Origin of the sequence: Vibrio nomapromontoriensis, from assembly GCF_050337205.1 — a bacterium.
In the GTDB taxonomy this organism is placed as follows: domain Bacteria; phylum Pseudomonadota; class Gammaproteobacteria; order Enterobacterales; family Vibrionaceae; genus Vibrio; species Vibrio nomapromontoriensis.
Map to the genome: position 1 here is coordinate 115,343 of NZ_JAKJSS010000007.1, position 115,343 is coordinate 230,685.

Annotated in this window: 104 protein-coding genes, 1 pseudogene and 1 riboswitch (2 of these 106 running past the window's edge); of the genes and pseudogenes, 43 read left to right on the forward strand and 62 right to left on the reverse strand. The window is 43.7% G+C overall.

Features of this window, described 5'->3' with window-relative positions; translation table 11 throughout:
- The 9 genes in view from L4D05_RS04595 to L4D05_RS04635 are tightly spaced (at most 43 nt apart) and all read right to left on the reverse strand, a layout consistent with a single transcriptional unit that may run on beyond the window.
- Positions 1-422: the beginning of a type II secretion system F family protein gene (locus L4D05_RS04595; RefSeq protein ID WP_428793176.1), read on the reverse strand. It extends 427 nt beyond the left edge of the window; 422 of the gene's 849 nt are visible here — the first part of the coding sequence; it begins with the start codon at positions 420-422; the stop codon falls past the left edge of the window.
- Positions 419-1,321, reverse strand: coding sequence for a type II secretion system F family protein (locus L4D05_RS04600; protein WP_428751161.1), 903 nt, complete (start codon positions 1,319-1,321; stop codon positions 419-421). The genes L4D05_RS04595 and L4D05_RS04600 overlap by 4 nt, the downstream gene beginning before the upstream one ends.
- Positions 1,321-2,598 (reverse strand): TadA family conjugal transfer-associated ATPase, encoded by a 1,278-nt coding sequence (locus tag L4D05_RS04605; RefSeq protein WP_428750788.1) that lies wholly within the window; start codon positions 2,596-2,598, stop codon positions 1,321-1,323. Before L4D05_RS04605 ends, L4D05_RS04600 begins: the two co-directional genes overlap by 1 nt.
- On the reverse strand, positions 2,595-3,833 hold the full coding sequence (locus tag L4D05_RS04610) for a CpaE/TadZ family protein (protein WP_428750789.1): 1,239 nt from the start codon (positions 3,831-3,833) through the stop codon (positions 2,595-2,597). Before L4D05_RS04610 ends, L4D05_RS04605 begins: the two co-directional genes overlap by 4 nt.
- On the reverse strand, positions 3,833-4,306 hold the full coding sequence (locus L4D05_RS04615; RefSeq protein ID WP_428750790.1) for a hypothetical protein: 474 nt from the start codon (positions 4,304-4,306) through the stop codon (positions 3,833-3,835). The genes L4D05_RS04610 and L4D05_RS04615 overlap by 1 nt, the downstream gene beginning before the upstream one ends.
- Entirely contained in the window at positions 4,303-5,637 is a 1,335-nt protein-coding gene (locus tag L4D05_RS04620; RefSeq protein ID WP_428793550.1) for a type II and III secretion system protein family protein, read from the reverse strand. Before L4D05_RS04620 ends, L4D05_RS04615 begins: the two co-directional genes overlap by 4 nt.
- Positions 5,638-5,663: 26 nt before the next feature.
- Positions 5,664-6,506 carry a Flp pilus assembly protein CpaB gene (cpaB, locus tag L4D05_RS04625; RefSeq protein ID WP_428750792.1) on the reverse strand — a complete coding sequence of 281 codons (843 nt, stop codon included), beginning with the start codon at positions 6,504-6,506 and terminating at the stop codon, positions 5,664-5,666.
- 11 nt (positions 6,507-6,517) lie between these two features.
- The gene (locus tag L4D05_RS04630) at positions 6,518-6,952 is read right to left on the reverse strand and encodes an A24 family peptidase (RefSeq protein ID WP_428793551.1); all 435 of its coding nucleotides are present in this window, start codon (positions 6,950-6,952) and stop codon (positions 6,518-6,520) included.
- A gap of 43 nt (positions 6,953-6,995) precedes the next feature.
- On the reverse strand, positions 6,996-7,205 hold the full coding sequence (locus L4D05_RS04635) for a Flp family type IVb pilin (protein WP_428793177.1): 210 nt from the start codon (positions 7,203-7,205) through the stop codon (positions 6,996-6,998).
- Between the two features lie 327 nt (positions 7,206-7,532).
- On the opposite strand from L4D05_RS04635, the gene L4D05_RS04640 reads away from it, so the two are divergent.
- Both L4D05_RS04640 and L4D05_RS04645 read left to right on the forward strand, forming a co-directional pair.
- Entirely contained in the window at positions 7,533-8,387 is an 855-nt protein-coding gene (locus tag L4D05_RS04640; RefSeq protein ID WP_428750794.1) for a LysR family transcriptional regulator, read from the forward strand.
- 141 nt (positions 8,388-8,528) lie between these two features.
- Positions 8,529-9,362: a transglycosylase SLT domain-containing protein gene (locus L4D05_RS04645; protein ID WP_428793178.1), complete on the forward strand. Its 834-nt coding sequence runs from the start codon at positions 8,529-8,531 to the stop codon at positions 9,360-9,362.
- Between the two features lie 34 nt (positions 9,363-9,396).
- On the opposite strand, the gene L4D05_RS04650 is transcribed toward L4D05_RS04645, so the two are convergent.
- The 3 genes from L4D05_RS04650 to L4D05_RS04660 all read right to left on the reverse strand — a co-directional run bounded on the left by L4D05_RS04650 (position 9,397) and on the right by L4D05_RS04660 (position 12,986).
- Entirely contained in the window at positions 9,397-10,944 is a 1,548-nt protein-coding gene (locus L4D05_RS04650; RefSeq protein ID WP_428793179.1) for a hypothetical protein, read from the reverse strand.
- Between the two features lie 229 nt (positions 10,945-11,173).
- Entirely contained in the window at positions 11,174-12,082 is a 909-nt protein-coding gene (nagK, locus tag L4D05_RS04655; RefSeq protein WP_428793180.1) for an N-acetylglucosamine kinase, read from the reverse strand.
- Between the two features lie 151 nt (positions 12,083-12,233).
- The gene (locus tag L4D05_RS04660) at positions 12,234-12,986 is read right to left on the reverse strand and encodes a tRNA-uridine aminocarboxypropyltransferase (RefSeq protein WP_428793181.1); all 753 of its coding nucleotides are present in this window, start codon (positions 12,984-12,986) and stop codon (positions 12,234-12,236) included.
- A gap of 70 nt (positions 12,987-13,056) precedes the next feature.
- On the opposite strand from L4D05_RS04660, the gene L4D05_RS04665 reads away from it, so the two are divergent.
- Complete coding sequence (locus tag L4D05_RS04665; protein WP_428793182.1) at positions 13,057-13,869, forward strand: sterol desaturase family protein; 813 nt, start codon at positions 13,057-13,059, stop codon at positions 13,867-13,869.
- Positions 13,870-13,903: 34 nt separating this feature from the next.
- Here the strand turns inward: L4D05_RS04665 and L4D05_RS04670 are convergent, their stop codons facing one another.
- A complete protein-coding gene (locus L4D05_RS04670) occupies positions 13,904-15,949 on the reverse strand; it encodes a methyl-accepting chemotaxis protein (RefSeq protein WP_428793183.1) in 2,046 nt (681 codons plus the stop codon).
- A 148-nt stretch (positions 15,950-16,097) separates the two neighbouring features.
- Between L4D05_RS04670 and L4D05_RS04675 the strand changes: the two genes are divergently transcribed.
- A complete protein-coding gene (locus tag L4D05_RS04675; RefSeq protein ID WP_428750801.1) occupies positions 16,098-16,568 on the forward strand; it encodes an NlpC/P60 family protein in 471 nt (156 codons plus the stop codon).
- 87 nt (positions 16,569-16,655) lie between these two features.
- On the opposite strand, the gene L4D05_RS04680 is transcribed toward L4D05_RS04675, so the two are convergent.
- Positions 16,656-17,000, reverse strand: coding sequence for a DUF3802 family protein (locus L4D05_RS04680; RefSeq protein WP_428793184.1), 345 nt, complete (start codon positions 16,998-17,000; stop codon positions 16,656-16,658).
- Between the two features lie 307 nt (positions 17,001-17,307).
- Between L4D05_RS04680 and L4D05_RS04685 the strand changes: the two genes are divergently transcribed.
- Entirely contained in the window at positions 17,308-17,859 is a 552-nt protein-coding gene (locus L4D05_RS04685; RefSeq protein ID WP_428793185.1) for a porin family protein, read from the forward strand.
- A 115-nt stretch (positions 17,860-17,974) separates the two neighbouring features.
- On the opposite strand, the gene L4D05_RS04690 is transcribed toward L4D05_RS04685, so the two are convergent.
- From L4D05_RS04690 to L4D05_RS04715, 6 genes are all read right to left on the reverse strand, one after another.
- Positions 17,975-18,532, reverse strand: a complete 558-nt coding sequence (locus L4D05_RS04690; RefSeq protein WP_428793186.1) for a YceB family lipoprotein — start codon at positions 18,530-18,532, stop codon at positions 17,975-17,977.
- Between the two features lie 184 nt (positions 18,533-18,716).
- The gene (locus L4D05_RS04695; RefSeq protein ID WP_428750805.1) at positions 18,717-19,028 is read right to left on the reverse strand and encodes a c-type cytochrome; all 312 of its coding nucleotides are present in this window, start codon (positions 19,026-19,028) and stop codon (positions 18,717-18,719) included.
- 82 nt (positions 19,029-19,110) lie between these two features.
- Complete coding sequence (locus L4D05_RS04700) at positions 19,111-21,807, reverse strand: arsenate reductase (azurin) large subunit (RefSeq protein WP_428750806.1); 2,697 nt, start codon at positions 21,805-21,807, stop codon at positions 19,111-19,113.
- A gap of 2 nt (positions 21,808-21,809) precedes the next feature.
- Positions 21,810-22,409, reverse strand: a complete 600-nt coding sequence (locus L4D05_RS04705) for an arsenate reductase (azurin) small subunit (protein ID WP_428750807.1) — start codon at positions 22,407-22,409, stop codon at positions 21,810-21,812.
- The gene (locus tag L4D05_RS04710) at positions 22,406-23,644 is read right to left on the reverse strand and encodes a cytochrome-c peroxidase (RefSeq protein WP_428793187.1); all 1,239 of its coding nucleotides are present in this window, start codon (positions 23,642-23,644) and stop codon (positions 22,406-22,408) included. Before L4D05_RS04710 ends, L4D05_RS04705 begins: the two co-directional genes overlap by 4 nt.
- 10 nt (positions 23,645-23,654) lie before the next feature.
- Positions 23,655-24,746, reverse strand: a complete 1,092-nt coding sequence (locus L4D05_RS04715; protein ID WP_428750809.1) for a cytochrome-c peroxidase — start codon at positions 24,744-24,746, stop codon at positions 23,655-23,657.
- A gap of 373 nt (positions 24,747-25,119) precedes the next feature.
- On the opposite strand from L4D05_RS04715, the gene L4D05_RS04720 reads away from it, so the two are divergent.
- From L4D05_RS04720 to L4D05_RS04740, 5 genes are all read left to right on the forward strand, one after another.
- Entirely contained in the window at positions 25,120-27,438 is a 2,319-nt protein-coding gene (locus L4D05_RS04720; RefSeq protein ID WP_428793188.1) for a HEAT repeat domain-containing protein, read from the forward strand.
- A 197-nt stretch (positions 27,439-27,635) separates the two neighbouring features.
- A complete protein-coding gene (locus L4D05_RS04725; RefSeq protein WP_428793189.1) occupies positions 27,636-30,137 on the forward strand; it encodes a PAS domain S-box protein in 2,502 nt (833 codons plus the stop codon).
- The gene (locus L4D05_RS04730) at positions 30,130-31,470 is read left to right on the forward strand and encodes a sigma-54-dependent transcriptional regulator (RefSeq protein ID WP_428793190.1); all 1,341 of its coding nucleotides are present in this window, start codon (positions 30,130-30,132) and stop codon (positions 31,468-31,470) included. The genes L4D05_RS04725 and L4D05_RS04730 overlap by 8 nt, the downstream gene beginning before the upstream one ends.
- 238 nt (positions 31,471-31,708) lie before the next feature.
- On the forward strand, positions 31,709-33,313 hold the full coding sequence (locus tag L4D05_RS04735; protein WP_428750813.1) for an ABC-F family ATPase: 1,605 nt from the start codon (positions 31,709-31,711) through the stop codon (positions 33,311-33,313).
- Positions 33,314-33,623: 310 nt separating this feature from the next.
- Positions 33,624-34,490 carry a fructosamine kinase family protein gene (locus L4D05_RS04740; RefSeq protein ID WP_428750814.1) on the forward strand — a complete coding sequence of 289 codons (867 nt, stop codon included), beginning with the start codon at positions 33,624-33,626 and terminating at the stop codon, positions 34,488-34,490.
- Positions 34,491-34,602: 112 nt separating this feature from the next.
- Here L4D05_RS04740 and L4D05_RS04745 read toward each other — a convergent pair whose 3' ends face one another.
- The 3 genes and pseudogenes from L4D05_RS04745 to L4D05_RS04755 all read right to left on the reverse strand — a co-directional run bounded on the left by L4D05_RS04745 (position 34,603) and on the right by L4D05_RS04755 (position 36,018).
- The gene (locus L4D05_RS04745) at positions 34,603-35,217 is read right to left on the reverse strand and encodes a LysE/ArgO family amino acid transporter (RefSeq protein ID WP_428793191.1); all 615 of its coding nucleotides are present in this window, start codon (positions 35,215-35,217) and stop codon (positions 34,603-34,605) included.
- A gap of 101 nt (positions 35,218-35,318) precedes the next feature.
- Positions 35,319-35,510: a CPXCG motif-containing cysteine-rich protein gene (locus L4D05_RS04750; protein WP_428750816.1), complete on the reverse strand. Its 192-nt coding sequence runs from the start codon at positions 35,508-35,510 to the stop codon at positions 35,319-35,321.
- A gap of 53 nt (positions 35,511-35,563) precedes the next feature.
- Positions 35,564-36,018: pseudogene (locus L4D05_RS04755) on the reverse strand (GNAT family N-acetyltransferase).
- A 339-nt stretch (positions 36,019-36,357) separates the two neighbouring features.
- Here L4D05_RS04755 and L4D05_RS04760 point away from each other — a divergent pair.
- Positions 36,358-36,984 carry an outer membrane beta-barrel protein gene (locus L4D05_RS04760; protein WP_428793192.1) on the forward strand — a complete coding sequence of 209 codons (627 nt, stop codon included), beginning with the start codon at positions 36,358-36,360 and terminating at the stop codon, positions 36,982-36,984.
- Positions 36,985-37,087: 103 nt separating this feature from the next.
- On the opposite strand, the gene arfB is transcribed toward L4D05_RS04760, so the two are convergent.
- The 4 genes from arfB to L4D05_RS04780 all read right to left on the reverse strand — a co-directional run bounded on the left by arfB (position 37,088) and on the right by L4D05_RS04780 (position 40,386).
- The gene (arfB, locus tag L4D05_RS04765; protein WP_250617309.1) at positions 37,088-37,501 is read right to left on the reverse strand and encodes an alternative ribosome rescue aminoacyl-tRNA hydrolase ArfB; all 414 of its coding nucleotides are present in this window, start codon (positions 37,499-37,501) and stop codon (positions 37,088-37,090) included.
- A gap of 116 nt (positions 37,502-37,617) precedes the next feature.
- Positions 37,618-37,833 (reverse strand): VF530 family protein, encoded by a 216-nt coding sequence (locus L4D05_RS04770; RefSeq protein ID WP_265672961.1) that lies wholly within the window; start codon positions 37,831-37,833, stop codon positions 37,618-37,620.
- 449 nt (positions 37,834-38,282) lie between these two features.
- Positions 38,283-38,423, reverse strand: a complete 141-nt coding sequence (locus L4D05_RS04775; protein ID WP_428750819.1) for a hypothetical protein — start codon at positions 38,421-38,423, stop codon at positions 38,283-38,285.
- Between the two features lie 289 nt (positions 38,424-38,712).
- The gene (locus tag L4D05_RS04780) at positions 38,713-40,386 is read right to left on the reverse strand and encodes a mechanosensitive ion channel family protein (RefSeq protein ID WP_428793193.1); all 1,674 of its coding nucleotides are present in this window, start codon (positions 40,384-40,386) and stop codon (positions 38,713-38,715) included.
- Positions 40,387-40,674: 288 nt separating this feature from the next.
- Here L4D05_RS04780 and L4D05_RS04785 point away from each other — a divergent pair, with 288 nt between their 5' ends.
- Positions 40,675-40,926, forward strand: coding sequence for a GlsB/YeaQ/YmgE family stress response membrane protein (locus tag L4D05_RS04785; protein WP_265672964.1), 252 nt, complete (start codon positions 40,675-40,677; stop codon positions 40,924-40,926).
- A 137-nt stretch (positions 40,927-41,063) separates the two neighbouring features.
- Here L4D05_RS04785 and L4D05_RS04790 read toward each other — a convergent pair whose 3' ends face one another.
- From L4D05_RS04790 to nrfB, 8 genes are all read right to left on the reverse strand, one after another.
- On the reverse strand, positions 41,064-41,480 hold the full coding sequence (locus tag L4D05_RS04790) for a GNAT family N-acetyltransferase (RefSeq protein WP_428751163.1): 417 nt from the start codon (positions 41,478-41,480) through the stop codon (positions 41,064-41,066).
- Positions 41,481-41,616: 136 nt separating this feature from the next.
- Entirely contained in the window at positions 41,617-42,126 is a 510-nt protein-coding gene (locus tag L4D05_RS04795; RefSeq protein WP_428793194.1) for a GNAT family N-acetyltransferase, read from the reverse strand.
- A 53-nt stretch (positions 42,127-42,179) separates the two neighbouring features.
- Positions 42,180-42,653, reverse strand: coding sequence for an ASCH domain-containing protein (locus L4D05_RS04800; protein WP_428793195.1), 474 nt, complete (start codon positions 42,651-42,653; stop codon positions 42,180-42,182).
- Between the two features lie 90 nt (positions 42,654-42,743).
- Positions 42,744-43,223: a cytochrome c-type biogenesis protein gene (locus L4D05_RS04805; RefSeq protein ID WP_428793196.1), complete on the reverse strand. Its 480-nt coding sequence runs from the start codon at positions 43,221-43,223 to the stop codon at positions 42,744-42,746.
- A gap of 15 nt (positions 43,224-43,238) precedes the next feature.
- Positions 43,239-45,221, reverse strand: coding sequence for a heme lyase CcmF/NrfE family subunit (locus L4D05_RS04810; RefSeq protein WP_428793197.1), 1,983 nt, complete (start codon positions 45,219-45,221; stop codon positions 43,239-43,241).
- 152 nt (positions 45,222-45,373) lie between these two features.
- Positions 45,374-46,330, reverse strand: a complete 957-nt coding sequence (nrfD, locus tag L4D05_RS04815) for a cytochrome c nitrite reductase subunit NrfD (protein ID WP_428750825.1) — start codon at positions 46,328-46,330, stop codon at positions 45,374-45,376.
- A 1-nt stretch (position 46,331) separates the two neighbouring features.
- Entirely contained in the window at positions 46,332-47,021 is a 690-nt protein-coding gene (gene nrfC / locus L4D05_RS04820; protein WP_428750826.1) for a cytochrome c nitrite reductase Fe-S protein, read from the reverse strand.
- Position 47,022: 1 nt separating this feature from the next.
- A complete protein-coding gene (gene nrfB / locus L4D05_RS04825) occupies positions 47,023-47,619 on the reverse strand; it encodes a cytochrome c nitrite reductase pentaheme subunit (RefSeq protein WP_428750827.1) in 597 nt (198 codons plus the stop codon).
- A 498-nt stretch (positions 47,620-48,117) separates the two neighbouring features.
- On the opposite strand from nrfB, the gene nrfA reads away from it, so the two are divergent.
- Both nrfA and L4D05_RS04835 read left to right on the forward strand, forming a co-directional pair.
- Positions 48,118-49,533, forward strand: coding sequence for an ammonia-forming nitrite reductase cytochrome c552 subunit (gene nrfA, locus L4D05_RS04830; RefSeq protein ID WP_428793198.1), 1,416 nt, complete (start codon positions 48,118-48,120; stop codon positions 49,531-49,533).
- Between the two features lie 214 nt (positions 49,534-49,747).
- A complete protein-coding gene (locus L4D05_RS04835) occupies positions 49,748-50,179 on the forward strand; it encodes a hypothetical protein (protein WP_428793199.1) in 432 nt (143 codons plus the stop codon).
- A 62-nt stretch (positions 50,180-50,241) separates the two neighbouring features.
- Here the strand turns inward: L4D05_RS04835 and L4D05_RS04840 are convergent, their stop codons facing one another.
- Positions 50,242-51,015 carry a ferredoxin--NADP reductase gene (locus L4D05_RS04840; RefSeq protein ID WP_428793200.1) on the reverse strand — a complete coding sequence of 258 codons (774 nt, stop codon included), beginning with the start codon at positions 51,013-51,015 and terminating at the stop codon, positions 50,242-50,244.
- Positions 51,016-51,188: 173 nt separating this feature from the next.
- Between L4D05_RS04840 and L4D05_RS04845 the strand changes: the two genes are divergently transcribed.
- Together L4D05_RS04845 and L4D05_RS04850 are read left to right on the forward strand one after the other, a co-directional pair.
- The gene (locus L4D05_RS04845) at positions 51,189-51,878 is read left to right on the forward strand and encodes a hypothetical protein (protein WP_428793201.1); all 690 of its coding nucleotides are present in this window, start codon (positions 51,189-51,191) and stop codon (positions 51,876-51,878) included.
- Positions 51,875-52,930: a 3-oxoacyl-ACP synthase III family protein gene (locus L4D05_RS04850; protein ID WP_428793202.1), complete on the forward strand. Its 1,056-nt coding sequence runs from the start codon at positions 51,875-51,877 to the stop codon at positions 52,928-52,930. The genes L4D05_RS04845 and L4D05_RS04850 overlap by 4 nt, the downstream gene beginning before the upstream one ends.
- 313 nt (positions 52,931-53,243) lie before the next feature.
- Here L4D05_RS04850 and L4D05_RS04855 read toward each other — a convergent pair whose 3' ends face one another.
- Positions 53,244-53,888: a TPR domain-containing protein gene (locus L4D05_RS04855; RefSeq protein ID WP_428793203.1), complete on the reverse strand. Its 645-nt coding sequence runs from the start codon at positions 53,886-53,888 to the stop codon at positions 53,244-53,246.
- Between the two features lie 142 nt (positions 53,889-54,030).
- Complete coding sequence (gene ppsR / locus L4D05_RS04860; RefSeq protein ID WP_428793204.1) at positions 54,031-54,864, reverse strand: posphoenolpyruvate synthetase regulatory kinase/phosphorylase PpsR; 834 nt, start codon at positions 54,862-54,864, stop codon at positions 54,031-54,033.
- A gap of 157 nt (positions 54,865-55,021) precedes the next feature.
- Here ppsR and ppsA point away from each other — a divergent pair, with 157 nt between their 5' ends.
- Positions 55,022-57,415 (forward strand): phosphoenolpyruvate synthase, encoded by a 2,394-nt coding sequence (gene ppsA / locus L4D05_RS04865; RefSeq protein ID WP_428750835.1) that lies wholly within the window; start codon positions 55,022-55,024, stop codon positions 57,413-57,415.
- 86 nt (positions 57,416-57,501) lie between these two features.
- Here the strand turns inward: ppsA and L4D05_RS04870 are convergent, their stop codons facing one another.
- From L4D05_RS04870 to L4D05_RS04885, 4 genes are all read right to left on the reverse strand, one after another.
- Entirely contained in the window at positions 57,502-57,858 is a 357-nt protein-coding gene (locus tag L4D05_RS04870; RefSeq protein WP_428750836.1) for a VOC family protein, read from the reverse strand.
- Positions 57,859-57,968: 110 nt separating this feature from the next.
- Positions 57,969-58,832 carry a DNA ligase gene (locus L4D05_RS04875; RefSeq protein ID WP_428793205.1) on the reverse strand — a complete coding sequence of 288 codons (864 nt, stop codon included), beginning with the start codon at positions 58,830-58,832 and terminating at the stop codon, positions 57,969-57,971.
- 225 nt (positions 58,833-59,057) lie between these two features.
- Positions 59,058-59,801, reverse strand: coding sequence for a chromosome partitioning protein ParA (locus tag L4D05_RS04880; protein ID WP_428750839.1), 744 nt, complete (start codon positions 59,799-59,801; stop codon positions 59,058-59,060).
- Between the two features lie 78 nt (positions 59,802-59,879).
- Positions 59,880-60,038 (reverse strand): hypothetical protein, encoded by a 159-nt coding sequence (locus L4D05_RS04885; protein WP_428750840.1) that lies wholly within the window; start codon positions 60,036-60,038, stop codon positions 59,880-59,882.
- A gap of 387 nt (positions 60,039-60,425) precedes the next feature.
- A riboswitch (glycine riboswitch) is annotated at positions 60,426-60,525 on the forward strand.
- 128 nt (positions 60,526-60,653) lie between these two features.
- Here L4D05_RS04885 and L4D05_RS04890 point away from each other — a divergent pair.
- Positions 60,654-62,021 carry an alanine/glycine:cation symporter family protein gene (locus tag L4D05_RS04890; RefSeq protein WP_428750841.1) on the forward strand — a complete coding sequence of 456 codons (1,368 nt, stop codon included), beginning with the start codon at positions 60,654-60,656 and terminating at the stop codon, positions 62,019-62,021.
- Positions 62,022-62,351: 330 nt separating this feature from the next.
- Here the strand turns inward: L4D05_RS04890 and L4D05_RS04895 are convergent, their stop codons facing one another.
- Positions 62,352-63,884, reverse strand: a complete 1,533-nt coding sequence (locus tag L4D05_RS04895) for a bifunctional NUDIX hydrolase/phosphatase PAP2 family protein (RefSeq protein WP_428793206.1) — start codon at positions 63,882-63,884, stop codon at positions 62,352-62,354.
- A gap of 13 nt (positions 63,885-63,897) precedes the next feature.
- Entirely contained in the window at positions 63,898-64,395 is a 498-nt protein-coding gene (locus tag L4D05_RS04900) for a GNAT family N-acetyltransferase (RefSeq protein WP_428750843.1), read from the reverse strand.
- A 173-nt stretch (positions 64,396-64,568) separates the two neighbouring features.
- On the opposite strand from L4D05_RS04900, the gene L4D05_RS04905 reads away from it, so the two are divergent.
- Positions 64,569-64,919 (forward strand): hypothetical protein, encoded by a 351-nt coding sequence (locus L4D05_RS04905; RefSeq protein WP_428750844.1) that lies wholly within the window; start codon positions 64,569-64,571, stop codon positions 64,917-64,919.
- Between the two features lie 25 nt (positions 64,920-64,944).
- Here the strand turns inward: L4D05_RS04905 and L4D05_RS04910 are convergent, their stop codons facing one another.
- The 6 genes from L4D05_RS04910 to L4D05_RS04935 form a co-directional block, all read right to left on the reverse strand.
- Positions 64,945-66,825 carry a propionyl-CoA synthetase gene (locus tag L4D05_RS04910; RefSeq protein WP_428793207.1) on the reverse strand — a complete coding sequence of 627 codons (1,881 nt, stop codon included), beginning with the start codon at positions 66,823-66,825 and terminating at the stop codon, positions 64,945-64,947.
- A gap of 19 nt (positions 66,826-66,844) precedes the next feature.
- Complete coding sequence (gene prpF, locus L4D05_RS04915) at positions 66,845-68,020, reverse strand: 2-methylaconitate cis-trans isomerase PrpF (protein ID WP_428793208.1); 1,176 nt, start codon at positions 68,018-68,020, stop codon at positions 66,845-66,847.
- 8 nt (positions 68,021-68,028) lie between these two features.
- Complete coding sequence (acnD, locus tag L4D05_RS04920; RefSeq protein ID WP_428793209.1) at positions 68,029-70,641, reverse strand: Fe/S-dependent 2-methylisocitrate dehydratase AcnD; 2,613 nt, start codon at positions 70,639-70,641, stop codon at positions 68,029-68,031.
- A gap of 24 nt (positions 70,642-70,665) precedes the next feature.
- Positions 70,666-71,796 carry a bifunctional 2-methylcitrate synthase/citrate synthase gene (gene prpC, locus L4D05_RS04925; protein ID WP_428793210.1) on the reverse strand — a complete coding sequence of 377 codons (1,131 nt, stop codon included), beginning with the start codon at positions 71,794-71,796 and terminating at the stop codon, positions 70,666-70,668.
- 109 nt (positions 71,797-71,905) lie between these two features.
- Positions 71,906-72,802 carry a methylisocitrate lyase gene (gene prpB, locus L4D05_RS04930; protein ID WP_428750853.1) on the reverse strand — a complete coding sequence of 299 codons (897 nt, stop codon included), beginning with the start codon at positions 72,800-72,802 and terminating at the stop codon, positions 71,906-71,908.
- Between the two features lie 65 nt (positions 72,803-72,867).
- Positions 72,868-73,554: a GntR family transcriptional regulator gene (locus tag L4D05_RS04935; RefSeq protein ID WP_428750855.1), complete on the reverse strand. Its 687-nt coding sequence runs from the start codon at positions 73,552-73,554 to the stop codon at positions 72,868-72,870.
- Between the two features lie 292 nt (positions 73,555-73,846).
- Here L4D05_RS04935 and L4D05_RS04940 point away from each other — a divergent pair, with 292 nt between their 5' ends.
- From L4D05_RS04940 to L4D05_RS04950, 3 genes are all read left to right on the forward strand, one after another.
- Positions 73,847-74,821 carry a tripartite tricarboxylate transporter substrate binding protein gene (locus L4D05_RS04940; RefSeq protein ID WP_428750857.1) on the forward strand — a complete coding sequence of 325 codons (975 nt, stop codon included), beginning with the start codon at positions 73,847-73,849 and terminating at the stop codon, positions 74,819-74,821.
- A 308-nt stretch (positions 74,822-75,129) separates the two neighbouring features.
- A complete protein-coding gene (locus L4D05_RS04945) occupies positions 75,130-75,627 on the forward strand; it encodes a tripartite tricarboxylate transporter TctB family protein (protein ID WP_428793211.1) in 498 nt (165 codons plus the stop codon).
- 8 nt (positions 75,628-75,635) lie between these two features.
- Complete coding sequence (locus L4D05_RS04950) at positions 75,636-77,162, forward strand: tripartite tricarboxylate transporter permease (RefSeq protein ID WP_428793212.1); 1,527 nt, start codon at positions 75,636-75,638, stop codon at positions 77,160-77,162.
- Between the two features lie 78 nt (positions 77,163-77,240).
- On the opposite strand, the gene L4D05_RS04955 is transcribed toward L4D05_RS04950, so the two are convergent.
- Both L4D05_RS04955 and L4D05_RS04960 read right to left on the reverse strand, forming a co-directional pair.
- Complete coding sequence (locus tag L4D05_RS04955) at positions 77,241-79,739, reverse strand: hybrid sensor histidine kinase/response regulator (protein WP_428793213.1); 2,499 nt, start codon at positions 79,737-79,739, stop codon at positions 77,241-77,243.
- 258 nt (positions 79,740-79,997) lie between these two features.
- Complete coding sequence (locus L4D05_RS04960; protein WP_428750865.1) at positions 79,998-80,633, reverse strand: hypothetical protein; 636 nt, start codon at positions 80,631-80,633, stop codon at positions 79,998-80,000.
- Between the two features lie 313 nt (positions 80,634-80,946).
- Here L4D05_RS04960 and L4D05_RS04965 point away from each other — a divergent pair, with 313 nt between their 5' ends.
- The 20 genes from L4D05_RS04965 to L4D05_RS05060 all read left to right on the forward strand — a co-directional run bounded on the left by L4D05_RS04965 (position 80,947) and on the right by L4D05_RS05060 (position 105,796).
- Entirely contained in the window at positions 80,947-82,938 is a 1,992-nt protein-coding gene (locus L4D05_RS04965) for a type VI secretion system Vgr family protein (protein WP_428793214.1), read from the forward strand.
- 3 nt (positions 82,939-82,941) lie between these two features.
- On the forward strand, positions 82,942-83,523 hold the full coding sequence (locus tag L4D05_RS04970; RefSeq protein ID WP_428793215.1) for a DUF6931 family protein: 582 nt from the start codon (positions 82,942-82,944) through the stop codon (positions 83,521-83,523).
- Positions 83,520-83,822 carry a PAAR domain-containing protein gene (locus L4D05_RS04975; protein WP_428793216.1) on the forward strand — a complete coding sequence of 101 codons (303 nt, stop codon included), beginning with the start codon at positions 83,520-83,522 and terminating at the stop codon, positions 83,820-83,822. The genes L4D05_RS04970 and L4D05_RS04975 overlap by 4 nt, the downstream gene beginning before the upstream one ends.
- Before the next feature lie 258 nt (positions 83,823-84,080).
- Positions 84,081-85,412, forward strand: a complete 1,332-nt coding sequence (locus L4D05_RS04980; protein WP_428750873.1) for a type VI secretion system protein TssA — start codon at positions 84,081-84,083, stop codon at positions 85,410-85,412.
- 32 nt (positions 85,413-85,444) lie between these two features.
- A complete protein-coding gene (locus L4D05_RS04985) occupies positions 85,445-85,966 on the forward strand; it encodes a type VI secretion system tube protein Hcp (RefSeq protein ID WP_428750875.1) in 522 nt (173 codons plus the stop codon).
- A gap of 20 nt (positions 85,967-85,986) precedes the next feature.
- Positions 85,987-86,490 carry a type VI secretion system contractile sheath small subunit gene (tssB, locus tag L4D05_RS04990; RefSeq protein WP_428750877.1) on the forward strand — a complete coding sequence of 168 codons (504 nt, stop codon included), beginning with the start codon at positions 85,987-85,989 and terminating at the stop codon, positions 86,488-86,490.
- Positions 86,490-87,968, forward strand: a complete 1,479-nt coding sequence (gene tssC, locus L4D05_RS04995; RefSeq protein WP_428793217.1) for a type VI secretion system contractile sheath large subunit — start codon at positions 86,490-86,492, stop codon at positions 87,966-87,968. The genes tssB and tssC overlap by 1 nt, the downstream gene beginning before the upstream one ends.
- Before the next feature lie 64 nt (positions 87,969-88,032).
- Positions 88,033-89,439 carry a type VI secretion system contractile sheath domain-containing protein gene (locus L4D05_RS05000; RefSeq protein ID WP_428793218.1) on the forward strand — a complete coding sequence of 469 codons (1,407 nt, stop codon included), beginning with the start codon at positions 88,033-88,035 and terminating at the stop codon, positions 89,437-89,439.
- Positions 89,436-89,858, forward strand: a complete 423-nt coding sequence (locus tag L4D05_RS05005; protein WP_428750882.1) for a GPW/gp25 family protein — start codon at positions 89,436-89,438, stop codon at positions 89,856-89,858. Before L4D05_RS05000 ends, L4D05_RS05005 begins: the two co-directional genes overlap by 4 nt.
- Positions 89,851-91,611 (forward strand): type VI secretion system baseplate subunit TssF, encoded by a 1,761-nt coding sequence (gene tssF, locus L4D05_RS05010; RefSeq protein ID WP_428750883.1) that lies wholly within the window; start codon positions 89,851-89,853, stop codon positions 91,609-91,611. Before L4D05_RS05005 ends, tssF begins: the two co-directional genes overlap by 8 nt.
- Complete coding sequence (locus L4D05_RS05015) at positions 91,602-92,723, forward strand: type VI secretion system baseplate subunit TssG (RefSeq protein ID WP_428793219.1); 1,122 nt, start codon at positions 91,602-91,604, stop codon at positions 92,721-92,723. The genes tssF and L4D05_RS05015 overlap by 10 nt, the downstream gene beginning before the upstream one ends.
- Before the next feature lie 135 nt (positions 92,724-92,858).
- Positions 92,859-95,537: a type VI secretion system ATPase TssH gene (gene tssH / locus L4D05_RS05020; protein ID WP_428793220.1), complete on the forward strand. Its 2,679-nt coding sequence runs from the start codon at positions 92,859-92,861 to the stop codon at positions 95,535-95,537.
- Between the two features lie 202 nt (positions 95,538-95,739).
- Positions 95,740-96,405: a type 2 periplasmic-binding domain-containing protein gene (locus tag L4D05_RS05025; RefSeq protein WP_428793552.1), complete on the forward strand. Its 666-nt coding sequence runs from the start codon at positions 95,740-95,742 to the stop codon at positions 96,403-96,405.
- 2 nt (positions 96,406-96,407) lie between these two features.
- Positions 96,408-97,358 (forward strand): type VI secretion system-associated FHA domain protein, encoded by a 951-nt coding sequence (locus L4D05_RS05030; RefSeq protein WP_428750886.1) that lies wholly within the window; start codon positions 96,408-96,410, stop codon positions 97,356-97,358.
- Entirely contained in the window at positions 97,355-97,846 is a 492-nt protein-coding gene (gene tssJ, locus L4D05_RS05035; protein WP_428750887.1) for a type VI secretion system lipoprotein TssJ, read from the forward strand. The genes L4D05_RS05030 and tssJ overlap by 4 nt, the downstream gene beginning before the upstream one ends.
- Positions 97,847-98,004: 158 nt before the next feature.
- Entirely contained in the window at positions 98,005-99,336 is a 1,332-nt protein-coding gene (gene tssK, locus L4D05_RS05040) for a type VI secretion system baseplate subunit TssK (RefSeq protein WP_428750888.1), read from the forward strand.
- A 4-nt stretch (positions 99,337-99,340) separates the two neighbouring features.
- Positions 99,341-100,597: a type IVB secretion system protein IcmH/DotU gene (icmH, locus tag L4D05_RS05045; RefSeq protein WP_428793221.1), complete on the forward strand. Its 1,257-nt coding sequence runs from the start codon at positions 99,341-99,343 to the stop codon at positions 100,595-100,597.
- A 34-nt stretch (positions 100,598-100,631) separates the two neighbouring features.
- Entirely contained in the window at positions 100,632-104,075 is a 3,444-nt protein-coding gene (gene tssM / locus L4D05_RS05050) for a type VI secretion system membrane subunit TssM (RefSeq protein ID WP_428793222.1), read from the forward strand.
- A gap of 2 nt (positions 104,076-104,077) precedes the next feature.
- On the forward strand, positions 104,078-104,830 hold the full coding sequence (locus tag L4D05_RS05055) for a protein kinase domain-containing protein (protein WP_428793223.1): 753 nt from the start codon (positions 104,078-104,080) through the stop codon (positions 104,828-104,830).
- 360 nt (positions 104,831-105,190) lie between these two features.
- Positions 105,191-105,796 (forward strand): lytic transglycosylase domain-containing protein, encoded by a 606-nt coding sequence (locus L4D05_RS05060; protein WP_428751165.1) that lies wholly within the window; start codon positions 105,191-105,193, stop codon positions 105,794-105,796.
- Between the two features lie 28 nt (positions 105,797-105,824).
- Here the strand turns inward: L4D05_RS05060 and L4D05_RS05065 are convergent, their stop codons facing one another.
- From L4D05_RS05065 to L4D05_RS05110, 10 genes are all read right to left on the reverse strand, one after another.
- Positions 105,825-106,115, reverse strand: coding sequence for a hypothetical protein (locus tag L4D05_RS05065; protein ID WP_428793224.1), 291 nt, complete (start codon positions 106,113-106,115; stop codon positions 105,825-105,827).
- Complete coding sequence (locus L4D05_RS05070) at positions 106,108-107,076, reverse strand: OmpA family protein (protein WP_428750893.1); 969 nt, start codon at positions 107,074-107,076, stop codon at positions 106,108-106,110. The genes L4D05_RS05065 and L4D05_RS05070 overlap by 8 nt, the downstream gene beginning before the upstream one ends.
- Positions 107,077-107,087: 11 nt before the next feature.
- Complete coding sequence (motA, locus tag L4D05_RS05075) at positions 107,088-107,960, reverse strand: flagellar motor stator protein MotA (protein ID WP_428793225.1); 873 nt, start codon at positions 107,958-107,960, stop codon at positions 107,088-107,090.
- The gene (locus L4D05_RS05080; protein WP_428750897.1) at positions 107,948-108,655 is read right to left on the reverse strand and encodes a sigma-70 family RNA polymerase sigma factor; all 708 of its coding nucleotides are present in this window, start codon (positions 108,653-108,655) and stop codon (positions 107,948-107,950) included. The genes motA and L4D05_RS05080 overlap by 13 nt, the downstream gene beginning before the upstream one ends.
- A gap of 7 nt (positions 108,656-108,662) precedes the next feature.
- Positions 108,663-109,097 (reverse strand): flagellar biosynthesis sigma factor, encoded by a 435-nt coding sequence (locus L4D05_RS05085; protein WP_428793226.1) that lies wholly within the window; start codon positions 109,095-109,097, stop codon positions 108,663-108,665.
- Between the two features lie 2 nt (positions 109,098-109,099).
- Positions 109,100-110,443, reverse strand: a complete 1,344-nt coding sequence (locus tag L4D05_RS05090) for a flagellar hook-length control protein FliK (RefSeq protein ID WP_428793227.1) — start codon at positions 110,441-110,443, stop codon at positions 109,100-109,102.
- A 2-nt stretch (positions 110,444-110,445) separates the two neighbouring features.
- Positions 110,446-110,778 (reverse strand): hypothetical protein, encoded by a 333-nt coding sequence (locus tag L4D05_RS05095; protein WP_428793228.1) that lies wholly within the window; start codon positions 110,776-110,778, stop codon positions 110,446-110,448.
- Positions 110,762-111,166 carry a flagellar export chaperone FliS gene (locus L4D05_RS05100; RefSeq protein WP_428793229.1) on the reverse strand — a complete coding sequence of 135 codons (405 nt, stop codon included), beginning with the start codon at positions 111,164-111,166 and terminating at the stop codon, positions 110,762-110,764. The genes L4D05_RS05095 and L4D05_RS05100 overlap by 17 nt, the downstream gene beginning before the upstream one ends.
- A 15-nt stretch (positions 111,167-111,181) precedes the next feature.
- Positions 111,182-112,504: a flagellar filament capping protein FliD gene (fliD, locus tag L4D05_RS05105; RefSeq protein ID WP_428793230.1), complete on the reverse strand. Its 1,323-nt coding sequence runs from the start codon at positions 112,502-112,504 to the stop codon at positions 111,182-111,184.
- A gap of 75 nt (positions 112,505-112,579) precedes the next feature.
- Positions 112,580-113,758 carry a flagellin N-terminal helical domain-containing protein gene (locus tag L4D05_RS05110; protein ID WP_428750903.1) on the reverse strand — a complete coding sequence of 393 codons (1,179 nt, stop codon included), beginning with the start codon at positions 113,756-113,758 and terminating at the stop codon, positions 112,580-112,582.
- Positions 113,759-113,935: 177 nt separating this feature from the next.
- Between L4D05_RS05110 and L4D05_RS05115 the strand changes: the two genes are divergently transcribed.
- Positions 113,936-115,343: the 5' portion of a flagellar biosynthesis protein FlhA gene (locus L4D05_RS05115; protein WP_428793231.1), read on the forward strand. Its footprint extends 671 nt past the window's final position; 1,408 of the gene's 2,079 nt are visible here — the first part of the coding sequence; the start codon lies at positions 113,936-113,938; its stop codon lies off the right edge, out of view.

Here is a 115,343-nt window from a genome sequence, read left to right on the forward strand (position 1 = left end):
AAATATGGTAAACTCCGAGATATTTTTTTTACCATGTAACGCTTCCGAGCTTCTAATAAAAAGTCAGGTACAATAATAATCATAACGATAGAAACCATCAGAGCCGCAAGCTTATTGACAACCGTCATTTCAAGAAAAAATATTGCAACACTCACTACGACAGCGACCACTATTTTCGATGGTAAATAATATTTGGCGAGGCTTTTGTTGTAATAACCAGCATCGAGTAGTTTCTGCTCCAAATCTTTTCTTTGCTCTTTAGCAAAACCAATGATAATTCGATTGGATTTAACCGGTACTAATGGTTGGTTTTTCATCATTAGCCCAGACAGTCTCTTCTGACGAGTGTGCGTACGAAAAACTTCAGAAAATACAAATACTACTGCAACGAAAATTATGAACACACTTATTAACATCATCATAATTTCACCGCCTTAACCAGTAACCAAACGATGAATAGTCCGAGCAACTCACTCCCTACGACGTAATACAAGATATATACACCTTTTGAGTCGTAGAGGATAAATTCAATATTGGCAGGGTTAACTTGGTATAAAATGAAAGCAAAAATTAACGGGATAGCTGCGACAACTTTTGCAGATATTCTCGCCTCTGACGTCATTGCCATTTTTTTACTTTCCATCGTTCTTGCGTCGACTAGCACTCGGATTAACCGAGCGAGAACACCTCTAAGCTGCCCTCCTCGACTAATATTTGCCCTTAAAGTCACCGTAAAAAAGATAAACTCAGGATATGGAAAGCGTTTACTGGCTCTTAACAATACTTTTTCGGGTGACTCACCTAGCTTCAAGCGATCCCCCATATTTTTAAACTCTCTTCCTACCTCATTATCTAAATTCTGTCCAACAAAGCTAATCGCTTGCATCAAACTTTCCCCTGCTGAGACCGCACTCATCAGGATATTAAGGGCATCCGGAAAGGTTTGCTGAAACTGCTTTCGACGACGCCCAAGTAACCATTGATAACCAATGAACGTGAGGGCCAACATAACTAGGATTGACACCACTAGTGCATTATTTTTCAAAAACTGAAAGCCTATGTACCACGCAACAAAAGCACTAGCAGCGAGGTAAAGCATCACAAATAGATTCGCTTTTGGTCCTAGCGATTGTGCCGAAAAACGGTAAGATTCTCGTGCACGTTTCAACCCCTTTTTGGGAACCAACGAACCGACATTAATCGCAGAAGCTGACTCTTCACCTATTTCACCTTCAGGGAAATAATCTGCAATATGATGCTTCTTCCCAGTAATAAGCAAGATAGCAACAACACCAAATAGGAAAAGCGACAGCCAAATCATCATAATTTTGCTCCTTGGAACGAGCTCATTAACTCTTCATACAAGCCATAAAATTGTGCTTTTTTAACCAATTCAGAACGCTGCATAATACCTTCGGTGACATACTTTCCTTTTACTGCTTCACCGTAGCCCGACTCTTGGTACTCAAATCGATAAAGCTCCTCCATTACAACACTTTCGCCTTCTAACCCAACGATTTCAGAAATACTGGTAATCTTCCGAGTACCGTCTCTTAAACGGCTTATTTGAATAATGATCTGAACAGCGCTGACTATCGAACGACGAATAGCGTCAAGAGGTTGATTCAAATTAGCCATCATGATCATTGACTCTACACGACTTATCGCATCTCTCGGAGAGTTGGCATGCAATGTTGACATCGAGCCATCATGACCTGTATTCATTGCTTGCAGCATTTCGAATGCTTCGGGACCACGACACTCCCCTAGGATAATTCGGTCAGGTCTCATCCTAAGTGCATTAATGACTAAGTCCCTTTGTGTGATGACACCGGTATGTTCAATGCTTGCCGCTCTGGTTTCTAACCGCACCAGGTTTGGTTGCTGTAAACGCAGCTCTGCCGCATCCTCAATGGTGACGATCCGTTCATCTTCAGTGATATATTGAGAAAGTGCATTTAACAGTGTTGTCTTACCCGAGCCTGTGCCTCCTGAAATGAGTACATTCATTCGACAACGTGAAGCTATAGACAAGACTCGCGCCATATCCAATGTCATAGAACCAAAATCTACGAGATCTTCTACGCCGATATGTTGTTCACGAAACTTACGAATTGAAATGGAAGTTCCATCGAGTGCGATAGGAGGAATGACAATATTAACCCGGCTGCCATCTTCTAAACGGGCATCAACCGTAGGAGAAAGCTCATCAACGCGTCGCCCAACTCGAGCAGCAATCTGTTTTGCTATTGCTAAAACTTGTTCTTCACCAACAAATGAAATGTCAGAACGATGGATTTTGCCATCCCGCTCATAAAAAATATCAGAAGGACCATTAATCATAATGTCGGTAATCGTTTGGTCTTCTACCAGTGGTTGAATTGGTCCTAAACCAAACAATTCATCCATCATACTTTTTACTAAACCACTTTTCATCATAGCGGTTATTGGTCTTTCAAAACTATTGGCTAATACGTCCACCGCACTTCGGATTTGATTTTCGATTTCCCGCTCAGATAACGTTTGAATTGCTTCAGGGTCAAGCGCCTCAAAGATCTGAGAGCGAAAGGCGACATAAATTTCTTTATTTGAAATCATAATATGCCCAACCTATGTAGTAGACCTTTTTTACTAACAGGCTGACCATTAACAAGACGCACCAATTGCTCAATTGAGTGATTGATATGCTTATCATGCTTATATGCTCTTTTCCCGTCTACATGGAGGTGAGGTAAGTTTTTGCAATAATCAAAATCTAAATCTACGCTCGAACCGAGATACTTCTCCAATTCATTTCGCTCAATTACAAAGCTCTTATCGGGTCTATGATGGTTCACAGCAATGATAATTCGCGTACGCTTTCGCGTCGCGTCACGGATCGAGTCAAGATTAGATATTAGTGATTTCGCTTTCCTTACCGCAGCGACCGAAGGTTCGATAACAAGGGTAACCACATCGTAATTTTCAATAAGTAACTTGCAATCAACCTGAAAGTCGACACTTCCTGAAAAGTCTTCCACGATAAAGTTGGTATTCCGAGTTAACAAATCACATAACGCTTGGTTGTAGTTAAGTAGGTCGGCTTGAGACGCCTCACCTTGAAGAGATAATAGGCGTAGATCCCTCGCTACTGGATGCAGATAGTTCATAGCACCATCAAGATCTAACTCGTGCATAGGCACTGAAAATTCATCTAATGTTCTGGGTACATGATCGGTAAGGCCAAGCAATACGTCGATATTACTGTCATTGTATTGATGGTCGACTAAAATCGTATCTACACCGCTGCCCGCCATTTTTGCACTTAATTCTGCTGCAATGAAAGACGTACCAATCCCCCCTTTACTACCCACTACAGCGACCCTCTTCGCCCGTCGCTCTTTACTCACACCTGAATAGGATTTGAGGTCGTTATGAACATGCATAACAAATTCAGCAAATTCATACTTATTAATTGGCCAAAAAACATAGTAAAAACCCATTTCTTTGAGTGACCGCAATGTCGAAATAGCATCTTCCTGGCCAATAATCACCACCCCTTTATGGGTAGGCAACGTTGCAGCAATCGCTTTTGCATCCTCAATAACGCTCGCCGATTCGTTAAGCTCAACAATAATCAGGTTGCTATCTTGCTTGGCATAAAACTGGCTATCGACTTTATGTGCATCAACGCTATTGGGAACATCCCATCCCTCAAATTCAAATAACTCCTCAACTAAAGCTCGACATTCATCGGTCTGAAAAACTAACGCACATCCTGCAGGCCCTGACGTGCTTGATGCGCTTTTCTTCGGTGCTTCTGTTTCAGGAAGCCTTTTTTTAATATCAAACATTAGATTCCCTCCACCAAACGCTCTTTATGAGCAACTTGCTGTACTCGAGCTGCCTCAGAAAAACAATTTCGACTCACGTCGTCTGATTCAATTTTTGAAGGTTGGCATGGCTTCATTATTAAGGTATGGAAAATAATCGTAACCTTGACGTCACTGCTTAAGCCGGTGTTACGCTTAGTCGTAAAAACTTCCGCACGATAGGGCAATAACTTCTTATCTTTTAGCGATGCCTCAAGCATCGATTTTGCGCGAGCGTCTTTATACTCAATGGTATAAGAGGCTCCTGAATCAATGTCATCAACTGACTCAAAAATTTGCGACAACTTTTCTAGGGCTTGAGGCTGAGTTTTAGCGGAAAATTCGTAAACATGCTGTTCCGGATAAACCAACAGTTCAGCACCCTTACCGTTGTAATATCGTTCACTACAACCGGAGAGGAAAAATATTATGAGCATTCCTTGCCATAGTTTCATTGGATGAACCCTCCTTTTGACAACAATTCAATAGTTGGACTATCTCCGCTATTTGTTTCTTCTGGCTCAGAGATGTTTAACCACCTGCGCAATGTATTGGTTTTGCTGATATACGGTAATTGGATGTCTTTTTTCTTCATCGGCTTAACCAGATTAACCGTCGCGACGATTAGTAGCTCTGTTCGTCTTCTATCCGTCGACGATTTTCGAAAAGCAGCGCCGAGAACCGGAATGTCGCCAATAATTGGGGTTTTTTGAATCTCCTCAAAATCGGTACTGCTCATCAATCCACCTAGGACAAAACTATCCCCATCTCCAAGTTCAATGGTGGTCATTGCTCGGCGAGTCGCAAGTTGCGGAACTTCAATTCCGGCAGCCCGGATGTATCGTTCTACCTCACTCACCTCAGGGAAAAGCTGCATTCTTATCTTTTCTTCAGATAAAACTTTCGCGGTCAAATCAAGTTTGATACCAAACTCTTTAAACGTGATATTGACATTATTATTTGTTGACACGACAACCGGAATTTCACCACCAACTAGAAAACTTGCAGATTCACCCGAAATCACCGTCAAATTGGGTTCAGCTAATACTTGGGCGATATTTTCATTACCGAGTGCTGTGATGAGTGTTGTAAGATCCGCAGCTTGAAATTGCTGGAATAGAAATTGACCGACATTTGCCCCGAGCGATGACCAATCAACCCCAACCGTTTCAGCAAACCGTTCTGTCACTTGTGCGACAGATATCTTCACGTTAACCTGCTGCACGGTCGCTACTTCTAGCTGTTCAAGGATGCCGTCCCACGTCATATTTCTTGCAAAGATCATGCTTTCAGGCTCTTCTAGGTCAACATTGTCAGTTCGAAACTCTAGCTTTTGAGTCTCATCCCATCTTTCGGTTTTTTCTCGACCGAGTAACGTTGCCACCATTCTGTAGATGTCATCTCTTTGTTGTTCTGAGTGAACAATGCCGCTTACCGCAACTTGGTTTCCGACAGATTCAATTTTTATATCAACTTCAGAAAAGTGCAGCTTGATCTGGCGACGAACTTGACTTAAATCTATGTCGGCAATAATTCTGTCCGACATAAGTAGTTTTTCAGATTCGCCGTACACCATTAAGCGAGCTTGACCTACCGCTTTTGCGAAAACGACAATCGTAGTTTCGTTAATAACGTTATAATCGACTACCTCTGGGTCACTGATAAACACTTTAGTTATACGGTCATCTAATTGAATATGTTTAGCATCATTGACCGTAATATATTGTTGACCGGCATAAGCACTAACTGCACAGGCAAATAATAATATTGCTGTGAGTGTGCGCATCCAGTGCACTTGATAATTGTCATCCATTACAATTCACCCTCACGTCCGTTCTTATTTTTTGAACCACGCATTTCTTCTATACCAATGTAATTGCTCATTACATTCCGTACATCGGCGTACACCGGTTCTTCATATTCTCGACTTCGATACACTTCAAGGTGCATCGTTCGTTGAGCAAGTGCTAGCCTTGCAACTTCTGTGGGAGGGATTTCGATAATAATAGTAGTAAAGCCATCATCACTTTTTGCCGCTACTGGTTTCAACTTGGACTCTTCGTCTTCCCCACCCATATTGAGCACTTTGATATTTTGTAAAAATAATGTTGCTGTTACCCCTTTGAATCGTATCGGTTTTTCTACCGCTCCAGATAAATTGGAGCTCGGGGAACTGACGGTAAGAATATCGATACGCTCACCAGGTCGTATGAAGTCACTGATTAGATTTTTATTACTAACAACGAGTGGATAAAGAGTCATGCCTTCAGAGACAAGTAAATCGATATAACCGGGATCATTTTCCCGCGTAATATATTCAGGAAGAACTAAGGAACCTTGCAAAATGTTTCGATTAAATAGCGTTGAAGGACTAAAATCCAGCTCTACATCTGAGCGTAACCCCTCATCTAATGCCACTGTCAGGGGCATTTGTTCACGCTTCAATGCGTCCGTCGTAATAACCTCTCCACGGTCAATGTTCTGGTTTGCGCGCCATACCGTTATGTATTCGACAGAATCTTCTTCGAGCCGTGGCGATTCCTCTTTAACAACAATAGGCGCACCTTTATTGCTGTTTAACACGCTCTCATAGATTCCATAGCCACCAACTAATATAGCTATGAGAGCTACGAACATAATTATTCGAGATCTCATACTCTCACCTATCAAATATATAATTTATATATTGTGCTAAAGAAGCCAAGACTTATCGCGATACCATAAGGTAATCCAGCTTCTCCACCTTCTGGAACAAATCTAAGTACGCGGTATTTAACTAGGTATAATATCGATAACATCCCACCGACAATCGCCACATTAAATATTGCATCACCAAGATAGTGAATAGGAATGGCTATAGAAAACGCCAACATAAGTTTAACGTCACCGCCACCAAGAATATTAAGCCCAAATGCAGTGAGGACAATAACACTCACAATACAAAGGCTTAATAAATGCATGGTTAGTTCCTGCTTTGTCTCCAACAACAATAAGATGGAACACATAAAAATAATAACGCCAAATATATTACTAATTTTTCGCAACGCTACATCACTTGCGCAAACTAAAGCACTAGTAATGAGCATCACGAATATTAGCATGAATTCAATAGATTCAAATTTGGCTAACAAAATAGCTATCTTTCTAAGAAGACGCTGTAGAAATGTTAGTTGCGACGGTCCCAAAAGCAGTTTCTAGGTTTGCGACAAATCCGCCATCTGCCGTTAACACCGCAGCTAATAACACGGCCATCGCTACTGCAATTAAGCCATACTCAATGGCCGTTACACCGCGTTCATCTACTTTAAGCCCATTAATAAAGTTAGTCGCTTTTACATAAAGTTCAGTCATCATGGTAATATTCCTTCTATCAACTGTTTGCACTTAGCATTGATAACTGTAGGTGTCAGATCACTGTCTCAAAAGTGGACAGTATCGATCTTTCCGATAGGCATGATTAAAAGTTCAGTATTACACTTAAACCTAAAGACCTAGAAAAAAATAGAAACACTTATTTTTTAAATAGTTACTGAATAAAACTAATTTTTCTTTGCGCATTAACGGTTAAAAACGCCTTAAAATTATGTGACCAGCATCACACTTTTATAAATGTACCCGTCACTCTCCACTGTGAATGTTACGCTTCTAGTATGTTTGATTTATAAGACAGGCGTTGAAGTTATGAAGTTGCCATTTGACAATCTAGTTTCATTTCACGCCGTTGTTAGCTTTGGATCATTTAGTAATGGCGCAAGAAAGCTCGGAAAGTCGCAATCAACCATCTCTGGTGCAATTAAAAATTTAGAAAATGAGCTGGACTACCCTTTGATTGATCGGAGCAAGAACACGCTAACTCTTACGGATAAAGGGCAAAAGATTTATCACTTATCAGCACCTATCATTTCTAAATATTTTGAATTGGTGGATATTGCAGAATCGCTTCATAACAGCGATACAAAGAAAATCCGCATTGGCATTGACCCACTTGTATTCAATGATGAAGTAAAGCAAGTACTTATTGAGTTTTCTGAGACGTTCCCTGGGACCGAACTCACTGTTTTCACTAAGCCAAGTCATATACTGGGTCAATATGTACACAACCACAAAGTCGATATTGCTATCGGTAACCCCTATCATAAAACAGAGCTGTCTTTTAATATTGATGAACTCTTTATGGTGAACTGCAGTTGGGTCATTCATCAAGATGTTTCGACGGAATCGGATCTAACTTCAATGCGACTATTATTAATCGATGGCTGCGAAGATTTTGTCGACCTCTCTAGCATTTCTCGGCATAACATTTGGATTCTTGATGATACAACAACGATTCTCGATCTTTGCTTGGCGAAAAAAGGAATCGCATTCTTGCCCCACCACCTTATTAAAAACCATGAACGACGCTCCGAACTGATCACATTTTCAGACGACATGAATTTGTTTGGTAAGCAAATATATACTTCACTATTTTGGCCATTACATTCAGACTTTACTAAACAACACCAGTGGATTCATAACAAATTAAGAAAAGGGCGATAGTTCCATAACCATCATAAAAAGAGCGGATTGGTTTCATAACCCACTCTGCATGTACAGCTCATCATTTTCAAAAATAAGACCATGAACATCTGCTACAACAACTATCATTACTATTAGTTGTCACAAGTAGGAAAATAGGGAATGGTCAAGTTAACCACTCTTCACAAATCAACTTCCCCAGAAAAATATTTGCTTATAGTCTTCATTGGCTTTAGCGGTTTTTGTTTAGCTGATGACGTTAGTAAGTCGCTTTCAAGTAAGACACTCCCAGGCATACACACCAACGTTACCAAGCACCTTGCACTAAAACCACAGACTGATTCCATGAGCAGCAAGCATCATCGAATATACAAAGGAAGTGGTATTGAGCAGTTACGAGGTGGTTCTTCATTACTCCTAAAAACAGGAGGAACAACCAAATCGACACTCCCACACTCAAAAGTTAACGCCTATTTGCCAATTATCCACAGCGCATCAAAGTCCTGGGGAATTGATGCCAGTCTCATACTCGCCGTTATCCATGTTGAGAGTTATTTTAATCCAAAAGCTAAGTCTGATGCGCCCGCATTTGGTTTAATGCAAATAATGAAATCAGGTGCGGTTGCAGAGATATCTGAACGCTATTTCGCTAACGCCACTTTTACTACAGAACAGCTTTATATGCCTAGTGTTAATATTAACATAGGAACTGCATATTTAAGTGTCCTCCAGCAGGTTTACCTAAATGACATTCACTCCTCTCGTTCAAAGGAATGGCTGGCAATAGCAGCGTATAATTGCGGGCCCTCGAATTTGCTGAAGTACTTTAAACGCACGAACTCCGTAGAAAAATTCTCTCATACTGTGAATAAAATGAGTGAAGAAGCACTCTTTGACTATTTAACCACTGAGTTTCCAATTAGCGAAACAAGAGGTTACGTAAAAAAGGTAATTAACCACAAAAGCACGTATCGCCACATCCATCAATTTAATTAAGCGGACTCTTAGCCAGGTAACTAGCTAACAAAATTCATTTCTTTAAGTACAGATGGTAGACTGACTTATCAACTGCAATACTTTCAACTTTCTTATACTGATTGATAGCGTCAACAAACTCAGGGTAATCTAAGAGTACGTTGAGTAGCTGTGTTTCTCCATAGCGCCTCACCGTTTTCTCTCGTAGCTGTACGACTAGAACACGAGGCTGATTTAAGTTAATGTCGTCCGTAATCGTCTGTTGTACAAACCGAATCGTTTCGCGATGCTGACTATTTTGTGGCTCCGTTATTGCTATAGGCAACAACCAAAAATTAGGCTGCCTTGCGAGCCAAGAAAGTCCTGAATGTACTGGGATTGTGTGATGAGGGAGCATATTAGTTGAAGCAAGGAAAATTATATTGTCTCCTCGTTCTGTATATTTATCTACTTTTTTAGACAAATTCAATACATCGGGATCCACAAACATTTTATCCGACAAGTTTTGCTCTTTAGCTGTAAATTGATGCCAAGCAATAGCATAATCCACTTGATAACTTCTTTTCATATCCTCATGTTTAAATATAAAAATAGGACAAAAAGACAGCAGCAATAACACCAAACTCCTAATTGAAAAGTCATCGACAACATCCTTAAATATGATAATTACTGCCATATAAGCCAGAGTAAATGAAAATACAAAAGCCGGTATTAGATGGTAGCCAAATGCTGTCCTCCCTATAATAAATGCGCCTAATGATGCTATAAAGAATAGAAACACAACAAATACCAACTGGCTATAGCGTGGCCTTTTCTTCAAAAGGTAGTAAGGTATCAACATAACTAAGAAAACAACTGATGCGGTCATTAACACATCAATAAAATCTGGGAAGTACCCCCCATAATACGTTCTAGCCAGCGGGACGATAAAGTCGAAATATTCTGGCTGAAATACAACCACAGCAAGTAAGTAGCAAGCACCGAAGAAGCCTATCGTTATTATCTCTCTCCACCTATAAAATAATGCGTGATTTTTCATCATATAAGCCTCAGCCAATATCAAAACAAGCAAGTATTGAGGTTTAAGGCATATGGATATTGCAAGCATTAAAAGTGAAATCACACTTAACACTCTATACTTACCGGTATAGGAAGAACGAAGAATTTCTGTTAAATAAACAACCAACCCTGCGGCAATAAGGTGCTCACGTTGACCAAAACTTATTTGCAATATTGAAAACAATCCAAAAGATAGTGACAGAGTAAACAATACTTTCCTATTTCTGTTTAAGTAGGATAGATTCAACCACGAAAGATATAATGCGCCTAGTAAATATAAAACGACCCCTAGTCTAAGTGATGATATATCACCGATAATACCCATATAAAATGGCACAAGGAAAACTTTGTAAATATAGATAATTAGTGGTGGGTTAACTTCGTAATACTCATTGTAAAAATGGCTCAACCCAGTATTTTTTGCCATTGTTAACAAAAAGGAAACATCGCCATTGAGTGGCATCAGTGCTTGCACCATTAATGTGTCAACGGCTAATATGGCGACGGCGAGTAGTAGTAACATCCCTTTTACTTTCTCTGACATTGGCACTTCTCCAATTGTGCAAGGCTAACTCATTACATTAAGCAATAGCAGCATCTGCCCAAAATTCAACGAAAGTAAATTACGCAGTAAGCCATGTCTTCAAAACGCTACATTTCCGATAGTTCTCTACCCTATTCGCATTAACCTTGCTACTGAACAACCAGCTATAAAAAAAGCCAATGGTTACAAACCATTGGCCTAAAAATCTGAGTTTATTCTTGGAAATTAATTACTTAATATTCAAGAACGCTGCGCCACGAACACCACCAGAATCACCGTGTTTCGCTTTGACAATTTTCGGGCATTTCGCTACCGACATCAGATGCTTAGGAATACGCTTAGGCATCTCTTCGTAAATGAGAGCGTAGTTTGACAATCCACCACCCAACGTTACTACGTGCGGATCGTTACCGGTGAAGATATTCGCCAAACAAATCGCGAGTAATTCCATAAACATGTCAACAAACTCTGTTGCAGTGGTATCACCCGCCTCACGTGCTTTAATGATATCAATCGCTTTCTTCTGCTCACCATAATAATGGGCGTATAGAAGCTCAAAACCACGACCAGATAAATAGTTATCTAAACAGCCTTTGTTTCCACAACCACATTCTAATAAAGGGGCGTTTTCACCAAGATGGAACCACGCATCAATAGGAAGACGCATGTGGCCAAGCTCACCTGCGACGTTATTGCGGCCAGAAAACACTTTACCTTTGTAGATAAGACCGCCGCCGAAACCCGTCCCCAAGATGAGTCCCATGACAGATGGTGAATCTTTTAATTCATCATCCCATGCTTCTGACAAAGCAAAGCAGTTCGCATCATTCTCTAATTTGACTTCACGACCAATTAACGCTTCCAAATCTCGTCGAAGTGGTTGCCCTTTCGCACAGGCAATGTTCACTGTTAATACTGTTTCGTCGTCTGCATCTTCCATCCCAGGCAGACCCAGACCGACTTTACCTTCAACACCAAACTCACTGTCATATTTCGCGACTAGACCTGCAAGCGTATCAAGTAAAACTTGGTAATTGTCACTTGGTGTTGGGACACGTTCAGTTGCCACTCGTTCTAGGTTTTCGTTGAATGCACCAAACTCAATTTTTGTGCCACCGACATCAAAGCCGTAATACATACAAAACTCTCCTTGCTAACCCAAAATTCGGGTGAAAAATAAATATCTTCGGGCATTATCCATATCCCTACCCCCTCAAACCGTGACTCAGCGCTAAGTTATCTTCTTGTCTAACCTAGTTGCTCAACAAGTCAGCACAATCTCAAAAAGTTTAGAGGGATGTCTCGTTTCCGATCATGGCAATATACTTATGCAGATCTGGTCTTGTGTGATCGATTGAATAACGGGTCTTGCTCATCATGTAGCTTTCTCTAAACGCCGCAAACCAATGGTCAAGTACCTGCGATGCCTTTGCTTCGCCAAACTGTTCAAAGACCAAACTCGCCACTTCAGCCGTTGCTAAGTGCTCTTCAATACTTGATTTTCTCATTACGTAGTTCGATATTGCTTCAGGCTTAATTGAGCACACTGGAAACTCATCTAGATAAGGCGATTTTCGAAAAATACGGCGGGCTTCGCGCCAGCTGCCATCTAAGAAGATAAACAATGGTTTTTTAGCTGTAGCGATTGCTCCATGCTTTTTCTCAAGCGTCATCAAGCGCGACTTGTTATCGACGTAATCTTCGGGAAACACGACAATTGGTTGATATCTTTCATCGCTAAGCAATGCAAGTAAGCGGGAGTCGGGTTCTGTACGTCTCCAAGCATAGGCATACCCTTCTTTTACTGTATCTAGAATTAGACGCCCGGTATTACTGGGTTTTAATATCTCCGCGTCAGAGACTAGCAGTAACACTGCTATGTTGGACTCAACATCTGGTTGGTATTGGCAAATACAATACTGCTGCGCAATTTGACACTGAGGACAACGTTTAACCTTCGCGCCGCGCGCATTAAACGGTTTGGTGGCAATAGCCAATCGATCATTATAAAGTCGGTGGAAAGCGTGAAATCTCATTTTCATGGTAATCTTAGGGCAGATGCCGGAATTCTAACCCTGCTTATCCCATTTAGACAAAGGAAACCGCAAATTGATGGAAAATAGCGACGCGATCCGTCTACTCATTTTTATCACAGTGCTTGTTGCTTGTGCGGTATGGGAATACCAATCACCAAGAAAAGACCGGACTCGAACCCGTCAACTTCGTTGGACCAATAACCTTGGCTTAGTTGGGCTCAATTCTATTCTATTAGCGACGATCATGCCCTTACTAGCCATCGACGCGGCTTATCTGGCTCAGCAAAACAACATCGGTTTATTCAACCAATTTGACGCCATCAGCCATTCTGAACTTGCCCAGTGGTTGCTTATTCCACTCTGTGTCGTGCTGCTCGATGGTGCAATCTATTTCCAGCATCTCATTTTTCACCGTGTGCCTATTTTATGGCGCCTACATCGTATGCATCATTCGGATCGTGATATTGACGTCACGACTGGCGCTCGGTTTCATCCCATCGAAATTATATTGTCGATGATCATCAAAATCGCACTAATCCTGTTACTCGGTGTACCTCCACTCGCAGTGTTGCTGTTTGAAATCATTCTCAATGCTAGCGCAATGTTTAATCACAGTAATGGCTTTCTGCCGTTATCCGTTGACCGACCCCTTCGTAAATGGATAGTGACGCCCGATTTTCACCGTGTACACCACTCTATTATCACCAAGGAAACGCATTCCAACTTTGGCTTCTTCCTGTCTATTTGGGATCAGCTTTTTGGTACCTACCGAGCGCAGCCCGAAAAAGGCCATCAAGATGTCATCATCGGGATTCCCCAATTTTCCGACCCTAGGGAACAAAGGCTAGACAAGATGCTCACCCAGCCTTTTAGAGAGCCCGACTCGTAGAGACCTTAGCTTATAAAAACTCTGCCTTTATCACTTAGTGCGTATTCTGAGCCAGTCGGTATTTATGTAACATCGCCTGCTGATGCCCAGCAATATCGGCGACTTGCTCTGCACTCTCAACCATAGACTCTAACTGCAAGTTAGCGTTTTCAGCTTGCGCACTCACGTGAGTAATAGAGCGCCCTACTTCGGCTGTGGCCCGCTCTTGCTCTTCTGTGGCAACAGATACTTGTTCAACCCGTTGGCGGATCTGAGCAATGGCGTTTTCAATGTCCTCAAACGAGGTTTTAACACGCTCACTTGATACCAGCGCCTGATTCATTTCATCTCGCGACTCAATGACAGACTGACGCGATTCTTGGGCGGCTTCTTTAAGCTCTGTCATCATTTGACGGATGTTTGTCGTTTGGCTGGAGGTGTCACTCGCTAGCTTTCTCACTTCATCCGCCACAACCGCAAATCCACGCCCCATATCCCCAGCGCGCGCCGCTTCAATCGCCGCGTTTAACGCCAATAAATTCGTGTTATCTGCAATGCCACTAATAAGATCCACCATTTCTTGAATTTGCTTCACTTTTGTATCGAGCTCATCCATTGACTCTGCATTACTGGTTAACGTGGTTTCCAATGAGTGTAAACGCTCTCGATTTGATTCCACGGCCTCCAGCCCCAACGTTGCAAAGCTCTCGGCCTGCTGTGAGTCGCTCAACGAAGCATTGGTAACAGAAGAAATTTCATTGATCGAGGCTTCTAGTTGCGTCACGGTTGTCACCATGCCATCTAACGATGTGTTTTGTTCACGCATACTATTGCGGGTTTCTTCTGCCGCACCATGACTGATTTCCGCAGTTTGATATAAGGTTTCACAATTTCTTGTCACCATTTCAATCGAATCGTGGGTAGACTTCGTGACGTTATTGAGTTTGAGCGCAATATTTTGAATCTCGCTCGGCCCCGTCAGTGCCACCGTGTTGGTGAGGTCATGCTCAGTCAATAACTTCAGCTGATTGGCAATATTTTTAAGAGAGCGGTTAACCCAACGACGCAGCATGAAAAAGATCAAAATAATGACAACAATCAAAATAGCGGTTGCGACAAAAAGGCTGTAGATGTTGAATTGAATCGTACTGCTCACCACCGCTTTACTGGCATCAATCAGCGATGATGCGGTATCGGATACCTCCGACAACAATTGAGTAGTTTCATCTGCCAAAGCAGTCGCTCGTGATAACTGTAATTGCTGCTGCTCCACCAGCTCCAGTCGAGCTAAAATCTGACGCAAGACACCATTAGATTGAAACCCTTCTTGAACCATGCCAAACGGCGCAGTCAAACTTGCAAATTCTTTTACTTCTGGATGCCACTGAGCAAAATCGTCAAAGGCTAAATCAATACCTGCAATTCGGTTTCGCATTTCACGGTATTGCTTCTTTGCTTCTGAGAGTCTGTCTTGCATCATAAGGACTAAGAACGTGCTTTCCATCGAACTTGCACTGGCAATGAAACGACTCGCGGCATCTGCAGCGGCTGGATTATCATCAGATAAAATTAGACTAATACGGTTCATTTCAGGTCCGATGGAACTCAAACCATAGCGAAAACCTCCCACCTCTTGGTCTATCTGCGCTTTCATTGCGACGATACGAGCCTGCAATTCAAGTATTGACTGCGTCAGTGACTGAAGCTCAACAATTTTGCTACTCAGTAACTCCTGTTGCTCAATTGTCACCGCTTGGTTGTATAGGTCGGCGATTTCAAACAGCTGTTCAGACTTGATTGTGCTCGCATCAACAAGTTCCGTAATACGATCTTGTATTGCGGCCAGCTCCTCACCCGAATTAGTTTGTGTCCCATAGCTGAGCAACTTAACTTGCTCCAACACATCTTGTGTTAAGCCTGCGTTGTTCATTGCTAACGGTAATGCGCGGTTGGAAAGCGAGTCAAATTGGCGATTAACTTGGGTAAGGCCATTCGCACTCAACCAACTTAGTCCGACAAAGAGCATTACAATCAGAAAGAATATAATGCTGAGTGAGCGAATCAGTGAGGTAGAACCTTTCCTTGCTGTCGAGCGTGTCATGCTAAGTCCGTTACATTAAGTCACACAAAGAGTGTCTTCTCATCTTGGATGATCATTAGACAACTAGTTGAATTAGTATAGAATTACTAGGAATAGTAGTTATTCTCAATGACAGATTTATTACACTTTTATTGAATGAAGATGACACATGAAGATTCATAAGTTATTGATAGTTTTCAGTATGGTGGCCGCTTTGTCAGCGTGTTCGTCTTCACCTGACCGTGCCGCTCACACTCAGCAACCCTACAATACAGCGGAAAACGCCCCATTTTTAAACGAATATAAAAAATGGCAGGGTGTCCCTTATCGACTTGGCGGCACGAATTTCAGCGGTGTGGACTGCTCTGCTTTTGTGCAAGCGGTTTATAACGATGCCTATTCAGTAAAACTACCAAGAACCACCGCTCAACAAGTTAACATCGGCAATAAAGTGAATTATAACAATGCACAAAGCGGCGATTTGGTTTTCTTCAAGACGGGTTATAAAACAAGGCATGTAGGCATTTATTTAGGTGGGAATACATTCATGCACGCATCCACGTCTAAAGGGGTGATTTTATCTCGTTTAGACAACCCCTACTGGGCGGCTAAATTCTGGCATTTCCGTTCCGTCAATTAACGATTCAGCTCAGTGTCTTGGTACAAAAAAAGAGGCTAAGCGCCTCTTTTTTATATTCTTAAATCGGGATAAACCTACGTTTAATCGCTAATCGTATTTTGCGACTGCGGTATCAAATAGGTTTTTAACTAATGCGATATACTCTTCAAGAAATGAGACTTGCTCATTGGTCGCGTTTCTATTCCAAACACCAGCCAACACCTCTTCAAGATCTTGAATCACCAAATCAACTTCTTTCAGTAACTTAAATCGTACACTTGAGTGAAGTTCTGGATTTTGTTCAAACAAAACCATGATATTCGACGCCACCATATCAGTCGCGACATCTTCAATGGTTTCTGCTCCTGTGTCCCCCACCTTCGAGGTAAACACATCCAAATTCATGGCTAAATGTTCTATCAATGCTTGATAGCCGTCAGTATTTACCACCACGACTGCTCTCCTAGCAACGGTAAAAATATAAGGTAAACATACCAAAGATAATTAACGTATGTAAGCTTTTGATTTAGAAAACCTACGCTATATTTCCGAGGTATGCTTCACTTCACATCTATCATTTCTATACGTTGTATCGCCTTAATCGATAGCAAACGGTGTTTTTTATTAACCAGTAGACACTTTTATCATTAAAATCATAAAGTTAAAGAAAAACCTCACATAAAATCATAGTATACGCCCAGCTATGCATAATACGCATTTAAATGAATAAAAAACCGCCAGTTTATAAATAGGTATCACTATGAAAACATCGTTACAACTCGCTTCGATTCTCTCTATGATTGGGTTATCGGCAACATGTGGAGCAGAAGACTTTTCTCACCACGTAGGTGTTCGTGCTGGGCTATGGAATCAAGAGCTTTCTGCGCTAGGAAATAAATCAGATGGGCAAGATGTTGCGTGGGGTTTTGAATACGTTGCATTAAAAACGATTAACGATTCTGGGAGTGTCAAACTTGGTCTCCACACTACCGCAGATATTTCTAGCGTCTCTCACGCCGGGGGAACCACTGACAACCGAATCTTTACCATTGCTCCCGAGGTGGCACTAAACCTCATGAGCAATTTTGATGCTTATGCCAAAGCAGGGCTAGGTTTTTGGAACACAAAATACAAAGTAGATGGGCAATCTGATACAGACAGCGGCAATGATTTTATCTACGGCATAGGCCTGAGATATGCGTTAAAGACTGGCGCCTATTCAAGTATTGAATACACCCATTTCAAAACAGATAGCTTGGGTCTCACACAAGACAATAATCAAGTTCTACTTTCTCTAGGCTATCGATTTTAATCCTGTGCTTCTTCAATCGCCAACGTTCTCGCTGGCGATTGAAGTCTACTTTGTCCTACTACCTATCTGCTACCATCTAACAAATCCCTTCGCCTAAACGATACAAATCGGCCTTCTAATTAAACAACTCAATCACCAATTTATTATCTTTAACCACTAAATTTGGTTCGGCGGATTTGAGTAATGCCTCTTGGACTTTTGAATTATCCAGTTTATAGACAGGATACTCCGATAACGCGTAGCCAATCATAGACACGGCAGGTTTAATCAACGCTTTGATTTCAGGCGTCAGCCTTTGTTTGCCCTCATCAAACTGTTCCAAGCGCAGTGATTTTAAGAAAATTTCACCACTCTCCGCTTGATAATCAGGAATCGCACTGAATTCAAGGGCTAGATCTAACCCTATCTTTTCTGCATTGAGCATTTGAACTTCAGCAGTGGTATTAGCAAACACAGAGACTCGTTCAGCATCAGTTCGACCAATCTTAACCTCTAAATCGTCAACGGAAACCTGAGCATACATGACGTTCTCTATTCCTATCGACTGATTGAAATTGACGTTGTCGTGCAAATAGTCCGTCATGTCTTGCTCTGTAATACTGTAACTTGTACAACCTGAAAGTATTAATGCTGCACACATCAGCATTCGCCTTGCTGCTGTATATTTAACCATGTCTATTACCTTTACTACTGTTCTTCCTGTATTACTGTACTCTATCCTATGCCCATCCGCTTCTTTTAAAGTAATACGCTTGCAATGATTGCGTTAGCGTTCCAGAACTTACATAAAAAAACAGCGGATATTGTCCGCTGTTTTTTATCACCGTTTAACCTGTGTTCTCAACAGGAGAGGCTCACTACTTCATTGTTGAATAAAAAGCCGATATGTTTTCCATATCGACATCATTTAATGCGGCCACCATGGCGTTCATCGTAGGATCTTTACGGCTTCCATCTTTAAACGCTTTCATTTGTTTCACTAAATACGCCTGTTTCTGTCCTGCTAGATTTGGGTATAAATCTGTTGGGGAAATACCGTTTACACCATGACAAGCGATACAGGTAGACGCTTTTGCTTTACCAGCTGATGCATCAGCTGCAATTGCGGAACTAGAAGCCATGAGCCCTAGTACTGTGGTCGCGATAACCAAGGTAATACCTTGTCTCATCGTTTGCTCCTTACAGTTAATAGTGATGATTGCACAAAAATAAAAACGCACCGAGAGCCCTACACCCTCGATGCGCCCTCATTTAAACGATATTCCTTGGTGCAAAAGAGAAAGCGCGGAATTCATTTTTATACTTCGATTCACCTAATTTTTTAATATTGGCAACCCCCATTTTAAAGTTGTAATTACCACTAATTTGGTCGACAACTCTTGTTGTTAGGGAGTTAGATGGCTGCCTCATATCAATCATGTTGGCATATAGCGCGCCCTTCTTCACCGCAGGTGTCACTATCGCCACTGCCGTTACCGCGGCTTTATCTAATTTAATGTGACCATTTTTCAGCAACGAACTGAACTGAAAGTCATCACTATGAACCCCCAAAATCGTGTCTTTAAAATTAGCTACGCGATCGGAATACATCATCACTTGGTCACCAGACTCAATACCCCGTTTTTTCGCATCATCTGGGTGGATCTCCACCCAATTCTCCGGCCACCGTTGAATCACGTACGCTCTACGCTCTACGTCATCAAAACCCGACTGCCAAATCTCGTTGATGCGCCCATTCGAGAACCAAAGTTCGTCATCTTTCGGCTGTAACCACTCATAGAAGTCACTAAATAGACCCCAAGGGTGTTTTTGTATATTGACCTTACCAGTTTGGCTATTAAATGCCGTGAGTTGCTTCTTGAGTACGTTTGCCCCTTGAGGGCCATCTGTTAGTCCTTTTTCTGCCAATTCTTCCATCGACATTTCGGTGTCATGCAGACGTTTCGTCCCCACCAGTTGCTTGGTGTCATAGTTATAGAACACGGGGCCTTGAATCCCTTCTGTTCCATACTCCCGCAGTTTTTCATGCAGTGTTTTACCTTCCTCATGCGCGGCTACTTTGATCATATGAAAATCTTTGCGACTTCCTCGGCTAAAGCGTGATGCTTCTTCTGCAACATCATTTGACTCATTCCAGTCAAAGCCGTCGTACCCCATACGAGTTGCCAGTTGCGAAACAATCCACCAATCAGGTTGTGCTTGTCCCGGTGCATCGGCAAATTTTTGGTACAAGCGTAACCGACGCTCTCCATTGGCTCGCATAAAGTCTACCTCGCCCCATGTCGCGGCAGGGAAAACAATATCGGCAAATTTAGCGCCAATCGGGTCTCTCAGGTAGATGTCTTGGTTTATCACTACCATGCCGCCAGAGTCCGCTCGTTTTTTCAATGTATCGATAATCTCTTGCTTATCATAGCTATACACTTGATGCGGATTGGCAGTCACCAATTCCCAAAATTTCTTTTGAAGCCCTTGGCTACCACACATAGCTTGGATCCAAGTTGTACCTATCACATGAGCAAATCGAGTATGTCCAGAATACAAATAACGGTCGGTATCAATCGAGCGGCGACGACGTCCAGGCACCTTCTCTGGTGATTTGTTACGAGGTAACTTACCTCCTGATTGTCCACCGCGCTGATGCCCCCCGAAGCGACCCACTACTCGTCCTTCACGGCCTCCGGCACCAACTACCGTCGCCAGCGTTGAAATGGCATTGGTATTACCGGTATTGTTTGACCAATAAAATCCTTTCTCAATACCTATAGAAGTTTTAGGGCGAACGCCATCAATCGGTTTGGCCAACATTTCAGCCGCTTGATAAATCTTCTTAACATCAACACCTGCCATCCCAGCCGCATATTCAGGATCAAACTCCTTCTGCTCTAGGTTCCATTTCTTATAGCCTTCAAATCCATCCGTTTGAAATTTGCCCCAAGTGGTTCGCCACTGCCAAGGCGTGTTACGTGTCCCCTGCCCAAAACCTGAGCTACTTTCCCATTTATTGTTCACCCAGTTTTGAATCCACTCGCTGTCCTCCCAACCATTTTCAAGGATCACACGAAGAATCGCGCCAATAACAAGGTTGTCGGAGCCAGGGTTCAAATCAATGTGCAGACCCCCTTGCTTCTTAAGCCAAGCAATGCCCGCGGTTTCACGGGGGTTTAGCATGACCGTTTTCATGCCACGTTGTACTGCAGGCATGATAAATTGCGTGAAGATGATCGTTTTCGTTTCGTAGGGGTCTGTGCCACAAATCATTAACGTGTCAGCGGCTCCCCAGTCATCATAGCTTGGCCCAAAATTATCAAAGCCGGCATCACGAAAGCCCGGCGTGGAGGTGACATCTGATGGGGTATCATGGAATGAGAAGTTAGCGGTATTGACATGACGAAGCGCGTATTTAGTAATAGCGTAGGTATTTTCTATATATTGATAAGAATACGTTTTTACCCCATACGCATTAGTACCATGGGTATCAATGACATGACGCCCAACTTCGGCGGCAATATCAAGCGCAAACTCCCACGGCACTGGCTGCAAACTCCCACCAATTCGCACTAAAGGCTGCGTTAAGCGGTCGCGTGTACCTGTCGCAGGGTTATACAGCTTTTGCGCCAACAAACCGCCACGCATTGACGAGTCACCCGTTTTGTTAACCGCTTTGGTGTCTTTGTCTGGAACAATCACAATATTGTGTGGTTTACCATTATGCATGACAACATTATGTTGAGCTGGTGCAACCCACGCCTGTAAGGGTGCACTTGGAAAGTTAACTCCGAACGCATTTTCATCGGCTTTCAATCCACCATTTTGCTGTTCGAGTGGCCAGCGATATACCTTATAGCCGCAAGCCACAATGCAATAGTCGCACGCTGTTGTGATCACCTCTGCATTCGTTGGTGGAAGCGGCGCGTGATCCTCAGGAATATAAAAGTTCGTGGTCATTGCTAGGCCTCCTGCATCGCAATAATGTTGTCAGTTCGACCAAATAGCAGCCCCATAATACCTACGGCAAATATCTCATCACCTTCCAGCTCTAGTAGTACCTGAGGTAAGCTTTCATACGCCTGACCCGAAACGATAATACCGTGACGGCGCATATCAAAAGTCGATAAATGGAACGGGCATTGCCCCAACACACGGTGCTCACCCACAACCTTATATTGTCCGTTCAGCGGGCCTCCTTGGTGGGTACACATAAGTGAAAAACCGACGACATCTTGTTTAGGTCCTAAACCGCCACCCGCTGGCACACCCATTTTCACCAACAACCCTTGTGAGTTTGGCCCGTCATCTGGGTAGTTAAAGTACAACGGTTCATTGGTCTTAAGTTCGCTAAGCTTACCAAGCAACTTTCTTGGATAACCTACGACGCGAGCTTGAGTACTTTGCGCTTGTGCGGTACCTGGAAACAATGTCAACGGCATGACTGCTGCGGTACCTGCTGTCGCACCGCTGTACATCAAAAAGTTACGGCGTGACATCATGCATTTACCGTGTGCCTCTGCGCTCTCTTTTTTGCTCAATTTGTCTGCATTAACACTCATTTTTTCACCTCCGCCAGCTCTTCTTCGCTGAATAGACGTTGGTATTCAGGCAACGTTGGGTAATCCATGGTAATTTTCTCTCCCGAGAAGGCCTGTAAAAACGCCAGCAAATTTTGTTTTTCTTGAGTCGATAGTCCTAAAGGTTGAATAAGGGAACTCTTGGTCTCTGGGAAATCCGTTGTTCTACCATCGTTTGCTATGCCACCGCGGTCATAAAAATCAATCACATCGGCTAACGTTGCTATTGTTCCGTTATGCATATATGGCGCGGTATATAACGTATAGCGAAGGCTTGGTGTTCGGAATTTTCCTTTCATCTCCTTACGCTTGCCACGGAAGTAAACGCCGGGATCGGCCTTGGTTGAACGATACATTTTCTCGTTCGAGCCCTTAGCGTACAGTTCATAGCGGAAGGTGATCTGCGCCATTGGGTCATTTTCCCAACGCAGATTTGTCGGTACCCCAACGTTGTAATATTTCTGATCCGATGCCAATGCGCTATTGTGACAGGCGATGCATTTCGCTTTGCCTTCAAACAAAGACTTACCTGACAGTTGTTGCTTAGAAAGTGCCGATTTATCACCTAATAAATACTGATCAAGCGGCGTATCTTTTTGTACTAAAGTGCGTTCAAATGCGGCAATCGCTTTCCATGCATTGCTAACTTTTGGATAGTTATCGCCAAAAATGGCATTGAATTGTTCAACGTATTCTGGAACCAGAGCTAACCGCGCTTCCATAATGTCGTCTTCACCATTACCTGCTACCCCTCCTTTCGCAGCGCTTTTAGCTTGGCCTTCTAATGATTTAGATGATCCCGCCCAAAACAGTTTTTGGTAATACGCTGAGTTAATGATGGTTTGACTATTACGCCAGTGAACGGTGCCGGGATAGCCTAGAGACAGATCCGCAGGGAAGTCCCAACCCAGAGCAGGATTGTGACAAGCTGAGCAAGGTGTCGAGGTATCCCCTCCAAGCCGCCCATCAAAAAATAGTTGTTTACCCAGTGCGACTTTTTCTGCTGTTGTTGGGTTATCTGCGGGGGTCGGCACTTCTCCTAGTGGCGCTAATGATCGGTACGATTTACCGTCAAGCTCTACTGCAGGTAGCGCGGCCGCGATTTCGTCAGCATTTAATTTCGTGCTTTTTTCTTCCTGTTTTGCACATGCAGGCAGTGCCGTGAGCGCCATTAGCATTGCTGTCATTGCAGACAAGCTGATAGGATTCATTTTCATCTCGTCCTCCTTAATTTTTGGCATTGCGCCAATCAGAAATTAACTCATAGTTAAAATCTGGCTGAGCCCAAACATGTTGTTCTGAAGTTAAAGGCTCACCCGATAACGACTCTAAAAATGCAACTAATGCCTTTTGCTCTTTCCACGTCAGGTTCAATGGCTTAATTCGGGGATCTTTATTGCTGTCTTCACCTCCACCGTGGTTATAAAACGCAACAACGTCGACCAATGTTTCAAGCATGCCATTGTGCATATAGGGAGCGGTGTATTTCAGCTCACGCAGAGTCGGCGTGATGAATTTCCCCATGTCGGTTCCATCGGCCTTGTGAGTTTGTACATGTGCCCCAACATCGCGTTTTAAGTTCATGTAATTTTCGTTACCCATAAACATGTTGAACGCGATAAACGTTTGATGACGCATAGGGTCACGAAAAATATCAAAGTTTTCCGGCACTCCTGTGTTGTATGGGTTTTGATCGGTAAACAACGGTCCGTTGTGACATGATGAACAGCCAGCTTTACCTTTAAATAGTGCAAAGCCTTCCTCCGCTTCTGGAGAGAGCTCGTTGTTGTCAAACGCATTAGGGGTAGAGGTCAAGGTTTTTAGGTACTCAGGAATTGCTTTACGAACGCTGCCGTTTGAAGGTTCTCCGTATCCAGCCTCTTTAAACATCTTGACGTAGGTCGGATCTTGTTTGATTCGCTCTTGCATCAAACGCATATCCATATTCATTAGCCAATCTTCGGTGATGTTTTCGCGAGTGACATCATTTAGGTTGGTGCCGATGCGTCCGTCGTGAAACCAAACCTTTTTATGAGTGGTATTGATCAATGTGGGGACATTTCTAAAACCTTTACTGCCCGTATACGCAGGCCCCAAAGCCTCTGGAAATGAGTAACCATTATCTGGTTGATGACACGACGCGCACGATAGCGCCGTATTACCCGACAAACGAGTATCAAAAAACAGGCGTTTTCCCAATTCTGCTTTAGCTGCGTCTATTTTTATTGTGGGCAACGGACCAAATGGTTCAGCTTCCGTTTGAGACCACGCCGAAAAAGAGACGCTGACTGTAGCAGCAAGGATCAGCAATTTTTTCATTATTATGCTCCTTAGCTTCCAAGCTATCGTTGCAAAGGCTTTTCAAAGCGTTATACAACATTTATTTATTTCGCCTCCCTAGCTAGAGCATAAATTGGACCAACTTTCTCATTTGCAATTATATATTTAAAAACAACAAGTTAGCCTATTGGTGACCTTGATCTCATTGGTAAAAATTGAACGTTTTGTTGAATTTATCATTACGGCATCTGAACGAATCGTTTAATTACTCAATAGCACTGAGTCAAAAGATTGATGTTCATAGCCTAACCCATTGATTATTTAATATTTATCTAATCATTCATCGTCGGCACGAAACCTGCTTATCTACTATCACTACGATCGCGGCTAACTTTAGAATAGGGATGCACTGATGCAAGATGTTGAGCACATTAAAACGGATGAAATACCTGCCGAGTCTACAGCGTTACAGCAGTCTCAAGCAGTATTGATAGAGTTACTGACAACGGGTGATGATGCCCAGAAGTGTTACAGCGCCCGAGCAGTAGCGCAAGGAAAGGTCGCTGCGGCGGAGTCAATACTCAATCAATGCTTATACGCAAACGATCCAGATGTCGTTATAGATTGCGTCTCTGCGCTGTCGGCGATGAAACTGGGCGATGTCACGTCACTAATAGATATTGCCATGCACCACCCCGATGGAGACGCTCGGCTCGCTAGCCTAGATGCGCTTGCCCCTCATTCAACCGACACTCGGGTAAAACAACTCTTAGAAGATATGGCGCTAGGTCGACAGCACAACGATCAATGGGGCCTAGCCAGTGACTGGGACGATTGGTGGGATATTCAAATAAAGGCCGTTTCCATTTTGGTCGAACAGACCCATGAAAACAGTCTGCCATTCCTGCAACAATTACTACAACAATTGCTTCAACAAGATCCAGAGCCGGAATTAGAGGCACTAATCTACAACGGTATTGCGAGGTTTAACCCCGAGTGGATCATCGACCAACTCCCCCATGCTGCACTAATGCAAAAGCGCAAATTGGTGAAGTCTTTAAGCCATAGCAATAGCCAAATCGCTAAAGCGCATTTGTATAAACATTTACGTGATGACGATGCCACCATTCGTAAAAATGCCATCAATGCGCTTGCAGAAAAACAAGCAAATGAATACTTCTGGGACATCGTAAAATGTTTAAAGGACGAGTCATCACTTGTTCAGCAACAAGCAATCGTAGCACTAAAAACCTTCCATGAACTTGAACAGCTCGATCGCTCTCGATTGGTGGGCTATCTCAAAGACGCGCCTGCCAATGCTTACTCCCAATTACTGGCACTATGCGTATCGCAACCACTCACAATAGCCGATCTTGATACTCTAATTATTACCGCGCGCCACGCCAACGCCGAAGCGTTGGTCGCATTGTTATCTCATTGGAATAATTTGAATTTCAACTCATCCCAACAGCAGCAACTTCTTGATCTTCTTATCCTCCGAATTGAAGAGCGTACTACCGCAGTCCATACCCAAATCCAACTCATTCGCCAGCTCACATTATTTGCCGGCCATGAACATCTCTCACTGCCTTTACTTGAAAAATTCATCAGCAAAGAAAATGAACAACTAGCAACGCCTTACTATGATAGCAGTGTCCGACAGGCGAGCTTTGATACTCTGAGTCATTCCACTCACCCAAATAGTGAACACCTAATCAAAACCATACTGTTTGGTACTCAGGCTTACCCCGACGCCATCGAGATCAACGAAATCACGGAAACTGATCCGGGTTTGGTCACGCTTCTTGAGCAACATGAGCAAAAGCTCAGCCAACCTATGGTCAATACGAACTCTCCCACTTCCACGCTAGGAATGATCCAACAAGCCAATGTTGAGTCAACATTAGTCACCCCAGCGCAACAAAATGACGACCAACAAAAAAACATTATTGACATGGTTGAAGGCATGGACGACACATTCGAGCAATACGCCGACATCGTTAAAGCCAATTTTGATAGTGCCGACCAGCTAGAACTTAACCGAAAAAAAATCGCTCGCTTACCCAAACTAGCGAACCGAATATTATTACTAAAGGCTCTAGGGCAGTCATCTCACCCTATGGCGGCGCAGTGGTTAATTGATTCCATTCTCGGTTCAGAGAGTCACGAGATGCGAGAGATTTTTTACTCACTCGCTCGCCTTAAAAAGCTCTACCCTAAAGAAAAGCAAATTGATAATGGTATTGGTGCGGCAGGGAATGCGCTTTATCACGGTGACGCCCTCCTTAAACAAGCCGCCGCTCAGTTCTTAACTACAATGCCAACTAGTCACGCTCTACCAGTGTTACTCATTGGCTTAAACGACGACAACGAGCACGTCCGACTCACCTGTTTGACATCTCTAGAGCCACATCTCGCAAGAATAAAACAGGTTCAGCGTGTTGACGTAGAGACTGCCATTAATAATGCGTTATCTGACTCATCCGGAGGGGTACGAAAGCAAGCGTTAAAACTTAGCTTCATGGTGCTAAAACCCGAGCTCTCCAACAAAGAATCCTTATCGCCATTGCTAGAACTCGCGTTGAATGATGAGGAATGTCATAGCATTGCCAATCTGGAATTTAAACGATTTGGAGACGATATAATGGCGCTGATTAATGCTCAATTGATGCAGTTGACCCATCATCGACAACCTAATGCGATTAAGCTTTTAGGAGAGTTAATGGGGTAATTTTCCCAAGCAATATATAGAGCATTACGCTCGCGCTTTGAATCAACACGGATAGCAAACGTAACATTGGCAACACCAAATACTGAAATACCGTGTTATCTAAAAGGCAGAGCAAACAGCGAAAATTCGAGAGTCGCCACAGATGCGCCTCTCGTTTTTTATTACCATTCTCCATACAAACACTATCTGGTTTCTTCATGAATAATGAGCTTGCTTCACCCACAAAGCGCATGTTTTTGTCTGAATGGTTACTTTGGGCGATTCCTGCCTACATTGCGCTGAGTGTGTTGATGAGTTTTCATTATCTACTGAGTATCGAAAACGACAAGCAATACGCACTGCACAATGAACGAGTCATCGTGAACCTTATTGAAGAAGTATTGGGGGAAACGCTTGTTAGGATGACGGCTGATGCTAAAAATCTCTCATACATCACCAGTGAACTCATTGCCAATCAAATAAATCCGAAAAAAGCGTTAGCGCAGTTTTATCGTCAATCCAGCGCCAACAACCCTAACTACGACCAAATCCGCTATATCGACAACTTAGGGCATGAGCAACTAAGAATAAACAATTATGATGGCCACATTAGTATCGTGCCTCAAGCAAAGTTGCAAAATAAGGCACACCGTTACTATTGGCAATTCTCTAACAATTTACAACCAGAACAAGTCTTTATCTCGCCGATGGATCTCAATATCGAGGGAGGAGAAATTCAACAACCAATAAAACCTACCATCCGTGTTGGTACACCCGTTTTTAGCAAAGATGGCCGACGACTCGGCGTCATTATTTTAAACTACAAAGGACGCCAGCTAATCAATAAACTATTTACTGTCGCGCCCAGTTTTACCAACCATGTCTACCTCTATAACCCACAAGGTGCAGCGGTTATCCACCCAATCGACAAGGGAAAAGCGGACTTTGTTATTAACTCAAACCGGGATATAAGCCATGAAGTGCTCTCTCAACTGCAACAGCAAAAAGAGGGACAAACCCTATTTGAAAACAACTACTACACGTTCAGTCAAATTAGTGCACCAAACAATGGTGATTGGACCATCATTTCTGTTTTCCCCGTCGACCGATTCAACCTCTCGCGCGCCGCCTTTAGCAATCAGTACACCATCGTTTACTTTATTGCTTTCCTAATTGCGACCATCGCTAGTACCGGTTTTTGTCGCTATCGAGTGCAAGGTCGCTATTTACGACAACAGCAAGCCTACGAGCAACAGTTCCGTCATACATTGGAAAATATCCAACTCGCGGCGGTCACTATCAACCCACAAGGCAACATCACTTTTTGTAATGACTTTTTTTTAAGCATGGTTGGTTACCAAAAACAAGATGTTGTGGGCTTTAACTGGGTAGAACGTTTTATTCCGGTAGAGCTTCAAGCACAAGCTCAAGAAGCACTGGAACAAGCGCTTCGACAGCAAACACATCAACCTCATAGTGAAAGCGTAGTCCTAAGTCACTCTGGCGAAATTCATTTAGTTTCCTGGACATCCACATTTACTAAATCTGATGACAGCGCGATATGTCTAACTCTTATTGGAGAGGATGTAACAGAGCAAAAAATGGCGCAAGACCAACTTCAACAACTTAGTCATGCCGTAGAGAGCAGCCAAAATTCGGTGATAATTACCGATCTGAACAATAAAATTATTTATGTAAATCCAGTCTTTTGTGAATTATCAGGGTATTCGCGAGAAGAAGTTATTGGTCTAAGCCCGAAAATTTTACAATCTGGAGAAACGCCAGCCTCCGAGTATAAATCCATTAAGCAGATGCTGAGAGCCGGAAAAGAATGGCGCGGTGAGTTTCATAATAAAAAGAAAAATGGTGAGCTATATTGGGAACGAGCCCGCATTTCCCCCGTCAAAAATATTGAGGGGCGTCCCCTTTATTATGTAGCAGTAAAACAAGATATTAGCGAAGAAAAGCGTCTAGAAAAAGAAGTGGCACGTCAAACGAGAGATCGTATTCAACATGAAAAGCTCGCCGCGGTCGGTAAAGTCGTTAACATGATTGCTCATGATTTACGTAATCCCTTAAGTTCGATAAAAATGGTATTGCAAATCCATGCTCGTAACGAGAAAAACGAGATGTTCGACATATCCCTCGAACAAGTGCGCTTTATGGAAGCTATTTTGGAGGAGCTGCTCGCCTATTCAAAACCGGATCAATTCAAACCAGAGTGGATCGATATAAATAAGCTGCTAGAAACCACCCTAGCAAGCCAACAAAAGCTGGCAATGCAGTCCAACGTCGAATTACTGATCGCCTTTCAACCGCACCTACCCACCATCTATGCTGATCCCATCAAGCTAAGACAAGCCATTCAAAATATCTTACTGAACGCGATGCAGGCATCGCAATCGACCATAGATAAAAAACCAACAGTGAAACTCAGTACCAACATCATGATCACAGATTCGGGCACTCAACTGCTCATCGATATCGAAAATAACGGACAATCCATTGATCCATGTTTAACTGAAAAAGTGTTTGAGCCATTTTTTACCACCAAAGCGAAAGGTACAGGGCTCGGACTTGCGATTGTCAAACGCATTATCGACTCACATCAGGGGCAAATCACCCTGTCACCAATATCACCCATGGGTACACAAACTCGGATCCGCATACCAACAGCGCCGCAGGCCGTCACCCCAGTAAAGGAAGCCGTCAATGGGTAAACTATTAATTGTTGATGATGATTCAGGGATAAGTCGTACTCTGCAACTGCATTATCAAACCCAATCACACACCGTCGAAGTCGCACATTGTGTCGACAGCGGTGTTGCCATCGCCCAATCCCTGCAACCCAATGTCATCATTCTTGATATTCGTATGGAAGGAAAATCCGGAATCGAGGGCTTACCTGAATTTAAAGCCGTTTGTCCTAGCGCACGAGTGATTATGATCACGGCATTTCATGACATGGACAGCACCATACAAGCCATGCAACAAGGAGCCGACGAGTACATTCACAAACCTATCGATATCGATGAGCTCGACCAAGCGGTTAACACCGCCATTAGCTACCATGCATCCAACTACCAAGAAGCAGTGGCGATTCCTGATACGTTTGGCCACTCGATGGTTGGTTCTTCCCACGCAATGAAAGAGATCTATAAGACCATCGGTAAAGTGGCACTTACCAACGCCTCAATTATGATCACGGGAGAATCAGGGACCGGTAAAGAAATGGTCGCGCGAGCCATTCATAACGCAGGTCGACCGGAAGGCTCCCCCTTCGTGGCACTCAATTGCGCCGCACTGGTCGAGAATTTACTAGAGTCTGAGATGTTCGGTCACAAAAAAGGCGCCTTTACTGGCGCAGTTTCCGACCAACCCGGCAAGTTTGAGCTTGCCAGTAAAGGAACGCTCTTTCTTGACGAAATTGGTGAGCTATCACTACAGATACAAGCCAAACTACTTCGCGTATTGCAAGAAAAAGAGTTCACTCCCATCGGGTCAAAACAAACAATAAAAAGCAGCGCGCGAATTATTTCTGCCACTAACCTTAATTTTGAGCAGGCGATCAAAGATAAAGCATTTCGTGAAGACCTTTTCTATCGCTTGCAGGTGGTGTGCATTCACATCCCTCCATTAAGGGAGCGACCCGAAGATCTCGAAGAATTGATCCCGGCGCTGCTCGCTCGCAGCAATAAAGAACTTGGTACTAAAGTCGCAAAGGTAGCGATCGACGCAATGACACTATTATGCCAGTACCAATGGCCGGGCAATGTTCGAGAGCTTGAAAACACCCTCACCAAAGCGGTTGCCCTTTGCCCCGGTGACATTCTTACTGTCGATCTCTTTGATGACTTAAAACCAAGCCGATCATCCGTTGCAGAGGTCATCCAACAACCTCAAACGACAAGTTTAGAAGAGATGGAATACCAGCACGTTCAACATATTCTAAAAAGTGTATCTGGGCACAAAGGAAAAGCCTGTGAATTACTAAAGATCAGTCGACCTAGACTGCAAAGGATTCTAGAAAAGAGCCCTAATGCTCTATCTTGAGTAATCGCCCTTCCACAGATAAAGGAACGATCATTCATTCCTGTAGATGGCCTCAAGATGCAAGGTTCCGAGCATCTCGAGGCGAGTTGACTACAAACCCTTCTGTGACTTACCTCTCATGTCTGTTATTTGTTGAATAAGTCTGTATAATCCGCCGCGTAACAATCTGTACTTTCAATTCTGTCGATTAGCGCTGTTATTGACGCCAATCGTCATTCTCATACCTAGGAATACTTCTTTGATATCTACCGCTAACATCACCATGCAATTCGGCGCTGAGCCGTTATTTGAAAACATTTCAGCTAAGTTCGGTAACGGTAACCGTTACGGCTTGATCGGTGCCAATGGATGTGGCAAATCGACATTTATGAAGATTCTTAGCGGCGCGCTGACTCCAAGTTCTGGCAACGTATCCATTACTCCAGGGTTAAAGCTGGGTGTTTTAAGCCAAGACCAATTTGCGTTTGAACAATACAACGTGATTGATGTCGTGATTATGGGTGACCGCAAACTATGGGAAATCAAGCAAGAACGTGACCGTATTTACTCATTGCCAGAAATGAGTGAAGAGGACGGCATGAAAGTGGCCGAACTCGAAAGTGAGTTCGCTGAAATGGATGGCTACACCGCAGAAAGCCGAGCGGGAGATATTTTGATCCAAGCCGGTATCGAAGAAGAATTTCATTTCGGTCTGATGCAGCAAGTTGCACCGGGCTGGAAGTTACGTGTCCTCCTTGCCCAAGCGCTATTCGCTAACCCAGATATCCTGTTGCTCGACGAACCGACCAACAACTTGGACATTCACACCATCAACTGGCTGGCGGAAGAGCTTAATCAACGTAAGTGTACGATGATCATCATTTCGCACGATCGTCACTTTCTCAACTCAGTTTGTACTCATATGGCTGACATTGATTACGGTGAGCTTCGCATCTACCCAGGTAACTACGAATACTTCCTTGAAGCATCAGGGCTCATTCGTGATCAACTACTGGCAAGCAACGCAAAAAAAGCAGCGGAAATTAGCGAACTACAAGATTTCGTCAACCGATTTGGTGCCAATGCTTCCAAGGCAAAACAAGCCAGTTCTCGCGCTAAAAAAATGGATAAAATCAAGCTTGATGAAGTAAAGTCAACAAGCCGTATTAGCCCGTCGATTGATTTTGGTGAAGGTAAAAAACTTCATCGCCAAGCACTAGAATTGCAAGATCTTGGACATGGCTTTGACGGAGAGGTGCTATTTGAAAAAGGCAACTTACTCTTAGAAGCTGGCACTCGTTTAGCCGTTATTGGCGAAAATGGTGTGGGTAAAACCACACTGTTACGTTGCCTTGTAAACGAACTAGAACAAAACCATGGTGTAGTAAAGTGGTCTGAGAACGCATCAATTGGCTATTGCCCGCAAGACAGCACAGCCGATTTCGACAACGACCTGAGCATTTTCGACTGGATCTCTCAATGGCGCACCGTTAAACACGATGACTTAATGGTCCGTGGCATTTTAGGTCGTTTATTGTTCACTGCAGATGATGCTAATAAAAAGGCTAAGAACTGTTCAGGTGGTGAAAAGAACCGCCTATTATTTGGTAAGCTAATGATGCAAGACATCAACGTATTAGTCATGGATGAGCCGACCAACCACATGGATATGGAAGCCATTGAAGCATTAAACAATGCCCTGAAGAAATACGAAGGTACATTGATTTTTGTCAGTCATGACCGTGAGTTTGTCTCTTCTCTTGCGACATCAATCATCGATGTTAAAGACAAGCAATTAGTACAGTTCCAAGGCACCTACAACGAGTACCTTGCACACCAAAAGAAGATGCTCGCTATTAGTTAATACTTAAGTAACTAAGTACACGCGCACTCGAAAGAATAAAGGAGCAATGACACTATGTGTCTTTGCTCCTTGTTGTATTTAGAGGTAACCGCCACCTGTTACATCATTAACCCAAACTAAGAGATAGCCGTAATTTCGACTCATCATGCCCTTTCAACCCGCTATCACCTTGTTCCTCTCTCAGTAATCAAATAAAACTCGCATGTTTTAATCACCAAAACCGCTCAATCTCCAAGCTGTGCCGATTATCACTGTATACCTCGCGAGGTTGTTCTAGAATACTAATAGTATTGATTAATGGGAGTAGCGTATGTGGCAAGCGATTTCAGACCAACTATCAGACACGCTGATGTTCAAATTCAACATAAGAGAACGTGTAAAAATGGATGGTGGCGACATCAATCAATGCTACATGATCAGCGATGGTGAACAGCGCTACTTTATTAAAACTAATCACAAAGACTTTCTGCCTAAGTTTGAAATAGAAGCAGAAAACCTCCACGCACTGCGTGAAACCAATACGGTCCAGCTGCCAGAGGTCGTGCTCATTGGCAAAACAAAGGAGTGTGCGTTTTTGGTCCTCAACTACATTCCGGTTAAACCCTTGGATGTCGCGGAGAGCAGCCATCGCTTCGGTGTGCAACTGGCAAAGCTACACAAATGGGGTGAACAAGCCGAGTTCGGTTTTGATCAAGATAATTACCTAGGTGAAACCTTGCAGCCAAACCAGTGGCATAAAAAATGGTCGCGCTTCTTCTCCGAACAACGCATCGGATGGCAACTACAATTGCTAAAAGAGAAGCAAATTACCTTTACCCCAATCAGTGAGTTTGTAGATTTAGTTAATGACCAACTCTCGGGGCACAACCCAAAACCATCGCTATTACATGGTGATTTATGGAATGGCAACGTCGCGAATTCCGCATTTGGTCCGCTTTGCTATGATCCCGCAAGCTACTGGGGGGACAGAGAGTGTGATTTAGCAATGACTGAGCTATTTGGTGGATTTCGTCCAGAGTTTTACCAAGGCTATGAAAGCATCCTCGCTATTGAACCGATGTACGAATACCGAAAACACATTTATAACCTTTACCATGTACTCAATCACTGCAATTTGTTTGGAGGACAGCACTTAGACGAAGCGGAAAGACTTATTTCAGCCATCCAGTCTTCGTAGTTTTTCCTACCGCTATAGCCTACGTCTAAATCGTTATACGTAGGCTATAGTCGAATCGATATCGACCCAGCTCAAAGTGAAACAACGAAACGGGTAATGACTTGTTGAGCGCCTAACCAATAACTAATGTCAGCGCTATAAAGAACATAAGCGTACCAACTAGCCCTTCCAGAACTTTCCAAGACATTGGCTTACTAAAGAGTGGTATGAGCAAGCGAGCTCCGTAGCCTAGTGAAAAAAAGAATATAAATGATGCCGAAACCGCTCCAATGCCAAACGACCACTGCTGCGGTGCGTATTGGGTTGATATTGAGCCGAGCAGTACCACGGTGTCCAAATAGACATGTGGATTTAGCCAAGTTAACGCCAAACAAATCCCTATCGTTTTCAATAACGAGCCTTTAGACTCGCCTTCGGGATCAAGTTTATGCTGAACGGTAAACGCAGAGCGAAAACTCTGAAAGCTATAAACAAACAAAAATAGAGCACCGGCATACCGAGCGATAACCTCCACCGATGGGTACGCTTGAATAAGCACACCAAAACCGCCTACCCCGGCAGAAATTAGCAAAGCGTCCGATACCGCGCACACCAAGCATACGAAAAAGACATGATGCTTCTTAAGCCCTTGCTTTAGAACAAAGGCATTTTGTGCACCAATGGCAAGAATTAGCGAAATACTTAACGAAAAGCCAGTGACAAATACATCAAGATTGATAGGGAGCATTTTAATCCTTTAAACACGCTTATCCGCATTGCTTAACGAAGAAACTTCGCATCACAAGGAATCCTCGAAGAACAGCATAACGCTGTCGTCGTAAGTAGCAATTAAGCGTCGTTTTCATGACGCGTAGAAACAACCAGATCATCGTCAACAAACATAATCGAAAACACAATAGGTCGACAACAGACATAGCAATCTTCAATATACTGCTGCTCTCCGTTTGAGCAATCAATGGAGGTTTCAAATTGCTCACCGCAGTAAGGGCACTCTACATAACGAAATCGAATAGCATCCATATCCTTTCACCCTATTTAACTTATTGTGTCGCGATCTGTGATCAATAAACCTTCTATAGCTGTTTTGTCATAAAAACACTGTTGGGATCAAGCGTATAATCTGCAAAGGGTGGACACTCTACAAAGCCGAAGCCTTGATATAACGTTCGTGCTGGATGAAAAATGCTTCCGTTCCTGTTTCGAGACTGAGTCGATTAAGACCTTCTTGCTTAGCTGCTTGACATAAATGAACAACGAGTTGCTTCGCGATACCTTTGCCCCGTGCGGAAGTCGCAGTACGCATTGACTTAATTTCACCATGCTTCCCATCTAACACTTTAAGAGCAACACAGCCAGCAAGCTCACCTTCAACCCAAGCAGACCAAAAGGTAATATCTGGGTTTTGTAATCCGGTTAAATCCAATGCATGAACGCTATCCGCTGGAGAAGTGGCGTACATGTCATCAAGATGCTCTTGTAATAGACCTTGAATTTCAGGCCCTTGTAAATCGTCCTTAATTATTTCCACGTGTATATCCTTATACGTTGAATTACCTCAATTAATGTTGCAGCGATGATATCACTACTACGTATGTCACCAAAACTATAATATTTTTTCAAGCTCCCCCCCTCCCTCGATCTTCGTTTTATCACACAACAGAGTGACATCTTACTACTCAACAAATATTGACATAGCGGACTACGACATGAGTGACGCCGATACAATCAGCCACCATGATATGCACTAGGGTTATATCTGAAATCCATTGGTATCATTTGTAGTTATTTCACTTAAATTGCTAGCCTATCCATACCAAAGCGCAAGGATGTGACTCAAAACTCATAATATTAACTTAAGGCAACGACTATGAAGAAATTAACCATTATTGCAGTCACTCTTGGACTTACCTCCGGATCGGTATTCGCAAATGATACCTCTGGTTGGCGGTTAGGTGGCGGTATTGGCGAGTTCACTTCAAGTATGTCGCTCGATAATAGCGACGAGCTACTTAAAGATAGTGACGCCAAGACCTCATATGTGTTAGAAGCTGGCTACGAATTTAACGACATCATTGGCTTAAAATTGGCGCTACAGTCAGGTGAATGGCACAACAATGTCGCGCAAAAAAACGGGGAATACACGGGTAAAAATATACAAGAATTTAAAACGCTTATGATTACTACCGATGTCGGCTATACCTTTGAACTTGGCAACTTTGATATCAAGCCATATGGTGAGCTAGGAGGATTTGCCACCAATGGTTCTTCAAACTTAGAGCGCCACTATCCAGACCGTACGGAAACGAGAAACGGTATCTATCAAGGACATGGGATAGTATATGGTTTAGGTACCCGTATCACGTACAACAATAATTTTTATACAGACCTCAATGTGTTGAAAACGAGTTCTTCTATGGCACGTGAATACGGCGAGTGGGATCAGGGTATCGAAGAGCCAGTACAGGCGCGTATGACCATCGGCTGGAAATTTTAAGAGTAATCTCACTTCAACTGTACAGCAGTGATTCAAAATAAGGCAAAGCCAACGCTAAGCCTTATTTTGATAGCATGATGACGAGACTGTTGTATATCACCTCTTAATCTGACACTCGGCCTCTGAGCGCCTTAGTATTTCCTTTACGTTTCTTCGCATCCATTCTACGCGTTTGTGAGTTTCGAGTAGGTCTTGTTGCCCTTCTCGCTTTTTGGACGACTGCGGCAGACACGATAAGCTGTTTAAGACGCTCTAAAGCATCTTCCCTATTCTGCTCTTGAGTTCGATAAGCTTGCGCCTTAATGATAACAACGCCTTCTTTCGTGATTCTCGTGTCAGATAGCGCTAACAGCCTTTCCTTATAAAAATCAGGCAGCGTTGAACGTTTAATATCAAAGCGTAGGTGTATCGCTGAGCTCGTCTTATTTACTTTCTGTCCACCGGCCCCCATAGATCTTATTGCCGTAAGCTCTATTTCCCACTCAGCTAATTCAACGCTATTAGAAATTTTCAGCATAGTGCCGCTCTAGTCTGTAAAAATATTGACATGTGAACCTTCTCACCACCACGTTATTTCCCGCACAGGAGTTTGCATAAACATTTGTAAGCATGGTCGGCGTTCTAGACGCTCGCTTAGCTAAACGTAGACACATAGAGTGCTTCAACTTTGTCGCGAGCCCACTGGGTCTTTCTTAGAAACTTAAGTGAAGACTTAATCGACGGGTCATTGCTAAAGCAATTCACATTGATGTGGTAATACAGTTCGTCCCAACCGTAATGCTCAACCAAACGAGTAAGGATTTTTTCTAGTGTAAGGCCATGCAATGGGTTGTTTTGTTGGTGGCTCATAAACAAGCGTCCTGATTATATTTTATGGAGAAAAGCGTTGGTCGAAGTTGGAGGTTACGATAACGGTTAAAAAGCAATCTAACCTACTATTTAATAGCCACGAACTGGCAAAAACGCTTGTGATGGCACAAGCTTATTATGAATTGGGGATAGGATCAAAGCGAATGATGTATGTTGGCATTCCAAGCGATAGAATTCTACTGCCGAGCCCGCAAGTAAAGCTGCAAAGCATAGGAAGTAGGCTCACTCAAACAGAATGAAATGCCTTTGAAGATATGAACAAGAATAATGACATTCTATCGACAATCATCGCTACAAAGCATAATCACACGCAGCAGTAGCGAATGAGTAAACAACGGGAGCGATAGTGCCCATATTCGCTCCCGAAAATACTAAGCAAAAAAAGAAACATAAAAGGTAAAATTGCCAAATATTTTTTTGATTTAGTCTTATTCGCTATTTTCTAACCCAATGCAAAGCAAATCAGCAGCTAGCGCACCAGTACTCACCGTTATTCCCGCCACCAATAATACTGCCACATACTTACTAGCCAAAATACATAAGCCCAAGGTATTAATAATTTTTTCCATATCGTTTCTCCTTCGAAACAGGGTGTTGTTTTAATTACATAAATCAATAAACACACCCATTTTAGAACAACGGATATATGCAATTTGCGAGCCCCCACAATGTATCGCACTAGGATATTATAATTCTTACGTAAAAAGAGAAAATTGCACAAATTTACAACTAGTAACAAAACATCTTATAAACCAGCCAAGGTTCAATAAAAAAGCATGACCCGAGAAACGAGGCATGCTTTGTGTTCGAGTTACCTAAAAACGCCATTTATGCCGTTACTTAGTCAGCGACGTTTCGTTAGGCTTCTTTCTTATCAATCATGTGTAAATGAACGTCTTGCTGCGGGAATGGGATAGAGATACCTTCTCTATCAAAGCGCAGTTTCACTTCTTTCGTAACATCCCAATATACATTCCAATAGTCGTCCGTCTTCACCCAAGGTCGAACAATAAAGTCAACTGAAGAGGTATTGAGCGTGTGCACTTTGATCATAGCCTCTGGGGTACTAAGCACTGAAGGATGAGTAGTAACGATGTCCGTCAGTACCGCTTCCGCTTTTAACAAATCATCGCTATAGCCAATCCCGAATATCATATCAACACGACGAATCCGCTCATGGGTCACATTTTTAATCACATCACCCCAAATCTTGCCATTCGGTACGATAATAATTTGATTATCAAAGGTACGAATAGTGGTATTAACTAAGCTCATGTGACTGACCTTGCCATCTACGCCACCAGCAAAAACAAAGTCCCCAACGTCAAACGGGCGATAAATAAGTAACATCATCCCAGCAGCAAAGTTGGAAAGTGTATCTTGTAATGCAAAACCAATGATGACACCTGCGATACCAAAACCTGTCAACACTGGGGCTAGATTAAGGCCAATCTGCGACAAACCGACCATAATACCGATAATCCAAACGATATTACCAGACATAGAAACAAAGAAGTTTTGCATCAGATGAGAAAGCTTAAAATTCTTCGTTACTACTGCCTTACTCACCACCTTACGTACAAGCTTGACAATCATGCGTGTTGCCATCAATATCAAGATAAAGATGAATACTTGGAACAGCTGTTGAGGGGCATTCTCTGCTAACCAAGTTAACCCCGCACTCCACCACTCATTTGCCAATGAGAGCAGGACTTTTACATTTAAGATATCTTGGGTGATGCTACCAGTGACTTGGAATATTTGACGCTTATATTCCGAGGTTTCCAAATCCATTTCATCACCCAGCACAATCAACTTCTGCAGACTATCGGTTTCAATCGATAACCTTTGCGTTGTGATTAACTGTGTCATCTGGAGTGCTGCTTTTTCTGATTCTGGTGCAGCTGCTATTTGAGTCGCGACTGTTTTCACTTGTTGATCAAAATATTCAATTGACGCAGAAACTAACCTCATCCGTTTGGTGATAAACAACGATAATTCTTGTTCTAATTCAGAATTGGGTTCACCGAGTTTTTGTAACCAGGTCAAGTTCTGCCAACTACTCTCATAGGAAGAGTCTAAATATTCTAATAACTCGCGGTACGTATTGAGGATAGACAGTTTTTGCTCATCTTTTGCTGCATTAAACTTCTCTGTGATCTTTTTGATTTTTTCCTCAAGATACGTTTTTGCCCCATCCGTATACTCTTGCTGCAACGCGACTTGCGCACTTAAAATCGGCTTTGGTAATGCATCATTATCAATACCTGTGGCGATAATATCCCTTAGTTCATTGTTTTTATTAAACAACCTAAATTGGATCGCATCTTTTTGATCCCCTGTAGAGAGCTTTAACGACTCTGCGAGCTCTTGAATCTCTCGATTAACACGATCAAATTCCCGCTGTTCTTTGGTTAGCGGTACAGGTTCATTTTCTGCTTGCGCGTGGGCATATGATAAGAAAACACCGTTTAATCCAATGATGAATAACAATAAGACTGATTGAAACTTTACCAACCGTGACACCTTCATTCCCGACTCCTTGATGGGCTTAACTCCCCTCGGCATGTGCCGAGGTATTCGCTATCTATTCATGCCATTGTCATAAAGCTAGATAGCTATATCAATAATAGATTAGTTTTATTCGAGGATAACCCCAATGACGGAAAGATTACTCGCCAAACTGGCCTCCTTCGTCAAAAATCATTTAGGGATATGTATTTTTATGCCCTTTATTCGAATTAGTTGCGTTTTATTTGAACTATGCTTAGCGATGATAACTTCAATTTACAGCGCTTTTATTTAAGTAAGGAGCGAGATATGGGCATCATTTCATGGATTATTTTAGGTCTAATTGCCGGAGCACTCGCCAAATGGTTAATGCCTGGCAACGATGGCGGGGGTTGGTTAGCCACGATGGGGCTAGGTATTGCTGGTGCATTTGTCGGCGGATTTATTGGTGGATTGCTCGGTTTTGGCGGTGCTAATGGTATTAATATCGGCAGTATTATTACCGCTACCCTCGGTGCTTTCATCCTTCTTTTCGTCTACAACCGTTTTATTAAAAACTAACTTGAAGATTAAGCCTAGACAATGAGCTATGAGGGCGTTTCAGTTACTGAACTCGTCCCTCCCTTTCTCGCTTGGTATTGAATTAGAATTGACACGGCAATGTCGTAAAGGTTAGTCCTATATAGCACTGACTGACGCTAGATATTCAAATTCGCCGAGGCATTGAAGGAATACATTTTGATTTCTTTACGATCTTCCCACCCTAACGAACGATAAAACTGCTGTGCGTTTTCGTTTTCAGTGGTAACAAAAAGATGCGTTTTATTAATACCAATCAATCCTAAAGCTTGGGTCGCTTTTTCAATTAAACCTCGGCCAATTCGTTTACCACGATGCTTATCCGCTACCGCAAGATGTTGAATATAACCTCGACGCCCATCCGTCCCTACTAACACGGCACCTACAATATGACCTGAAACCATGGCGACATAGCTCAAGTTTGGGTTCTGATCTAAGTATTCGGTAATACTTTCTCGGCTATCAGCCTCGCGCAATTGCATGTTTTCTGTATCATTCCACAGCCCAATAACCGAATCATAATCGGTTGATTGCATTTCTCTATAGGTCACACTCACTGAGTAACTCCTTTTAACTCAATAACCTCAACGCGATACCAGGGTATCCTTTTGATATACAAAATAATAATTTAGAAAGATAGCAACGTCACCGCTGCCTCATGGCGACAAACATCTACAGAGCATAAATCATGTCATCATGCCATTGACCATCAATCATGTAGGCATCAGGCACTCGTTTTACCAAAGTAAAACCACACTTACTCAGCACCCGTTCAGACTGGGTATTTCCATAGGTCACCGTCGCCTCAAAAGCGATATCCGGAAGGTGAAATTGCGCCCAGTTTAACAGCGCTTGTAATGATTCTGTCGCAAAGCCAAAGCCATGACATTCAGGTGTCAGTAAATAGCCGACCTCAGCCTTATTACCATCAATAATAAAGCCGGTAATACCAACCTTCTTGCCTGTTTCTTTTTCAACAATCGTTAAACATAACCAATGAGATGCGGAAACATGCCAAGGGGGTAAGCGCTGTATAAACTTCTGATGAATTTCCACATCTGTTGGTACATCAAAACATAAGTGAGTCACCCGCTTATCACTGTGAAGCGCTTCAAAAAAACTCTCATCACTAGCGTTGATTTGACGCATACGAAGGCGACTACTTTCAATACTTATTTTCATAATGGTTGCTTCAGAAAGCTAGCCTCATGATAATTGTCTCATCGAAAAGGACGTTATACGCCGACGGGATAGACTTTCTCGAACGTTTCCAAAACAAGATCATCCTCAGTAGTAAAAGTTAAACCTAACTGCGAAGCATAGCTCTGGAAGAAGTTGATATGGGACGTACGCCAAGATGGATAACTGCGATCGCCCTCACCCTCCATAAAAGCGAATTCAGGCGTCACACTATCAAACGCGCAAATCGCCACACTGGTCACTTTAACAATACACATCGGCTCTTGATTCCAGTTAAGCACTATAGATAATCGCCCGATCTCTGGAAGTGGCTCATCATCCACCACATACCCGGCTTTAAGACTACAGGTTGCGGTTTTTATGCCTTCATCAATTAGTCGCGCGCATTCATTTGCGTTGTATTCGTCGGCGCAGAAATGCTCTGCGATAACCGCAGGAACCGCCGCTCGCTCAGCTTGAGAGAGTGTGGATAAGTATTCTTCTAAAAATTCACTTTGCTTGGGTGTCATAATCCTTTACTCAAAATAAACATCCTTTACATCGATATTACAATGAGTTGCGCTAAGCTGACTAGAAGAAATTTGTCATTTACGTCTAAACTACACCGAGCCTCCATCATGGCTATTGTGATCGCCTTTAGACCGTGAGACTCGATAAAACATCAGCACGACAAGTATCAAAGCAATAATAATCGGTACTCCCCACAACAACGCATTTTGTTTGGTCAGTGACGGCTGATAAAGGACGTGCTGCCCATACCGAGCAACCATATAATCCTTCACTTCTTGCTCTGTTTTCCCTTGCTTTATTAGCTCAAACACTCTTAGTCTAATATCTTTCGCTACAGGCGAATTTGATTCAATCAAGTTCTGATTTTGACACATAGGACAACGCAATGTTTTTGCTAATGCTATTGCGTCCTTTTGTTGTTTAATCGAGTCAAATTCAAATAACTCCACCGATTTCGAATTGGCTGATGCCGGTGAGATGCTAAAACAAAACGTCGCTAACAGTAATACTGCAAAAGCAGACACCCAAAAGCCTGCCCCATTTATCGCGTAAACCTGACTACTTCGCACCGTACCCTCCAGTTATTATTGAGCGATTGTTTTACATGATGCTCGGACATTATCCTTCCCTCGTTGACTAACTAACACGCCAGCAACACCCATAACCATAAGCAGCGCACCCAACCAAATCCAACGGATAAATGCCTTAAATTGAATCCGCACCGCGTAATGTCTGCTATCAATTTTTTCGCCTAGAGAGATGTAAATATCGCCGTCCCAAAATGCAGTCATAGATGGCTCAGTCATATTCATAACACGTATCGGGTAATGGCGTTTTTCCGGATGAGCCAACCACACTTTTTCTATATCACTTTCCTTATCATGTAACGGGCGTATTTCAATCACTGCTCGCTCAGCACTGAAAGAAGGAGCAACATAGAGATGTGTATCAACATAATGAAGTTGATAGTCACCGAACTCAACTTGGCTACTAGGACCTAGCTTTCGCGTTATTTCATACGAGTATTCACTGTTCATAGCAGCGCCAAACGCAACAATTGCCAGTCCAATATGAGCCACTGACACGTACACCATTCGTTTAATGTGAGAAGTGGCTCGACTGCGGTAAAGTGCGATCCCATGGGTCACAATAACCCAAAGCGCTCCCCATGTGGCGAAAAGTGCCCACATTGACCATTCAGCGCCAACAGATTCGTTGTGATAGACGTAGTAGCTAACGATACCACCAGCAAGCCCCAAGGTCATGACAGCTAACCCTACAAGTGTTGGACGCAGGCGATAAGGCGCTGCCGAATCCCACTTTAGCAATGCAGAAAAACCGACAGCAAACAACGCAATAATGGCCAATGGCGCAATGAGAAGATTGAAATAGGGTGCACCAACCGAGATGTTCCCTAGCCCTGCTAGCTCATATACCATTGGGTAGAAAGTGCCAAATACGACAATAGTCGTGGCTAAGGTAAATAGATTCGCACACGCCAGAAGTAAAAAGTTTTTGTTTAAGACGCCTCGTAACGTTCGTGATTGAATCGAATCAATACGTTTAATCAGTATCAAAAACGATAATATAAAAACCAACGACAGTATCCCCAATAAGGTAAAACCCTTACTAGGGTCAACCGCAAAGGCATGAACAGAGGTAAGCACGCCAGAGCGGACAATAAACGTACCCAAGATGCTCAAACAAAACGTCACAAAGGCCAGTGAATAGCTCCAAATGAGAAGCTGGCTCTTCATTCGAGACGCCAGTAAGGTATGCATCAACGCCGTCGCGGTTAGCCAAGGCAGTAAGGAGGCATTTTCAACAGGATCCCAAAACCACCATCCTCCCCAACCCAATTCGTAGTACGCCCACCAAGAGCCCACTGCAATGCCCACCGATAGAAAAACCCACGCATTAAGCGTGTACGTTTTCGCATCATTTAGCCATGTTGACCCACTTTCATTTTCCAAGAGCGCCCCTACGGCGAGAGCAAGAACAGAGGCGAAGCCAACATAGCCGATATATAACAAAGGCGGGTGGATGATTAAGCCAATGTCTTGCAGCATTGGGTTCAAATCACGACCTTGCGTCAATAAGATCGGATTTAGTTCAAATGGATTGGAAGCTAAAAGGGTAAACCATGCAAAAATGGCGATAAAGGAAAGCATGATCCATATGGCATGAAATCGATGCCCTCTCTCCGACGAGTGTGCTTTCGACAAACACACACACCATAGTGACAGTGTCACCACCCAAAATAGCATTGAACCCTGATGCCCACCCCATGTTGCTGCTATTTTAAATGGTAGTGGCAGTTGGCTGTTCGAGTTCTGTGAGACATAACTTAACGCAAAATCATCAATGGCAAATCCGTATGCCAGTATCACCATCGACAATAGTGAGAAAAACAAGGCAAGAAAGCTGCTTAAGCGAACGACTCGCACCAGATCCGCCATCAAGTTTGATCGAGATACTCTACCTGTGCAGATGAGTCCGCACGCCGCTCCTAAGGTACTGACTATAGCGGTACAAATCAGTGCGAGTAATCCAATATGACCAATCATAAAACCTCAATCAAATAACAACAGTGAAAGCCCATACATTTTAAAACACACCAATTTGAAACCATATGTTCTAAAAAATATCTGCTTGAAAAAAAGATGCCGTCATTCCGAAAAGAACGACGACATTCATTAGCTAGCGTACACAAACAGAGTTAAACAACCGTCATTTGTCCTGCGTACAATACAAATGTCCTTAACATCAATACACCTAGCAGGCTAAGTGATGTCACAACCAAAATAAATCCATGATTATGTTTAACGTTATCAGAGCTAAAGAAGTTCATTGCCAGTGGCAACAACATCCCTAGACCTATCACCCCATACCAGAACCAGTTCGACCAAAAGCCACCGCCGATAGCATTCCAAGCCGCTGCTTCGTTTTGACCACCACTAAAGATAAGGCCAGTAAAGAAAGTCACGATCACAAACAATTCAAACAATACAACCGGACGCTCAAAACTATGTACCCACTTCACACTCGGGCTGTGTGCATCTTCTTTAAACACTAAGATACCAAACAACAAACTCGCGGCGGCGCCAGAGGACAAACTAGAAAATAAGAAAAGAATCGGTAGAACGGGATTATTTAACATTGGGTAAGTCTTCAATGCAGACAATAAGAAGCCCGTATAAGCGGCGAGAACGATCGCCAACACACCCAAAAATATCTCAATTCCATTTTCGACTTTTTCTAATTTGATCAGGATAGTTTCAACAAAATCAAACTTCCCTCCTAAAAAGTCCATAATCGGCTTGCGGAAAATAAGTCCAATCCACACGAACAAGACGGCCATATAAACTTGGAACAAAATCACGCCCATCGACATTACTGAAGTTGGGTTGAAGTAAATCATGATCTTCCAAAACTCTAACGGCTTCGTTAGGTGGAATACCAAAATCAATAGCCCGACGATAATGCCAAATGGCGCTAGCCATGCCATAGCTTTCAATATGCCATTATCAGCTGGATTACCTTCGATCACGTTGCGCTTCAAATACAGGGCAATCATAACTGCACCCGCCGACATACCTGCCAAAAACAGATAAATAGCAATGATCCAATCCCATACTAAAGAGTCAAAATGAAATGCAGTTTCCCAAATACTCATGCTACACCTCCCCCTTATGGAACGGTACTTTATAAAGCTTAGGCTTAGTCCCTAAATGCGCTTTATCTCGATAGACCGCGTTAACCGTAATTGCCTTGCTGATATTGCTCTGTGGATCGTTGAGATCACCAAATATCAACGCTTTTGTCGGACAACTCTCAACGCAAGCTGGTAGTTTGCCTGCGGCTAGGTTGGTATCGCGACAGAAGTTACATTTATCTGCAGAGTGGTCTTCTGGGTTAAAGAAGCGAACTTGATAAGGGCAAGCTGCAAGACAATATCCGCATCCCACACACTTTTCTTTATGGACATCAACAATGCCGGTTTCTTCATCTTTATATGCAGCGCCCGTTGGACACACATAAACACAAGGTGGATTTTCGCAATGCTGACAAGAAGTTCGGGTAAAACGGTATTCAACATCTGGGTACTCACCCATCGGCTCTGAGCGATTAATCTCCAATCGGGAAACACCCTCAGGCACGTTATTCACTTCACGACAGGCTTCGGTACACGCAGTACAACCAATACAGGCATTTTCATCATGTAACATGCCATAGCGTTTGGTTGTTTCCGCGCTGTCCGCTGAAGCATTCGAATTCGTGCTGGTAAGCACCGATGTTGTTGCAACACCCGTCGTAAAAATAACCGCACCAGATCCAGCTAAAAAATTTCGTCTAGAACAACTCATATCATTTGCCCTCCTCTTCACGCAGTTCGTTGAAGTCTTTATGGCAATCGACACACATTTTAATCTTCGCTTTATGGTCGAAAGATAAAACTTTGGCTTTTTCAGCATGAACGGAATGGCAGTTGCTGCAAGTTAAGTTTTTAGCATGAACGTCATGCGTCCAACTGTCTTCACTTAAATATTTAGGTTGGTGGCAATCCGTACAGAGCTGGTTCGCTTTAAGTATCGCTTCAGGTGAAAGCCATACTTTATCTGTGCCGGGCTGCGATTGAGCGTCGTGATACTGAATCACTGTAGAAGCGCCATCACGGTGATCAGGTCCAATATCACTGTGGCATTGAGTACAGTTCACCTCCTTTCCAATGATAGAGATTGCGTCCTCTCCATGGGATCCAGCCAGTGTCTGCTTTGAGTCTTTGTGACATTGAATACATTTGTAATCTTTGTCGCGAATCAACTCCACCTTATACCGTTCTTCTGCTGCCCCTTTAGTTGGGAGCGCGGCGTCATCGGCAAAGGCATTGAGTGAAAAACCATAAATAGAAAATGCTAGAAGGGCCTGAAGCATTATCGTTATGGTCAATTTAACATTGCCCATCGTATCCTTTCCTTAAACCTTCTCTACCAGATAGCTACTGGGAGTTCGGTCGATAATTAATACTTTTCCCCAAGTAAACATGAGAAAATGCAATCAATTCTTATTTAGGATGAGCCACAACGCTTCACAGTAAAATCATATTCCTCACTGTTACTTTTACCTACTTCTTTAGGGCTATTTAGTGAGCAAAGTCACCATAATTTATGTGTGTAATTTTACATAACCCAATGTTTTATAATGATAATTAATATCAACTTGCTCGCAACAGCTACCCCTTTAGGGTTGGTTCTTGCGAGGTATGACCAAGATCACTGTCATAAATTGATCTAAAACAGGAAATAGGACGACATGTAATAATTTATGTCAATTTGTGGCGTATTATTACTATGTCCTGTGGTTAATCTTTAAATCAATCATTTACCATAAGTGACATCTCCAATTCTTATTACGGAAAAGCCCCACAACGCATTTCAAAAATTAGAATACGGAGATTACACTGTGAAAAAGCATTGGATTATTAGTTCCGTTGCATCGCTGGCAATACTAGCTGCTGCTAGTGCACCGGCTTTTGCAACAACAGAAGATGGGTTGGCAGATCCAAGAAACCAAACCTATGAAGAAAAGCACCCAGATCAATATAAGACCTGGAAACAAACCAGCGAAAGTGAACAAATAGAAGACGCACTTAAAGAAGATCCCAATATGGTGATTCTATGGGCTGGTTATGGCTTTGCCAAAGACTATAACAAAGCACGCGGTCACTTCTTTGCCTTAGACGACGTGAGACAAACACTACGTACTGGTGGGCCAACTGATCCTAAATCGGGTCCCATGCCTATGGCATGTTGGAGCTGTAAAAGCCCAGACGTCGCTCGTGTGATTGAAGAGCGAGGTGAAGACGGCTACTTCGAAGGTAAGTGGGCGCGTTTAGGCTCTGAAATCTCCAATCCTATTGGCTGTGCTGACTGTCATGATACTCGCAGCGAAAAATTCCAAAATGGCGAACCTGAACTGGCCCTTACTCGCCCATATGTTGAGCGAGCTTTCGAAGCAATTGGTAAGAAATTTGACGAGCAATCTCGCTTAGATAAGCAGGCTTCTGTCTGCGCACAATGTCATGTTGAATACTATTTCACCGGTCCTAATAAGACGGTTAAGTTCCCATGGGATCGCGGTACTCAAGTTGGTGAAATGGAAGAGTACTATGATGGTATTGAGTTCAAAGACTGGCAACATGCCGTGTCTAAAGCGCCAATGCTAAAAGCTCAGCACCCGGGCTACGAAACATGGCGTGAAGGTATACACGGTAAAAATGGCGTCGTGTGTGTTGATTGCCATATGCCGAAAGTAACGAAAGAAGACGGCACCGTTTATACCGATCATAAAGTGGGCAACCCGTTTGATCGCTTTGAAGACACATGTGCAAACTGTCACACGCAATCGAAAGAGCAACTACAAAATATTGTTTCCTCACGTAAAGCTCAAGTACTCAACATGAAGCTCACTGCAGAGAAACAACTTGTTGCCGCTCACTTTGAAGCTGGCGCCGCATGGGATGCTGGTGCGACGGAAGCTGAAATGAAGCCAATCCTTATGGATATTCGTCATGCCCAATGGCGTTGGGATTATGCTATTGCTTCACACGGTGTACACATGCACGCACCAGAAGTTGCACTAGAAGTTCTGGGGACATCCGTAGACAAAGCAGCCGATGCCAGAACGAAGCTTATTCGATTACTCGCGAAAAAAGGTATTACCGAACCAGTGGAAATCCCAGATATTTCAACCAAAGAAAAGGCGCAAGCCGCTCTGGGTATGGATATGGATAAGATGAATGCTGAAAAGCAACACTTCCTAGATACGGTTGTACCGCAGTGGGAAGCGGAGCAAAAAGAGAGAGAATCGAAATATTAAACAAAGCGTGGTCAAGCCATTGGCGACTCGTGTCTACAATCTATAGACAGTGATGTGACCTATTCGATTTTTTGCCAAAGCCCTAACCAAAAGTTAGGGCTTTTTTTTCACATCTAATATAACCTTTTATTAATAGCGCCTTAACTTATAAACGCTATATTTAAGTTGACGCTAGCATTCACCTCACAGGGTACCATTACTCAATAGGGTCATTATGAAACTACGCTTACTCACCGCTTTATTCCTTCTCAGCGCCCCCGCTTTAGCGGGTGATTATAACAGTGTCACCGTTGGTACCACGAGTGATGGTGGATTTGGTGTCGGCCTCTATCACGATAGAAACCTCAGCTTTGGCTTCTATTCAAATTTATCCGGTGGTACAGGACCAAACAATGATGATTTTGCGTTGAATATTGGCGTGGTGAAATCGCTAAGTGATAACATTGCTGGCTATGTCGGGGCTGGCGTGGCCAATCGCAGCATCGAAAAAGTCAACGACCTTCCGTTTAAAGAATACGAATCAGATTTGCGTTTTAACGGCAATATTGGCTTACTATTCAAGACAGGGGTTACCGGGTTCACCGCTGATGTAGGCTACAACACAGGTTTGGAATCAGCATTTATTGGCGTCGGTTACACGTATTAGTCTAGATACATGTATGCCTTGATTATCAGATTAGCGATAGCGATCGGATAAAAATAAGCGGACTACCAATAATTTTCACTCGCAAATTGACCTGGTTTGCGGCGTAGATGTTTTGATAAGCCTAATTCCACAAGTGTTGCACTGGTATCTTTAACCATTTGTGGGTTACCACATAAATACACAAAACTTCTTAAGGGGTCCAAACTTATCCCTACCTTATTTTGAATGTCGTGACTTTGTAATAGTGCTGGAATTCGACCTCGTAAGCTTGGCTCATGGTCTTGCCTTGAAACAATCGACAGGTAATTAAATGCGCTACCCAGTCGTTCGCGTAGTGCTGACGTAATCTCAGGATAAACCAATTCATTCGCCGTGCGCACCGCATGCACTAATGTCACTGACTCGAATCGTGTCGCGATCGAATCATCTTCTAAAATTGATAAAAAAGGCCCTACCGCCGTCCCTGTTGCGAGCATCCATAACTCACGTGCATCGTTTGGTATTTCGTCCAATGTCATAAAACCCGATGCTTGCTTGCCAACAAAGAGTGTATCTCCAACATTTAACGCCTGTAACCTTGGTGATAGTTGCCCTAAATCATCGGCTACGATAAGAAATTCTAAATGTTGGTGTCCATAAGCATGTAACGGGTGGTTGACCATTGAATAGGCACGTCTTAGCCAGTTCCCCTGTTCGTCCAACAACGCCAATTTAGTAAATTGACCCGCTTCATAAGGCAAAATAGCAGCCGATACCTCTAAACTAAACAGGTTTTCCGCCCATTGTTTTTTTGCTAGTACCCGCCCTTCGATTAGACCATTTGGTATACCTTGCATTCGTTACCCCCCACCAAAACCAACCGTTATGTCTCATAGCTTAGGTCGTTATTCTCAAATACTTAAACTACAATTTGAAAATAAATGAGTAATTAATACAAATCGTTGAAAGATTTTTCTCATCTCACGGTCTATATATAGTACGTGTTATCGAAGGAACTGTGACTAGACTTATGAAACCCTGTTTTCCCTCTCTTCCTCAGTCGGCTCAGAGCCACAGTCCAGTAAAAAACTGGCTGGTTCAGTATCGCCAGCAACCCATCGACTTCACAACAGAGCAACAGATCGCCCTTGCGCGTCTGTTACCTTTGCTGATATGTGGCGAGCAGTCCTCTCAGTGGGTATTTCATAACGAAGTTCAACGACAACGTGACAATAATCCTCTCCAAGAAGCGGTTGAAGATTTTGAATCAATCGTTGCCGATGAGCAGTATCACGAAAAAGCACTGGAGCTAGTGCGCCTAACGCTACCAGAGCCTGCTGATATCACCCAAATTAAACGTCGCAGCCAACGTTTTTTCGCCGCTCTGGGGTTAAGACAGAACTTTGATATTCACTTTGCGCAAATTGCTTGCTTGGACGCGCTTGTTTGTCGACTCATGCTAGCGATTGAAAAAGGCAACCTAAATAGCGACCATCCGTTTGTTTTACTGTGTCGAGCAATTAAGCAAGACGAAGCAAAGCACGTTACTTTATCTAAACGCCATGCCCTTGCGTTAGGCTTTGAGCACTCTCAATGGCCATCACTTAAAAGCAGTATTGCTGAACGTTTATACCATCTCCTTGCGAGCGAACGCACCGCCTTCGAAACAATAGGCGTTGAACTGGATACTATTTTTGATTCAAAGGAAGGCAATCAATGAGCACTGTTTTTTTACCCGGCCAAGTTAAGCTACTCGCGGCGAGCAATGCCTTTCCTGACCAACACCTCAACAATGAGCAGTTGATTACCGCGCTAGAGAAACTATCAGGAAGACGCTATGCCAAAATTGCCGCACGCATAGCCCCTTTTCTCGGTATTCAGCAGCGCCACTTTAGCCGAAGTATTCATCACCTAGTTAGCCAACCAACGCCCTCAAATTCAGATCTAGTGGTCGAAGTCATGCAGCGATTGATGATTCAATCACAAGTGTCTCTGAGTGATATTGACTACCTGATCGGTCATACCACCACGCCAGATACCCAACTCCCTCCAAGCATTGCATGGGTCACGGAAAAGCTAAAATTTCACGGTCCATTTATGGAGTTACGACAAGCGTGTACGGGTTTTGCTAGCGCATTACAAATAGCAATTCCTCGTATCGCTATGTTAGGTAAACCTATCGCAGTCATTGGTAGCGAAACCGGCTCGGTCTACTTTGATTTTAACGAGTCATTTTTAGACCAATCTCAGTTAGTCAATTATATGCAAATGGGGGATGGCGCAGGTGGGGTCATCCTTGGGCCTGACGATGGTTCGCAGCGCGGCATCATTAGCGAGTGCTTCATGGGACAAATTGGCACCGACATGGCGCCGGGACTTTCTTTAGATGGCGGCTCTTTATCCGTACACACCCAAAAAACGATCGCCCGCTTTCACCATAATGCGACCAATGTTAGGCAAAGTGGCGAAGCGTTGTTTAACGCTAGCATACAAGCTTTGGCTCAGCGTGGGCATAACGTTCAAGACTTTGATTATATCATTCCGCACCAAGCCAGTGGTCACATTGATAGTCAACTTAGCGAAGCTCTGGGAATTGACTGCTGTAAAGTCATTAATGATGCGAAGAATTGGGGAAACCTCGGTTCTGCAGCAATTTGGGCAAGCTTTGGCAAACTGGTGAACAGCGGCATGCTACAACCGGGAAACAAAGTCGCTATTTTAGGCGCAGAAGCCACCAAGTATATGTATGGTGGATTCATTTACCGCCATTAATTCCCAGTTGTACTTCATCGTATACAGTAGGCTACACGACTCTCTCCATTGAAACCTTGACTCATCGCACCCAAATAGAATAGCATTCTGTAAAAAATAAAGGGGGATGTATGAGTAATAAAAGTATTTGTGCTGGGTGTAATAACCCATCCAGTTTTACTAGAGTTCGTCGGACTAGGGTTGAAAAATTATTTAAAGCGTCCAAACAAAAATGGTGCTGTACTCATTGTAAAAAAACCACTTTTTTTACCTTAAAAGAACTCATCGACGCCAACTGACCACCTACGGTGTCAACAATTTTTGGTCGGTAATTTTAAAGCATACTTTTCGCTTGATTAATTTTTTCGATGAGAGCAGCTCGCTGAATGCCCGGTCGGTTAGAATCTAATATTTTCGTCCACTGTACAATTGCGTCGGCATAGCGCGAGTTCAAAAAATGATCCGAGGCAATCAATAATAACGCTGTATCGTTCAGCTCATCCATTTGCAATGCTTTATCTAAAAAACTCAACACATCTGGCGTCATAGTTTGCGATTCAGAATAGTATTTTGCCGTAGCAATAGCAGCGTATTGTCCAGCGTAAGGATTCTGCGACAGCCGTATGGAGTAATCAAAACAGGTAATGGCGGCATCAAACTCATTAGTTTGCATGTACATTTGCCCCAAAGTGAACCAATCTTTACTATTATTGGGGTTTTGCTTTAACGCTTGTTGCAACTCAAGCATCATGGTTTCACCATTTTTAAACACTGCTGGCTCCTCGAGTGGCGGTATATCCGACTTAAGCTGACTCCAAACCAATAGAGAAAGACCACATACCAGCGCTGACAGCGTGGTCGAAACGCCTAATATTCGCCAACGACCACTAGATAATTCAGGTTCTCGTTTCACCAATCCGACATAACAAACTAACACGATCATCAAGAAACAAAAGACAACAAATAGTGCGAACGACATACTTCAAATACTACAGAACAATACTAGATAGTCACGAGTATACCTCGCCACACTATAATTACTGTGATACTCGGTCGAGATTCGTCGCCTCCCTAATAAAAGTAACAGCATCGAGTAAATGCTAAAACCACCAGCTAAAAAGCTAAAACAAACGACGCTTAAGCCCCGCCCTTTCCAGAACTCGAGTCGAGATCTCCTCAACAGACAATGAAGAGGTATTAATATAAGGGATCGCTTCGCGACGAAATAGCGCCTCTACACTTGCCAGTTCCTGTAAACACTGCTCGGTACTGGCGTAATCACTACCAGCTAAACGATTCTCTCTTATTTCAGTAAGCCTCTCTGGGTCAATGGTTAAACCAAACAATTTGTGGCGATGGATTTCAAATGCAGGTAGTAAGCGTAAACGCTTGATGTCATCATCAATAAAGGGATAGTTGACCACCCTCAAACCAAACTGCATCGCCATATACAGACTGGTTGGTGTTTTACCACTTCTAGATACTCCCAATAGAATAATGTCTGCTTGTTCAATATTCTTAAGAGACACCCCGTCATCATGCGCTAAGGTATATTCAATAGCGGCAATCCGATCAAAGTACTTATCCGAGTCTTTCGCCACACTATGTGAACGTTGTAATTGAGGTTTAGGCTCCATGTTTAAATCGCCTTTTACCTGAGCCACAACGCTTTCCAGGACATCATAACAATGTGCGCAAGACGCCATTAATTTAGTTCGTATATGTGGCACGACAATCGAGAAGAACACCAAGGGTTTAACACCATTACGTTCATATGATTGATTAATTTCCCTAATGAGTTCATCTACCTTATGGTCACTTTCTACAAATGGAAACGTCTTTTCTCTGGCGGTAACCGAGAATTGCCCCAAAACCACATGCCCCAATGTTTCACAAGTAATCGCTGTTCCGTCAGAAACGTAGAATACGTCACGACTTTGACCTAAATTTTTCATTTTATAGTTAAGTTTTCAGATTATTTTAAGTAGGATGCGTTACATAATATCGATAACAAACCCTAGCATTCAAGAACGTTCCCCCACAGTTTTGAAAAATAAAGTTATCTATTTTTCGACTGAATACGTAAACGATTGCTTATTACCCTACGCTGCAATGTTTCTGGAGATAGACATGCAAAATAATACCCTCTGGTTCGATGGACTTTCCATGGAAGATGTCGACAAAGTCGGCGGCAAAAACGCGTCATTAGGCGAAATGGTTTCTAACCTTTCTAATGCTGGTGTTTCTGTCCCAAATGGCTTTGCCACAACATCTCACGCGTTTAATCAATTCCTTGACTTTGAAGGCCTTGATGAGCGTATCCATGGACTGTTAGATGAACTAGACGTTGATGACGTCGACGCACTGCGAAAGACAGGCGCAATGATTCGTCAATGGGTACTCGATGCCCCCTTCCCTGCGGACCTAGAACAAGACATTCGTTCTAACTACCGTGAATTAATTAATGACAATCCAGCACTTTCTGTCGCGGTGCGCTCTTCTGCTACAGCGGAAGACCTACCTGACGCCTCATTTGCCGGACAACAAGAAACATTTTTGAATGTGCATGGTATTGATGCCGTGCTCGAAGCGACGAAACACGTCTATGCCTCGCTCTTTAATGATCGAGCTATCTCCTATCGTGTTCACCAAGGCTTTGACCATCGTGGCATCTCGCTATCGGCAGGTATTCAACGTATGGTTCGTTCAGACCAAGCGTCATCAGGTGTGATGTTTACGCTTGATACCGAATCTGGTTTTGACCAAGTCGTGTTTATCACCTCCGCTTGGGGCCTAGGTGAAATGGTTGTCCAAGGTGCGGTGAATCCCGACGAATTTTATGTCCACAAGCCGTTACTAGAAGCCGGTCAGGCACCGATCGTTAAAAAGACGTTTGGCTCTAAACTGATCAAAATGATTTACTCCACAAATCAAGAAATTGGCAAACAAGTCGATATCGTTGATACCACGGAGCAAGAGCAAAACCAATTCTCCCTGACGGATGATGAGATCAAAGAGCTAGCGAAACAAGCGATGATCATTGAAAAGCACTATCAGCGTCCAATGGACATTGAGTGGGCAAAAGATGGCATCGACGGTAAACTCTATATCGTGCAAGCTCGACCAGAAACCGTTTGTTCTCAAAACGAAACTAATGTTATCGAGCGTTTCCAGCTCAATAGCAAAGCCGATGTCTTGGTTGAAGGCCGTTCAATCGGTCAACGTATTGGTAGCGGACCTGTGCGCTTAGTGGACTCACTTGATCAAATGTCGCTAGTACAAGAAGGTGACGTACTCGTAACCGACATGACAGACCCAGATTGGGAGCCTGTTATGAAAAAAGCGTCTGCCATTGTGACCAACCGAGGCGGTCGTACTTGTCATGCAGCAATCATTGCTCGTGAACTTGGCATTCCTGCGATTGTAGGGTGTGGCAACGCAACGACATCCTTATCGGATGGTGCAACGGTTACAGTATCTTGCTCAGAAGGTGAAACCGGCTACGTTTATGAAGGCGAACTTGATTTTGAAGTCCGTCGTTCAGCGGTCGATGAATTGCCAATGCTACCGACAAAAGTCATGATGAACGTCGGTAACCCAGACCGAGCATTCGACTTCGCGCAATTGCCAAATGAAGGCGTAGGACTTGCTCGACTTGAATTTATCATCAATAAGATGATTGGCATTCACCCGAAAGCTCTACTTAACTTTGACGCTCAAGACGATGAACTTAAAGCCGAAATCACACAGCGTATTCGTGGTTATCAGGACCCAATCGACTTTTACGTGAGTAAACTGACCGAAGGTATCGCCACCATTGCTGCAGCATTCTGGCCGAAACGTGTCATCGTTCGTATGTCTGATTTTAAATCTAATGAGTACAGCAACCTCGTAGGTGGCCGTGATTTCGAACCACATGAAGAGAACCCAATGCTGGGCTTCCGTGGTGCATCTCGTTATATCTCTCCGGTTTTCGAGGACTGTTTTGAGCTTGAAACTCAAGCAATCAAACGTGTTCGCAACGAAATGGGGCTTAAAAACGTTGAAATCATGATTCCTTTTGTCCGCACACCAAGTGAAGCAGCATCGGTTATTGACCTACTTGCTAAATTTGATCTCCGCCGTGGAGAAGAAGGACTAAAAGTCATTATGATGTGTGAATTGCCATCAAATGCCGTGCTTGCTGATGAGTTTTTGAAGTATTTCGATGGGTTTTCCATCGGCTCAAATGATATGACACAGCTAACGTTAGGACTAGACCGTGATTCCGGTGACGTCGCTCATCTGTTTGATGAACGCAACCCTGCGGTTAAGGCTATGCTGAAAATGTCAATTGATGCTGCCACAAAAGCAGGCAAATACGTCGGAATTTGTGGTCAAGGACCATCGGATCATGACGACCTTGCGGAATGGTTAATGCAACAAGGTATCAGCTCAGTTTCATTGAATCCGGATACGGTTATCGACACTTGGTTAAAGCTCGGCAAGGTCGCCGGCCATCAGTAACTACGAGTCATTACTCTATTCGTAAGCAAGTGATATAGAGCAACTCAAATCTGTTAAGGCGTTAGCAACTCGCTAACGCCTTTTTCTTATCTAGATTCTGACCAAACCGCAAACTCGTTGCCACTTGGTTCTATAAAGTGAAATCGGCATCCACCCGGAAACTCAAAAATCTCACGTATAATACGCCCCTTGGATAGCACCACTTTGTCATAAGTTTGTTCAATATTATTACTGTAAAATACTAATAAGGCGCCCCCCTGCGCTGAAACCGAACTCAAATCGGCCTGATAAAAGCCACCGTTCATACCTTGTCCTGAAAACGCACAATACTCGTCGCCATAGTCTTGAAATTCCCATCCAAATACCGCATTGAAAAAGGATTTAGTTGCCGTCAAGTCCCGTGCGGCAAACTCAACGTAGTCTAATTTCTCATGCATACTCATGTTCACTCTCTTAGCTGGGCAACCTTTACTCATGCACTCGATGAGCGGGTAACAATTTAAGAAGGGTAAAGTATAGGTTCTTGACCAATAATTAACCGCTACTCACATCACTATTCCGGTAGCCTGATCCTGTGGTAACGAGCAAAGCGTGGAATACCGTTTACCGTCCACCCATTGTGCTTAAACGTTATCATATCGCCAAGTTTTGGTGGATTACTGCGTTCTACATCGGTAAACCCCGACCCAATATAAAATCGAGCACCATCATTGAGCTCCACCAAAATCGCGCCCATTTTCCCCTCATATTTCCCCTTACCGGGCTTGTAACCAACGACAATCGCTTCCGCATCTTGCACATTTTTCACTTTAACTAGTGAAGCATTACGTCCTGGGTGATACAACTCACCTTTTTGTTTTAACATTAATCCTTCGCTCCCCGCACTGGTCAGCGATTCTAAGTAATGTTGTAGATCTTTATGAGTGTCAAATGACATCTGTTCAACACATCGAAGGTGGGTCCCTGAGAGACCTTCACAAAACGAATTAAGGAATTGATAGCGTTGTTCAAACTTCCCCATAAGGCCTGGAGCATCAAACAACATATAGTGAATATCTAACCACTGTTCGTTGTTAGGAACCGTATCTAAGACCGTCTGTTGCACCTTGGAAAACTGACCTCTACCGGCCCATAATTCCCCTTCAACCGATATATCAGGCAATTCACTAGTAAACCAATCTGGCGCATTAAGTACCCGTCCAGAACGCGTCACTAGTTTGCTCCCAGTCCAAATAGCACGGACACCATCCAGCTTTTCGCTGACATAATAGGAAGAGATATCTAATTCTTGGTGATAATTGATGGCATTAACCACGGCAGGTTTCGCTTCAACGAACTGCACCGGCTCAGTAAAAGCGACAGAGGAACAAACAAGTAATGCAAGTGTGGTTAACGGAAATAGCGGGGACTTTGGCAAAAGAAGACATCCTATGACGATAGACTGTTTTCTCAATTTAGAGGTAATACTGACGACTATCAGCCTACTCGACTAACAATTACGACTCATAGTGAATGATTTTTTGAACGGAAAGTTATCAATTACACAATTCTTAGGCAGGGTTCAAACTCAACAAACGTAAAATACCCTCACTAATTTCACAATAGCAAACATTAGTGAGGGAGGCATACGAGTAAAATGAGGTTATTGGATACCGAGCTCTTGTTTCAACGTAGCGATATGGTTGAGATCCATATTGTGTACTTTGAGCATCTGATCGATTTGACTTAACCTAGATGTCACACGGTCATGGCGATCACAAGAATCAGATTTAGCGTCCCATGATGTGCCGGCTAAAAACAGATCACAGTCTTTTTTCAACGACTTACTCTCAGGAACAAGTTTCGCTTTCTCTTGCTCAAGCTTCGCTACTTCTGTTTTTAACTCACTTTCACGTTTGAACAACTCTTGAGATTGTTCAAACATCGAGCTTTGAATGTCGGTCTTACGGACTAATTGACTGTTCTTTTCTTCTTGTGTGACGATAGCCTTTTTCTGATTAACTATCTTGCCTTTAAGACTGGCATTCGCCTTTTCCAACTGGGCGACCTTTTCATTCAGCTTATCTAGCTCCTCTTGATGCTCGGCAACTTTAAGTTCAACAGCTTGGCGTAGCCTAAGTTGAGCATCGGAGTCCGCTTGAGCCAATTGCTCGGTAAGCTCTGAGTCCTGTTTTTGAGTGACTTTCAGTGTACTTTGGTACTGAGTATCTAGCTCTTTGTAACGCTGTTGCCAATCATTTTGAGTAATCGTCGCACCAATCAACCCACCAGCAGCAAGACCTAAAGCGGCGGCGATGCCGATGTACAAGCGAGCACGCTTGTCCTTTTGTTCAATGACAACAACATCTTCATTGTGTTGTTCTTGATCTTCCGTTTTGTTTTCCACACAAACCTCTTATGGCGCTTGTACACTCAACTGGGCAAATATTTAGTCGTCGAGATGATAAGTTCTCGAGATAGTAACTTAACGAATTAATTCGGTAACCACTAATGTTGCGACGTAAATAGCAAAACCTGACAACAGGGTGATGACCACACCTTGCTGAACCTTTTCATTCGTTCGGTAACGAAAAAGCAAAAAGGCTAACGTTACCAAAAATGCAATGGCAATTAAACGAGTCATAACACCTCCTTTAGCGACAAGGCTAAGAAATGAACAAAATAGCGTACTTCCAAGGGGTTAACTTGACTCTACACCACTCTAACTTAATGTAAGGTGCGTTAAGTCAGAAACTTGTTCAAATATAACAAATGGCGAAGGCTTGCACTCGAATAAGTGAAAATAAATTGTAAATTTATTCATGACTTATCTAATTAACTGCGCTAGGATTGCATTCGCAGATTATCTACAAGATAGATAATTGTTCCGATGAAGACAGCAGGAGAGCGGTTATTAACTAAGTTTTTACACTTAGTTAACTAAACCCACCGAAGAAGTAAATCTTTCAGGTGCTTTATTCTGAGAAATCAGACTTCGAATTATTCGAAGCGTAAAGTGAGGACTGTTGTTGGAGGAACCTCTGGAGAGAACCGTTAAATCGGTCGCCGAAGGAGCAAGCTCAACGCAAACGTTGAGTGAAACTCTCAGGCAAAAGGACAGAGGAGAGAAAAGCTATATTGAACAACTCATCGTTTTCATGAGTAGTCATGTATTTAGAGTACCCCGTCATCAAGCGGCCTCCGAGTGTGACTGCCCTTTCTCTCTTCTCCTTAAATTTAGTTTTATTAAGGGGAAATCATGAACAACCTACAATCTACACTTCAAACCATCGACAATTTTGTCTGGGGACCACCATTACTCATTCTGTTAGTCGGCACCGGTGTCTATTTTACGCTCAAGCTCGGTTTACTGCAGTTTCGGTATTTACCCACCGCACTTCGCTTAATATTTTCCAAAGAAAACTCCAATAATGGTGATATCTCTAGTTTTGCAGCACTGTGCACCGCCCTTTCCGCAACGATTGGTACTGGGAATATTGTCGGTGTCGCGACCGCAATTAAACTCGGCGGCCCTGGCGCACTATTTTGGATGTGGCTCGCGGCCGTATTTGGCATGGCAACGAAATACGCAGAATGCTTACTAGCGGTTAAATATCGCACGACTGACGACAAAGGCCAAATGTTAGGTGGCCCAATGTACTACCTTCGTGACGGTGTTGGGTCTCGCGTCCTAGCCACTATGTTTGCCGTCTTCGCGTTGGGCGTGGCGTGCTTTGGTATTGGCACCTTCCCACAAGTTAATGCGATTCTTGATGCCAGCGAGATTTCCTATGGTGTATCACGAGAAGTCTCTGCGATCATCCTTACTGTTCTCGTCGCTTTTGTCACATTAGGTGGCATTAAATCCATCGCGAAAGTGGCTGGTAAAGTCGTACCGGCAATGGCAGTGTTTTATGTAGTTGCTTGCATGAGCGTCATTATCATCAACGCTGACCAATTATATGGCGCTATTGAGCTTGTAATTGTCTCGGCATTTACCGGAACGGCAGCAACAGGTGGATTTGTGGGCGCCAGCATCATGCTCGCGATTCAGTCTGGTATCGCTCGTGGTGTTTTTTCCAATGAAAGCGGACTTGGCAGTGCTCCTATGGCGGCAGCGGCAGCACAAACAGATAGCTGTGTTCGCCAAGGGCTTATTTCTATGACGGGAACGTTCATCGATACCATCATTATTTGTACCATGACGGGACTAGCATTGATCTTAACCGGAGCTTGGCAAGGCGATCTAGCAGGCGCGGCAATGACCACTCATGCATTCGCTATTGGACTTAATAACGACACTCTGGGCCCACTTCTGGTCTCTACTGGCCTTATTTTCTTTGCCTTTACGACAATTTTGGGCTGGAACTACTACGGCGAACGTTGCGTCGTTTATCTCATGGGAACAAAGGCCGTACTACCGTACAAAATCATCTTTGTTGGCTTAGTAGCATCTGGCGCATTCTTACATCTAGATATGATTTGGATTATCGCCGATATCGTCAATGGGTTAATGGCAATTCCCAATTTGATTGGCCTTGTACTGCTAAGAAATGTTGTCATCGAAGAGACTAAGCTGTACTTCGCTGATAAGTCATCAGGTAACACACTGGCCGTTAATCACTAACGCTTGGTTCCGTCCTTAGTAAGGACGGAATACACCTAACAAAAAGGTCTGCTTTATGCAGACCTTTTCACTATATAAACATAATATCCGCAACACTATCGATCGCCGCGTCAGCCGCTCCATTTAATTGACTGGCTAAATTGGCCATCAGCGCAGAGCACGCTGCTATTACTGCAATAATCATTTGAACGCTCCTCTTCAGTGGAGTCGTAGATTAATACAAGTTTTAAAGCAAAATTTGCCTTTATACGCCAACAGTGGAAGTATGGCTCTTGAGTCTTCGAAAGCAAGTCTCCTTCGAAGAGGCAACAATACCATTAGAAATAACGGCTAACGACATTGCTGATTACGAAATAAAATCATAACAACTGCTGGCACGATTATGATGATGGGGACGACCAAGGTTTGCAGTAGTAGTGACCCTATCCCGCTATGCGCTACAGCATCTTCCAAATGAAAGTAGCCAATCAACAAGGCTAAAATTACCGATAGCGAATATAACAACTCTCGCAAACACATTCGTGAGCGTGGTGGACAATAACTACTTGCGACGGCAAAGAGCAACATGCCAACACAAAGGGCTAGCCAACTCAGAAATGAAGGGAACTGCCATATATACGCAAAAAGTGCCGCAACGACAGTAAGCACAACCCATACAGTGGTGCGCGTAAAAGTATAATCTTCACTCACTGTAAGACTGAAATGATGTCGAATAAAGTGCCAGCCTACTAGCGCGCCAATAATTGCGCCCGCGAGCATGTCGGATAAAAATGCACCACCACTAATAAACTGATAAAACGCAATGATAATAGTGACAAAAAACGCGCCAATGGCAAACTTGCCAAGGTGATTAGGTTTAATTTGGCTCACGACTATACTCGAAATACAAATCCAGTTCGCCATCAACAAATCAGGGAAGCTGAATCCACTACGTTCATTGTAATTGAGTGTAGGCAGGTAGGCATGCGGTACAGGGAAGCTAAAACCTTGCTTTGCTACCAAAATAAATAATGAGGTTGCTGTCACCGCAAACATGAGTTGAGCGGTAAAGTGTCGCCCCCACAACCAAATAAACAGTGGCAAGAATGCGATAAGTAACAGGGGCTGAATTAATACATAGAGGATCTTTCCACCCAGTAACACTACCTCTTGAAGTTGTTTTGGGGCATTCACTAATGCTTCTTGTGTACTTGATAACCAAGACAACTCCACTTGATGGATTCGAGGCGCTGAGCTGATTAAATTATCAATATAACTAATTGGCTGATTGCTTAATGACAAAAACATGTCCTCAACCAGAGGCCATTGTTGCGGGTAACGGTATTCCTGTGGCGACACAGTTTTTGGGCTGAGTAAATTAGCACTGCGAACTTCCACACCAAAGTGAGGTGCGAAATAAATAGGTAGCTCTACACCACGCCCATAGTTAGTTTCGCTATAAGCAATGATATCGGACTCAACTAAACACTCATAAAATACCGCTCGCTGCGTTCTTCCTAGTTCTCTGCCAACAACAACTACTAGACCCGCTTCTTCCCAGGTTTCTCGCTGGGCGGCTAATCGTGGGTCCTCATTATTCTCTATCGTCCCACCGGGAAGTGATAGCTTACCCGTGACTATTTCATCAACAAGTAAAATTCGATCATCGCTGCGAACCAAACATAAAGCACCTCTCACCGTTGGGGCTAACGGCGGATCGTTATGTACAAATGGTTGTCGGAGGCTATCCGATAGTTCATTAAATGTAGTCACTGGCGTCTTAGACGACGTCACAAATGTGCTGTCCGAAGAAGCAAAGCTCTGATGTATTGTTAATAACGCCAGCAAAAGCGTAAAAGCAATATGGCTCAAAATTTGAGTCACAAAAGTACCTAAATTATATTTTTTTTCTAAGACAATGAATATGAGGGGAAAATCCCTCTTTATTATATAGATTAAGTGCCGCTCGATTAAAATTCCACACTTCAACCATTATTTGCGATGCCCCAAGTTCACTTAAACGTTGCTCTGCCTCGGCAAGTAACGCTTGTGCATAGCCGTGTTGTCGGTAACTTGGCAGGACAAACAGTTCATCGATATTCCCCACTAAACAAGCGCGACTAATCGGGGATACAAGTTCACAAAACTGCGCCGTAACAAAGCCAACGATTTGATTGTCAAAGGACTGTGAACCATCAACGGTGAGTACTAGGACCAAACACTCAGGTGAGTCTAGATAACGGGCAATACTCTTTTCTTGCTGCACTTCTTCCGCGGACTTGAAATCTTCTGGCACGGCTTTGTGATGATACTGATGTAATTCATACATAAGCTCATTCAACGTTTCCAGATCGTCTGCTTTCGCAGAACGGATAGTAAAGGCTAAATCGATCATAACGGGATTAAATGTTGCAAAAAAGAGAGCTGTTTACAAATGTACGCCTAGTGTGAGGGTTTTGTCAGGTATGTGCAAATAAAAAAACATAAGGAAATATGATGGCCGACACTCTTGGGACAGTATCACACAAATCACTGACTATACTTACCAAAAAGCCAAGGAAAACCAAGATGAGACAATCACTACTGTTATTACTATTTTCGTTATTACTATGTCCGTTATTACTATGGTCCCCCTATTCATTGGCCACATTGCCAATGAAGTGCTCGTTAACCGCGACAAGCGACCACTTTTGGTTTTATCAAGAGCAACTGGTTTTTCAAAGTGAACAGTTCGTCATTTTCCAAAATTTTAAAGGCAGAGTCGTCACACAGATTGACCTAAAGACCGGAAAATTCAGCCGAACCACATATATCGGCGAACCATTTACGCCAAAATATCAAATACTATTTGGCAGCTGCGAAGAACCGAACCATATCCTTAAAATGTGGCACATGAATTCGGTTCCTTACGACAATTAGTTTCGACGCTTCGTTTAACAACGGGTTAGTCTGTATGCAGTGCTTTTTCAAGTTCGGACAAACTGCTCGGATCATCTATTGTCGATGGTACGGTATAACTCTCACCATCAGCAATTTGTCGAATGACACGACGTAAAATTTTGCCTGAACGCGTTTTTGGCAAACGCTCTACGACCAGTGCATGTTTGAAACATGCTACCGCCCCTATCTCTTGGCGAACTTTGCCAACTAATTCATGCTCTAGTTCACCATTGTCCACGTTCACACCGTCTTTCAATACCACAAAACCTAGTGGCAACTGCCCTTTTAAGTCATCATGCACCCCTACCACAGCGCACTCAGCAATGGCAGGGTGACCGCCAACGATCTCCTCCATTTCTCCAGTAGATAATCGGTGTCCAGCGACATTTATGACGTCATCGACACGACCCATGATAAATAAATAGCCATCGTCATCCAGATACCCGCCATCACCTGATACATAATAGCCTTCAAATTGACTCAGATAGCCCGATTCAAAACGATCGTGATTTCGCCATACTGTAGTCAAACAACTCGGTGGCAATGGCCGTTTCAGCGAAACAAAACCCTGTTGATTGGCTGCGACTGGTTCACCTAATTCATTTAATATCTCGACCTTAAATCCCGGGCTTGGTTTAGTGGAAGAGCCCGCTTTAATTGGCATAGCTTCAATTCCGAGAGGATTACAAGAAATAGCCCAACCAGTCTCGGTTTGCCACCAATGATCGATAACAGGTTTTTGGGTATGTTGCTCGACCCAATCAAGAGTCGGTGGATCAAGTCGTTCACCTGCCATGAAAATGCTTTTCAGTCCACTTAGGTCATAGTTTCTGAGCGCTAAACCGTCAGGGTCTTCTTTCTTAATCGCGCGAAACGCCGTAGGGGCTGAGAATAAGACTTTCACATCATACTCTTCACAAACCCGCCAAAACGCACCGGGATCGGGGGTTCTTACCGGTTTACCCTCAAACAATATAGAGGTGCAGCCATGAATAAGTGGTGCATAAACAATATACGAGTGCCCCACTACCCACCCCACATCCGAAGCCGCCCAAAACACGCCATCGGTAGGCATATCGTAAACCGTGTTCATTGAATATTTCATCGCCACGGCATGCCCACCATTATCACGCACCACACCCTTTGGCTTACCCGTTGTTCCAGAAGTATAAAGAATATACAGCGGGTCAATCGCCAGCACGGGTACACAAGCATGTGGCAGAGCTTTCTCGTACTCAACTTGCCAATCTAGATCGCGGTCTTGACCTAACTCGGCTTCACATTGCTGACGCTGAAGCACAAAGACTTTTTCAGGTTTCCATCGGCTGTCCATAATTGCTTGGTCAACCAAAGGTTTATAAGGCAGGACTTTATTAATCTCAATACCACAAGAAGCGGTCATAATGACTTTTGGTTCGGCATCTTCAATCCGTACAGCAAGTTCACTCGGAGCAAAACCACCAAACACCACCGAATGAATCGCTCCAAGTCGTGCACACGCTAACATTGCCATTGCAGCTTCAGGGATCATTGGCATATAAATAACAACACGGTCGCCTTTTGTAACGCCTTGCTTAGCCAACATTCCTGCAACTTTCGCCACTTTATTTCTTAATGAATAGTAACTAAATTGCTGCTTAACTCCCGTAACTGGTGAATCATAAATAAGTGCGGTATTGTCGCCGCGGCCTTGCTCACAATGATAATCCAATGCCAACCAAGCGGTATTCATTAGGCCATCAGGGAACCAACGTTCAATACCATTTTCATCTTTTTCTAATATGGTTTTTGGCGCTTCAAACCAATCAATCGCTTTTGACTGATGCTGCCAAAACGACTCTGGTTGTTGCTCGGCCCACTGATATTCTTTTTGATATGCAGACATAATGCGTCCTCCAATATGTCTAATTCATTGTATCCGATGGCACGCGAACCCAACCTTCCATAAGGATTCTCGCACTTCGACTCATGATAGCTTTATCGACAGTCCAACCTGCTGATGCTTTTGACGCGGTCGCGCCGACTTTTAACGTCCCAGACGGATGACCAAATGTCACCGCCTGCCGAGCACCACCTCCTGCTGCCAGATTGACCACCGTTCCCTCCACACTTGCGGCACAAGCGATAGCAACTGCTGCCGTGCCCATCATTGCGTGATGCAATTTTCCCATAGACATCGCTCGTACTAACAAATCAACATCATCAGCACTAATTGGCTTTTCGCTAGATGAGAGGTAGCTTTTAGGCGGTGACACAAATGCCAGTTTCGGAGTATGTTGTCGGGTCTTTGCTTGTTCTATCGAATCAATCAGGCCCATTTTCACCGCGCCAAAAGCGCGAATGCTCTCAAACTTGTCGAGCCAGTTTGGGTCACTATTAATATCATCTTGTAGCTCATCGCCATTTAAACCGAGTTCATTGGCATTAATGAAAATTGTCGGAATACCCGCATTTATCAACGTTGCGTTGAAAGTGCCGATGTTGGGAACGCTAAGATCATCGACAAGATTACCTGTCGGAAACATAGAACTAGTGCTGTCACTAGGATCGACAAACGCGACTTCGATCTCCGCCGCAGGAAATGTCACGCCATCTAGCTCAAAGTCTCCCAACTCTTGTACTTCACCATCGACAATAGGGACGTTGGCAATAATCGTCTTACTGATATTGGCTTGCCATATTCTCACGGACACAACACCATTTTCAGGAATTTTCTCTTTATCGATAAGTCCGCTATGAATGGCGAATGGACCTACCGCCGCAGATAAATTGCCACAATTACCACTCCAATCTACAAACGCCTTATCAATGGATACTTGACCAAACAGATAGTCAACATCATGTTCTGAGCAAGCACTCTTAGACACAATTACCGCTTTACTGGTGCTTGAGGTTGCACCACCTAACCCATCAATCTGCTTAGCATAAGGATCTGGGCTACCAATAACGCGCATCAGCAGTTTATCTCGCGCCTCACCTGGTTGTTGGGCTTCTATCGGCAGGTCTTGCCGATTAAAAAACACCCCTTTACTCGTCCCACCGCGCATATAGATCGCAGGAATTCTGATTTGTTTGGTCATAAATCCTCCTACTGCGCTAAGAAATCTTGAGCGAAGCGTTGTAAAACACCACCGGCTGAGTACACCTTCACTTCATCTGCGGTATCCAGTCGACATGTCACGGCCACATCAAGCTTTTCACCGTTAGCTCGTGTGATCACCAATGCTAGATCGCAACCCGCTTTAATTTCTCCTACGACATCGTAAGACTCCGTTCCATCAATCGCTAAACTCTTTCGGTCTGTTCCGGTTTTAAATTGCAGTGGTAATACGCCCATACCCACTAAGTTGGTACGGTGAATCCGTTCAAAGCCTTCCGCTACAATCGCTTCAACTCCCGCTAAGCGCACACCTTTCGCAGCCCAATCTCGAGATGAGCCTTGCCCATAGTCAGCACCTGCAACAATAATCAATGGCTGTTTGCGAGCCATATAGGTTTCAATCGCCTCCCACATGCGAGTCACCTTGCCTTCTGGCTCTATGCGCGCCAATGAACCTTGAACGACAACCCCCTGCTCTTCCACCATTTCATTGAATAGCTTAGGGTTAGCAAAAGTAGCTCGTTGCGCCGTTAAGTGATCGCCTCGGTGCGTCGCGTATGAGTTATAGTCTTCTTCAGGTACACCCATAGTGGTTAAATACTCACCCGCGGCACTACTTGCTAAGATGGCATTGGAAGGTGACAGATGGTCAGTGGTAATGTTGTCACCTAAAATTGCTAGCGGTCTCATCGCTTGTAGTGTGCATTTCCGAGCTAACGCCCCTTCCCAATAGGGCGGTCTACGAATATAGGTACTTTGCGCACGCCAATCGTAAAGTGGACTGCTAGATTTTTCAGCTTCATCCGGTTTAAACATCTGGATATAAACTTGATTAAATTGCTCAGGCTTGACGTGCTGATTCACCACCGCATCAATTTCTTCGTCGCTTGGCCAAATATCAGCCAGATAAATAGGCTGACCCGATGCATCAAGCCCAAGCGCATCACGCTCAATATCAAATCGAATCGTTCCCGCCAACGCGTAAGCGACAACTAAAGGTGGCGATGCTAAGAACGCTTGTTTCGCATAAGGATGGATACGCCCATCAAAATTTCGATTTCCAGACAATACTGCTGTCGTGTATAGATCGCTGTCGACTATCTCTTTTTGAATTTTGGGATCAAGCGCGCCACTCATGCCATTACACGTTGTGCAAGCATAGGCCACGATACCGAACCCTAGTTTCTCTAACTCAGGCAGTAATCCGGCGTCTTCTAAGTACAATTTAGCGACTTTGGATCCCGGAGCAAATGAAGATTTCACCCAAGGTTTACGAAGTAACCCTAACTGGTTGGCTTTTTTTGCGATAAGACCAGCTGCTACCACGTTTCTTGGGTTACTCGTATTCGTGCATGAAGTAATGGCTGCAATGATGACGGCGCCATCTGGTATGTCGTCAGAATGTTGTTGCCACTCACCCGCAATACCCTGCTGGGTAAGCTGCGCAGTGGGTAAACGTCGATGCGGATTAGACGGCCCTGCCAATGTACGTTCCACAGCAGACAAATCAAACTCCAACACCCGTTCATAATTAACATTTTCTAGTGTTTTCGCCCATAAACCTGTGTGTTTCGCATACTGTTCAACAAGCTTAACTTGTTCATCATCGCGTCCGGTGAGCTTAAGGTAATTGATAGTTTGTTCATCAATATAGAACATTCCTGCCGAGGCACCATACTCTGGGGTCATGTTTGATATGGTTGCCCGATCACCGATCGTCAGTTTCTTAGTTCCTTCACCAAAGAACTCTAAATAGCTCGACACGACACGCTGAGCACGAAGAAACTCCGTCAGTGCCAAAACAATGTCCGTCGCAGTTATCCCCGGTTGACGTTCTCCAACGAGACGCACGCCAACTATATCGGGTAAACGCATCATTGAGGGACGACCTAGCATAACCGTCTCAGCCTCAAGCCCTCCAACACCAATAGCGATGACGCCAAGTGAATCGACATGCGGAGTATGGCTATCGGTACCCACACACGTATCGGGGAATACAATACCCTGCTTAACTTGTACAACAGGGGAAAGCTTCTCTAGATTGATTTGATGCATAATGCCGTTACCAGCAGGTACGACACTGACATTCTCAAATGCGGTTTTGCACCACTCAATAAAATGGAAACGATCTTCGTTTCTACGCTCTTCGATAGCACGGTTTTTTTCAAAAGCGTCCGCTTCAAAGCCCGCATGTTCCACCGCTAAAGAGTGGTCGACAATAAGCTGGGTCTCTACCACTGGATTGACACTTGCAGGATCGCCACCCTGATTGGCAATGGCATCGCGTAGGCCCGCTAAATCAACCAACGCAGTTTGTCCAAGAATGTCGTGACAAACGACACGCGCTGGATACCAGGGAAAGTCTTTATCTCGACGTCGATAAATAAGCTGGGACAGACAACCTTCTAACTCTAATGGGTCACAACGACGCACCAGATTTTCGGCTAATACCCGTGACGTATACGGGAGCTGCTCATACGCGCCCGCTTCAATATCATTGACCGCCGAACGCGCGTCATAATAATCCAGCTGCGAATTGGGGAACGACTTGCGATATTGATAGTTAACGGTTGGGTTAGAGTCACTTGTTTGATTAGACATATTCCACATCCTTTGCCTTACCGGTTAATCACGCTCGTCAATAGCGACCCATTCTCTTGCATCAGGCCCTTCATAATCCGCACTTGGCCTAATAATGCGATTATTAGCTCGCTGCTCGTAGACGTGCGCAGCCCAACCAGTTAATCGACTCATAACAAAAATTGGTGTAAACAATTTAGTGGGAATATCCATGAAGTGATAAGCAGAAGCATGGAAGAAGTCAGCGTTACAGAACAAACCTTTCTCACGTTTCATTACTGATTCAACTCGAACTGAAACGTCATAAAGGTACGTATCCCCAACCGCTTCAGATAACGATTCTGACCAACGTTTGATCAATGCATTTCTTGGGTCACTCTCTCGATAAATGGCGTGACCAAAGCCCATAATTTTGTCTTTATTAACCAACATTTGCATGATGTTGGCTTCCGCTTCTTCAGCGCTACGCCAATCTTGGATCATATCCATTGCCGCTTCATTTGCCCCACCGTGCAGTGGACCACGTAAGGTGCCAATCGCAGCTGTGACGCATGAATGAATATCTGAAAGCGTTGACGCACAGACTCTGGCGGCAAACGTGGACGCATTAAATTCATGCTCAGCATATAGGATCAAAGAGCAATGCATGACTTTCTTATGCAGCTCTGAGGGTGCTTTGTCAGTGAGCATTTTAAGAAAGTACCCACCAATACAATCTTCCGTATAGTCTTGGGTGTCAATTCGCACCCCGTCATGGCTATAACGATACCAATAACAAATAATCGCAGGAAATAACGCTAACATTCTTTCTGTCGCAGATTCTTGCTGTGAAAAGTCTAATTCCTGCTCCAAGTTGCCTAGCATAGAGCAACCCGTTCTCATTACATCCATCGGATGTGCATCCGCAGGAATCAGCTCCAACGCTTTTTTGAGTGATTCAGGTAAACCACGCAACCCAACCAGTATCGTCTTATATTCATCCAGCTCTTTTTGATTAGGTAAATGACCTCGAAGTAACAGGTGCGCCACTTCTTCAAATTGTGCATTGTTAGCAAGATCGGTAATATCATAGCCTCGATACGTTAACCCCGTTCCCGACTGACCGACTGTACATAAAGATGTGGTACCCGCGCTCTGGCCTCTAAGACCTGCTCCACCTAGTGTTGAATTAGGCATATTGAACTCCTTTTCCCGCTCTTGTCCTTTATAGGATCTATTATCACGGCATCATGTTATTGGATTAATTTAGTTAAATGGTTTTCTTACAATTCGTCTATTTCACGTATCATTTCTGATCAGCAAACAACTGATCTAGCTTATCTTCGTAACTGTGATAATTCAGGTGTTCGTACAGCTGGGCTCGTGTTTGCATGCCTCCCGTCAACGCCTCTTGATTACCGACATCTAGTAAGTGCTGGTATACGTTTTCCGCCGCTTTGTTCATCGCTCTGAATGCTGAAAGAGGATAAAGCACCATATCAACACCAACGCTCGCTAGCTCGTCACAACCAAACAGAGGGGTTTGACCAAATTCAGTAATATTGGCAAGAATAGGTACCTCTTTCCCGGTTGCCTCGTTCAGCGCCGCTTTAAACTGCTTGTAGTGTTCTAATGACGTCATCGCTTCGGGAAAAATCATGTCTGCGCCCGCTTCCACATAAGCAATGGAACGCTGTATAGCTTTATCCATTCCCTCTACTGCTAGCGCATCAGTTCTCGCCATGATGACAAAGCTATCGTTCACTTTGGCGTCCACGGCAGCTTTAATGCGATCAACCATTTCTTGTTGGCTTACCACTGCTTTGTTCGGACGATGTCCACAACGTTTTTGCGCCACCTGATCCTCAATGTGAACGGCAGCCGCGCCCGCTTTTTCTAATGCTTTAATCGTACGCGCGATATTAAAAGCACCGCCAAAACCGGTATCAATATCCACAAGTAGAGGTAAGTCACAAGCATTCGTGATGCGTTCAACATCCACTAACACGTCATTAAGTGTGGTAATACCAAGATCTGGCAATCCATACGACGCATTAGCGATTCCTCCGCCAGAGAGATAGATGGCTTGATGCCCAACGTTTTTCGCCATCATGGCGCAATATGAGTTCACCGTTCCGACCACCTGTAACGGGTTATTATTAGTGACAGCGTCACGAAATAGTTGACCTGGGGATACTGACATTTTCTGTCTCCTTGTCTTTTCAATGCTCTTATTGTCGACAACTAGAGCACTACGATTGATTTTGATTAACTCTTTAGACTTTTTTCTATTAACACTTTGCTTCTTGAGATATGTCGCCTCATCAATAGCTCGGCCAATTCTTGATCTCTATTCTTTATGGCGTCCAAAATAAACAAATGTTCTTTTAGCGCCGCCTCTGGGCGAGACTGGGTTCTAGGGGATTGATAGCGATACATCCTAAGTAAGTGGTAAAGCTCATTACACAACAAATTCACTAACTGACTGTTTTGACTTGCTTTGATAATTCGATAATGGAAGTCAAAATCCCCATGCTGATGAAAATACGATGCTCCATCTACTTCGTCGATGTGCTCCGAGTGCCTTGCTAATAGCCCTTCCAGTTCACTCACTTCTTGATCACTGATATGCTGCGCGGCCAATCTTGCCGCCATCCCTTCTAAGGCTTCACGAACGGAGTAAAGCTCTATTAACTTCTCTTGAGACAATGTGATAACCCTAGCGCCTACATGCGGGATACGTTCAATAAGGCCAAGCCCCTCTAGTCGCATGATAGCCTCGCGTAAAGGACCACGACTCACTTCAAAACGCTTTGCCAATTCCGGCTCGGATATTTTGCTACCGGACGCAATTCTTCCCAGAACGATCTCTTCTATAAGGCACTCTGTTAAATTCTCTGACTTAGTTCCTTCTTTAGAAGAGACTTCATCGCTCATTACTAGACCTACATTCATCTACGCTATCACCTATTAAAAAAGCCACACTGTTGACAATCCCGCTAAACACCTGGCTATTTAAGCAACGATTTGCGTCAAATTCAACCACATTGTCGACAATATAGACTAATGTCTAACATTTACATATTGCCATGAACTTTATGAACAATATTTACCCTATGCCCTTTATTCTCAATATCGACGCTTTATTGATAACCTTGTAACAAATACATAACCTTTGACTAACCCAGAGAGGTCCCGTCAGGTGAGCAAATACTGGCAGACAATAGTCAACATAAGGAACGTGAACATGTTTAAGGCATTAAAACCAACACTCGCTGCTTCAATCGTGGCAGCAACACTGTCATTTGGTAGCTATGCAGCTGATCTTGAAAAAATTCATTTCATCATCCCTGGTGGCGCAGGCGGCGGTTGGGATATGACCGCTCGTGGAACCGGTGATGTATTGGTAAAAGCGGATATTGTCGACAATGTTTCCTTTCAAAATCTATCCGGTGGTGGTGGCGGCAAAGCAATTGCTCACTTAATCGAAACCGCTGAACGCCAAGAAGATACGTTGATGGTGAATTCCACACCTATCGTGGTTCGCTCACTAACTGGTGTATTTCCCCAATCTTTCCGCGACTTAACGCCTGTTGCGGCAACTATTGCTGACTACGGCGCGATTGTCGCCCCTGCAGATTCACCATATAACACATGGGAAGACGTAGTCGCAGACTTCAAAGAAAACCCACGCAAAGTAAAAATTGCCGGCGGTTCAGCACGCGGCAGCATGGACCACCTCGTTGTGGCGGCGGCATTTAAAGGCGAAGGTTTCGACCCTAAGAAAGTACGTTATATTGCCTACGATGCGGGCGGTAAAGCGATGGCAGCACTGTTATCTGGTGAAACTCAACTACTTTCCACAGGCTTAGGCGAAGTACTTGAAATGTCTAAATCAGGCCAAGTCAAGGTGATAGCAGTAACGGCACCTAAGCGCCTAGAAGCGGCACCCGATATCCCAACACTCACCGAATACGGTAACGAAACCGTCTTTGCTAACTGGCGTGGATTCTTTGCGGCGCCAGGCGCAAGCGAAGAGAAAATCAAAGAATGGACGGATGCTTTGTCGAAAATGTACACCACCGACGAATGGGCAGTTGTTCGTGACCGCAATGGTTGGATTGATAACTACAAACCTGACCAAGACTTTTATAAATTCCTAGAAGATCAAGAAAAGCAAATGGGTACACTGATGACAGAACTCGGTTTCCTGAAAAAATAGTCATTGCACCTATACCTGTGACCCGGTAAGTCATTCTCCGGTCTACCGGGTACTTATTTAGAGGAGTAAACCTCCTCTAATCTTTATTTTTGCCGTCCATAAGACACAACAATGAATCCTTCAATTCATTGGCGTGACTAGCTGTACTCCTTTGTTTATAGGGTATCGCTGACAGAGTCTTTGGTTGTGAGTCCTCAACTGCTTCTCTGTTAACTACCCTCTTGGGTCGAATGCCCATCGGCCCCTTATGGACGGCTTTTTCTTTGCTTCATTTTTGCAGTTTATTTGATTATTCGCTGGAGCCAGTTATGTCAAATTTCACCTTAAAAACGTTTACCAAGCAGAATTTACTCTGCCGTGACCGTATAGGTGCGATGATTTTTCTCATTTTATGTCTTGGATACGGATACCAAGCATCGCTTATTCCGATGTTTCCAGGAGATGAATACGAACCTTTCACCGCTCGTACATTGCCTACTATTCTCACCTTTATCGGTATTGGCTTATCTCTACTGCTACTCGTCACTGGACAACCTGATGAGAAAAAAGAATCTGAAGCCAATATGAATTGGCTCCTACTCGGTGGGTTTATCATCTTAATGGCACTGTATGGAATTGGGCTGACCTATTTGGGTTTTGTTCTCGCCACCGGTTTTTTCCTTATGTTCGGATTCTATCTACTGGGAGAACGACGTAAGAAAGTCCTGTTCGGCGCATCATTTCCTTTTGTGATCGCTTTCTATCTCATGCTGACTCAAGGCTTAGATATCTATCTTGAGCCAGGCATCATCTTTACTCTTTGGTAGGATCCATTATGTTAGACGGAATTTTACAAGGCTTATCGACAGCCATCATGCCAATGAACATCATGATGGTGATCGTTGGGTGTTTTGTGGGCACCTTTATCGGCATGCTACCGGGCTTAGGTCCTATCTCTGCTATCGCCCTAATGATCCCAATCACCTACGGACTAGACCCTTCTTCGGGGCTAATCCTTATGGCTGGCGTCTATTATGGTGCTGTTTTTGGTGGTTCAACCTCCTCCATTTTGATTAATGCTCCGGGTTGTTCATCAACAGTGGTAACCGCATTTGATGGCTACCCTATGGCGCAAAAAGGCCAAGCCGGAAAAGCGCTGGCACTCGCAGCCTACTCCTCTTTTACCGGTGGTACCCTTTCTGCCATCATGCTGTTGATCGCAGCCCCTGCATTAGCGCAAGTCTCACTTAGCTTCCAATCATCGGACTACTTTGCTCTTATGTTACTTGGACTTTCTGCTGTCGCCGCGTTTGCTGGTAAAGGGCAAGTCATTAAGGCTTGGATGATGACCATCTTAGGGCTAATGATTTCGACCGTTGGCATTGATAAAGGTGTGGGGGTTGAGCGCTTTACCTTTGGCTTAACTGATCTCATGGATGGCTTTAGCTTCCTGCTACTTGCCATGGCAACCTTTGCTCTTGGTGAAACGTTAATGGGCATTCTAAAACCCGAACAAGACACCAGAAGTGAAGAGCAAAACCTAATGAGCGACATTGGTAGCATGAAAGTGACCAAAGAAGAATTTAAAGAAGTGGCTCCTGTGTCCATTCGCTCTTCCATTCTTGGTTTCTTCACCGGTGTGTTACCAGGCGCTGGTGCCACAATCGCTGCCTTTTTATCTTATGGTATGGAGCGAAACCTAGCACCAAAAGAAAAGCGCGACGAATTCGGCAAAGGCAGTATCCGTGGGCTCGTTGCTCCGGAATCTGCAAACAATGCCGCCTCAAGTGGCTCGTTTGTTCCACTGCTCACTTTAGGTATTCCTGGTTCTGGTACGACAGCCATAATGCTAGGGGCGCTGATTGCCTATGGTATTCAACCCGGTCCTCGCCTTTTCGTTGAGCACCCTGACGTCTTTTGGTCTGTCATTATTTCAATGTACTTTGGTAACGTCGTGCTTGTCATACTGAATCTACCGTTGATTCCATATATATCTAAGCTACTCGCGGTACCAAGAACCGTTCTACTACCCATGATCATCTTTTTCTCAATCACTGGTGTCTACCTAGTTTCGTTCAATACCATGGATGTATTTATTATGATTCTTGTGGCGATGGCTGCCATTGCGTTGCGGTTAGCGAAGTTTCCGCTTGCGCCACTTTTACTAGGGTTTATCTTAGGTGGGCTAATGGAAGAAAATCTACGTCGCGCATTAATGATTGCAGATGGAGAGCTAAGCTTTTTATGGGATCGCCCTATCACATTCGCCTTTACCTCGTTGGCTGTCGCGGTTCTCATCGGCCCAGCAGTTATTTCACTCATTAAAAAGTTCTTCTACCAGCCCAAAAAGGTAGAGTCGTAAAACATAGAGCCTTCCCTGTCTCATTCTCGATAACAGGGAAGGCTCTACCTTTACGTTCATTGTTCTTGATTCTATTTACTAAGCTCGATTCTTCTGTTCATCTGGACAATTTTCATTTTCTATCGCGCAATGCGACAACCACTTATTAAGTACATCTCCTAACGCTTTCGAATTGATTGGTTTACTCACGTAATCGTCCATTCCCGCATCAAAACACTTGTCTCTATCTCCTTGCATCGCATTGGCCGTCATCGCGACAACCGGTATTTCATGGTTGATATTCTTATTACTGGTATCGCGAATGTGCTGGGTCGCTTCATAACCATCCATTTCTGGCATCTGACAATCCATGAACACCAAATCAAAATTAGCCTGACCTCGCAGTGCTGAGAGCGCTTCTAAACCATTTTTTGCCTTATCGACACGAATGCCATATTTTGCCAATAATGATTGCAGCACCACTTGATTCGTTGTGACATCGTCGACAATAAGAACATGCGCTTGATATTGTGTTTTTTTCGCGGGACTATGTCGGGTAACAAACGTTTCTTTCGGGCTTTGCTCATCCAACCCCGATACTTTTTCCAACACATTGAGCAGATCCGACTGCTGCATTGGCTTAGTTAAATAGCCACTAAATCCCGCACTTTGCAAACGCTTCGCATCCCCTCTTTGCGCGACTGAAGAAAACATAACCAGACGAATACCAGAAAGGCTTGTATCGGCAAAGATATGTTCTGCAAGCTGAATGCCATTCATATTAGGCATCTGATAATCCAAAACGGCGATAGTAAAAGGTTGTTTTTGTTTATTGGCTTGCGTTAGCGCGTGAAGTGCTTCTTCACCACTACTTGTCACTTGGTGGTCTATATTCCAGCATTTTAGTAACTGTGTAATCAAGTTACGGTTAGTCGCTATGTCATCAACGACCAGAATTCGTTGTTTTTGAAGGTCGCCTGTCGGTAAATAATCAATCGCTTTTTCAGATGAGTTTTCAAGCTTGAGAGTGAACCAAAACGTTGACCCTTGATTCGGTTGGCTGTATACCCCTATTTCGCCTTCCATCATTTCTGTTAATTTTTTGCTAATAGATAGTCCTAAACCTGTTCCACCATATTTGCGTGTTGTGGAGCTATCCGCTTGCGAAAAGCGTGAAAATAGCTTGTGTTGCTGTTCATCGCTGATCCCTATGCCCGTATCTTTAACTTCAAATAAAATGGTACTGTCTTTTTCGCGCCTTTCTTCGACACTGACATACACCGCCACCTCACCCTTCTCGGTAAATTTGATCGCGTTATTAATTAAATTATTCAATATTTGGCGTATACGTCCTGGGTCAGCGCGATAACATAACCCCATCACTGGGGTCGCGGGACACACCAGCTGAATTCCTTTTTGCTCTGCCGCGAAATAAAGCGTGCCACCAATATCCTCAACCACTTCACCCAAATCAAAATCCAGTAGCTCAAGGTCAATCTTACCTGCTTCTATTTTAGAGAAATCTAGGATGTCATTAATAATTGAGAGCAGTGACTCAGCACTATTTTTCGCGGTTTCCGTCATCCTTTGCTGCTGCTCATCCAACTTGGTATCTAATAGAAGATTCGTCATCCCAATAACGCCATTCATTGGTGTTCGAATCTCGTGACTCATTGTGGACAAAAAATCACTTTTCGCTAATGCCGCGGCTTCTGCTTTCTTTGTTTCCTCTTGCAATTTTTCATTGTAAATCCGCATTTTTTGGTCACTTTCAAGCAAACTTACTGCCATCTCTTTCAAACCACGGGCCAATTTAGCGACTTCATCTCGTCCATGTTGATTCGAGCCAACGCTGAGCATATCTAGCCCTTGTTCTAATTCACCAAGCGTCACTTTCTTGGTTGCGCTTAATAGTAAATACAGCCGCTGTTTTACTCGATTCGATGACCATATTGCTACGAATAATGACAATACGGCCGAAACAAGTGTCCCTGCGATGAGCACTAAGGTTGTTTGGCTCGCCGACCGTTCAGACTGCACACTTCGAATCGCAATCAGTTTGTTTTCCACTTCAATAAACCCGGCAATTTCTTTGCGGATTTCATCAATGATGTTTTTACCCGTTTCTTGCTGAATTAGCGTTATGACGCTCTGCATCTCAGCTAGTCCTTCTGAGACGCGGCGTCTTTGGGCAATTTCTTTTTCAGCCGCTTGCTCAAGCCATTGGTGATGCAGTTCATCAATCCCTTTCAGCTTTTCAACTTGGCTTGGATTATCACTGACTTGTTCAGACAAGATCTGTAACTTACCTTCCCAAATACTGAGTGATTGATGAAAAGGTTCCAAAAACAATTCATTGCCGGTAATTAAGAAACCGCGCTCTCCCGTTTCCATATCAACCGTGAGGCTTAATAACTCTTGAGCACGAGCAATAGCTTTATGAGTATGCGTCACCCAATGGCTATCATCGACCATTGATTGCGTATTCTCAAACACAGCAATTGATACTGCCAACATTAAGAAGACAGGGATGGAGAAACTTACTAGGAGTTTTTTTTGTATGGATATATTGTCAAACCAACTGTTTATTATAGACATTATAAAATCTTGCTTAATATCAATAGTAATTTCAGTCTAGGATATATCAGTGAGTTTTTTAGTTAATTGACTCAATTATACTCTCGCATTTACAATAACTACCGGTATGACAAAACGCCAATACCGTCAATACCGAGATAAATTTCCCTAACCTCTGACGTAATTCGATTAAAAGTGTCATCAGGGGTAGTAATAACGCCACTGCAACGGACGTGCATAAACCCACCCACTCAGTGACGCGTTCCATCACTGACGTTGTTAAGTTACATACTGAACCGAGCTGGGCTCCTTATAAATACAAACCACACCGAGTACATTTTTATCTGAGTCTTGATATTGAGCAAACACCTCCCACAAATTGTTTTTCCTTTGCCCCATAATCGTTACCGACGTACCAGGTGCGTACGTCGCGCCATCACTCACATTGCCCCGCCCAAACGAAACTTCATAGCTTTGCGCCATATGTTGTTGAACTTCAGGTCCATGTACGGTATCCGTGGGTTGGATATGAGTGAACTCAATGCCATCTTTGTTCTTTCTTACCGCAAATGTGCAACCTGATAGCTGAGTCGTACATAAAAAATTAGATGTATTGTAGCTATTTACCCGTACAAATGAATCGGAAGTAAGTTTATCGAAAGAAGTGACCGGTATATGAATACAACTTACAGGCCCTCTCGTTGTTCCATAATCCATTGTCGAAAAACGACGACGAACTTCCTTACTTGCCATCCCTTTAATTCTTCCAAATGAACTATATCCAGTATCGGATAAATAATACTGAACCGCTTTTACCTTGCTACCAGCACCAGAAATGGTGATAGGCACACGATTTAAAAACTCTTCTAAGTCGCTATGCATCAGTTCGTAAGCATTTTGTAATGACAGTGGCATACCTATTCCTTATAAGCCTATTACTTCTCATGAATTAACCCTGTAATTAAAGCACGATTTAACTTACAGAATTAAAGGCAAACAAATTATGTGACATATTTCCAAACATCAATGAAACAGCATGTGTAATTTAAGTGGTACCTGTGCGGTGGCAAGAACCATAAGGGATTAACCTAGGCATTTGCCCTTAATGATTGTACGGCTACTGCCTAGCTTTCTAGATATAGCTCACAATCTCCATTTCATTTCACTATTTAATTAACTAGATGCTAATCTTAGATAATTATCAAGTGGTTAAATCAGGGAATATGATATGGCCGAACCGTATTTAGCGTCGACCAATGAATTGACAGCCAAAGACTATCAAAACAATGAATACCTCGTTTCGGAAGCTGCTGTCCAAGAGTCTTTTTTTGAGCCCTATAAAATCACATTGACCTTATACGCTAAAGGATTAACCGCCAGTGACCAGCTCGGTCAAAAAATGACGCTTAATCGGTACATTTTCGAGTCTGGTAAACAAAAACTCATCCGTAGTTTTAATGGTTATATCACCAATATTATTAATAATGGTTACGACGAAACAAAACAATATGCCTCCTACTCAATCACCTTACGCCCTTGGTTTTGGCTTCTAAAACTCACCGAGAATAGCCGAGTTTTCCAAAATAAAAGCACCAAAGATATTGTGTCATCTATCTTCTCTGATGCTGGTTTTAGTAGCTTATACTCGGCTAATGCCTTGCCTGCGACCAAAAGGGAGTATTGCATTCAATACAATGAATCAGACTATGATTTTGTCTGCCGTCTCCTCGCTCAAGAAGGCATTCAGTTTTTCTTTGAACAGACGGAGTCCGATCATAAGCTCATTCTACAAGACGCTGAAAAGCCATTTACCAAAGCAGACATCAATAAGTTTGACATGGCCTCGGAGCCCTCTGGCAATAACCCTTTGCTCCAGTCGTGGCAATCTTCCCACCAATTTCATGCCGCAAGTATTGAGCTCACTAACTATGACTATAGCCAATCTAAGTTAATCAGTAGTAAAGCAAATAAAACAACCAATACCGTCGCCAATAACAGCAAATTATCTCTCACCCATTTCGCCAGTGAATCGATTACTGGCGATATGACGGACTTAACAACAATCGTGAAAAAGCGCGCTGAATCTATGCAGAGTCACTACAGCCAAGTAGTGACTAGCAGTAACACTGACGCATTTTATGTCGGTCAATACTTTTCACTATCTAGCCATGCCGATAGTAACCAACTCGGCGACTACCTTGTTGTAAAACAAACGATCCACTACCACTCTGGAAATGGCGGACAGGGTGATTGTAAAAGCGAGGTGGTGGTCATCCCCAATGCCACACCATTCCTACCGAGCCCTATCTCTAAGCCCCAAATCCAAGGCTTACAAAGTGCTGTTGTCGCAGGATCAACTCAAGGTGAAATCAATCAAGACGAACAAGGTCGAGTCAAAATACTATTCCAATGGGATAGCGAAACTAGCGGCGATAGCACAAGCTGTTACGTTCGAGTCGCCCAGCTTATGGCAGGCAAAGGCTATGGCAGTCAGTTTATTCCCAGAACCGGACAAGAAGTCTTAGTGAGCTTCCTGAATGGTGACCCAGACGCACCAGTGATCACAGGTTCAGTCTATAACAGCCAGCACTCCCCCCCCTACAAAGAAGCCAATGCAACAAAGTCTGGAGTAAAATCCATGCTCAGTGGCGAAAGCAACGAATGGTACTTTGACGATAAAAAAGACAACGAATTATTCTATCAGCACGCAGCAAAGGACTTCACGCTCGAAGTAGAGAACAACCTTACCGCAACCATTAAGGGCGAAGTGGCTTACAAAGCCACCAAGCAAGTGACCTATACCGCTGAAGATGCGATGACGTTTACTGTGACAAAAGCACTCAGTTCTAAAGGCAAAACGGTGACCATAGAAGGTGAGGACTATTTAGAGTTAAAAGTGGGTTCGAGCAAAATAACCATTAGCTCTTCCGCCATAAAAATTGAATCCAGCGCAATAGATATCAAGGCTTCGAACGGCCTAACATTAAGCGGTATGACATTAGATGCCAAAGGGTCAACGTCTGCAAAACTTTCGGCGGCCTCAGTCACTGTTGACGCTTCAGGGAGTGGGACAATCAAAGGGGCGAGCTTAACCCTAGATGCCCAAACTACGTTGACGGCACAAGCGAAACTGTCAGCTGACTTTAAATCAAATTTAAAAGCTTCAATTAATGGCGCGGTCATGACCGAAGTTAAAGGCGCGATCGTAAAGGTGAATTAGACGATGAATTTACAAGTTGAGTACAAAAAAATCCCATACGTCAGTGCAGAGCAAATACTTCCTTTGTTCACACCGTCGGAAGATATTGCTAGCGTCATCACCAATACAGCCACTATTCGAGACGTTATCAATGAACTGGAACAACAATCGTTATACTTCGATCTTGTCCAGTTTCTAGCGCATGCATTACCAGTTCGCGAAGCGCTGTTATGGTCTTATCTATGCGTCGAAATTAGACACGATGTTTGGAGTACGACACAAGGGTCATGTCTTGCTGCCTGCAAGCAATGGATATTTGAACCTTCTGAAGAAGCCCGTCGTCGCTGCGAACTCTTTGCCAACCGACTAGAGCTGCAATGTGCCCCTTCTTGGCTTGCGCAAGGCGTCTTTTGGAATGGAGCGGGAAGTATTGTTTCCCCTGAACTCCCGAGTGTATTACCCGATCCAAAACTGTATGCAAAAGCATGTTCTGGCGCAATAAATATGGCGGCAGCCATGCCTGAATGGAGTGGTCAACTTGCTTACTACAAACAAGCTGTTAAATTTGCTCTCAATATTGCCAATGGAGGCTTAGGAAACGAATGACATTGCCCGCATCGCGCATGACCGACATGCATGTTTGCCCAATGCAAACACCTGCCGTTCCACCAATCCCTCATGTGGGAGGCCCCATTATTGGCCCGGGTGTACCCACTGTCCTAATCGGAAATATGCCTGCATCAGTGATGGGAGATATGTGCACATGTGTCGGCCCACCTGACTCTATCATTAAAGGCAGCGCAACGGTGCTGATATCAAATCGACCCGCTGCGAGGTTAGGAGACTCGACCTCCCATGGCGGTACAATAGTCGTAGGAATGCCCACCGTATTAATAGGTGGGTAAATCCTCATCAACGGGCAGATAAAGCCTTGTTTTTAGTCATGTTATTAACATTCCCTATGTGACATTGCTCTAAAAACCGCCTTGTAATGCGCAGTTATTACAATTTCTATTCTTTTTTCGAGACTTTTCCCAAATCACTTCTACTATTAGCTTAATAATGTAATAGCTTTGTTAATACTTTTGATAATAGTTGCACCCTATTGCTAAGTCTAAAGTTTAATTAACGATGTTTAAGTGAAACATTGTCAAAGGAATGACATGAATAGTTTTGAAAACCTCATCGCTCCAATTTCTGCCACAGCTCCGACTGGTAGCTACCTAAAACTGGACCGAACTGAATATCGAGCAATCAGAAACCAATACAACGCATCTTTGTCGTCTTTTAGACAATTAATTGAAACGGCAGAAGCATTTAATGACGCTGATTTAGTGGAGACTAACCGCCACAATTGGTCAACATTCCGAGACACTGTTGAGTTGGCACTGTGTCAGAAAACGAAAGATCTTGAATTATTAAGTTGGTATATCACGACCCTAGTCTTCAGCAACAATCCTCTTTCTGAACTGGCTAATGGATTTAACCTATTAACGACTTACCTCGACAATTTTTGGGACTCGCTTCACCCAACATTGCCGGATAACAAACTCAACTCAGACTCCGATGAAGCCCAACAAAAAGAACGAGCAGAGTTTAGGATTAAGCCGTTACTGCAATTTATAGGCGATGCTCCAGACGCTGGCGCTCTATTTATGCCAGCTCAATTCGTCAGCCTTATTGGCGACATTAACTATTCCTCCTACCTTCACGCCGAAAAGACTGGCTCACTTGAGCAGTTAAAAACGCAGGCCCATGCGCAGTTGGACGACTCAGTGAAGGACAACATTGATGCTTTGAATACTATTTTGGCGGAACTATCACGATTGGATTCATCGCTAGAAGCACACTGTTTAAAAGCGCAAATCACCCCAATTAGCGTCAACTACTTAAAAGACATTTTTCAAGCACAACTTCATGCATTACGAGTTTTAGTCGGAGACAAACATAATTTGTGGGCAACGGAAACCCAAACCGTGACTCCAACTCCCTCTACAGCAAAGCCAATTACGGAAAATCCTGGTGACACCGCCCCATCAGAAAGCGGTTTCTCTGCTCCTAATCAATCGTCTCCCGGACACTCCGAGCAAGCTCTAGCTTCTGATGTGCAAATCCATAATCGAGAGCAAGCCTTCAAACAGCTCAGTGAACTGGCGGCGTATTTTAGAACAACCGAACCACATAGCCCTACATCATACTTATTAGAGCGCGCTATCCAGTGGGGACACTTATCGCTACCGGAGCTCATGACCGTACTCATGGGGCACGACCAATCTGCCTTAAATCATATTGATGCGCTGATCGGCGTTAACGATAAGCCAATCGAACTCACGGCACTATCGACGCAAAGCCAAGCGCATAATGTCACAGAAAGTATTTCAACAGCGACAGACGTAAGTCCCAATCACGATGCAGTTGGCTCAGCATCGACAAACAATAAACCCGAAGAAAACCCAGCCAATAAAACGTCTGAAATTTCAGACTTCAATTGGTAATTGTTTTAAGCGAAACGCTAAGGAGAAAACAAATGGCTTCAATTTTTATGAGAATCGACGGAACAAAACCAAAAGGTGCTGCAACTATTGAAAAAATCGGAGGCAAGGACGGCTTCTTCTCTATTAACAACGTGTCATGGGGTGCGGTACGTGGCGTCGGCATCGACGTGGGCAACGCCAACAACGCTGACCAAGGTATGGTCGCTCTCGGTGAAATTTCAATAGGTCGTGGTTGCGATGGAGCCACCCCCTATTTGACCACATTCCTTTATGCTCCTGGACCTGAAGGGAAGACCATTGAAATCGTTATGACTAAACCGAACCGTGATGGTTCAGGTGCAGATCCATACCTAATTTTAACACTCAAAGAAGCTCGAATGTCTAGCTATACCATGACAGGGACTGATGGTTCATTACCTAGCGAAACCTTTGCGCTTACCTATACAGAAATCTCCAAAGCGTACTACATCGAAGGAGAAGGCGGAAAAATAGAGAAAGGTCCAGAAGTCGGCTTTGATGCAACACAGGCGAAAGTCACTTCTACGGCAAGCTAATTTAATCAAGGAGAGATGTTGTGGCACTAAATTCTCAGCATAAGCGCGTTAGTAAAAACCGCGTAAGTATCACCTATGACGTCGAAACAAATGGCGCAGTCGAAACCAAAGAGCTTCCCTTCGTAGTAGGCGTCATCGGCGACTATTCGGGACACAAAGCAGATAAAGAAGATGTTGAAGATCGCACGTTTTATAACGTAGACAAAGATAACTTCGACACCGTCATGAAACGCGTGGGCCCCGAGCTTTCAATGAAAGTGGACAACGTACTCGCTGATGACGACAGTCAATTTGAAGCTAGCCTCACCTTCAACTCAATGAAAGACTTTGAGCCAGAAGCCATTATCGACCAAGTAGAACCACTAAAAAAACTAGTGGAAACACGTAATCAGTTAAAGGTCCTATTGTCAAAAGCTGACCGCTCTCGAGATCTTGAAAAACTACTTAAGGAAGTACTGCAAAGCGCCGACACCATCAGCGCACTTTCAGACGAGCTGGGTATTAAAAAAGAGGGAGATGAATAATGAGCACTGAAGCAGACGTTCAAGGCCAAAGTGCCGCCGCAGAAGGTTCATTGAGCTTTCTCGACCGAGCAATTGAAGCCACAGTACAAACACCAGCAGATACAACTAAAGAACTGTTTTCAGTATTGGCGCAACAAGCCTTATCTGGAACGGTGACTTGGGATAAAAATCTCACTAAAACCATTGAAAACGCCATCGGCGAAATTGATAAAAAACTATCAAAACAGCTTTCGACAGTCATGCAACAAGACGACTTTCAAAAACTTGAAGGTTCGTGGCGTGGACTGCAAAAAATGGTTAAGGAAAGCGACCTCGGCCGCTCACTTAAAATTAAGATGGTCGATTTCACGCAAGAAGAGCTATTAGAGCAATTTGAAGACGCCCCTGCTATTGATCGCAGCCCACTATTTAACTCCTTATACCAAGGCGAGTATGGTACTGCTGGTGGCGAACCATACGGCACATTTATAGGCGACTATGAATTTAGCGCTAAAGATGAAGACGTCGCCCTATTAAGGTATATGGGTGAGGTTGCCGCGGCCTGCCACGCTCCTTTTGTGGCAGCAGCTAACGCGCAAATGTTCGAATTCAACAGTTTTTCTACTTTCGATGAAGGTAAACCCGTTGCCGCTGGTTTTGATTCGCCCGCCTATGCAGCATGGAACTCGTTTAGAGAAAGTGATGATGCTCGCTACGTGACTCTCACCCTTCCGCGAACACTCGCTCGCCTGCCATACGGTAGTAAAGGACTGAGTACTAATGTCTTTGCCTATGAAGAACTTGATACCGATATGGATGGTAACCCGAATCCAAAAGGTAACAATGAACTTGTATGGTCTAATGCCGCGTATGACCTGGGTTTAAAAATGACTCAAGCCTTTACCGCTTATGGTTGGTGTACTGCGATTCGCGGCTTGGACAATGGTGGTAAAGTTGAGAATCTACCAAACCTCACCTACAAAACGGAAGCTGGCGATCTCATTCAGCAATGTCCAACGGAAGTTAATTTAACCGACGAGCGTGAAAAAGAGCTTAGCGATTTAGGTTTCTTGCCTGTTGTCCATTACAAAAACACCAATTACGGTGTATTTATCGGCGGACAAACAACACAAAAGCCAAAAACTTATACAGACCCAGAAGCGACATCGAATGCAGCAATATCAGCCCGACTCCCTTACATCATGGCCAGTGGACGTATTGCTCACTATCTAAAAGTCATGGGACGAGACAAGTTAGGCTCAAACCTTGAAGCTAACGATGTTCAAAGAGAGTTACAGCTCTGGATCGACCAATACACTAACGCTGGTGCTATTGGTAACGATGCAAGAGCAAGAACGCCTCTTGCTGAATCGCGTATCCAAGTGGTCGAACAACCTGGAAAACCGGGCGCATACTCTGCTATTGCGCACCTAAGACCATGGTTGCAGCTCGAAGAGCTCACCACTTCAGTTCGCATGGTTGCGAAGATACCTGGATAGGTCCATAAGCCGTAGTGTTTATTCACTACGGCTTTCTTCCTATCTGTTGTAATTGCTGTAGTAGTTGATGACGATGTTTAAATCAGACTGGCAAAATAAATTTAACGCTCTGGATCCTAACAAGCATACGTTCTTGCGTGATGCCGTATTACTGATCTCTGAATTAGTGCCGCTAAAAGAACTGAGCGAGAACCATAGAAAACCAAACATTACCTCTATCGTCAGTGCACTCATTTTGGAATTAGACCGACGCCTATCTAAACAGCTCGATACCGTACTTCACCACCCTGACTTTCAATCTTTGGAATCTAATTGGAGACAAGTTCAATACCTTTGCCACCAGCCAGTAAGCCGTCAGAGAACTAAACTCAAGTTACTTGATATGAACTGGCAGGAGGTATCTAAAGACCTCAATCAATCATACTCAATAAAACAAACACGCTTATTTAATTTTATCGGTAACCACGAACTTAATACACTCGGTGGGCAGCCTTTTGGTTGCATCGCTTTTACAGAACCCGTTTCGATGGATTTGAGCCTCAATAGTGATTTCGATGACATGTATACACTTGGTCTCATCAGCCAGCTTGGCGAACAAACATTATGCCCGATGTTGAGCTCCCCTAATCGACAGTTTTTCTCTGATACCGGCGCCGACTGGCTGACCAATACCACGAGAATAAAAAAGATACTTCAAAGCCCCGACTACATCGCTTGGCAAGAGCTCCGCATGATGCCCAGCGCTCGTTTTCTTGGTTTGGCGATTCCAAGCATCAAGCTACGAGAACGCTACAACCATCGCCGAGCTGGCTTTCTCTATCAAGAAAGCGCCGAAACACTTTGGGGCACGGCATGCATTGCTTTCCTAGGTATTATCATGAGGGAGCATCACAGAATCGGCTGGTTTGGCTTTCTCAAAGCTCGCTGGAACGACCGAAATCAAGGCTCTGTCATTAGTTGGGACGGCGGTGAACAAAGTGACATGTACCAAGAATGCGATACCTATTTGTTTGGCAAAATTGCGACCTTTTACTCCAATCAAGGGTTTGTCCCACTCACTCGTAATAACCTAACCGGAAAGCTCCTATTTAATGGCAACAACTCGGTATGGGCACCAAAGGATAATGATAACGACAAAGTGCTGGCTCAACTGCAGACGACGCTTATGTGCTGTCGCATCGCTCATTATTTGAAAGTTCAAGTCAGAGAAATGATCGGTAGCTTTACTGACATTCGTGAGTGTGAGCAATTTCTTCGTAACTGGATTGAAAAGTTTTCTAGTAATGTGAGCTATGCCAATGAAGAAACCCTCGCCAAGTATCCCTTGAGCAAAGCACACGTTTCCATCAACGAATCACGCACTAATCCCGGACATTTTTCTTGTACCCTTAAAATCGTTCCTCAGTACCAGTTTGACCATTTTAATGGCGAAGTTGTCCTCACCACAGAGCTTGGGGAGATGATGAAATGACCTTCTATCAAGCGTTTATTAGCCCAAACGACTCTAGCAAAGACGATGAGTTAGAAGACATTCGTTATCATCTGACCAAACTATTAGAATCAGAGGCGCCTCTCGTTGCGATATCTAGCTATTACAAAGCGATCCGTCGCTCAAATTACGCCTTTGGAATAACCGATGTACAGCTACTCAACGCCAATCTTGACCAAGCACAACTCGCAAAACGGCTCGAATCTTGGCTAGTCACGTTCGAGCCAAGACTTTCTGATGTAAGCGTAGAAATGGTTGAACGCAGAGAGGGATGCAATTCGATTTTATTTACGATTATCGCTCGCTATGCCAGTAAGAAAGGCACGAAAACACTCATCTTTGATTCAAAAATAGCGTTAAGCGACTTCAGTGCGCAGCTCTCAGAGGAAGATTATGACTGACCCATTACTTCGTTATTATGAAAGAGAGCTCACCTTTTTAAGAAGAGCATTAGGGCACTACTCTGATGAACATTCTCAATTTGCTTCGGCTCTCAATCTTCATCAAGGGCAAATCGAAGACCCGAGTATCGCGCGCCTATTGGATGGCGTCGCCTTACTCAACGCCAAAACTGAAATGGCGCTAAAAAACCAGATACCCAGTATTGTAGAAAGCATTATCAACGTCATCTACCCTTCACTGAGTCAGGCGACGCCAAGTGTCGGTTACGCTGAATTAACAACATCAGATCCTATCACTGAGCCCTGCCAGCTTCCTAAAGGAAGCCGTTTGGCATCCACTGTTGGAGCACGTGAATGTTTATTTCAAACCGTTGATACTTTACATATTAACCCATTCACTATTGACGACGTCATCGCATCAACTGCACCCTTTCCAATCAAAAAACCAGAACACGCCGATCTCGCTAATGGCTTGCTACAAATTAAATTGACGACCGGTGATAGCGATACGTTGTTCTCAATGCTCAATTGCCAAGAGTTTGAGTTTTTTGTCAAAGGCTTTGCTAATAACGCAGAATCCCTCATTGAGATGTTGTTGGCAAACGGTTTGGCAATTTCAATATCGGATAGCAAAGGAAATACACACGCACAAATTGAACAAAGCTGCCTTAGTAATCGAGTATGCGACCCCACTTTTCATTTCTTGCCGCAAAAGGGTCAGCAGTTTGATGGCTACCAAATGATTAGAGAATTTTTCTTATTTAAAGAAAAGCGACAATTTTTCCAATTAGCTCGCTTTAAGCAAGCAATGACAAAAATTGATGACAGCGATGTTTTTATCAATTTTTTCCTCACCGACATCCCTGCAGAGTTTTTAAGGCTCTTTAATACTGATGTCATTAAACTCAATGTTGTTCCAATTATTAACTTATTCACCCAAACAAGTGAACCCATTGACCTAGATGGAAGAAAACTAGCATACCCCATTGCTGCTGATGCATTTAATGACTCCCCGACCGAAATTATCGATGTCCTTTCTGTTCGACAAATTACCTCTTATGGTGATAAAACGCTCACACCTATGTTCGGTGAAAAATATCATCAAAAAAACAGTGATAGAAACCAGGTTCCCGTCTATTGGGAGGCAAAGAAGAACTTAGAGAAACAATTTGAACTGGTCGTTTCTAATGCTAACTATCACAATGAAAAAGCGATTTTAGTGGCGAGCTTACTATCAAGTAACGGTAAGCTAGCTTGTAGTGTATCGGGTGAGCTTGATTCATTAGAAAACATCGATCTACCCGGTGCGCTGACTTTGCTGTATCCCCCTTCCGCTCCAGTGGAAATAGAAACCAGTGAAGACAACCTGAGTCAGGTCATTGCCTTACTTTGTTGCAACTTCAATTCATTACTTCGTAGCGAAGACCCGACAAAGCAGCTAAAGGATATGTTCAAACTATTCTCCTGTGATGCAAAGGACTTAGATGAAATTAACACTATCCACAATATCAACTTCAAAACCCAAGTCTCGACGCTTCGCGTACACAATAAAAATATTTTCGTTCCCGGTACTGAAATCTACCTAGAGCTAAACACCGATATGCCACACCATGCATTTACTCTGGTAGTTAATGAATTCTTTAAGCAGTTTTGTAGTTTTGATCGTTATGTTCAACTTCACGTAAGTCAGTACGGTAAGCAGCACCACGGAATCACATTTCCAAAAGCGCATGGAGGGCAGTTATGTCTGTGAGCAATAACATGACGGTACATAAAGTCATGTCTCTTGAGCAAACAACATCAAGCGTGGGTACTCCGCTTAGTCCCCCAGCGTCGAATAGAGCGGATAGATACCTCATTGATGCCCTACACAATGACCCTCAAAGTTTTGACTTTACCCAAGTGGTCAGATTGCTCACTGCACACCATAATCACCCTGTAAAACAAAGTCGCCTTGTAAAACTTAGTGACTCTGTAAAGCATAATCACCCCGTAAAAAGTAGTCAGCCTGAAAAACGTGGCAACCGATTATCAATACATTACCAAGCCGCAGCGATGCCAGATGGAGACACACATGAGATTTACTCCGTAGACTCCGATCATAATGGTATTCATCTTACCCTCGCAATGTCAGCACTTTCTGGAGTAAAAGGCGTCATTCCAGACTATATCTACGAAGAGCTATTAACATCGTTACATCAAGAAGAAAGCGGACTACAAGCATTCTTAGATATTTTCAATCACCGCTTTTTTGAAATTACTTACTCATTGCGCACTCAGCGTTGGCTGCTTTTGCAACAAGAACAAGATGCGCACATTTACGACAGACTCGCGAAAATATCTGGATTACCAAGTCACGCTAAGTCGCTATTTCGATACACCCTTTTATTTGGTCAAAATTCACGAAACCTGAATGTACTTAGTCAAATATTAAATGACTACTTTGAACTCCAAATTCACGTGGGGGTTATTCACTCAGAAAAAAGAAAACTGCCAACAAATGCTCAATCTACTATCGCAAAGGCAGCAAATCTTCGAAACAACAACGCATTAGGCCAAGGCTTACTGTTAGGGAGCCAATGTGAGGTACCAAACAGCGGAATCCAAGTTTACATCGAACCTATCGATAGACAACAAGTGAAACAATTACGCTCTGATCATCGCTTAGCAAGCGCGGTCAAAGACATCGTCAGGCATTACCTAAAAGATGATACTCCAGTCATGGTGTATTTACTTATTCTTCGGCGATATTTAGGTTCTCCGATACTCAGTCACCAGCAGCAAAATGCTGCGAGGCTCGGTGAGGTAGATTGCCTCGCACCAGAACGATTTCCTGATAAAAAAGTAAAAATACGCTTACGGTAAGCAAACACACGACAAATTAAAGATACGCAGGCTAGCCTTTGCCACATAAAGGCCTAGTCGGTTTAGAAAGGCCGTATTTGGCATAAATAGACCGACTATAGCTAAAAAGAATAATGAGAATACAAGGAAGGATTCATGGCACAAGTAACGTTAACTAACTTAGTGAGTAAACTCTCCCCAGAACTCAAACAAGCACTTGAGATTTCAGCTGGCGCCGCAATGAACCAGGGGGTACCGGCTATTGAGATTGAGCACTGGCTGCTACAACTCATTTCTCAAAACGACGACGCTCTTGCCCACCTGTGGCGTTCGCAAAACGTACACGTCGAAAAAGTAGTCAGTGAGTTGACGACAAGAATCGGTAGGCTTCCCAAAGGTAATGAAGGTCAACCTACCCTTAGCCCACAGCTTACCGAGCTAATTAAAGACGCTTGGATGTTAGCATCGGTCAATTTTGGCCACTCTCAAATCATCAGTTTGCATCTCATCCACAGCCTACTGCAACAAAACGTGATGGGCATGTCTACACTACAACTTGAAAGCTTAAATGGTATCTCTTCAGAAGCGCTTCAAGGACTCATTGCCAAAAGTAACGTTCAAAAATCATCCAGCACCAGCAACACAACCAGTCCATCTCCATCCGGTGGTGGGGATGCACTAGCCAAGTACACCATCAATCTCACTCAACAAGCACTTGATGGTAAGATTGATCCTATTTCAGGACGCAATAGCGAAGTTCGTAAAGCCATCGATATCCTATGCAGGAAAAGGCAGAACAACCCTATTTTTGTTGGTGAGCCGGGCGTGGGGAAAACTGCCGTCGTCGAAGGACTTGCATTACGTATCGCCGCTGGTGATGTACCGTCCGCTATCCAAGGCGTTCAACTTCACTCACTCGACCTTGGGCTTTTGCAAGCAGGTGCCAGTGTTAAAGGGGAGTTTGAAAACCGCCTCAAAGATGTCATTAATGAAGTTAAAAACGCCGAAGAGCCTATCATCGTATTCATTGATGAAGCGCATACTCTGATTGGAGCAGGTGGCGCAGCCGGACAAAATGATGCCGCGAATCTACTTAAACCCGCCCTTGCGCGTGGCGAATTTAAAACACTCGCGGCGACCACATGGGCTGAATATAAGAAATACTTTGAAAAAGATCCCGCGCTCACTCGCCGGTTCCAGCTGGTCACCATTGAAGAACCAAGTGCAGAAGATGCGATTCAAATGCTTCGCGGAGTCGCCGATTCATTACAAGCCCATCATGGTGCATTCATTACCGAGTCTGCGATTGAAGCCTCGGTCAATCTATCTATTCGCTACCTGCCCTCTCGTCAACTTCCCGATAAAGCGATCAGCTTACTCGATACTGCAAGTGCACGTATCGCATTAACACAAGGGGCAAAACCTGAAGTTATTGAGACGCTTGAGCAACGTATTCGTTACGAAAAAAATGAGCTCGTAGCATTACAAAAAGAGCATGACTTATTTGGAGGAAACCAAGAAGCGCTTTCCACCATACAAGACTCGATTAAAAACAACGAAGAGCAGTTAACTCTTTTGAATGACCAGTGGAAGCAAGAAGTGGTACTGGTTGACCAAATAAAAACATTGCAACAAGACATCAGCAATCAAACCAAAAGCCACAACGAACTCAATGATGATAGCACTGTAACTGGCACTGATACTGATACTGATACTGATACTGATAGCATTAACGATATCTCACTCCCTGCACTACAAGATCAACTTACTGCTCTTCGAAGTAACCTAGCGGCATTACAAGGTGAAAACCCGCTCGTTCATGCGCTTGTCGATGAAAATACCATTGCGGAGATCATCGGTAGTTGGACTGGGATACCCGTTGGCAACATGCTTAGCGATGAGATTAAAAAATTGCTGTCACTGGAAGAGCAACTCGACCAACGTGTTATTGGGCAAACGGCCGCAAAACAAGAGTTAGCTAAGTCGATTCGAATTTCCCGAGCAGGCCTTACCGATAATAGAAAACCCATTGGTGTGTTTTTGATGTGCGGCCCAAGTGGTGTAGGTAAAACCGAGACCGCAATGGCACTAGCCGAACAACTCTATGGCGGTGCCAATGACCTGACCGTTATCAACATGACTGAGTTCAAAGAGGAACACAAAATATCCATGCTACTTGGTAGCCCTGCTGGCTATGTCGGCTTTGGCGAAGGTGGCGTCCTCACTGAGGCCATTCGCCGCAATCCCTACTCTGTTTTACTATTAGATGAAATGGAGAAAGCTCATCCTGGTGTGCACGACCTGTTCTATCAAATCTTCGACAAAGGCCATATTAAAGACAGTGAAGGACGAACCGTTGACTTTAAAAATACCATTATCATCATGACATCCAACGCCGCCGATCAAGCGATATGCGACGCGTGCGAAGGTAGTGGTAACGATATAGACAATAACGAACTCCTTGAAACCATTCGCCCTGAGCTGCAGCGATTTTTTAAACCTGCCTTTTTAGGCCGTACCACCATCGTTCCATACTACCCTTTAAATGATGATGAACTGGCAAAAATTACCGACATTGCCCTCAACCGAATTAAGAAAAAACTCGCAGAACAGTATCAAGCTACCTTCCGTTGGGATGAGAGTTTCGTGAATTATGTCATCAGCCGAAATAGTGATCCAACGACTGGAGGTAGAGCCGTTGAACAGATAATTAATCGTTCTCTCATGCCTAAATTGGCAGAAGAGTGCATTCTCCGCCTCAGTCGAAACGAAGATATTAACCACGTAGAAGTTTCAGGAAATCAAGGAAAGGACTTTGAGCTTATCATTCAATAAGTAATGCTCCGTTCTTAACGTTGAGGTTTTCGTTGTATTGGCATGAACCTCAACATTAAATCAATATCGCAAGTGTATAGGGCGGCGCCCTAGCTAAAAGGAATTAGATTGGTGTTTAGAAGGAATAGACATGTTCACAACACTTAAGCAGCGCTCATATCAGGATGCGTTTAAGTATTGGGTCTTCGTTCTCGTGGGCCTAATGACTAGTGGGGCTCTCCATGCCAGTGTCATTGGGCCATCAAGATTAATGCTCACGACTCAAGACTGGTCCCCTTATCAGTATTACCAGAATGCAAAAATGCAAGGGTTAGCGATAGATGCTGTTAAATGTGCGCTTGGTTCAATGAGCCAACCCTATCAACTGACCATGACGAACTGGTCTGACGCACAATTACGAGTGCAAAATGGAAGTCAACACGGTTTTTTTATTGCCTCTGACACCCAAGAAAGGAATGAGTATGCGACGCTATCCACTCCTATCGCAGAGCAAAAAATCAACTGGTACTTTGGGTCAGGCGTTGAACCTACGATAACCGAATTGTCAAAGCTCAATTTGAAGTTTTCTGCAAAGTTTGGCTCCAACAAATGGTTTTGGCTTAAAAGACAGGGATTTAACGTAGTCAAACAGCCCAGAGATGCTAAAGTTTTATTAACACTTTTGAAACGTCGCGAAATTGATATTGTGCTTGAAGATCAGTTAGTTTTTTCTAAAGAGCTAGAAAGTGCGGGACTTGCTAACGACTACTTCCGCTCCAAACACTTGGAAACCAAAAAAATGGGTGTGTACTTTTCGAATCAATTTTTAAACGAATACTCTGGGTTTCTCAACAGTTTTAATTCCGCGGTTAAGAAATGTAAGGGCTAATTATGACCATCAGTATACATTTAGTTTCCATTCCAGAGCAGGAAGCGGTCACCTCTCGAGTCGCCCACCTACCCGTCGATGGCGGAACCATTGGGCGATCTCCTGATTGCAGTGTCGTACTGCCCGACCATACGACTCGAATCTCACGAAAGCACGCAGAGATCATTCGTACCTCTGCTGGTTATTTCTTAAAAGATCTAAGTAACAATGGCTTATCTCTTAACGCACAGCCATTGCAAAAAGGGGTCGACTACGCGATTAATGATGGCGATGTGATTAAAATTGAACACTACAGCCTATTAGTCAGCACACTTGTTGTATCCCAAAATGCACCATCATTAAAGTCCAATGACAATGAGCCAACGTTCTCGCTGAATCTCAACAATGACGACACCGATTTTTTAGAAGAGCTCACCACGGAGTCAATGCCACGATCTCGTGAACCCCAACAATATTCATCAGACAATGTACTAAGCGATGACCCTTTCGCATCCGACCCATTTGAAAATTTCTCAGATGAAGAAATCTCAAAGTTTGAAGAAATCGATACGGTGTTGGAACCACTGCCGATCGATAACGGCAATACAGACAATAACAACGTTGCATTCATTCCTATTGAGCACAATAGCGACCACATTGTCAGTTCACTCAAACAACTGATTACATTATCTGAAAAGAATCACGATATGTTGCAAAACCCTTCGTTCCAACACGAGTGTCTTTTTAACGCGCTAGAACAAACCATTGATACCTTTCTGGATGAGTTTTGCCCACAACAACTAGAATCTCAGTTCAACGAATATGTTGGCTCATCAATGTTCGTCAACAAAGACAAACGATACTGGCGAATTTATCGAAAGCACTTTGAACGAAGACAAAAAAACGGAGACTTTAAGCGACAGTTCAAAGCCCTATTTATTGAAAATATGCAGCGCTCAGGAGAAGAGTCATGAGATGGCCCATATTCGTTAGCACCTTATTATTCGCTTTGCTGTCTGGCTGTTCGTCCACCACGACACCTGTGACAACAAGCTATGCATTACAAACCGTAAGCGACGATACCATTAACCCTTATCGCTCAACGGCAGCCAATCCCGTCGTCGTAAGGCTTTACCAATTAAAAAGCAAAGAGAGCTTCAATCAAAGTAGCTTTATTGCCCTTTACAACGGCGATCTCCAAGCCCTAGGAAGCAGCTTAATTGTCAAACAAGTGCTCCCACCAATGATGCCTGCGTCCACGGTAAATAGCACTTTAGACATCAATAAAAGCACGCAATATCTAGCAGCACTAGTGGAATACGCCAATTATCAGCAAAGTAACGGCAAAGCAATTGCGGTGGTACCTACAGATGGCGAGAGCAGTTTGGTTCTTCGCCTATCCGGACTCAATGTCGAGTTGGATGTTGTCCCACCAGAATCCAGTTGGTGGCAGATCTTTTAAACAACAGACCAACAAAATGATCGCAAATTTAAACGACATATATTTAAAGCGACATTCACTTTACACATCCGGTTATGATGTACAGTGCCAAACAAACCAGCAGTTAACTGCACAATGACACGTCATTAGTACAGGCAACCAATTGAAAAGGATTTTCCGTGGACGCACATAAAAAAGTTGTATGGAAAGAAGGCATGTTCATTGCCCCTCAGCACTTTCAACAGCAGGATCGTTATACCCAAAATTATGTTGGGCAAACAGTAGACACCTTATCGCATTTCGCGCCATTTTTTGGTTTGACCCAGCTATCAATGAATACCGACCTGCTTAAAATCGGTAAATTAGCCATCACACAATGTTCTGGTGTTTTCCCCGATGGCACGCAATTTAATCTGACCAAAGAGATCACGCTTGATGTTCCTGTCGGCGCCATAGAGAACACCATCTACCTGGCGTTACCATTGGCTCTACTTGGCAACAATGATTACAACGAAGACGAGAAATCGTCGTCTCGATTCATTACCAAATCCATTAATGTTTTCGACTCCGCTAGTGAAGAAAACACCAGCCTAGAAGTCGACGTAGCGAGACTTAACATTCAACTTCTTTCTGAGCGTGATGACCGTTCAGGCCACTCCGTTATTCCTATTGCGCGCATCCTCGAGTGCACAGAGTCAAACGAAGTCATTTTAGACAGAGCCTTTATCCCTTCCTGTCTACACTATGGCGCGTCAAGATATCTATCCGACAAAATTAAAGAAACACAAGCGCTACTCACCAGCCGAAATCATAACCTAATCAATAGAATTCAAGCAGGTCAGTCTCAAAAGAGTGCTCAATCACTCATGATCGATTACTTGTGGCTGCAAACACTCAACAGCTGGATGCCGTGGTTTGACTTAATTTCAAAGAACCCTCGCTTCAATACTTATGATCTGTATTTACAACTTAATCGTTTTCAGTCTGAGCTGCTCGCATTGTCACCTAAAGCCGCGACAGAAACGCAAGAATTAAAAATCGACCAGTTGTATGTTAGCTTCAGTCCGCTGTTTGCTAACTTAAGAAATTTACTCACATTAGTTCAACAAGATTCCGTTATTGAGTTCCCTTGGGATACCAGCTTGTTCGAAAAACGCCGACTATTACGAACCATCATTAAAGATCCACAATCGGTTCAAGAACGTCGTTTTGTATTGAGTGTTAAATCCTCACTCAGCACCAGTGAACTGAGCAATAGTTTTATTTCTGCGACAAAATTAAGCAGTAACACTCGAATTGTCGAACTGGTCAAAAATGCATTGTCTGGTATACAGATTTCTCTTCTTCCTGTCGCACCTAGTGAGTTAAAGCCCGTTCACGGCACCACATACTTCGAGTTAAATACCGCTGATCCTGTATGGAGTGAAATGCTATCCACACGAGACGCTCTCGCCCTGCATGTTGATGCTCGTATACCCGATCTTGAAGTCCATTTGTACGCGCTGAGGTAACGAAATGCTCGAGTATTTGGATGAAAAAACGTTAGTTTGGGAACAAACACCAAGCCAAAAGACAACAGAAGTTGACTCAGACAAAGCCGTGAAATTCCGCAGCCCAGACCCGGCTCAATCGGAGTTTCTAAAGCATTTTGATAAGTCAGAAAACCAACTGATCAACATCAGCGGCGAGCTCATTGGTATCACGTTAAAAATCAACGCTCTGCCGGAGCCAGATGATATTACAGAATTGAGGAGCCAATTAACTCACAAAATAGGAGAGTTAAAGGAACGAGGGAGCCAATTAAATTATCCGGTCGCCGTCATTGATAAACTGTGTTTTCTATTCGCGGTTGTGCTGGATGAATTCATTATTTACACCGATTGGGGCGATAAACGCAGTTGGGAAAATAAGACCCTTCTTAGTGAGTTATTTGGTATGCGTAATGGCGGTGAGTTGTTTTTCTCTGTCACAGACAAAGCCATGCGCCAACCACATAAAATGATCGATTTATTGGAAATTATTTATCTATTCCTCAATATAGGTTTTAAAGGCCAGTACCATTCTCAAGGCTCTGAACAGCTGAAAAGTATGATCTACCAACTCGAACAGGTCATGAGCCAATATAGACAAGCTAACGGCGTCCATTGCAACACCAAAGTCCCACAGCCTAAAACTCGTCGCCCAAGCAGAAAGCGCCACTATGCGATAACAACCCTATTGTTCGTGACACTTATCGGCGCGACACTGTTTCTGACTCACTTTTGGTACCATAAAACGCTCCCTCAAAGAGCAAGAGACTTTACCTATTTATCCGATTTCAGCCAACGCTATATCCTTTCAGGGCAAGCTCACGATATCGTTTTTATATCGACGGATAAAGATCTGGCGACCCCCCCTGTAAATGCGAGCCGAGCGGAAATACTGCCTATAAAAAATAGCGCGTCGACAGATAGCAAGTTAACGAATAGCAAGTTAGCGAATAGCAAACCAACCAATACGCTTGTTCCACAACACCCATCAACCGCTGGCTGGCTTGTTCAAATGGCGACATTCTCAACCCAGAAAAACGCAGAGAAATATATTCACAGTCTATCAGCAACAAAATATGACCCTCGAATTGACAGCTATAAGCAATATTTCAGGGTTGTTATCGACGTCGGCTCAAAAGATGAAGCGAACAACGCAAAGACGTGGTTAAAGGAAAACCAAAATATCGATGCCATTTTGGTTCGTAGCAGTAAAACCGTAAACACTAAGCCATTACATAACTAAAACACCGTTGTCGATACACAAGGAAGATGTTGCAATGCCAGATGATAAAACAAGTAAGACAAAAAACTACAAGCCTCTTATTAGCGGTGTTTCCACTGGTTTTATCTTATCTATCGTAATGATGACCACTTTGTGGTTTACCCCTGCCCTACGAAGTTACTTACTGATCGCGATTGTCACTTGTCTCGTCCTTTCTACCACGTTAGGGCTCATCGTATTTTGGGTGTCTAAAAGAAGTCAAAGCCGTGACAACGAAGAAGATAACAAACAAAAAGAGTTGATCGCACGCCGAGTGGCATTGCTAGAAAAACACTTTGTTTCCATGCTAAACGTGCAAAAAAACAATAAACCTCTTCAAAGCCGTTACGACCTGCCCGTTTACTTATGGTACAGCGACAACCCAACAAAAGACAAAAATGTGATTACGCAAATGGGCTATGAGGCCTATCGACTCGATGAATTTGGCAATGACATCGAATTTCCAATCCTATTTTGGTTGAGTGAACATTCGATCCTTATCTCGGTTAGCCAAGGAGAAGACCAACACCCAGAATATATTGCAGCCCTATTAAAGTGCTTAATAAAATGGCGACCAAGGCAAGCAATTAATGGCTTACTGCTTGCCGTAAGTGCCGAACAACTATTAGGGCAAAAAGCGCTCATTAAACAACAATCCGATCAGCTTAAGAGTGTGTTTACCAAGCTTAATCGCTTATTGGGCTTATCGGTCCCTACTTATATTATTATCACGCATAGCGGTGCGGTGAGTGATTTTTGTCAATATTTTTCTGGCTTTGACGATGCGCGAAGAGAAGAGGCCTTTGGTGCAATGATGCCCTTCCGAAAACACGGTGGTATCGATGCAGATTGGTATGACACGGCTTATGATACTCTGATCGGTCAACTCACCGCTAATATGACCAATGCGCTATCTGGCCAACTCAACTTAGAGTACCGAAAATCCATTGCTAGTGCGCCTTTGCAGTTTGGTTTGCTAAAGCAAAATTTATGGCTAATGCTCAATCGACTTTATGGGCTAAACCAACTCGGTGAAGGTCTGATGTTTCGTGGATTTTTCTTTACTCATGACGGCAGTCATGATGAAGAAACCGATATTTTGGCCGCGACAATCAGTCATGATTTAGGGCATGAGTATTACCACCCAACAAACAGCCAACCCATTCAGCAAGTTTTGTTTTCTCAGCACCTTATGACTCACGTGTTATTGCCTGAACATAGGCTCGTTGGTGTTAACCGCAAGAAAGAAAACAGGTTAATCACGTTACAAACGGTCTATACGCTATCATGTCTTGGACTGTTGATTGCCACCCTCGCCGTCATCAAATTTGACTTCGACTTTCAAAGCCATAGAGAAGCTCGTGCCGATGCGTTACTAGAGCGATACAAAGAAGCCATTACCGCTTCACCTTATGATATTGAAAACTTAGCTGACAACGTGCCCAATTTGTATTCATTACATAAAGTCTATCAGCTCTACCAACAGCCTGAACCATGGTATGTCCTCCCTTTTATGCCGTCATCAAGCATAAAAACGGAAGTAGAAGCCGCCTACTTTGCCGAACTACAGTCTGTATTGATGCCCTCTTTAGAGAAGTCGATTGCGAATGATTTATTTGTGTACGTTAACTTAGAAGAGCAAGCAACCACGCTCTCGTTGCTCAATAACTACCGTTTACTTTTCGACACAAACAAGAAAAACACAGAAGAGCTAGAATCCTATTTTGTTCACTCTCTTGAAGCGCAAAATTCTGGCTCAGCGGCGACTATTGCTCAGCTAAAAGTTCTACTCAGCGATGCGTTTAACCGACGACTGGTACCCTTAAAATCCAACTCTGATTTAGAACAACTCGCGAAAGGCGTGATCAATCGTACTGGTATTGAAACACTGCTTTATAAGCATATAAAAAGCCTGCCTGCATTTAGCAAACGAATTGATATTCGTAGTGAGCTCGGCAGTAATTTCGGCCAGCTCTATCGCTTTGAGTCAGGTTACGTCGGCTATCTTGTCCCTTTCTTATATACGCCTAATGGCTTCATTGAGCTTGATCTCTCTATTGATTCACCATTACTTAAAGAAGCGTTGTCGGCATACTCAGGGGTAGCAGGAGACTCGCCCAGTGCATTAGAACTTTATCGTATTAGCCGCGACTTAAAACAAATGTACCAAAATGATTACATCAACTACTGGAAGGATTTTACTAATAATGTCGCAATGCTGCCGATAAATGATACAACGGCACTCAGCCAAAGCGTCAATTTGCTCTCAACAGCAAATAATAACCCTCTGGCAAATTATTTCTCGGTACTCAGCAAATATACCAACGTTTCTCTACCAACCACAGAAACGGCTGATAGCGCTAGTGCCAGTAAAAGCAGCAACAGCAGCAACAGCAGCAATAATGTGTCGAGTGAAACCAATGACGCTCTAATCGATGAACAAGATAAAATTGAATCTGCGCGCATGATTAACGCCAGTTTCTCTACTTACCTCGAATACGTTACACCAGCAAAAGACTCTGTTAAACCCATCGATACATTGTTAGCAAAAATCACTAAATTAAAAGCCTGGCTCGACTCGTTTTACCAATCTGAAGATGCGAGAAAACTCGCCTTTGATACCCTTGCACAGCCAATGCAAAGCACAAACCCAATTGCTGATTTAGACGCTATTACGAGTACTCAGCCCGAACTGTCGAAACAACTCATTACTTCACTGACGCAACTTAGTAACGATTCGATTTTATCGCTCGCGCACGAACATTTAAATCAGAAGTGGAAAACATCGGTTATTCAAACCTATCAAACGAGTATTGCTAACTATTACCCATTTGATAGTAAGGCAAAAACCGATGCGAGTATCGCTGATGTTCAGGCGTTCTTTTCCTCAAAAGGGGTCTTTAATTCCTTTAAAAACACTTACCTGACGCAATTTTTAACCGCTGCAGAAGGCGACCCCTATTTACCCGGCTTTCTGCCTCGCTCTGGATTGATGATTGCTCCGGAGGTGTGGACAATGTCCACCAAAGCTGAACAAATCCGCTCGGCACTCTTTTTAGCAAAACCTGATACCGTATCAATCAACTTCCAGCTTAAAGCGATTGATATGAGTGCCTCTGTCACAGAGTTTATTATCTATAACGACCAACCTTTATTCACCTATCAACACGGTCCTTCGTTGTGGAAAAGCATGAGCTGGGAAGGAGAGCAGCAAGCAGAAGACAACCTTAACTTTGAACTCAAAAACAATGTGACGTCTTTGGCTCAACAAAACTTCAGTGGTAATTGGAACTGGTTTCGTTTGATCAACGACAAAACGGTAAAAACCGTCAGCCAAGGTGCGGAAATTTCATTAGGTGATAGCAGTAATTCCGTCATGTTATCGGTGAAGACGCAGGGGCAAGTTAATCCATTTGCCCCCGGATTCTTTACTGATTTCAAATTACCGTCGGATTTGTAGCTATGGCAGTGGTAGACACTTCCAACACTAGCCTCAAGGCATTACTATCCAGCCTTGCCAGCGATTTTGATGATAGCCCTCATTGGTTGTCTCATAATGTTTTTCGCTGGCATCATAAGAAAGTCGGCTGGTTGAAAGGGCGATGCTTAGCTAGCACTGACGCTGAGCAAACAAAACGCTCTCGATTGACTACAGAACACGACCTAAATATGTTGTGCAATCCGGGTGACCATCGCGTCAGGGCTATTTACGACAAAAACCATATCCACTTAGGTTTCGTACACTGGATTGATGGCGATACCCTTGCAAGCCAAGTTAAACAGGGAACAATACGCCATCGATGGCTGCGTGATATCGAGCGAGCACTCGAGCGTTTGCACCACAGTGGTTTCATACATGGGGATATAAAGCCGAGCAACATTGTCATAGCCCCTAAGCAGGCCCATCTGATTGATTTTTCAACTGCCCTACCCATTGGAAAGCGATTTAAGCAATTACCACTTAGCGTTGCTTCTCCGTCCTATTCCTCACCACAACAAAAAACATTACAGGGGTGTGTTTGCCCCTCTGATGATTGGTATGCATTGGCATTAACGCTCTGCGCTGCACTTAAACAACACCCTTACTATCCAAACGATACGACGTCGCTATCGCCCTCACTGCATTACCACGCTTTGCAACTCCCAAAGGAGCTACCGGCTCGTTACCACATGATCATCCGAAACAAACTCCACGCTTACCATACCGGCAAGTAATCTCGTAATTGCCCGCTCACTCCCTATACTGTTTCATCGATATCTACGCAGGCAAACGTATGAGCACTATTTTCAAACCCGTGACAAAGCGACTAAATAACGTGTTTCTTTATGATGACCATGCCGCCCAATAGTAACGACACTGTATATCGTCTCCACCAGCGAACGTCGTATGACAGCAAGCGACATCCATTTGCTTGCTGTTTATTTCGGTTGAAAGTCTATATGTCACGGCTTCGATTAAGTTTCATTGGGCCACATCTAGCTCGGCAGCGACTGGCCTATCTGCGCGTAATATTGTTCCTTGTCTTGGTCAGTCATATCACGGTCGCTCATGCGCAGTATCGTCCACCCGAAGCAATGATTAGACCACACTTAGCGAAACTCTCCCCTTATCAGCAACAAATCTTAAACAAATTTGAGCAGTTCGAGCCTCTAGTGTCATCGATATTCCAACAATTGAATCAGCGCTCCCTACCAGACTATTTCATTCTGGTCCCTATGCTTGAATCGTCATTCAACCCTAATGCTGTCTCACACGCCAACGCTGCCGGCTTATGGCAGCTCATGCCAGCTACAGCCCAGCGCTTCGGGTTAAACGTCAGTAAAACTAACGACCAACGTTTTGACATTGCATTAAGTACATCGGCTGCGTTGCAATACCTCTCATTCTTGCACCAAAAATTTAATGGTGACATAAGCCTAACATTAGCCGCTTACAATGCAGGCGAAGGACGGGTTCAGCGTGCCATTAAACGAGCAGGTAGCACGCAATTCTCACACCTAACATTGCCGCACGAAACCGTAAACTATGTCCATCGCTTTTATGCGTTGCAGCAACTGGTCGATATGTCTGAGCTGAAATCAAAACCCTCTACAGGTTTCATGCTTTTTGTTACCGACCAGCAATGGCAAAAGGCAGCATTGATAGATCTCACCCCACTTCCACCATTAATTACACTGTAAGCGTAAGCAAAGCTCTGCTTAGCGCAGTTCACCAAAACAACGTTAACACCACAATGCTGCAGCCAAGAAACGTCGCAAAACAGATAGGAATGACAAGGTGCTTATCTCTCTCGAATGAAATGAAGCCTGCTGGTTGGTGAACGACAAAGGTCACAAGCAAAATATTGTATAGCGCTAATAGAATTCCAATGATGAACACATCAAAATACAGCAAGCTCGTCACTAAATAGACGTAAAAGCCTATTAAGCAATAATCAATCACGACAAGCCACGCTAAACACTTTCGCATGTTAATGAGCCTTTGCATCAAGTCAGTCATAACGGTTCATTACCTCAAATGAGGTCACTGGTTGGTTTTTTAGTGCTTGCTGTATCGCTTCGCGCTTCCTTTTCTCCACCTCTGGAGATAGCTGTTGTTGAGTGAGTGGTGCTTGCTTCTCCCTCCCATCGGGAAGGAATACGGTCTTATAAACATCGCTCAGCTGACTCAACGTTTCGGCGGTGAGAATATAGAGTTCGATACGGCGATTAATCGCGGCTTTAGGGTTGTTGATATCAACCGGTGCGGTATCACTCATTCCTGTGACTTGAAAGATGTGACGCTCTTGCAGCCCTCCGCGGTCCAGATAATATCGCGCACTATTGGCACGGTTGCTCGATAACTCCCAGTTAGTCATGCGGCTACCCTTATACCGGCTCGCATCCGTATGACCAGTAATGATCATCTTGTTTTCAATACGCTGTAACAGCTTAGCCAGATTCAACAAAAGATCTTGATAAAATGGGGTCACTTTAGCCCCTCCCCGAAAGAACATAGGCCCTTTGTCAGAATCAGCAATCACCAACTTCACCCCTTGAGGGGTAACTAAAACACTCACACTGCCTAGCCCATCTACACTGGCAAGATCTTGTTCAATGCGCTTTGCTAACACCTCTAACTCTTGCTGACTATTGAACTCACCTTCTAGCAGTGAAGTATCGTTAATACGATGCAGCTCTGCGTCGTAGTGCGAGGTGGCGACATGAGGAAGCGGTAAAGGATTAATCGAATTGCCACCACTTTCCACCATCCCATGATGCTGAATAGGATCATTGCCATAGGAGAAATAATTAAGCAGTTTTTTTTGGTCATCAACATCAACGACCTGTAATATCCAGAGCACTAAAAACAGGCACATCATCGAGATCATCAAATCGGCCATTGCCACCTTCCAACCGCCATGTTGCAATGGATCTCGTTTCTTTTTGCCCTTCTTCGCAATAATAATTTGTTGTTCCATACGTGCCTCTATTAACCTGATGAAGGTTGTTGTCTTAGCACATCAACCGCTTTCTCAAGCTCAACAAATGACGGCTTGTAGCGGGTCTCTATATTCTTCCTTCCAGCATTCGCGCACATATGTGCCGATTGCCCTTGAGCATAAGACGATAGAATGGATTTAACGCATTGCAGTGGAGCAAGCTGATTTTCAGATACATCCTTAATGCTGCTCGACAAGGGGCCTAATACGCAATAGCAACCAAACACCCCTGTGAAGGTTCCGACGAGGGCGGCGGCAATATTTTGTCCTATTTCACTGATCTCGCCATCCAAGCCTTGCATCGTAAGAATGATGCCCATTACCGCCGCCAAAATGCCCAAACCAGGCATCGCTTCAGCAGTGGCGTGGAGCTTTTCCGATGGCTTGGTATATTCATCGTCCAGATGTTCAATTTCTTCTTCAAGAAACGCTTCAAGTAAGTGGTGCGATTGTTTACCAGTAATCACTTGCCGAAACGAATCAATAACAAATTGTGTGGTTAGTGTATCCCGCGTTATCTGTGGATATTTCAAAAATATCTTACTTGATTCTGGGTTTTCAATATGAATATCTAACGCTTTAATATTTTGCACACGCGCGATATTAATTAGCTCAAACATCAATGACAATAACTGCTGGTAGTAATCTTTATTATAAGGTGTAGCCCGAAAAGAAATACCAATCTGCTGTGTCATTAACTTTAATGTACTAGAGGTCGTTGACATTAATAAGCTTGCGAATGCAGCACCGAAAATAATAATAATTTCCGAAAGCTTGAAAATAAATTCAAACTTACCACCTAAGTAAATAAAGCCTCCAAAAATGACGCTTATCACAACAATAACACCAATTATCTTTTGCATGCGCCACTCTCCTTCATTCTGCTTTTCAGAATGTCCAAACCTCTATGTTTTATCCGATGCACCTTTATTTCGTTAATATCTAGGACTTGTGCCACTTCTTTGGTGCTCAAATTTTTCACGTACACGAGATATAAAATGCGTTTTTCTCGTTCAGGCAACGTTTCTAGCACTTGCCGCACTTCACTTAGTAATACATCTCTATCGGTATCACTGCCTTTAGCCATCACGGAATCAAGCTCAATATCATCTATCACATCAACCAGCATCATTGCCTGTTGAAAATCATCATCTTGAATACCAAGGTGCCTACAAATCTCATTCACCGCCGGCTCCCTCCCTAGCAGCTGCAATAGTTCCCTTTCCGCCTTTTTGATCTTATTAACAAGCTGTCGCTTATCTCGCTCCATATAGTCTCGTCGACGAAGCTCATCAATAATTTCGCCTCGAATACGCACCGCGACGGCACGTCGAAAATCATCGTTAGCAACATGGTCAAACTTTCTCAATTCAATGACCAAGGTCATCATGGCTGTCTGCTGTAAATCTTCAAACGTCCCTGCGTCCACCACATAGCGATATTGATATAACAAGCCATTAATTAGCTTTATGTTCTCTTGCAACACCAAATTTTCTAACGCTTGCAGACTTTCTCTATCATGAGTTTGGGTATGCTGATAACGCGGCTTCATTAACATAATGAGCCTACTGAAACACCGCTTTGGTCACTAGGACTTCGCCGACTTGTAGTGACGGTAGCTCATCTAAATCGTCTTTTAAATCATCTTGAATCACATAGATAAATTGCTTGTTGTGAAAATACGCAGCATCCTTAACGCTGAATTTTTTTATGATCCTATTCTTAATAACACTTAATTGATGGTGTAGGTATGCACCATTTTTTTTCGGCGTATAGAGTGAGACATCGAGCAATAACAAACTTTGCCTTTGCCCCAAATTTATCGGTACTAAAACATTATCGACTTGAATTTCAGTATGCTCGACCATCTCTGGCTCTAGCTCACTTGGGCTTAACCACGCTGTTATCGACTCTACCGTCAGCACGTCGTTTTGATACAACACAAAACCCGATACGGACAACGCAACCGCCACAATAAATGTCACGACTATCTTTATCATCACTACACCCTCGCAATATACACGCGGAATTCACGTAGTATTTGACCGCTTTGGTCTGTGGATTCGGCCAACCCATGGATTAAGTCATTGTTATCACGGCCATTTCCTGACTCAGGCTGCCTATTTTTTTGGTGTTCTCGCTGTTGTAGGTCGTGTTGCTGCAAGTCTTGTTGTCGCTGCGCCTGCTCTTGTAACAGGCCTCGCATCGACTCCTTATTTGCCAATGCGATATTCACTTCATTTAGCGCATTGCTTTGCTGAACCAGATCGGCTCTCAAGCGATCTGATGTTGCAATAATCGCTTCTCGTGTTAATGGTGAACTTGCGCTAATTTGCAGCGTCAACTTGTCACCATCGACACGAATAACCATATCGACCTTGCCTAGTTCTGGTGGATCAAAACGTATACGAACCGTTTGATTAACACTGTCAAAATGCAATTGAATTTTGTCGCGAATTGCATGATAGATTTGACGTTGAGCCTCAGGTGTCAACGGCTTTTCTGTTTCTAAGGAAGGTGATAGTAGCCGCGTAATTGTGCTATCCAACATCGAATAATTCGAATCCATGCTCGAAGCAGACATTGGTACTGGCGTGGTCGTAAACTCTGATTTTACGGGCGTAGCTTGAGTAGTCCCTCCCATAAATGGCCGCCCCCTTAGCGTCGATACATAATACGCATCATTCAGCCCACGTTCTGCCATCCCCGCATTGACTGGTGCTACCGTTCGAACCATTCCATCTGGGTACCCAGCCATCCACTCAGAAGTGAGTTGATGGCTTAAGGCGTTACTTCTAGCGTTCGAATCCTGCCATTCATTTGTTGCCATAGTCATATAGGGCAATTGACTATGGCGAGAAACTTGCTGTAACGCAGATTCAGCCAGCTCAATCACAGAGTTTCCTGTGTAATGATTTGACGCATCGCTTTTAGGTAGATAAGTACTGGAAAGAGGCCGTAAGTCTGCCGATGATAGGTCTACCGTTCTAGAAAGCTGATCACTTAACATAGCGTTGCTTAAAGGCGAATGTTGGAGTGGCGCACTATCATCCAACACTCCACGCTTTTCCATATTGCTTAGCTGATGCGCAACATTAACCGACATGGTATGACTGACACCGTCTACGCCCAATGAACCGGAAACTTGTTGTAGCACAGCGAAAAGGCTTTGAAACGATTGTGCTAGCGGCGTCATTCTTGTCTCACCAAGTGAGTGTTTTTTCATCCCTATAACATGGTCTTGATGTGGAGACGTGAGTAACGCATTGTCTTTAACAGGCTCGCCTATTTCAGCGATTAAGCTAGAAAACGTGCCATCACTTTGTACTTTCGTATGCAAATCCATTGTTATTCCTCCACCCTAACTTGGGTCTTGGTATAGGCTTTATCTCGATTCCTCAAACACATATTATGAGTCAGACGCAGCCTAAGAGCCGCTTGTTCCGTTTCTACTAACGCCCGACACTTTTCATGTTCCTGACGCAATTTGACCACTATCGGTAGAAAGTCAGCATCATGCTGGTTGATGTTCGGTAATATCTGCTCCACCAGCTGATTGAGTTTTGCTATTTCAGTAAAATCCCGTTTCAGTATGGCCGATTCAAACTTGGAGACCATAACCGTAAGGTGCTTTGGCGAGATAGTGACTTTAGTGCTTGGACTCTTATTGACGGCTTTCATCCAGCCACTCCATCGCCCCTTCCCAGCCTTCTTTCAAATCGACGATAACGACAATTAACTTATCAATCAGTTCAACATTCATCTCTTTAGATGCTTCAAAAACGGTCGCTATTCCATGCTCATACAATGCATGTATGTTCTTTATCAGATCCTCTCCACTAGAGAGGTCTAAGGAAGCATCTAAACCTACTAATATATCAATCGACTTTTGAGACGCTTTGGATTTAAGCTCCAAATCCTTATGTTCAATGGCGTATTTCACACTTTCCAACTCTTGGATTAAGCGCTCGTGTAACATATATATCAGTTCAAAATTTGAGGACACCGATGCATTGGCACTCACTTGTACATTGGCATAATTCGCTTGCTGCTGTTTCCCTAAAAGCATGTAACCACTCCTTGTTTAAACGGTAAATAACCCAGATACTGAATCGAGCTGGCTACCCAATGTGTTTAACTGTGTAAACTGCGCTAAATAGCGGTTGTAATAAGTTTCGTAACGACTATCTAACGTTGTTAGCGCGTCGTTAATTCGCGATTTCTCTTCCTCTAATATATCAATACGACGATTTAACGAACCGCTAGAAAAATCAATGTAGCCATCAAGTTTGCTGGTAAAGCTGGTAAATACCCCCTCTTCACCGGTAAAAATAGCCTCAACGTCTACCGTTTCTGCCGCTTGTTCGAACACACTTCGATCCAAAGACAATTTGCCATCACGGTCTATCTCTAACCCAAGTTCAAATAAACGCGTACCACCATAATCGGCTCGAATAACGCTGCCTAACTGATAACTGATGTTTTTGATCGTGCTGTCTGACGCCAGTATTCCTCGGGCTTCATCTTCTCCACCTGAAGCTGTCAAGTTTGCTATCTTAGACACCGCGTTATTATAAGAATCAACAAACCCTTTCAGTGCATCCATCGTTGCACTAATATCGTCACCAATCGCTAAATTAGTCGGCTCATCGCCAACACTATTAGCTTTAACAACTGTGAGATCTACACCTTCCATCAGAGCGTCAAATTGGTTCGTTGTACTCGTAAGTTCAGTACCGCCTTCGCCACCAATCGCCAGTACGGCATTTTGACCAGTTTTTAACGGCGTAGCACTGGCGAGTGCGACATCACTCTCCCAGCCACTGGCCGCATCTGCTGTAATAGTGAAAACCGAATCCGACCCTTCGTATTCAGATGAAAATAAAACTTTCATGGCACCTTGTGACTTCACGAGCGTCGCTTGTATCGAATCATCAAACTGGCCATTAAAATAAGTGACAAATTCACTATACGTTACGTCTCCACTGACGTCGGTATCGGCATCCATGATATCCAGATTGGTCGTCACGCCACCTTGCGTCACGGAGAATGTACCGGCCGATGCCATCACATCATTGGGATCCGTAGAGTTGGCATCCAACACAACTTGATGATTCTCAGCCATCTGTTTAACAAAGACATCGAGGTCAATATCGTTCACACCATATGATACCGATAAAGACACATACTCATCACTAGACGTCGTCGTTGAGGTCTGCGTCAACCCAGCCCCTGCTTTCGTAAACTCATAGATTTTGTCATCTAGCTGTTTTAACGCCGTTTTGACCAAACTGATCGCCGATGTCTGAGACGTAATATTCGACAGCTTTTGGTTATAACGTAGCTCAAATGGCTGGACATCTAAGCTTGCAAAGCTACTGGCTAGCTGAACTGCATCGACGTTCATACCTATCCCTCGCAGTATAAAAAATCACCTAGGAGACAGGAGGGACAGCAAACCCTCCTTTAGCCCTTGATAACATTACCCTAATAAGCTCATCGCTAACTGAGGCACCATTTTCGAAGCACTCAACATGGAGGCGCCAGATTGCATTAACATTTGTGATTTCGACATTGCCGCAGACTCGGAAGCAAAATCCGTATCCATAATTCGCCCTTTCGCCGCAGAAATGTTTTCAGACATGTTACCCAAGTTAGTAATGGTGTGATCTAACCGATTGATATTCGCACCAATGCTCGAACGCGTGGAACTTATCTCATTGATCAAAGTCGCCATGGTATCAATAGCCGTATTAGCGCCCGCTTGAGAGCCAATAGACGCAGCGCCAGATGCCCCGTGATTTGCGACGATAGTAGCGTAATCACCACCAACCGCTGTTCCAAGTACGGTGTCGTTAAAGCGTCCACCCGCATTTGCGGTAATAGAAGCATCAAGAGAAGTAGTTACTTCACCATCAACTAAGGCCAAGTCAGCAACCGCCGTTGCATCTGCTGTTGCGGCTGCTTCGACTAAATTTTGATAGCTCGTGTAAGTACCTGTCACACCAGTACCATCCACACCGCTTGCAAGAGAAGTCGTTGTACCACCAGTAGCAAAGTTATCTCTTTCTTGAGCAAGGTCAGCATCTGCATTCTGCATCGCTTGCGAAGTTCGTGAGGTTGACTGTGTCGCAAAGCTATTCAATGTTGATACCTCTGACTGAAGATCAACAGATAAGGTTTCACTGGAGCCTGCCCCTATCTGAAAACTCACGGCCCCCAAAGCAAAGTTCCCCGTACCGTTCCCCAATAAGCTTTGACCACCGAAGTTAGTATTTGTCAAAATGCTCTGCAGCTCACTACCCAACGATTGAAACTCTGCGTCCATGGCATCTCTATCCGCTTGAGAGGCGGTACCATTGGCAGATTGTGTGGCAAGATCTTGCATTCGGAACGCGATATTGGTCATCTCATCCATCGAACCCTCTACGGTTTGCAGCATCGAGATAGCATCTTGTGCATTTCGTGATGCGACACCCATCCCACGGTTCTGAGCCTCTAATCTGTTTGCTATCTGTAGACCTGCCGCATCATCAGCAGCAGAGTTAATTCGAAAGCCCGTCGATAACCTTTCCAAAGACTTCGTCATCATATTGTTATTAGACTGCAAAGTATTTTGAGTCACCAAGCTTGCGTAGTTAGTTTGTACTGATATAGCCATCTGATGTTCCCTATCTGTGTTTGCTGTTCACTAACTGCTAACGACAGAGGAAAAATTCCATTTCATCTTTTTTTCAAAAAAAACTCACTTAAAATGTAAATTGCAAGTATCAAAAGTGAGAAGTGGTTGAAAAATATCCTAGTATCTAATTTAACGATAACCACTAAATTGGCTGTTATGAGAAAGGTAATTCAGGCAATCACTACTCGGTTGACCATCCCCATCGTTCTATTAATGATCTTGGCGATGGTGATTCTTCCCCTGCCACCACTACTACTCGATACCTTCTTCACCTTTAATATCATGTTGGCGATTGTGGTCTTACTCGTCGCCAGTACCGTCACTAGAGTGCTCGAATTTTCTATTTTCCCTTCGCTATTGCTCATTGCGACGCTACTACGCTTAACGCTCAATGTAGCTTCTACTCGAATCGTCTTACTGGAAGGTCACAACGGTGGCGACGCGGCTGGTAAAGTGATTCAGTCATTTGGTGAAGTCGTGATTGGCGGCAGCTATGTAGTGGGTATTGTGGTGTTTGTGATTTTGATGATCATTAACTTCGTTGTTATCACCAAAGGGGGCGAACGTATCTCAGAAGTCTCGGCGAGATTTACCTTAGATGCGCTACCAGGCAAACAAATGGCGATTGATGCCGACTTAAACGCAGGTGCTATCGACCAAGTTGAAGCAAAAGCCCGCCGTTTAGAAGTAGGCGAAGAAGCGGAATTTTACGGAGCGATGGATGGGGCGAGCAAATTTGTTCGAGGCGATGCCATCGCGGGTTTGCTTATTCTTTTCATTAACCTTATTGGGGGCGTACTAATTGGTATTTTTGAACATGGTCTATCTGCAGAAGATGCCTTTCAGACTTACGCATTACTCACCATTGGGGATGGTCTCGTCGCTCAAATTCCTTCGCTATTACTGGCAACGTCTGCCGCCATTATCGTAACTCGTATTAGCGACAACGATAATGACATGGCGCAAACCGTTCAAAAGCAACTACTCGCCTCTCCCCATAACCTCTATATGGCCGCGGGCGTTATGTTTGTTATTGGTAGCGTTCCCAACATGCCACACCTCGCTTTTTATACCTTTACCGTCTTACTCGCCTTCGTTGGCTGGCGACAAAGTAAGTTTAAAGCCATAGAAGCGCTTCCGGAACCAGATAGCGAGTTACTGCATCATTCCCCTTCGGAGACCACGATCGATTGGAATATCATCCCCACCATCGATGTAATTGCACTGTCGTTAGGGTTTAAACTCGTCCCCCTCGCCACAACAAAGAAAGGCGGCAACCTGATAAAAAGTATCCGAGGAAGCAGAAAAACACTAAGTGAACAAATTGGCTTTGTGATCCCCGAAGTGGTCATTACTGATAACCTTTCGTTAAAACCATCTGAATACGCGATCAGTATTGATGGTGATGAAATAGAACGAGGTGAAGTCTATGTCGATAAATCGATGGCCGTTGGCAACAGAATCGACCACCCTGATTTAGATGGGATCGTCGGCGTTGATCCCGCCTACCAACTTCCAGCACTATGGATCAATAAAGCCGATAAAACTAAGGCCATCAACTTGG

Bases quoted from the DNA above. Each gene is read 5' to 3' on its own strand.
- L4D05_RS05055 (WP_428793223.1), top strand. From the start codon at position 104,078: ATGGCAGTGGTAGACACTTCCAACACTAGCCTCAAGGCATTACTATCC.
- nagK (WP_428793180.1), bottom strand. From the start codon at position 12,082: ATGTATTACGGCTTTGATGTCGGTGGCACAAAAATTGAGTTTGGTGCA.
- L4D05_RS05070 (WP_428750893.1), bottom strand. From the start codon at position 107,076: ATGGAACAACAAATTATTATTGCGAAGAAGGGCAAAAAGAAACGAGAT.
- tssH (WP_428793220.1), top strand. From the start codon at position 92,859: ATGGCACAAGTAACGTTAACTAACTTAGTGAGTAAACTCTCCCCAGAA.
- L4D05_RS04795 (WP_428793194.1), bottom strand. From the start codon at position 42,126: ATGAAAATAAGTATTGAAAGTAGTCGCCTTCGTATGCGTCAAATCAAC.
- L4D05_RS04695 (WP_428750805.1), bottom strand. From the start codon at position 19,028: ATGAGACAAGGTATTACCTTGGTTATCGCGACCACAGTACTAGGGCTC.
- L4D05_RS04800 (WP_428793195.1), bottom strand. From the start codon at position 42,653: ATGACACCCAAGCAAAGTGAATTTTTAGAAGAATACTTATCCACACTC.
- L4D05_RS04615 (WP_428750790.1), bottom strand. From the start codon at position 4,306: ATGAAACTATGGCAAGGAATGCTCATAATATTTTTCCTCTCCGGTTGT.
- L4D05_RS04785 (WP_265672964.1), top strand. From the start codon at position 40,675: ATGGGCATCATTTCATGGATTATTTTAGGTCTAATTGCCGGAGCACTC.
- L4D05_RS04770 (WP_265672961.1), bottom strand. From the start codon at position 37,833: ATGAGCCACCAACAAAACAACCCATTGCATGGCCTTACACTAGAAAAA.
- L4D05_RS04935 (WP_428750855.1), bottom strand. From the start codon at position 73,554: ATGAATGTAGGTCTAGTAATGAGCGATGAAGTCTCTTCTAAAGAAGGA.
- L4D05_RS05015 (WP_428793219.1), top strand. From the start codon at position 91,602: ATGTCTGTGAGCAATAACATGACGGTACATAAAGTCATGTCTCTTGAG.
- L4D05_RS04945 (WP_428793211.1), top strand. From the start codon at position 75,130: ATGTCAAATTTCACCTTAAAAACGTTTACCAAGCAGAATTTACTCTGC.
- L4D05_RS05025 (WP_428793552.1), top strand. From the start codon at position 95,740: ATGACTAGTGGGGCTCTCCATGCCAGTGTCATTGGGCCATCAAGATTA.
- fliD (WP_428793230.1), bottom strand. From the start codon at position 112,504: ATGAACGTCGATGCAGTTCAGCTAGCCAGTAGCTTTGCAAGCTTAGAT.
- L4D05_RS04750 (WP_428750816.1), bottom strand. From the start codon at position 35,510: ATGGATGCTATTCGATTTCGTTATGTAGAGTGCCCTTACTGCGGTGAG.
- icmH (WP_428793221.1), top strand. From the start codon at position 99,341: ATGCTCGAGTATTTGGATGAAAAAACGTTAGTTTGGGAACAAACACCA.
- L4D05_RS04835 (WP_428793199.1), top strand. From the start codon at position 49,748: ATGAAACTACGCTTACTCACCGCTTTATTCCTTCTCAGCGCCCCCGCT.
- nrfC (WP_428750826.1), bottom strand. From the start codon at position 47,021: ATGAGTTGTTCTAGACGAAATTTTTTAGCTGGATCTGGTGCGGTTATT.
- L4D05_RS04665 (WP_428793182.1), top strand. From the start codon at position 13,057: ATGGAAAATAGCGACGCGATCCGTCTACTCATTTTTATCACAGTGCTT.
- L4D05_RS04700 (WP_428750806.1), bottom strand. From the start codon at position 21,807: ATGACCACGAACTTTTATATTCCTGAGGATCACGCGCCGCTTCCACCA.
- L4D05_RS04885 (WP_428750840.1), bottom strand. From the start codon at position 60,038: ATGACTCGTTTAATTGCCATTGCATTTTTGGTAACGTTAGCCTTTTTG.
- L4D05_RS04675 (WP_428750801.1), top strand. From the start codon at position 16,098: ATGAAGATTCATAAGTTATTGATAGTTTTCAGTATGGTGGCCGCTTTG.
- prpC (WP_428793210.1), bottom strand. From the start codon at position 71,796: ATGCCTAATTCAACACTAGGTGGAGCAGGTCTTAGAGGCCAGAGCGCG.
- L4D05_RS04840 (WP_428793200.1), bottom strand. From the start codon at position 51,015: ATGCAAGGTATACCAAATGGTCTAATCGAAGGGCGGGTACTAGCAAAA.
- motA (WP_428793225.1), bottom strand. From the start codon at position 107,960: ATGCAAAAGATAATTGGTGTTATTGTTGTGATAAGCGTCATTTTTGGA.
- tssF (WP_428750883.1), top strand. From the start codon at position 89,851: ATGACTGACCCATTACTTCGTTATTATGAAAGAGAGCTCACCTTTTTA.
- nrfB (WP_428750827.1), bottom strand. From the start codon at position 47,619: ATGGGCAATGTTAAATTGACCATAACGATAATGCTTCAGGCCCTTCTA.
- L4D05_RS04640 (WP_428750794.1), top strand. From the start codon at position 7,533: ATGAAGTTGCCATTTGACAATCTAGTTTCATTTCACGCCGTTGTTAGC.
- L4D05_RS04605 (WP_428750788.1), bottom strand. From the start codon at position 2,598: ATGATTTCAAATAAAGAAATTTATGTCGCCTTTCGCTCTCAGATCTTT.
- L4D05_RS04970 (WP_428793215.1), top strand. From the start codon at position 82,942: ATGAATTTACAAGTTGAGTACAAAAAAATCCCATACGTCAGTGCAGAG.
- prpB (WP_428750853.1), bottom strand. From the start codon at position 72,802: ATGTCAGTATCCCCAGGTCAACTATTTCGTGACGCTGTCACTAATAAT.
- L4D05_RS04600 (WP_428751161.1), bottom strand. From the start codon at position 1,321: ATGATTTGGCTGTCGCTTTTCCTATTTGGTGTTGTTGCTATCTTGCTT.
- arfB (WP_250617309.1), bottom strand. From the start codon at position 37,501: ATGCTGAAAATTTCTAATAGCGTTGAATTAGCTGAGTGGGAAATAGAG.
- L4D05_RS04645 (WP_428793178.1), top strand. From the start codon at position 8,529: ATGGTCAAGTTAACCACTCTTCACAAATCAACTTCCCCAGAAAAATAT.
- cpaB (WP_428750792.1), bottom strand. From the start codon at position 6,506: ATGAGATCTCGAATAATTATGTTCGTAGCTCTCATAGCTATATTAGTT.
- L4D05_RS04720 (WP_428793188.1), top strand. From the start codon at position 25,120: ATGCAAGATGTTGAGCACATTAAAACGGATGAAATACCTGCCGAGTCT.
- L4D05_RS04980 (WP_428750873.1), top strand. From the start codon at position 84,081: ATGAATAGTTTTGAAAACCTCATCGCTCCAATTTCTGCCACAGCTCCG.
- L4D05_RS04725 (WP_428793189.1), top strand. From the start codon at position 27,636: ATGAATAATGAGCTTGCTTCACCCACAAAGCGCATGTTTTTGTCTGAA.
- L4D05_RS04965 (WP_428793214.1), top strand. From the start codon at position 80,947: ATGGCCGAACCGTATTTAGCGTCGACCAATGAATTGACAGCCAAAGAC.
- L4D05_RS04710 (WP_428793187.1), bottom strand. From the start codon at position 23,644: ATGAAAATGAATCCTATCAGCTTGTCTGCAATGACAGCAATGCTAATG.
- L4D05_RS04905 (WP_428750844.1), top strand. From the start codon at position 64,569: ATGAGACAATCACTACTGTTATTACTATTTTCGTTATTACTATGTCCG.
- L4D05_RS04740 (WP_428750814.1), top strand. From the start codon at position 33,624: ATGTGGCAAGCGATTTCAGACCAACTATCAGACACGCTGATGTTCAAA.
- L4D05_RS04810 (WP_428793197.1), bottom strand. From the start codon at position 45,221: ATGATTGGTCATATTGGATTACTCGCACTGATTTGTACCGCTATAGTC.
- L4D05_RS04730 (WP_428793190.1), top strand. From the start codon at position 30,130: ATGGGTAAACTATTAATTGTTGATGATGATTCAGGGATAAGTCGTACT.
- L4D05_RS04845 (WP_428793201.1), top strand. From the start codon at position 51,189: ATGAAACCCTGTTTTCCCTCTCTTCCTCAGTCGGCTCAGAGCCACAGT.
- L4D05_RS04705 (WP_428750807.1), bottom strand. From the start codon at position 22,409: ATGAGTGTTAATGCAGACAAATTGAGCAAAAAAGAGAGCGCAGAGGCA.
- L4D05_RS05085 (WP_428793226.1), bottom strand. From the start codon at position 109,097: ATGATAAAGATAGTCGTGACATTTATTGTGGCGGTTGCGTTGTCCGTA.
- L4D05_RS04975 (WP_428793216.1), top strand. From the start codon at position 83,520: ATGACATTGCCCGCATCGCGCATGACCGACATGCATGTTTGCCCAATG.
- L4D05_RS04850 (WP_428793202.1), top strand. From the start codon at position 51,875: ATGAGCACTGTTTTTTTACCCGGCCAAGTTAAGCTACTCGCGGCGAGC.
- L4D05_RS04985 (WP_428750875.1), top strand. From the start codon at position 85,445: ATGGCTTCAATTTTTATGAGAATCGACGGAACAAAACCAAAAGGTGCT.
- L4D05_RS05060 (WP_428751165.1), top strand. From the start codon at position 105,191: ATGATTAGACCACACTTAGCGAAACTCTCCCCTTATCAGCAACAAATC.
- L4D05_RS04870 (WP_428750836.1), bottom strand. From the start codon at position 57,858: ATGAGTATGCATGAGAAATTAGACTACGTTGAGTTTGCCGCACGGGAC.
- L4D05_RS04685 (WP_428793185.1), top strand. From the start codon at position 17,308: ATGAAAACATCGTTACAACTCGCTTCGATTCTCTCTATGATTGGGTTA.
- L4D05_RS04745 (WP_428793191.1), bottom strand. From the start codon at position 35,217: ATGCTCCCTATCAATCTTGATGTATTTGTCACTGGCTTTTCGTTAAGT.
- L4D05_RS05065 (WP_428793224.1), bottom strand. From the start codon at position 106,115: ATGACTGACTTGATGCAAAGGCTCATTAACATGCGAAAGTGTTTAGCG.
- L4D05_RS04760 (WP_428793192.1), top strand. From the start codon at position 36,358: ATGAAGAAATTAACCATTATTGCAGTCACTCTTGGACTTACCTCCGGA.
- ppsR (WP_428793204.1), bottom strand. From the start codon at position 54,864: ATGAAAAATTTAGGTCAAAGTCGTGACGTATTCTACGTTTCTGACGGA.
- L4D05_RS04620 (WP_428793550.1), bottom strand. From the start codon at position 5,637: ATGCGCACACTCACAGCAATATTATTATTTGCCTGTGCAGTTAGTGCT.
- ppsA (WP_428750835.1), top strand. From the start codon at position 55,022: ATGTTTCTGGAGATAGACATGCAAAATAATACCCTCTGGTTCGATGGA.
- L4D05_RS04670 (WP_428793183.1), bottom strand. From the start codon at position 15,949: ATGACACGCTCGACAGCAAGGAAAGGTTCTACCTCACTGATTCGCTCA.
- L4D05_RS04890 (WP_428750841.1), top strand. From the start codon at position 60,654: ATGAACAACCTACAATCTACACTTCAAACCATCGACAATTTTGTCTGG.
- L4D05_RS04660 (WP_428793181.1), bottom strand. From the start codon at position 12,986: ATGAAAATGAGATTTCACGCTTTCCACCGACTTTATAATGATCGATTG.
- tssC (WP_428793217.1), top strand. From the start codon at position 86,490: ATGAGCACTGAAGCAGACGTTCAAGGCCAAAGTGCCGCCGCAGAAGGT.
- L4D05_RS05005 (WP_428750882.1), top strand. From the start codon at position 89,436: ATGACCTTCTATCAAGCGTTTATTAGCCCAAACGACTCTAGCAAAGAC.
- prpF (WP_428793208.1), bottom strand. From the start codon at position 68,020: ATGACCAAACAAATCAGAATTCCTGCGATCTATATGCGCGGTGGGACG.
- L4D05_RS04940 (WP_428750857.1), top strand. From the start codon at position 73,847: ATGTTTAAGGCATTAAAACCAACACTCGCTGCTTCAATCGTGGCAGCA.
- L4D05_RS05110 (WP_428750903.1), bottom strand. From the start codon at position 113,758: ATGGCTATATCAGTACAAACTAACTACGCAAGCTTGGTGACTCAAAAT.
- L4D05_RS04635 (WP_428793177.1), bottom strand. From the start codon at position 7,205: ATGATGACTGAACTTTATGTAAAAGCGACTAACTTTATTAATGGGCTT.
- L4D05_RS04855 (WP_428793203.1), bottom strand. From the start codon at position 53,888: ATGTCGTTCGCACTATTTGTTGTCTTTTGTTTCTTGATGATCGTGTTA.
- tssM (WP_428793222.1), top strand. From the start codon at position 100,632: ATGCCAGATGATAAAACAAGTAAGACAAAAAACTACAAGCCTCTTATT.
- L4D05_RS05090 (WP_428793227.1), bottom strand. From the start codon at position 110,443: ATGGATTTGCATACGAAAGTACAAAGTGATGGCACGTTTTCTAGCTTA.
- L4D05_RS04900 (WP_428750843.1), bottom strand. From the start codon at position 64,395: ATGATCGATTTAGCCTTTACTATCCGTTCTGCGAAAGCAGACGATCTG.
- L4D05_RS05095 (WP_428793228.1), bottom strand. From the start codon at position 110,778: ATGAAAGCCGTCAATAAGAGTCCAAGCACTAAAGTCACTATCTCGCCA.
- nrfD (WP_428750825.1), bottom strand. From the start codon at position 46,330: ATGAGTATTTGGGAAACTGCATTTCATTTTGACTCTTTAGTATGGGAT.
- L4D05_RS04910 (WP_428793207.1), bottom strand. From the start codon at position 66,825: ATGTCTGCATATCAAAAAGAATATCAGTGGGCCGAGCAACAACCAGAG.
- L4D05_RS04955 (WP_428793213.1), bottom strand. From the start codon at position 79,739: ATGTCTATAATAAACAGTTGGTTTGACAATATATCCATACAAAAAAAA.
- L4D05_RS04790 (WP_428751163.1), bottom strand. From the start codon at position 41,480: ATGCAATCAACCGATTATGATTCGGTTATTGGGCTGTGGAATGATACA.
- L4D05_RS04610 (WP_428750789.1), bottom strand. From the start codon at position 3,833: ATGTTTGATATTAAAAAAAGGCTTCCTGAAACAGAAGCACCGAAGAAA.
- L4D05_RS04715 (WP_428750809.1), bottom strand. From the start codon at position 24,746: ATGAAAAAATTGCTGATCCTTGCTGCTACAGTCAGCGTCTCTTTTTCG.
- L4D05_RS04780 (WP_428793193.1), bottom strand. From the start codon at position 40,386: ATGAAGGTGTCACGGTTGGTAAAGTTTCAATCAGTCTTATTGTTATTC.
- L4D05_RS05100 (WP_428793229.1), bottom strand. From the start codon at position 111,166: ATGCTTTTAGGGAAACAGCAGCAAGCGAATTATGCCAATGTACAAGTG.
- L4D05_RS04650 (WP_428793179.1), bottom strand. From the start codon at position 10,944: ATGTCAGAGAAAGTAAAAGGGATGTTACTACTACTCGCCGTCGCCATA.
- L4D05_RS04960 (WP_428750865.1), bottom strand. From the start codon at position 80,633: ATGCCACTGTCATTACAAAATGCTTACGAACTGATGCATAGCGACTTA.
- L4D05_RS04950 (WP_428793212.1), top strand. From the start codon at position 75,636: ATGTTAGACGGAATTTTACAAGGCTTATCGACAGCCATCATGCCAATG.
- L4D05_RS05030 (WP_428750886.1), top strand. From the start codon at position 96,408: ATGACCATCAGTATACATTTAGTTTCCATTCCAGAGCAGGAAGCGGTC.
- L4D05_RS05080 (WP_428750897.1), bottom strand. From the start codon at position 108,655: ATGTTAATGAAGCCGCGTTATCAGCATACCCAAACTCATGATAGAGAA.
- L4D05_RS04775 (WP_428750819.1), bottom strand. From the start codon at position 38,423: ATGGAAAAAATTATTAATACCTTGGGCTTATGTATTTTGGCTAGTAAG.
- tssJ (WP_428750887.1), top strand. From the start codon at position 97,355: ATGAGATGGCCCATATTCGTTAGCACCTTATTATTCGCTTTGCTGTCT.
- acnD (WP_428793209.1), bottom strand. From the start codon at position 70,641: ATGTCTAATCAAACAAGTGACTCTAACCCAACCGTTAACTATCAATAT.
- L4D05_RS04630 (WP_428793551.1), bottom strand. From the start codon at position 6,952: ATGCTAATATTCGTGATGCTCATTACTAGTGCTTTAGTTTGCGCAAGT.
- L4D05_RS04690 (WP_428793186.1), bottom strand. From the start codon at position 18,532: ATGGTTAAATATACAGCAGCAAGGCGAATGCTGATGTGTGCAGCATTA.